General features: G+C 46.6%; 94 protein-coding genes, 1 tRNA gene and 1 pseudogene (1 of these 96 only partly in view). 38 read left to right on the top strand and 58 right to left on the bottom strand.

Annotated features, from left to right (window positions below; all coding sequences use genetic code 11):
- From HMPREF2909_RS07250 to HMPREF2909_RS07225, 6 genes are all read right to left on the bottom strand, one after another.
- Positions 1 to 713, bottom strand: partial view of a glycoside hydrolase family 13 protein gene (locus HMPREF2909_RS07250; protein WP_071415761.1) — the beginning only. The gene continues 1,114 nt to the left of window position 1, outside the view; only the first 713 of its 1,827 coding nucleotides appear in the window; the start codon lies at positions 711 to 713; its stop codon lies beyond the left edge, outside the window.
- A gap of 186 nt (positions 714 to 899) precedes the next feature.
- On the bottom strand, positions 900 to 1,742 hold the full coding sequence (locus tag HMPREF2909_RS07245) for an Eco47II family restriction endonuclease (protein WP_071415760.1): 843 nt from the start codon (positions 1,740 to 1,742) through the stop codon (positions 900 to 902).
- Entirely contained in the window at positions 1,742 to 2,749 is a 1,008-nt protein-coding gene (locus tag HMPREF2909_RS07240; protein ID WP_071415759.1) for a DNA cytosine methyltransferase, read from the bottom strand. Before HMPREF2909_RS07240 ends, HMPREF2909_RS07245 begins: the two co-directional genes overlap by 1 nt.
- A 365-nt stretch (positions 2,750 to 3,114) precedes the next feature.
- Positions 3,115 to 3,966, bottom strand: a complete 852-nt coding sequence (locus HMPREF2909_RS07235) for a carbohydrate ABC transporter permease (RefSeq protein ID WP_071415758.1) — start codon at positions 3,964 to 3,966, stop codon at positions 3,115 to 3,117.
- Positions 3,967 to 3,971: 5 nt separating this feature from the next.
- On the bottom strand, positions 3,972 to 4,862 hold the full coding sequence (locus tag HMPREF2909_RS07230) for a carbohydrate ABC transporter permease (protein ID WP_071415757.1): 891 nt from the start codon (positions 4,860 to 4,862) through the stop codon (positions 3,972 to 3,974).
- Positions 4,863 to 4,880: 18 nt separating this feature from the next.
- On the bottom strand, positions 4,881 to 6,107 hold the full coding sequence (locus HMPREF2909_RS07225) for an ABC transporter substrate-binding protein (RefSeq protein ID WP_168165287.1): 1,227 nt from the start codon (positions 6,105 to 6,107) through the stop codon (positions 4,881 to 4,883).
- Between the two features lie 551 nt (positions 6,108 to 6,658).
- Between HMPREF2909_RS07225 and HMPREF2909_RS07220 the strand changes: the two genes are divergently transcribed.
- Positions 6,659 to 7,849, top strand: a complete 1,191-nt coding sequence (locus HMPREF2909_RS07220; protein WP_071415756.1) for an ROK family protein — start codon at positions 6,659 to 6,661, stop codon at positions 7,847 to 7,849.
- Between the two features lie 243 nt (positions 7,850 to 8,092).
- Here the strand turns inward: HMPREF2909_RS07220 and HMPREF2909_RS07215 are convergent, their stop codons facing one another.
- From HMPREF2909_RS07215 to HMPREF2909_RS07145, 15 genes are all read right to left on the bottom strand, one after another.
- Positions 8,093 to 9,553 (bottom strand): amino acid permease, encoded by a 1,461-nt coding sequence (locus HMPREF2909_RS07215; RefSeq protein WP_246815532.1) that lies wholly within the window; start codon positions 9,551 to 9,553, stop codon positions 8,093 to 8,095.
- Entirely contained in the window at positions 9,553 to 10,734 is a 1,182-nt protein-coding gene (locus tag HMPREF2909_RS07210) for an aminotransferase class I/II-fold pyridoxal phosphate-dependent enzyme (protein ID WP_071415754.1), read from the bottom strand. Before HMPREF2909_RS07210 ends, HMPREF2909_RS07215 begins: the two co-directional genes overlap by 1 nt.
- An 81-nt stretch (positions 10,735 to 10,815) precedes the next feature.
- On the bottom strand, positions 10,816 to 11,898 hold the full coding sequence (gene fni, locus HMPREF2909_RS07205) for a type 2 isopentenyl-diphosphate Delta-isomerase (protein ID WP_084797309.1): 1,083 nt from the start codon (positions 11,896 to 11,898) through the stop codon (positions 10,816 to 10,818).
- Between the two features lie 13 nt (positions 11,899 to 11,911).
- Complete coding sequence (locus HMPREF2909_RS07200; protein ID WP_071415753.1) at positions 11,912 to 12,958, bottom strand: phosphomevalonate kinase; 1,047 nt, start codon at positions 12,956 to 12,958, stop codon at positions 11,912 to 11,914.
- Positions 12,951 to 13,994, bottom strand: a complete 1,044-nt coding sequence (gene mvaD / locus HMPREF2909_RS07195; RefSeq protein WP_071415752.1) for a diphosphomevalonate decarboxylase — start codon at positions 13,992 to 13,994, stop codon at positions 12,951 to 12,953. The genes HMPREF2909_RS07200 and mvaD overlap by 8 nt, the downstream gene beginning before the upstream one ends.
- Complete coding sequence (gene mvk / locus HMPREF2909_RS07190; protein WP_071415751.1) at positions 13,994 to 14,959, bottom strand: mevalonate kinase; 966 nt, start codon at positions 14,957 to 14,959, stop codon at positions 13,994 to 13,996. Before mvk ends, mvaD begins: the two co-directional genes overlap by 1 nt.
- Positions 14,960 to 15,054: 95 nt before the next feature.
- Positions 15,055 to 16,506 (bottom strand): multicopper oxidase domain-containing protein, encoded by a 1,452-nt coding sequence (locus HMPREF2909_RS07185; protein WP_071415750.1) that lies wholly within the window; start codon positions 16,504 to 16,506, stop codon positions 15,055 to 15,057.
- Positions 16,507 to 16,509: 3 nt separating this feature from the next.
- Positions 16,510 to 17,379, bottom strand: a complete 870-nt coding sequence (locus HMPREF2909_RS07180; RefSeq protein WP_071415749.1) for a hypothetical protein — start codon at positions 17,377 to 17,379, stop codon at positions 16,510 to 16,512.
- A gap of 41 nt (positions 17,380 to 17,420) precedes the next feature.
- A complete protein-coding gene (locus HMPREF2909_RS07175) occupies positions 17,421 to 18,455 on the bottom strand; it encodes a glycosyltransferase family 2 protein (RefSeq protein ID WP_071415748.1) in 1,035 nt (344 codons plus the stop codon).
- Between the two features lie 99 nt (positions 18,456 to 18,554).
- Entirely contained in the window at positions 18,555 to 19,079 is a 525-nt protein-coding gene (locus HMPREF2909_RS07170; protein WP_071415747.1) for a GtrA family protein, read from the bottom strand.
- On the bottom strand, positions 19,072 to 21,504 hold the full coding sequence (locus HMPREF2909_RS07165) for a glycoside hydrolase family 3 C-terminal domain-containing protein (RefSeq protein WP_084797308.1): 2,433 nt from the start codon (positions 21,502 to 21,504) through the stop codon (positions 19,072 to 19,074). The genes HMPREF2909_RS07170 and HMPREF2909_RS07165 overlap by 8 nt, the downstream gene beginning before the upstream one ends.
- Positions 21,505 to 21,761: 257 nt before the next feature.
- Positions 21,762 to 24,758: a glycoside hydrolase family 3 N-terminal domain-containing protein gene (locus HMPREF2909_RS07160; RefSeq protein ID WP_071415746.1), complete on the bottom strand. Its 2,997-nt coding sequence runs from the start codon at positions 24,756 to 24,758 to the stop codon at positions 21,762 to 21,764.
- A gap of 459 nt (positions 24,759 to 25,217) precedes the next feature.
- Positions 25,218 to 26,444 carry a multiple monosaccharide ABC transporter permease gene (gene mmsB, locus HMPREF2909_RS07155; RefSeq protein WP_071415745.1) on the bottom strand — a complete coding sequence of 409 codons (1,227 nt, stop codon included), beginning with the start codon at positions 26,442 to 26,444 and terminating at the stop codon, positions 25,218 to 25,220.
- Position 26,445: 1 nt separating this feature from the next.
- Positions 26,446 to 27,993, bottom strand: coding sequence for a multiple monosaccharide ABC transporter ATP-binding protein (mmsA, locus tag HMPREF2909_RS07150; protein WP_071415744.1), 1,548 nt, complete (start codon positions 27,991 to 27,993; stop codon positions 26,446 to 26,448).
- A 132-nt stretch (positions 27,994 to 28,125) separates the two neighbouring features.
- Positions 28,126 to 29,280, bottom strand: a complete 1,155-nt coding sequence (locus HMPREF2909_RS07145) for a substrate-binding domain-containing protein (RefSeq protein ID WP_071415743.1) — start codon at positions 29,278 to 29,280, stop codon at positions 28,126 to 28,128.
- Positions 29,281 to 29,512: 232 nt separating this feature from the next.
- Between HMPREF2909_RS07145 and HMPREF2909_RS07140 the strand changes: the two genes are divergently transcribed.
- The 3 genes from HMPREF2909_RS07140 (at position 29,513) to HMPREF2909_RS07130 (ending at position 31,865) form a co-directional block, all read left to right on the top strand.
- Positions 29,513 to 30,676 carry an ROK family transcriptional regulator gene (locus HMPREF2909_RS07140; RefSeq protein ID WP_071415742.1) on the top strand — a complete coding sequence of 388 codons (1,164 nt, stop codon included), beginning with the start codon at positions 29,513 to 29,515 and terminating at the stop codon, positions 30,674 to 30,676.
- A gap of 70 nt (positions 30,677 to 30,746) precedes the next feature.
- Positions 30,747 to 31,556, top strand: coding sequence for an ATP-binding cassette domain-containing protein (locus HMPREF2909_RS07135; protein WP_071415741.1), 810 nt, complete (start codon positions 30,747 to 30,749; stop codon positions 31,554 to 31,556).
- Positions 31,557 to 31,565: 9 nt separating this feature from the next.
- Complete coding sequence (locus tag HMPREF2909_RS07130) at positions 31,566 to 31,865, top strand: hypothetical protein (RefSeq protein ID WP_071415740.1); 300 nt, start codon at positions 31,566 to 31,568, stop codon at positions 31,863 to 31,865.
- A gap of 3 nt (positions 31,866 to 31,868) precedes the next feature.
- On the opposite strand, the gene HMPREF2909_RS07125 is transcribed toward HMPREF2909_RS07130, so the two are convergent.
- From HMPREF2909_RS07125 to dnaA, 8 genes are all read right to left on the bottom strand, one after another.
- Entirely contained in the window at positions 31,869 to 32,099 is a 231-nt protein-coding gene (locus HMPREF2909_RS07125) for a hypothetical protein (protein ID WP_071415739.1), read from the bottom strand.
- 68 nt (positions 32,100 to 32,167) lie between these two features.
- Entirely contained in the window at positions 32,168 to 32,653 is a 486-nt protein-coding gene (locus HMPREF2909_RS07120) for a DUF3566 domain-containing protein (protein WP_246815531.1), read from the bottom strand.
- A 63-nt stretch (positions 32,654 to 32,716) separates the two neighbouring features.
- Positions 32,717 to 35,320 carry a DNA gyrase subunit A gene (gyrA, locus tag HMPREF2909_RS07115; RefSeq protein ID WP_071415737.1) on the bottom strand — a complete coding sequence of 868 codons (2,604 nt, stop codon included), beginning with the start codon at positions 35,318 to 35,320 and terminating at the stop codon, positions 32,717 to 32,719.
- Positions 35,321 to 35,365: 45 nt separating this feature from the next.
- On the bottom strand, positions 35,366 to 37,423 hold the full coding sequence (gene gyrB / locus HMPREF2909_RS07110; protein ID WP_071415736.1) for a DNA topoisomerase (ATP-hydrolyzing) subunit B: 2,058 nt from the start codon (positions 37,421 to 37,423) through the stop codon (positions 35,366 to 35,368).
- A gap of 173 nt (positions 37,424 to 37,596) precedes the next feature.
- Positions 37,597 to 38,070 (bottom strand): DciA family protein, encoded by a 474-nt coding sequence (locus HMPREF2909_RS07105; protein WP_071415735.1) that lies wholly within the window; start codon positions 38,068 to 38,070, stop codon positions 37,597 to 37,599.
- Positions 38,063 to 39,304, bottom strand: a complete 1,242-nt coding sequence (recF, locus tag HMPREF2909_RS07100; protein ID WP_071415734.1) for a DNA replication/repair protein RecF — start codon at positions 39,302 to 39,304, stop codon at positions 38,063 to 38,065. Before recF ends, HMPREF2909_RS07105 begins: the two co-directional genes overlap by 8 nt.
- Before the next feature lie 10 nt (positions 39,305 to 39,314).
- Positions 39,315 to 40,439 carry a DNA polymerase III subunit beta gene (dnaN, locus tag HMPREF2909_RS07095; RefSeq protein WP_071415733.1) on the bottom strand — a complete coding sequence of 375 codons (1,125 nt, stop codon included), beginning with the start codon at positions 40,437 to 40,439 and terminating at the stop codon, positions 39,315 to 39,317.
- Between the two features lie 505 nt (positions 40,440 to 40,944).
- On the bottom strand, positions 40,945 to 42,525 hold the full coding sequence (gene dnaA, locus HMPREF2909_RS07090) for a chromosomal replication initiator protein DnaA (RefSeq protein WP_071415732.1): 1,581 nt from the start codon (positions 42,523 to 42,525) through the stop codon (positions 40,945 to 40,947).
- Between the two features lie 566 nt (positions 42,526 to 43,091).
- Between dnaA and rpmH the strand changes: the two genes are divergently transcribed.
- The 8 genes from rpmH (at position 43,092) to HMPREF2909_RS07055 (ending at position 48,957) form a co-directional block, all read left to right on the top strand.
- Positions 43,092 to 43,226: a 50S ribosomal protein L34 gene (gene rpmH / locus HMPREF2909_RS07085; protein WP_021617360.1), complete on the top strand. Its 135-nt coding sequence runs from the start codon at positions 43,092 to 43,094 to the stop codon at positions 43,224 to 43,226.
- Positions 43,227 to 43,262: 36 nt separating this feature from the next.
- On the top strand, positions 43,263 to 43,658 hold the full coding sequence (gene rnpA / locus HMPREF2909_RS07080) for a ribonuclease P protein component (RefSeq protein WP_071415731.1): 396 nt from the start codon (positions 43,263 to 43,265) through the stop codon (positions 43,656 to 43,658).
- Between the two features lie 26 nt (positions 43,659 to 43,684).
- A complete protein-coding gene (gene yidD, locus HMPREF2909_RS08910) occupies positions 43,685 to 43,969 on the top strand; it encodes a membrane protein insertion efficiency factor YidD (protein WP_210387914.1) in 285 nt (94 codons plus the stop codon).
- Position 43,970: 1 nt separating this feature from the next.
- Entirely contained in the window at positions 43,971 to 44,963 is a 993-nt protein-coding gene (gene yidC / locus HMPREF2909_RS07075; protein WP_071415730.1) for a membrane protein insertase YidC, read from the top strand.
- Positions 44,964 to 45,445: 482 nt separating this feature from the next.
- On the top strand, positions 45,446 to 46,003 hold the full coding sequence (locus HMPREF2909_RS07070; RefSeq protein ID WP_021617364.1) for a Jag family protein: 558 nt from the start codon (positions 45,446 to 45,448) through the stop codon (positions 46,001 to 46,003).
- A complete protein-coding gene (rsmG, locus tag HMPREF2909_RS07065) occupies positions 45,996 to 46,709 on the top strand; it encodes a 16S rRNA (guanine(527)-N(7))-methyltransferase RsmG (protein ID WP_071415729.1) in 714 nt (237 codons plus the stop codon). Before HMPREF2909_RS07070 ends, rsmG begins: the two co-directional genes overlap by 8 nt.
- 12 nt (positions 46,710 to 46,721) lie before the next feature.
- Entirely contained in the window at positions 46,722 to 47,714 is a 993-nt protein-coding gene (locus HMPREF2909_RS07060; RefSeq protein WP_071415728.1) for a ParA family protein, read from the top strand.
- Between the two features lies 1 nt (position 47,715).
- Positions 47,716 to 48,957, top strand: a complete 1,242-nt coding sequence (locus HMPREF2909_RS07055; RefSeq protein WP_071415727.1) for a ParB/RepB/Spo0J family partition protein — start codon at positions 47,716 to 47,718, stop codon at positions 48,955 to 48,957.
- Between the two features lie 35 nt (positions 48,958 to 48,992).
- Here the strand turns inward: HMPREF2909_RS07055 and trxB are convergent, their stop codons facing one another.
- From trxB to HMPREF2909_RS09535, 7 genes are all read right to left on the bottom strand, one after another.
- Positions 48,993 to 49,928 carry a thioredoxin-disulfide reductase gene (gene trxB, locus HMPREF2909_RS07050; RefSeq protein ID WP_021617368.1) on the bottom strand — a complete coding sequence of 312 codons (936 nt, stop codon included), beginning with the start codon at positions 49,926 to 49,928 and terminating at the stop codon, positions 48,993 to 48,995.
- Positions 49,929 to 49,990: 62 nt separating this feature from the next.
- Entirely contained in the window at positions 49,991 to 50,977 is a 987-nt protein-coding gene (locus tag HMPREF2909_RS07045) for a D-alanine--D-alanine ligase family protein (protein WP_071415726.1), read from the bottom strand.
- Between the two features lie 20 nt (positions 50,978 to 50,997).
- On the bottom strand, positions 50,998 to 52,317 hold the full coding sequence (locus HMPREF2909_RS07040; protein WP_071415725.1) for an aminotransferase-like domain-containing protein: 1,320 nt from the start codon (positions 52,315 to 52,317) through the stop codon (positions 50,998 to 51,000).
- Positions 52,318 to 52,325: 8 nt separating this feature from the next.
- Complete coding sequence (locus HMPREF2909_RS07035; RefSeq protein WP_071415724.1) at positions 52,326 to 54,473, bottom strand: protein kinase family protein; 2,148 nt, start codon at positions 54,471 to 54,473, stop codon at positions 52,326 to 52,328.
- A gap of 78 nt (positions 54,474 to 54,551) precedes the next feature.
- Positions 54,552 to 56,270 carry a murein biosynthesis integral membrane protein MurJ gene (murJ, locus tag HMPREF2909_RS07030; protein ID WP_071415723.1) on the bottom strand — a complete coding sequence of 573 codons (1,719 nt, stop codon included), beginning with the start codon at positions 56,268 to 56,270 and terminating at the stop codon, positions 54,552 to 54,554.
- Positions 56,267 to 58,702, bottom strand: coding sequence for a DUF6049 family protein (locus HMPREF2909_RS07025; RefSeq protein WP_148130822.1), 2,436 nt, complete (start codon positions 58,700 to 58,702; stop codon positions 56,267 to 56,269). The genes murJ and HMPREF2909_RS07025 overlap by 4 nt, the downstream gene beginning before the upstream one ends.
- 3 nt (positions 58,703 to 58,705) lie before the next feature.
- Entirely contained in the window at positions 58,706 to 59,719 is a 1,014-nt protein-coding gene (locus HMPREF2909_RS09535; RefSeq protein WP_373604539.1) for an NUDIX hydrolase, read from the bottom strand.
- 190 nt (positions 59,720 to 59,909) lie between these two features.
- On the opposite strand from HMPREF2909_RS09535, the gene HMPREF2909_RS07015 reads away from it, so the two are divergent.
- Entirely contained in the window at positions 59,910 to 61,322 is a 1,413-nt protein-coding gene (locus HMPREF2909_RS07015) for a CCA tRNA nucleotidyltransferase (protein ID WP_021617375.1), read from the top strand.
- A 40-nt stretch (positions 61,323 to 61,362) separates the two neighbouring features.
- Here HMPREF2909_RS07015 and HMPREF2909_RS07010 read toward each other — a convergent pair whose 3' ends face one another.
- The 3 genes from HMPREF2909_RS07010 to HMPREF2909_RS07000 form a co-directional block, all read right to left on the bottom strand.
- On the bottom strand, positions 61,363 to 61,980 hold the full coding sequence (locus HMPREF2909_RS07010; RefSeq protein WP_071415721.1) for a LytR C-terminal domain-containing protein: 618 nt from the start codon (positions 61,978 to 61,980) through the stop codon (positions 61,363 to 61,365).
- A 67-nt stretch (positions 61,981 to 62,047) separates the two neighbouring features.
- Positions 62,048 to 62,935, bottom strand: coding sequence for a 16S rRNA (adenine(1518)-N(6)/adenine(1519)-N(6))-dimethyltransferase RsmA (gene rsmA, locus HMPREF2909_RS07005; protein ID WP_071415720.1), 888 nt, complete (start codon positions 62,933 to 62,935; stop codon positions 62,048 to 62,050).
- Between the two features lie 10 nt (positions 62,936 to 62,945).
- Positions 62,946 to 64,382: an aggregation-promoting factor C-terminal-like domain-containing protein gene (locus tag HMPREF2909_RS07000; protein ID WP_071415719.1), complete on the bottom strand. Its 1,437-nt coding sequence runs from the start codon at positions 64,380 to 64,382 to the stop codon at positions 62,946 to 62,948.
- Between the two features lie 728 nt (positions 64,383 to 65,110).
- Here HMPREF2909_RS07000 and HMPREF2909_RS09215 point away from each other — a divergent pair.
- Positions 65,111 to 65,266, top strand: coding sequence for a hypothetical protein (locus tag HMPREF2909_RS09215; protein ID WP_168165275.1), 156 nt, complete (start codon positions 65,111 to 65,113; stop codon positions 65,264 to 65,266).
- A 49-nt stretch (positions 65,267 to 65,315) separates the two neighbouring features.
- Here HMPREF2909_RS09215 and HMPREF2909_RS06995 read toward each other — a convergent pair whose 3' ends face one another.
- From HMPREF2909_RS06995 to HMPREF2909_RS08905, 11 genes and pseudogenes are all read right to left on the bottom strand, one after another.
- Positions 65,316 to 66,101, bottom strand: a complete 786-nt coding sequence (locus HMPREF2909_RS06995; protein WP_246815558.1) for an MFS transporter — start codon at positions 66,099 to 66,101, stop codon at positions 65,316 to 65,318.
- 35 nt (positions 66,102 to 66,136) lie between these two features.
- A pseudogene (locus HMPREF2909_RS09530) lies at positions 66,137 to 66,439 on the bottom strand (MFS transporter); the annotation flags it as partial.
- A 446-nt stretch (positions 66,440 to 66,885) separates the two neighbouring features.
- Positions 66,886 to 67,359, bottom strand: coding sequence for a hypothetical protein (locus tag HMPREF2909_RS06985; RefSeq protein ID WP_071415717.1), 474 nt, complete (start codon positions 67,357 to 67,359; stop codon positions 66,886 to 66,888).
- 27 nt (positions 67,360 to 67,386) lie between these two features.
- On the bottom strand, positions 67,387 to 68,115 hold the full coding sequence (locus HMPREF2909_RS09525; RefSeq protein WP_071415716.1) for a carbohydrate binding domain-containing protein: 729 nt from the start codon (positions 68,113 to 68,115) through the stop codon (positions 67,387 to 67,389).
- A 154-nt stretch (positions 68,116 to 68,269) separates the two neighbouring features.
- On the bottom strand, positions 68,270 to 68,752 hold the full coding sequence (locus tag HMPREF2909_RS06975; protein ID WP_071415715.1) for a hypothetical protein: 483 nt from the start codon (positions 68,750 to 68,752) through the stop codon (positions 68,270 to 68,272).
- 105 nt (positions 68,753 to 68,857) lie between these two features.
- Positions 68,858 to 69,535: a glycoside hydrolase family 26 protein gene (locus HMPREF2909_RS06970; RefSeq protein WP_071415714.1), complete on the bottom strand. Its 678-nt coding sequence runs from the start codon at positions 69,533 to 69,535 to the stop codon at positions 68,858 to 68,860.
- Positions 69,520 to 69,792: a hypothetical protein gene (locus HMPREF2909_RS06965; RefSeq protein WP_071415713.1), complete on the bottom strand. Its 273-nt coding sequence runs from the start codon at positions 69,790 to 69,792 to the stop codon at positions 69,520 to 69,522. Before HMPREF2909_RS06965 ends, HMPREF2909_RS06970 begins: the two co-directional genes overlap by 16 nt.
- A gap of 457 nt (positions 69,793 to 70,249) precedes the next feature.
- On the bottom strand, positions 70,250 to 70,663 hold the full coding sequence (locus tag HMPREF2909_RS09065; protein WP_148130820.1) for a hypothetical protein: 414 nt from the start codon (positions 70,661 to 70,663) through the stop codon (positions 70,250 to 70,252).
- A gap of 184 nt (positions 70,664 to 70,847) precedes the next feature.
- A tRNA-Thr gene (locus HMPREF2909_RS06960) sits at positions 70,848 to 70,921 on the bottom strand.
- Positions 70,922 to 71,134: 213 nt separating this feature from the next.
- The gene (locus tag HMPREF2909_RS06955; RefSeq protein ID WP_071415712.1) at positions 71,135 to 72,088 is read right to left on the bottom strand and encodes a DsbA family protein; all 954 of its coding nucleotides are present in this window, start codon (positions 72,086 to 72,088) and stop codon (positions 71,135 to 71,137) included.
- Positions 72,089 to 72,154: 66 nt separating this feature from the next.
- Entirely contained in the window at positions 72,155 to 73,960 is a 1,806-nt protein-coding gene (locus HMPREF2909_RS08905) for a serine/threonine-protein kinase (protein ID WP_084797305.1), read from the bottom strand.
- A 170-nt stretch (positions 73,961 to 74,130) separates the two neighbouring features.
- On the opposite strand from HMPREF2909_RS08905, the gene HMPREF2909_RS06945 reads away from it, so the two are divergent.
- The 7 genes from HMPREF2909_RS06945 (at position 74,131) to HMPREF2909_RS06915 (ending at position 83,999) form a co-directional block, all read left to right on the top strand.
- The gene (locus HMPREF2909_RS06945) at positions 74,131 to 74,601 is read left to right on the top strand and encodes a hypothetical protein (protein WP_148130819.1); all 471 of its coding nucleotides are present in this window, start codon (positions 74,131 to 74,133) and stop codon (positions 74,599 to 74,601) included.
- A gap of 52 nt (positions 74,602 to 74,653) precedes the next feature.
- Positions 74,654 to 76,219, top strand: a complete 1,566-nt coding sequence (locus HMPREF2909_RS06940) for a hypothetical protein (RefSeq protein WP_148130818.1) — start codon at positions 74,654 to 74,656, stop codon at positions 76,217 to 76,219.
- A 16-nt stretch (positions 76,220 to 76,235) separates the two neighbouring features.
- A complete protein-coding gene (locus HMPREF2909_RS06935) occupies positions 76,236 to 79,163 on the top strand; it encodes a zinc-ribbon domain-containing protein (protein WP_071415709.1) in 2,928 nt (975 codons plus the stop codon).
- Between the two features lie 386 nt (positions 79,164 to 79,549).
- Positions 79,550 to 79,822 carry a hypothetical protein gene (locus HMPREF2909_RS06930; RefSeq protein ID WP_071415708.1) on the top strand — a complete coding sequence of 91 codons (273 nt, stop codon included), beginning with the start codon at positions 79,550 to 79,552 and terminating at the stop codon, positions 79,820 to 79,822.
- 515 nt (positions 79,823 to 80,337) lie between these two features.
- Positions 80,338 to 80,997, top strand: coding sequence for a hypothetical protein (locus HMPREF2909_RS06925; protein WP_071415707.1), 660 nt, complete (start codon positions 80,338 to 80,340; stop codon positions 80,995 to 80,997).
- Between the two features lie 355 nt (positions 80,998 to 81,352).
- Complete coding sequence (locus HMPREF2909_RS06920; RefSeq protein WP_071415706.1) at positions 81,353 to 82,480, top strand: ABC transporter ATP-binding protein; 1,128 nt, start codon at positions 81,353 to 81,355, stop codon at positions 82,478 to 82,480.
- A 142-nt stretch (positions 82,481 to 82,622) separates the two neighbouring features.
- Positions 82,623 to 83,999 carry a DUF4032 domain-containing protein gene (locus HMPREF2909_RS06915; protein ID WP_071415705.1) on the top strand — a complete coding sequence of 459 codons (1,377 nt, stop codon included), beginning with the start codon at positions 82,623 to 82,625 and terminating at the stop codon, positions 83,997 to 83,999.
- Positions 84,000 to 84,047: 48 nt separating this feature from the next.
- Here HMPREF2909_RS06915 and rlmB read toward each other — a convergent pair whose 3' ends face one another.
- On the bottom strand, positions 84,048 to 85,031 hold the full coding sequence (gene rlmB, locus HMPREF2909_RS06910; protein ID WP_071415704.1) for a 23S rRNA (guanosine(2251)-2'-O)-methyltransferase RlmB: 984 nt from the start codon (positions 85,029 to 85,031) through the stop codon (positions 84,048 to 84,050).
- Between the two features lie 223 nt (positions 85,032 to 85,254).
- Between rlmB and HMPREF2909_RS06905 the strand changes: the two genes are divergently transcribed.
- The 7 genes from HMPREF2909_RS06905 to nagA all read left to right on the top strand — a co-directional run bounded on the left by HMPREF2909_RS06905 (position 85,255) and on the right by nagA (position 94,191).
- On the top strand, positions 85,255 to 86,841 hold the full coding sequence (locus HMPREF2909_RS06905; protein WP_071415703.1) for an ABC transporter substrate-binding protein: 1,587 nt from the start codon (positions 85,255 to 85,257) through the stop codon (positions 86,839 to 86,841).
- 120 nt (positions 86,842 to 86,961) lie between these two features.
- Positions 86,962 to 87,918 (top strand): ABC transporter permease, encoded by a 957-nt coding sequence (locus tag HMPREF2909_RS06900; protein ID WP_071415702.1) that lies wholly within the window; start codon positions 86,962 to 86,964, stop codon positions 87,916 to 87,918.
- A 1-nt stretch (position 87,919) separates the two neighbouring features.
- A complete protein-coding gene (locus HMPREF2909_RS06895) occupies positions 87,920 to 90,058 on the top strand; it encodes a dipeptide/oligopeptide/nickel ABC transporter permease/ATP-binding protein (protein WP_071415701.1) in 2,139 nt (712 codons plus the stop codon).
- Positions 90,051 to 90,878 carry an ABC transporter ATP-binding protein gene (locus tag HMPREF2909_RS06890; protein WP_021617405.1) on the top strand — a complete coding sequence of 276 codons (828 nt, stop codon included), beginning with the start codon at positions 90,051 to 90,053 and terminating at the stop codon, positions 90,876 to 90,878. The genes HMPREF2909_RS06895 and HMPREF2909_RS06890 overlap by 8 nt, the downstream gene beginning before the upstream one ends.
- Before the next feature lie 157 nt (positions 90,879 to 91,035).
- Positions 91,036 to 92,004 carry a dihydrodipicolinate synthase family protein gene (locus tag HMPREF2909_RS06885; protein WP_071415700.1) on the top strand — a complete coding sequence of 323 codons (969 nt, stop codon included), beginning with the start codon at positions 91,036 to 91,038 and terminating at the stop codon, positions 92,002 to 92,004.
- 20 nt (positions 92,005 to 92,024) lie between these two features.
- The gene (gene nagB, locus HMPREF2909_RS06880) at positions 92,025 to 92,813 is read left to right on the top strand and encodes a glucosamine-6-phosphate deaminase (RefSeq protein WP_071415699.1); all 789 of its coding nucleotides are present in this window, start codon (positions 92,025 to 92,027) and stop codon (positions 92,811 to 92,813) included.
- 61 nt (positions 92,814 to 92,874) lie between these two features.
- Positions 92,875 to 94,191 carry an N-acetylglucosamine-6-phosphate deacetylase gene (nagA, locus tag HMPREF2909_RS06875; RefSeq protein WP_071415698.1) on the top strand — a complete coding sequence of 439 codons (1,317 nt, stop codon included), beginning with the start codon at positions 92,875 to 92,877 and terminating at the stop codon, positions 94,189 to 94,191.
- A gap of 88 nt (positions 94,192 to 94,279) precedes the next feature.
- On the opposite strand, the gene HMPREF2909_RS06870 is transcribed toward nagA, so the two are convergent.
- On the bottom strand, positions 94,280 to 95,074 hold the full coding sequence (locus HMPREF2909_RS06870) for a FadR/GntR family transcriptional regulator (RefSeq protein WP_071415697.1): 795 nt from the start codon (positions 95,072 to 95,074) through the stop codon (positions 94,280 to 94,282).
- A gap of 202 nt (positions 95,075 to 95,276) precedes the next feature.
- Between HMPREF2909_RS06870 and HMPREF2909_RS06865 the strand changes: the two genes are divergently transcribed.
- From HMPREF2909_RS06865 to HMPREF2909_RS06850, 4 genes are all read left to right on the top strand, one after another.
- On the top strand, positions 95,277 to 96,212 hold the full coding sequence (locus HMPREF2909_RS06865; protein ID WP_049215843.1) for a DUF4862 family protein: 936 nt from the start codon (positions 95,277 to 95,279) through the stop codon (positions 96,210 to 96,212).
- On the top strand, positions 96,193 to 97,230 hold the full coding sequence (locus HMPREF2909_RS06860) for an ROK family protein (protein ID WP_071415696.1): 1,038 nt from the start codon (positions 96,193 to 96,195) through the stop codon (positions 97,228 to 97,230). Before HMPREF2909_RS06865 ends, HMPREF2909_RS06860 begins: the two co-directional genes overlap by 20 nt.
- 60 nt (positions 97,231 to 97,290) lie before the next feature.
- Positions 97,291 to 97,965, top strand: a complete 675-nt coding sequence (locus HMPREF2909_RS06855) for an N-acetylmannosamine-6-phosphate 2-epimerase (RefSeq protein WP_022856625.1) — start codon at positions 97,291 to 97,293, stop codon at positions 97,963 to 97,965.
- 64 nt (positions 97,966 to 98,029) lie between these two features.
- Complete coding sequence (locus HMPREF2909_RS06850; protein WP_071415695.1) at positions 98,030 to 100,303, top strand: exo-alpha-sialidase; 2,274 nt, start codon at positions 98,030 to 98,032, stop codon at positions 100,301 to 100,303.
- Positions 100,304 to 100,369: 66 nt separating this feature from the next.
- On the opposite strand, the gene HMPREF2909_RS06845 is transcribed toward HMPREF2909_RS06850, so the two are convergent.
- Positions 100,370 to 101,998: a CPBP family intramembrane glutamic endopeptidase gene (locus tag HMPREF2909_RS06845; protein ID WP_071415694.1), complete on the bottom strand. Its 1,629-nt coding sequence runs from the start codon at positions 101,996 to 101,998 to the stop codon at positions 100,370 to 100,372.
- Positions 101,999 to 102,239: 241 nt separating this feature from the next.
- Between HMPREF2909_RS06845 and HMPREF2909_RS06840 the strand changes: the two genes are divergently transcribed.
- A complete protein-coding gene (locus tag HMPREF2909_RS06840; protein ID WP_071415693.1) occupies positions 102,240 to 105,248 on the top strand; it encodes a cation-translocating P-type ATPase in 3,009 nt (1,002 codons plus the stop codon).
- A 341-nt stretch (positions 105,249 to 105,589) separates the two neighbouring features.
- Here the strand turns inward: HMPREF2909_RS06840 and HMPREF2909_RS06835 are convergent, their stop codons facing one another.
- The 4 genes from HMPREF2909_RS06835 to HMPREF2909_RS06820 form a co-directional block, all read right to left on the bottom strand.
- Entirely contained in the window at positions 105,590 to 106,627 is a 1,038-nt protein-coding gene (locus HMPREF2909_RS06835) for an alpha/beta hydrolase fold domain-containing protein (protein ID WP_071415692.1), read from the bottom strand.
- A 2-nt stretch (positions 106,628 to 106,629) separates the two neighbouring features.
- Positions 106,630 to 107,385, bottom strand: coding sequence for a phosphatase PAP2 family protein (locus HMPREF2909_RS06830; protein ID WP_071415691.1), 756 nt, complete (start codon positions 107,383 to 107,385; stop codon positions 106,630 to 106,632).
- Positions 107,378 to 107,977, bottom strand: a complete 600-nt coding sequence (dcd, locus tag HMPREF2909_RS06825) for a dCTP deaminase (RefSeq protein ID WP_071415690.1) — start codon at positions 107,975 to 107,977, stop codon at positions 107,378 to 107,380. The genes HMPREF2909_RS06830 and dcd overlap by 8 nt, the downstream gene beginning before the upstream one ends.
- 96 nt (positions 107,978 to 108,073) lie before the next feature.
- A complete protein-coding gene (locus HMPREF2909_RS06820; protein WP_071415689.1) occupies positions 108,074 to 108,706 on the bottom strand; it encodes a type IV toxin-antitoxin system AbiEi family antitoxin domain-containing protein in 633 nt (210 codons plus the stop codon).
- Between the two features lie 77 nt (positions 108,707 to 108,783).
- Between HMPREF2909_RS06820 and HMPREF2909_RS06815 the strand changes: the two genes are divergently transcribed.
- The 5 genes from HMPREF2909_RS06815 (at position 108,784) to HMPREF2909_RS06795 (ending at position 113,662) form a co-directional block, all read left to right on the top strand.
- Positions 108,784 to 109,581, top strand: a complete 798-nt coding sequence (locus HMPREF2909_RS06815; RefSeq protein ID WP_071415688.1) for an alpha/beta hydrolase — start codon at positions 108,784 to 108,786, stop codon at positions 109,579 to 109,581.
- 9 nt (positions 109,582 to 109,590) lie between these two features.
- Entirely contained in the window at positions 109,591 to 110,004 is a 414-nt protein-coding gene (locus tag HMPREF2909_RS06810) for a hypothetical protein (protein WP_071415687.1), read from the top strand.
- Positions 110,005 to 110,041: 37 nt separating this feature from the next.
- Positions 110,042 to 111,247 (top strand): signal recognition particle-docking protein FtsY, encoded by a 1,206-nt coding sequence (gene ftsY, locus HMPREF2909_RS06805; protein WP_071415686.1) that lies wholly within the window; start codon positions 110,042 to 110,044, stop codon positions 111,245 to 111,247.
- Between the two features lie 790 nt (positions 111,248 to 112,037).
- Positions 112,038 to 113,324 (top strand): ammonium transporter, encoded by a 1,287-nt coding sequence (locus HMPREF2909_RS06800; protein ID WP_071415685.1) that lies wholly within the window; start codon positions 112,038 to 112,040, stop codon positions 113,322 to 113,324.
- The gene (locus HMPREF2909_RS06795; protein WP_021617424.1) at positions 113,324 to 113,662 is read left to right on the top strand and encodes a P-II family nitrogen regulator; all 339 of its coding nucleotides are present in this window, start codon (positions 113,324 to 113,326) and stop codon (positions 113,660 to 113,662) included. Before HMPREF2909_RS06800 ends, HMPREF2909_RS06795 begins: the two co-directional genes overlap by 1 nt.
- Here the strand turns inward: HMPREF2909_RS06795 and HMPREF2909_RS06790 are convergent.
- Complete coding sequence (locus tag HMPREF2909_RS06790) at positions 113,659 to 115,047, bottom strand: MATE family efflux transporter (protein WP_071416022.1); 1,389 nt, start codon at positions 115,045 to 115,047, stop codon at positions 113,659 to 113,661. The two genes, HMPREF2909_RS06795 and HMPREF2909_RS06790, sit on opposite strands and share 4 nt — an antisense overlap.
- Between the last annotated feature and the right edge of the window lie 296 nt (positions 115,048 to 115,343).

Here is a 115,343-nt window from a genome sequence, read left to right as displayed (position 1 = left end):
CCGTTAGCATCGTAAGGCTTGGAAATCTGAGTAATAACGTCCATACGGAAGCCGTCGATACCGCGATCCATCCACCAATTCATCATGGCGTATACGGCTTTACGCACTGCCGGGTTCTCCCAGTTAAGGTCTGGCTGCTTCTTCGAATACTGATGCAAGAAGTATTCGCCGCGCTTGTCGTCGAACTGCCACGCGGATCCGCCGAAGTACGAGCCCCACTTATTTGGCTCTGCTCCCGGTTCGCCCGGCGTAAAACCTGCGCGGGTTGGACGCCAAATATACCAATCAGCGTGCTCGTCGCTCTTATCGCGGCTGGCCTGGAACCAGGCGTGCTCATCCGAGGTGTGATTCACTACCAAATCCATAACGACTTTTAAGCCTCGGTCGTGTGCTTGGGCGAGCAGCTCGTCCATATCTGCGAGTGTGCCGAAAAGCGGATCGATATCTTGATAATCCGAGATATCGTAGCCGTTATCGTCTTGAGGAGAGTTAAACACTGGGCTAAGCCAGAGCACATCGACGCCCAAGTCGGCCAAATAGTCGAGGCGACTGGTGATGCCTTTAAGATCGCCCATGCCGTCGCCATTCGTATCTTGGAAGCTGCGTGGGTAAATCTGATACACCACGGCATTGGACCACCACGGATTAGGCGTATCGATGGTTCCGTTAGTGCGAATATCGTTAGAAAGTTGCATACGGTCGGCCGTGACCATGGCTGACTCCTCTCGAAGGGTTGGTGTTGTTGTGCAAGGGGTTGCGCTCATCGCTGAGCGCTCTATCTGTTATCTTAAGTTATCTTAAAAAGCGGCGTTTAATATTCCTAAATCGGGCGTGGCTAGGGTGAATAGAAAGTAATTGGCTGTCCTAGATTTATCTCTAGGACAGCCAAATTTATATTCTTATCGTTCTTCATTAATGTTGTAATCTTTAAAGCCTAGATATGTACTGAAGCCAAGCATGTACATTGACATAATCATCGTTTGGTTATCAGGTACTCCTTGCATGCTCTCAGAGTATTTTTCAAGCTCGGCATAAACAGTATCGTGCGTTCTTTCTGATATAGTCCCTTCTTCATTGAGCACCTCGTCTACTACCTTCGGCAAAACCATACATATCTGATAAAACGCGTCAGATTGCCCAGTAACGATTTCATAGAATTTATCAATGCTAACTCGACGAATTTTGCGATGCGATACTTTTACACCATTGACAGTGGTTTCCCATACTATATTCTGGCTCTTCTTCGCAATTGCTTCAACAAGAAAACAAGCGCAATCATCGTTGCTCAATAACTGATTCTGCATTTTTATGTACGTCTTACCAGCAGATGCAGAATTCATTGTATTATGCTTGTTCTTCATCTCCACATAAATTTTATGAACAGTATTACCCTCATCTACCGTATATCCATTGGAATCTTCATAGATAACATCCCATCCACCCTCTTGACCATTTGCTGGAACGTGGCAATTCTTTATATACTCAAATAATCTTTGATGAAAATAACCAATCTCATTTGTGTTCGATTTATCTCGTTGACGAAAAATTTCGTTAGAGATTATTTGTCCCCAACTTTCACCATAGACAGCTCTGTCAAAAACCATTTTTACAGGATCAACAATATTCGAGTTAAACTTTTTCACATCATATGGCTTAAGTTTCGAACCGTAATGACGAATTGTTGCTTTTACGTGATTTTTAAAATCTTCATGCGAAATGAAATTAATATCCCAATCCGCCATTACACAATCTCCTTCTGTAATGCTTTTATAATCTGTTCACCAATACGCCGAGCCAGCTCAACAGGAACTGCATTACCAATCTGTTTATATTGATTGCTCAGAGTACCTGTAAAAGACCAACTATCTGGGAAGCTCTGTATTCGAGCATACTCTCGCACAGTGAATGGTCTTGTTTCTTCTGGATGACATCTCTCCGTCTGCTTTTGTGAAGGAGATGTAGTAAGCGTCAGGCATGGTTCATCCCATGCAATACGGCGTGCCATACCACGTTTACCCCCACCGGAAAAATAACTACGTCCCATGTACTCCCGTGCAATATTGTCAGGCAAATCTACCCAGCAACCTCCAGGGGGTACTAATTCCATAACACGCTTCTTCTTGTCGCTATACGGCTGAAAAGGACTATCAGGAACATTTTTTAAGACATCACGCAAGATTGTCTGTTTCTCATCGGGGATTGGGTATTTGAATGATATCCTATCAGCGATATCATTTCTTATTCCAATAACAATCAGTCGTTCACGCTTTTGTCCGACACCGAAATAGCTTGCGTTCAGCACTCGATATTGAACCTGATACCCATGGTTAATGAATTCATGTCGTATCGTTTCAAATGTCCTACCATGATCATGGCTCAGCAGACCGCGTACATTTTCAAATAGAAACATCTTAGGCTGAATTTCACTGATACAGCGAGCGAACTCAGCAAACAACGTGCCACGCGTATCCCCAAAACCCAGCTTTTTACCCGCATATGAAAACGCTTGGCACGGTGCTCCACCGGAGACAAAATCAACTTTCCCAAAGTACGGAGTAAAGTCAACTTCATGAATGTCAGATTCAATCACGTTCCAATGAGGGCGATTTAAGCGTAGGGTTTCACAAGCAGCATGATCATATTCAACAAATGCCACATCATCAATACCAGCCTGTTCAAGACCTAAAGCCATTCCTCCACCACCCGCGAAAAGCTCTATACCCTTTATCTTGTTTGCTTTTCCTGACATAAAATCTTGGTGCCAAGCCTTTCGTATGTAATGGGTTTAAATGGTGCAAGAAAATATTGCACTCATAAAAACAACTCGCCTTGAATAGATGAATTCTGACTTAATATCCTAGACCAATAAACAGACCTTATTCAGTGAGAAAAACATCTTCATCAAGAAATCAGCATCCGCTTTTAAATTGGATTGTATGCGAAATATTACAACACCTAACGCAAGACTTTACTTGTAGTATACGAATTATCTCATTAATAAATGGTCTGTGTGCTTCAGGCACACAGACCATCAGTGTCAATGTAAAAGTCAGCCGCTGCTAGTCAATCAATAGTTGAAAATCACAGCTATCAAAACACCCCACTGGGCTGTTTCTACTTAACCGCTCCGCGCATAACACCACCAATAACACACTTTTGCGCAATAATGTACACAATCAAAACTGGAGCCATTGCCATCAAATAGCTAGAGAATGCCATCGGATAGTTTGTGGCGAACTGAGAACTAAATACATACTGTGCCAAAGGAATAGTCTGGTTTGATTGATCAGTCAGAACAATCAAAGGCAAAAGGAAGTCGTTCCATGCCCACAGAGCAGTTAAAATAGCAATCGTTGCGTTAATAGGGCTCATCAGAGGGAAAATAATCTGCCAGAAAATGCGCCACGTGCTCGCACCATCGATGCGGGCTGCTTCCTCTAGAGATACAGGTATCGAGCGGATAAATCCGGTAGCAATAAACAGATTTGTCCCCAAACCTAAAATCATGTACAAAATAATCAAACCAATTTGATTATCCAGATGCAATGTTCCCATTTGCTTAGCAATCGGAAGCATAACTACAGGGAACGGCACGAACATAGCGGCAATAAAGAAGTAATACAGGAAGCGGAAGAAACGCTTATCCATATTACGTGCCACAGCATAAGCAACGAAAGTATTCGTCAACAAAGTGAGCACAACTGCAGCCACGGTAATAATAGCTGAGTTCAACGCTGCCTTTGGATAGTTCACCTTTGCAGCAGCATCAGCAAAATTATGCCATTGCCATGTTGTTGGAAGGCTGAATGTGCCTGCCTCTGCTGGTGTCTTCAGTGCTGTAACAATGGTGAAGTACAAAGGCACGAGAACAGTAAGAGACAGAACTGCTACGGCAGCGGTAAGCCACCAGTTAATGTTGTGATCCTTGCGGTACTTCACAGCAGTAGATGATTTTGCAGTAGACATTGTTATCACACCTTTTCCTTGCTACCGAAGAACTTCAACTGAATGAAGGCAATAATTGCCAACACAATAAAGAAGAGCACAGCATTAGCCGTCTGGTAAGCGTATTCACCACCAGTTAAACCGCCCTTCCAAATCAGATAGGTTACCGTTTCTGTCTTAGAGTTAGGGCCACCCTCAGTCAAAGCCACCACTTGATCGAAAGTACCCAAAGCGTTCTTCATAGTCAGCACCAAATTAATGGTAAAGAACGGGCCAATCAGAGGGAAGGTAATCTTCCAGAAGTTCTGCCAAGCGTTTACGCCATCAATAGCTGCAGCCTCATAAATTTCGGAATCAATAGTTTGCAAACCTGCCAAATAAATCAGCACAGAATATGCAATACCCTGCCACACAGCCAAGAAAACAATAGGAATCCATGAATAGGTTTCGTTTGTCAGTAATGATTCTGAGAGTAACGGAATATGCAAAGCCTTACCTAGCTCTGGCAGTGGCTGCATAAAGATGTACTTAAAAACGTAGCCAATAACCAGAACAGACAGCGTATAAGGAATAAAGAAGATAGCTCGGAAGCCGTTCTTAAAACCAATACGACCGTTAAGCACCACAGCCAGGAACATAGCAATGCAGTTAATCAGCACTGTAATGAGCACAGCGATAAAGAAGGTGAAAATATATGCATTGCCCACGCGGTTATCTTGGAACAGCGCTATATAGTTCTTGAAGCCAATCCATTTGAAATCACCGTAACCTTGCGAATTCGTGAAGGAATAGCCCACACCTTGAATAAATGGCACGTAAAGGAATACTGCAAACAGGACTGCAGCAGGAATAGCCATCCAATAGTAGGCGCTCTCTACCTTGCGGCGAGAGAATGCAGATGTGCGTTTTTTAGCCATTGTTCTCTCCTTTCTCTCTTAGAACGTCCTAGCTTGGACTTTATCCCACTCAGTTTGCATATTATTAATGAACTGGTTCACATTGCCCGTCATAACAGCACTTTGCAAATAGCCACCAATATTAATGGATGCTGGAATGTAATGATCGCAGAAATCAATCACTTGATTCTTTTCGAAGAACGGGCGCACGCCTTCCAAAGCCTTACCGCCAAAGTGAGTCTTCTTCAATGGAGTAATGGCATACTGAGCATCGGCATACGCATTAAGCTGCTTTTCGCTCATAAGGAACTCAATGAACTTCATAGCTTCCTTTGGATGCTTGGTATTCGCTCCCATAGTCAGCATCACATCGTCACCAGCAGTCAACTTCTGCTCTTTCACATCATCCGTTGCCGGCATCTGCGCAAAGCCGAGCTCAATGTCTGGATTAATCATAGTAATTTGCGGAATCGCATACGTTCCCAAAGGAATAATCGCAGCCTTGCCCTGCGCGAAGTTCTGCGTACCCTGCTGATACGTTACGCCTTTCTCGGAGTCCGCGTACTTGTACAGCTCGATTTCCTTATCGATAACATCGGTCCAGATCTTCTTAAACGTGGTCTCGGCCGTCTTCAACTTGGTGTACTCGGTTTCTGGAACCAACGTGCCAGCCAAAGAGGACAGCGGAGCCTGAGTGGTCCATGCGTCTGCCAAAGTTGCCTGAACCGGATTAATGCCGGCGTCGCGGAACTTCTTGAGCATAGCAATAAATTCACTCCAAGTCTGTGGAGGATTATCTGGATCTACCTCTGCCTGACGCCACAGCGTCTTGTTGTAAATGTATCCGGATGCATTGCCTGCAAATGGCAAACCGTACAGACGCTTCTTAACAGGATCGGTGGTTTGCACGAGGTTCTTAGCAATGTTAACCATGCCCGGATTGAGCTTACCGACAATAGGTTCGTCGGTAAAGTCGTGGAAAACGCCCGATGCGGCGAACATACCGAAGTTAATATCGCCGTTAAAAGTAATAACGTCTGGCACGCGGTTCTTAACGAAGCGGGTGCGCAAATCAGTTTGAGCGTTTGCAGAATTATTTACATTAATACGAATTCCAGGGTTCTGTGCCTCGAATTCCTTAGCCATTTTCTTAAATTGATCTGCTGCTTCAGACTTGAATTGGAAAAAATCTAAAGTAACAACTTTGGAATGTGCGCCGTCTGCGCTTGCGCCGATTGCGCTGCAACCCGCTACACCAACAATCATAGCGGCTGCGCACACAGCAGTGATGCCCGCGGTTACGCCACGAGTAATGCGATGGCGAATACGCGCGACCACACCGTGATTTTTGCCGCTTGGACCTGCGGCTCCAGCGGCTCCTCTGTGGGAATCCCTCGCCTGAGAAAGCGCCATATTAGACTCCTTTGCCTCTCCTTTGTGCTTGCAGGGGCTTGACCGTTGCTCGAACCTTGTACGAGTTACCGCTCGAGTTACCGTTCGGCTTAACGCTCAGGTTGCGCGCCAACATCACGCGCGAACGTCTCCACAACGTTGCACCCAAGCATCTCCCACAAACTTCGAGAGCCTGCAAGCTGTTACATCGTTACAGCGTCTTCGCCGCAACTGTCCGTAACTTGTATCTTTTTCATAGTAATTTTCTTGCGTTTACATTCCCACTATCTGCGAGTCGTTGCACAAAGCAACTAATTAGGAGTATTTTTATTAAGAGAGAAAGAAATAGTTCGCACTTATGGCGCTTGAGGTGCTTGCGGCACGTTCGCAGCACCGCGCGTTCTAAAAGCTCAAGAAAGGTCGTTATGAGCATTCAGCCTACACCGCAGTGGTTTACTGGTTCCGAATACACGCACAAAGTTGCTCAAGCGATTGCTCAGTATGGACCTATCGCGCGCACCACGTTGGCACAGATGCTTGGTTTATCGCAGGGCGCTCTGTCGCGCATTACCAGCGATCTCATCTATGCGAACGTTATCGAGGAGATGCCTGGCTCGCCGAGCGACGACAGTAAGTTGCCTGCAGATTTGGTTGTGCAAGAGAACTCTCACCGTCGCGGCCGCCCGCAGACTGCTTTGCGTTTGCGCGCCGAAGAGCGCACGTTTATTGGTGTGAACATTCATGGCTCGGGAGTGAGCCTTACCATTACCGACGCTTTGTGCAAGCCGCTGATTGATTGCGTTACCGAGCATTTAGATTCGCTCGAGCCACGCGCTGTGGCTCAGCAGATCGCTCGCATAGCTGAGCGCTGCAGCCGAGATATTGAGCCGTCCCCTGTTTCGATGGGTTTGAGCGTAGGCGGGCACGCAGAAGAAGACCGCTACGTTACGTTCGCTCCGTTCCTGCACTGGGACGGCATTGTCGATTTAGCCGGCATGATGGAAGAAGAAAGCGGATTGCCGTGCGCGATTTTTAACGATTTGGATTCGCTCCTCTTCCACGAAGGCTGGTTCGGCGCAGGCGTAGGATTGCCTCGTTTTGCCGTTATTACTATCGGTTCGGGCGTTGGCTACTCTTTGAGCGAGAACGGTACTCCGGTTAATTATCCAGATAAGAGCTACGGTTTGATTGGCCATATCCCGATTGACCCAGACGGTCCGCGCTGCTTCGCTGGGCACGCCGGCTGCTCGCAGTGCTTAACGAACGACTCCTTAGCCGAAGAATACTCGGGCATGATTGGACGCCAAGCCACTTTCGATGAGTTTGCTGCCGATGCTGTGGCTGGCGGCGCTCAAGCTCGTCAGCTCGTGAACAAGATCTGCTTCCGTTTGGGCACTTTGATTGCGATTATGGCCAATTTCGCTATGCCAGAAAAGGTGATTATTAGCGGCGAATCCTCGTTTATCGCAAACCTCAACAAGGAATCAATTCGTAGCGGCATTAACTGGTACCGTGCCAGCCAAGCCTCAAAGATTAACTTCCAGATTCTCGACTTTGATTGGTCTGACTGGGCCGAGGCTGCCGCTGCCCGCGCTATCGCTCGGTATATCGGGTAAGGTGTAGCCACGCTCCGCTTCTTGCGCTAGTCTTTCCAGTTCTGCGTTTTCTTCTGGATTAAAATCCTCTTCGGTCAAGATTCGGTATGTATGCTTTATAGCCATGTACTTATTGTATCGGCTCAAACGAGTGCCCGTAATGGTAGTGCGGCCGAGCATAACCCCTAAAACAACAATTCACCTCGCACTACGTAAACTTGCCAAAACTTTTGGCTTAAAACTGTAGTACGAGGTGAATTGTTACTACTCCTCAATCTCAGTATCGAGCATCTCGTCCATCAAATTCGCCTGAATACGTCCACGCACATAGAACCATCCAGCAATCAATGCCACAATCACCACAGCGAACAGAGCTAGAGTTTTACGCCCAGAATCACTACATAGATTAGAAAGCACTACCACAGCATAAAAAGCTAGAGAAATGTAGTCAGTGAACGGCGCCCATGGCATTCTATATTCAGGACGCTGCTCTTCACCCTTCTTTACTTTACGCAAGAAAGCAATATGCGTAATCAAAATCATGGACCATGTTCCAGCAATACCAATACCAGCCAAATCCATAATCACGTTAAAGGCATCCTCAGCCAGTACAGCGTTGAGCACAACGCCTACTAAACCAAGAGCAGAAGTAATAATAATACCGCCGGACGGAACTTTATGCTTATTCAGTTTTTCTGCAAAGCGAGGGCCAGAGCCAGCAATAGCCATAGAGCGCAAGGTACGTCCAGTAGCGTATAGCCCCGCGTTTAGGGAGGAAAGCGCGGCTGTTAAAACAACTACCTGAATAATATCGCCTGCATATGGCACGTTAATACCCGAGAAGAAGGTAACGAATGGCGATTCGTCAGAAGAATACGCCATGTATGGCAAAACCAAAGCCATGAGCAGAACCGAGCCAATATAGAAGACGAAGATGCGCACAATCATGGAGTTGATGGCTTTAGGAAGAACCTTCTGTGCGTCCTGGGTTTCTCCAGCAGCAACGCCCACCATTTCTGTTCCACCGAAGGCATACACGACTCCCAAGGTCAGGGAGAGCATAATAGGAACACCGTGAGGCATGAAGCCGCCAAACTGCGTAATATTATGCACGCCCGCGGTGTAAGCTGTGCCATCAGGCGCAGTGCCGGTATGCGCGTGGAAAATAATAGCTCCAATGGCAATAAGCATAAAACCAATAATGGTGGCCACCTTAATAGCAGCAAACCAGAATTCCGCTTCACCAAACATTTTTACACTCATCATATTGAGCGCGAACACGACGGCGAGCGCGATAAGAGCCAGCACCCATTGCGGAACCGGCTTAAACAGCTGCCAGTAGTGCAGGTAGAGCGCGACAGCGGTAATGTCGGCCATTACGGTGGTGGCCCAGTCGAGGAAGAACATCCAACCGGTTATGTACGCACCCTTTTCGCCCAAGAATTCGCGCGAATAGGAGACGAAAGCTCCTGATGATGGGCGGCGGATAGCCAGCTCTCCTAAAGCGCGCACCATAAGGAAGGCGAAGATGCCGCAGACCGCGTAGGCGAAGACGAGGCCGGCACCACCTTGAGCAAGGCGGCCGCCAGCACCCAGGAACAGACCTGTTCCAATAGATCCGCCAATAGCAATCATTTGAATGTGGCGAGCTTTAAGACCTTTTTCGTAGCCGGCATCACCCTTGTCGACTGTGGTGGTTGATTGTTCTGCGACTGATTCACTCACTAGTTTTGCTCCTTTAACCACACCTTCAAGCGCTGAGCACACTCACGAAGGCTCTCCATACTTGCCGCATAGCTGGCGCGCACCCAGCGAGACTGCAGATTACCGAATGCAGCTCCTGGAATTAATGCCACTTTCGCTTCGTAGGCAAGTTTTGTGCAGAAGTCCAGGCTGGAACCCTCAAACCAGTCTGGCATTTGAATAAACAGATAGAATGCGCCGTCTGGATAGGCGACGGTAAAGCCCATGTCGGTAAGCGCTTCGTACATAAAGTTGCGACGTGCGCTGTATTCGGCCACCATTGCTTCGATATCCTCGTCACCATGCTCGTAGCCTTCTTGAGCGGCGTCCATGGTAAAGGTGGCGCCGGTAGCCACGTTCGACTGATGTACTTTTACGAATTCGTTCGCATACTGTGCAGGCGCGGCAATATAGCCCACACGCCAGCCGGTCATTGCGAAAGACTTGGAGGCGGAGTCGATAAGCACGGTGTTATCTGGAACGTAACGCGCAATAGAATCTGCGCGCGAACCACCGTAGTAGATTTCGCTATACACTTCATCCGACACCACCATAATATTGTGACGCTTCACAACCTCGGCCAGTACCTTAATTTCCTCGGTGGTCAGCGCCACACCCGTTGGATTATTTGGGTAGTTAATAATAAGTACTGGGCGCTTACCTGCGGTCTGTGCACGCTCAATCGCCTCTTCGAGCTGTTGAGGGGTGAGCTTAAAACCTGTGTCTGTTGTATCAATAAGATCGAGACTGCCGCCGGCGAGCAGTGTTTGCGTTTTATACGCACCGAAAGCAGGGATAGGAATAATTGACTGTGTTTCTGGGCTGAGCAGAGAACCCAAACTTGACGACAATGCTTCACTACCGCCGACAGTAGCTACGATATTATCCACGGAATACTCAAGACCGCGACGGCGCTTGAGGTACGCCACGACTGCTTCACGGAAGTCCATTGTTCCCGCGTTAGGCGCATAATGTGTGCGGCCAGCCTGGATAGACTCGATACCCGCCTGCACCACGCGTTGAGGGGTAGGAAAATCAGGCTCGCCTAAAGTCAGCTTAATAATGCCGTCGATATCGGAAATCTCGGCATCGAAAGAACGAATAAGTGAGCCGCGTAAATCGCGCACAGCACCGCGTACTGTGTTAGTAGCCTCGTTCGTCATAGTGTCTCCTCTGGCTCGTCGTTATGCTGTACACACTTTACTCATAAAAGACGATGTTAGGAGCCCAATATTTCGAACGTCTTACATAGAGGAACGCATTGCCATGTACTGCATTAAACTGTCCGGCAGCGAGAAGTCCGCTTCGAACGGCAGCTCTTCCACGACCGGTACTCCGATAAGCGCCATGATTTGCGCGCACTGCGTATCCCACATCTGCACAAGTTCGATAGTTTTGCGCACCGCTTCGTCCGCATCCTCAGATGAGGTGATTGACTGCAAGAAAGCCGCAGATAAGCCGACCGCGTCTGCTCCGAGAGCAAGATATTTGACTATATCGAGCGGATGGCGCACGCCTCCTGAGGCGATAACCATCGGTTTTTTGTTCGCATCTGCTACCGCCGCCATCGTATCCATTAGAGAGCGAATAGTCGTTATGCCCCAGTTTTCGAGGAAAGAGTAGGGATGATTCTCTGTTCGAGCGTTTTCGATCTGAATAAAGTTCGTACCGCCGCGACCGGCTACATCAATCGCATCGACATAGTCGGCTATACGCTCGGCCACATCGTAGCTAATACCAAAGCCCACTTCTTTGACGATAATAGGAACATTGAGCTCATCTGAGCATTGGCGAATCATGCGTTCCCAACCACGGAAGTCCTTCTCACCTTCTGGCATAACGATTTCCTGCGCAGCATTCAAATGAATCTGCAAAGCAGACGCGCCAATTAAATCGACGACGAACTGGGCTGCGTCCACAGTGTGTTCAGCACCAATATTGGCAATAAACTGAACATCGGGAAAATCCTCGCGCAAACGACCATACGCGGCTCGCGTTGCAAGATTTTTAACAGCAATGCTCATCGATCCCAAAGCCAGCGGAGTGCCTGTCGCCTGAGCTACACGCGCTAAACGGCGGTTAATCTCGTCCGCTTTCTGCGTGCCTCCGGTCATCGCGTTAATAAAAAACGGACGCGGCATCTGCATACCTACCAGCGAAGTGCTGATGTTCACATCAGACACGCGCGTTTCGGGCAGAGCATTATGCACGAACTCCATCGCATCAATCTCTTCGTGCGTGTTGAGCGGAGCCATGCCATAAAACTGGCGAGCTAAAAGCACATGATCATCTTTACGCGAAGAAATAAAAGGATCCGGAGTCGTCATAAGCCAACCTTTCCTAGCCTAACTGCCAGTTCATAGCCATGATACCTGCTGCATCCCACGCAGCATGCAAGGCGTTCTTATCGAGGTTCTGCGCGCTCACAGCAATCGCGCAGTCGCCGCCGCCCGCGCCCGAGAACTTAGCTACCCAACCATACTGCTGAGCAATCTCTACGCAGGTGTGCAAAGCCGGAGTAAACATGTATCCGCCCGTTTTCGCGGAAAAACGAGCCATATTCTCGCTCGCCTGAGCATACGCAACCTCAAAATCGTGCGTGTTGTTGCGCACGCAAGCCTCGCGCATAGCCTGAGCAATGCGCGTTGATTCACGCACAAACTGTGCATATTCTGCTGTGTTGTTCTTTTTGTACGCGCGCACGGAATCGACCAAATCTGCAGAACTCGCCGGAGAGCCCGTCCAGCCCACAGCACTACTCACACCCTCAAGCCACTGCAACGGCTCGAGCACTAAACCCGGCCAAGCACAGGCAACAGCCTCATGAACATTCATGGTCAGCATCTGCGCGCCCAACTCGCGCACGAACGCTACATCCGGTCGCACATAATACAACAGCTGACCGAAAGCGCAGCAAGCAATATCCCCAGCCGAACCGTTATCTCCCACCAAGTGCAGCGCAAGAACCGCCAACTTGTAGATATGCTCCGCCGAAACATCGTAACCAGCGAGCAAGGCCTCCAATACGGCAACCGTTACGGCTCCCGACGAACCCAAACCATATTTGCGACCGTCAGCTTCGCGTAGCTCAGATTCGAGACGCAAAGTAACGCGCTCGAAAACGCTCCCCCCAGCTTCCACCACAAACTGTGCGGCCACCCATGCGGCAGCTAACACAAAGCGATTCGGATCGTTGGCGCGCAACTCGGGAACAGAGCGCACATCCACGTTCACTCTCACGATTTCGACAACGCCAGCTCCAGCCCCAGCGCCAGCATCACCACGCACAACCCGCGCCCGCATCTGCCGATTCACCGAGGCGATAACTGCCGCCCCGCCATCAACCACCGCGTATTCACCGCACAGATACAGTTTGCCCTTAGCCATACAGTTCGCTCCACTGCTGCTCGCTCAAGAGTTCCGGCGCACTGCCTGGAGTCGCGTCGAACAACGTAATGTCGGGGAAAGCCGCAGCCAAACGCTCATGCACAACAGCCTGATCACTTCGACGGCATAAGATCTTCACATTCGGACCAGCATCCATCGTAAAGTAGGCGCTCACACCCTCATCACGCAAAGCATGCACGAATTCAATCACCTGCATACTCTTCGAGGTCATATAGGTAAACGGCGGGTTAGCGGCAAACATCGTCGCATGGAACTTCATGCAATTGGCTTCCATCGCAGCACCAATCACATCGATATCGCGCTGTTTAATACCAGCCAAAACCTCTTGCAAATCCTTTTCGGAGGCTTCGCGCCACAAGGAATAAAAAGCCGAGGTGGCAGCCGTATGCTTCATGCCATACGTGCTGGAAATCTTCTTATGCTGAGTGGAAATAGCGGCCACCACCATGGCCACATCCCAATCAGCATTATCGAGCGGAACAGCAACCGAATCGGAACTGCCCGTACCGTAGGACCACTCGACGAAACCGCCAAAAATACTGCGTGTAGCCGAGCCGGAACCGCGACGCGCAAAAGTGGATAACTCCGTATCGCTCATGCGAGGGATATCTGGGCGCGCGGCCTCAAATAAAGCGCGCGCAGCAAAAGCTAAAGCCGCAAAACCGCTCGAGGAGCTCGCCAAACCAGCGGCCGTCGGCACATGGTTATGACTCTCCACACGCACAGCCGACGCATCAGGGCAGTTATAGCGTTCGCGGAAAAGGCTGAGCACCAGCGCAACCTTCGCGGTCGACGCCTCGTCTTGCTTCTCGCCCGCCAAATGCAGTTCGTCCGCGCTCAAACGAGAGTCAAAAGTCAGGCGCATATCGGTATACAGAGAGTCTAAAGTAAGCGACAAACTCGTGCTGGTCGGCAAATATAAAGCGTCATCGCGCTTACCCCAGTACTTAATCAGCGCAATATTTGTGTGCGCGCGAGTAGCAACGCTCAACGTATCCAACGACTGCGACACCATTAATGAATACCTTTCGATTGAAGGGGAACGAGCCATGTGCGGATTGCTCCTGCTTGAGTGAGGGCCGCGCGGATACGCTCTGCTCGGGAGGATGACTGTGCCAGAGCAATCATGCAGCCGCCGCGCCCACCGCCGGTCAGTTTCGCGCCGAGAGCGCCGGCAACATGAGCGGCCGCAATACAGCGGTCGAGAGACGCATGAGAGACGCGCAAACTCGATAAAATGCGCTGCGCCTCGTTCATGCTCTCCCCCAGAGCGCGCATGGAGTTGGCCCGCAAAGCGTCCGCGGATTCAAAGGAAAGCTGACCCAAACGATGGATGCTCGACCAGGTTTCACATGAAACGTTCGGACCGTATGATTTGAGTAGCGCGCGCACATCGCTGACTGCTTCGCGCGTACTGCCCGTAACGCCTGTATCTGCAACGACGAGCACAGCATCCGTGTCGAAAGCAAACGTAGAAATTTCTGCGCCGTGTTGGAACCATACCGCACTGTCGGAGGCAACGGCCGCGCTATCTAAGCCAGAAGCGGTTGAGTGGGCAATATTTTCTGCCACCTGCGAGTATTCGAATTCCTCTTTAAAGCTCAAAGCACGGCCAGCAAATTTCGCTACTGCACGCACGGTTGCCACCGCCACAGCAGCCGAGGAGCCCATGCCGCGCTCATGTGGAATAGTGGAGCGCACAACGAGGTTAAACCCTTTATTTTTTAAGGAAAAATCATAAATTAAACGCTCAACGAGCACGCGAATATTACTGAGCATATCTGGCGCAGAACGCAGCGGACCGCAGAAATACTCGCAATCAATGTAGAGATCGGCATCCGTGCGCAGCTGCACGTATACACTCATGCGGGCTTCGTTCAAAGGAAGAACAATAGCTGGCTGATCGTAGACCACGGAATGTTCGCCAATGAGTATAACTTTGCCATGCGAGACACCGCGATACTCTTCGTTCTTCATCATGCTGTCTACTTTAAGAAGATTTACACAGTTTTCCAGCCGTGCCAGGCGTCTCTATACATAAAAATCACGAGTAAAACGCCGTTTTGTGCACACTCCTACTCGCTCACCTCAATAGCTCCCATCGCTCCCTTTTCCGCATAACTTGCTTTATGATTCAGGAAAATGTACGTACCCGGATACGTAAAGGTTGTTTCCACGAAAGCGCCCGACGCTGTGGCCACGTCCACGGTTTGCGAGCCGACTCCCTCGGTATTGTTCACCAAGTAGCGACCCTCTGACCATACTGTGGAAAATTGTGCGCCCACAATATGGAAGTCTAGGTCGAGGTTTGGACCGGCATTGAGCAGCCAGAAGCGAGCGCTCTGCCCCGTTTTTACCTGCAAAGGATGCGCATCGTACTGGTAGACACGCCCGTTAAACTGCACAATATCGGGCTGCACAGCCGCAATCTTGTCGGAATTGGCCGCTCCCCCGTTGCTGCCCAAGTACATTTCTGACTGCACGAGCACATATTCGTGGTCCACATGTGGCAAACCTTCGCGCGGCTCGATAATAACCGCGCCAATCATGCCGCTGGCCATGTGCAAGCTCATCGGCGAGGTCGAGCAATGGTACAGCCAGATGCCGCTACGTTGTGCGGTAAAAGTATAGGAATGCGATTCACACGGGTTAATCAGCCCCATCAGTTCGTTCGGATTGCCGTCCAGCCCCGCATGGAAGTCCACATTGTGTTGCATTGTCGTCTCATTTTTGAGCTGCATGCCCATGGCTTTGTGTCCGGCTATAGAGCACCAGCCTTCGATATTGTCGCGCACTGCGCCCACCTGCACGCTTACTGTTTTACCTGGCGCCACCCGCCCGGAGCTCACTCCGTTAGAGAAAACCAGATCGTGATTTTGATCGTCGTTATTCGTAAACTTCACCACGAGATTATTGCCCGCCGGCACCTTGAGCTCGGACATGTTAAAAGCCATATGATGCGCTACCACGGTATGCGTTGTTGTCTGTCCGCTTGACTGCACCGACTGCGCGCGCTCGAACACATCCGGCCGCGCGATACTGACCACCATAAACAGTGAGACCACGGCGGTGACCACGATAACGCTCGCGAAAGCATGACCGTAACTGGCTGTTGCCTCGTGCCGTCTACCAATACGGTTATGCGCTACACTGCGTATCGGCTTACTGTGCGCAGTATGAGCGCGACCGCGTCGTTTGACTACTCCGCGTACTGCCTGCGTAAGAATGCACAACATAAGCGCTGCCATCGCAGCAATAGAAATAGCATCTCCGGCCTGCCACACAACTGTTCTGTTGAGCACTGCGCCTACTGCGCGCACAGCTACACCCAGATTGAGTAGAACGAGAGGAATATACAGAACCGGACTATACGGTAATCCGCGACGCACAATAGACGGCACAATAATGCTCACATGAGCAATCACCATGCTCATCGCAAAACCTATGGCTAGAACATGAATGGCAACATCTGCCCATAAATCTCCCGAATGTACCGGCGCAAAAATCCAAATAATGCCGGCAATCATATCCTATACATACGCGCATAACATGGCGCGACCCATCAAACCGGTAAAACCGCGCAACTTAAAGGTGCGCACGGCTGTATCGTTATACACTGCTACAGCCAGCAGCGCGCACAGAACAGCGCCCAGTAGAATATAGCCGAGAACTGGCAGCACGCGCAGCACGGCCAGAGCGATCAGAACCAGACAGCTCAGAGTAATCAGAGCCGGCTCAACCCACGCGGCGATAAACGCAACATGAGACAGTTCCAAGCGCTCCCCCCCCCCCACAATGGAGAGCACCAAAAACATGAGCCACCACGGCGTAGCCGAAGCAGCCGAGGTGCCACCCGCCCAGGCGAGCGCGCCCACAGCACCACACACGGCAGCCAAAAAATTGAATAAGCACCGAAATCGACTGCTGACGCTTCCAAATCGCAGCGTAGACCGCAGCCAACCAGACCATCTGCGCCGTCCACAATAGCCCCGGAATAACCCACTAGCCGATAACAATGATTCCAGTAGCCGCGCGCCACCAGCGACGAGCACGAGTACACTCAGAGTTCCCACGACCCCCAGCACAGGCGCACCAAATCCCCATCGAGGCTTCGTCTCGCCGCCCGTTTGGAAGGCAACAGCACGCTCCAAACTAATGGCCGTGCAGAGGAAGCCGAAAATCATGAGTGGACCGTGAGCATCAGCAAAAGGTACGCGCGTAATAACCGCGGGCAGATTCGAACGGTTCAAAGCCGCGAGCGTGCCAATAATCACAGCCAAACCAACACACACGAGCAAAATCAAGCGTGCTTTAGGCAGCGGAACTAAACCGGAGGTCGAGCGCATCGGGCGCTCAGGACGCTCGGAACGTTCAGAGGGCGAAGTCTTCTCATTTCTCATACTTCCATTGTGCCGTGTGCGCGGCGCAAAAGAAAGAGAAACTAACTGTTAAAGCCCACCGCAAAATTCGTTACGGCGTAGCCACAGCGTACGAGGCTGCGACCAAACTTGCCTGGAATAGTCATAATGCGAGCCATAATCTCCTGCTTGCGCATATCGTTGTACAGCTCTTCGCTGTGCTCGCGCAAGTTAGCCCACATCTCGTCCTTCTGCTCCCAGCAGTGTGGATCCTTCGACAACGTCAAGAAAACGCTGGTCACCATAAACTGCGAACTCAAATAGTGCAGCATGTAGTGGTACAAGCCATCCGACACGTCCTCGCGCGATGGCATAGCTTCGACCATCAGCTTGTTCACCTTTATAAGCTGATCGACGCGCGCAATCATAATATCTTTCTGCACGCTCTGGCCCTCACGGCCAATAAAATAGCGATACAAATCGATGTTCAAATAGGTGAGCGTCTTCACCCATGGCAGTGGCTGGAAGGCGTAAATAAAGTCTACATAGAAAGTGTGTTGCGGCAACACCATACCGCTGGCGCGCACAACCTCGGTGCGATACGTGAGAGTATGCATAAGCAGATACTGCTGAACACGGCAGCGGTTCATATCGTCCCAAGTAAGTCGCTCGTTGGCCTCAAAAATGTTCTTATAGCGAATCGTACGGGTGTGACGCTTCGCAATATTCTCATACGTGTAGTTGCTCACCACTAAATCGACTGGCTCGGTGGCCATAGCTTGCGAGCGCAAGAAAGTAATATACGTAACGTATGCGACTGGGTCGATCCAATCGTCAGCATCGACAATCTTTACGTACTGGCCGGTTGCCGCCGCAATGCCCGCGTTACATGCTCCACCATGGCCTGCATTGGCCTGATGAATAACGCGCACAACGCTCGGATAGCGCTCAGCAAAAGTATCTGCAAGTATGGCGGTACCGTCGCGAGACCCGTCGTCTACAATAATGATTTCCACATCTAAGGTGTCTGCTGTATCGAGAAGAGAATTTACGCAACGCGCTAAATAGTCTTCTACGTTGTAGGACGGAACTACAAAAGAAATAGTCTTGTTAGCCATATACTTTTTCTACTCTCATACAAAATCTGTCTGGCCGCGAAGCCAGACAGATTTTAGTCTACCAAACAGGGCTTAAAAGCCTAGCTTTTCGAAAGAAGCCTACTTCTTGCTCTTTGGCATAATCCAGAACTTAAGCAGTGGGTAGGAGACCACCACAGCCAGCAGCGTGTTAAATACTGCAGACAAGGTGCTGGCCAAGCCGCCCATATTCATATTCTCGCTCCATGCGGTAATGTAGCTTGGCGCAAAGCCGGAGACGATAATAATAATGATTGCCAAGATAACATACTTCCAGGCAGCATCCTTAAAGTTGGAATCCGACTTGAAGACCCACTTCATCTGTACGAAGAAGTTCACGGTCTGCGCAACAATTTCGGCAATAATCGTGGCCAAGAACATACCCAAGCCGCCAGCTTTTGCATCGTAGTTATAGAACAGGAAGTGGAACGGTTCGGTTAAGCTCATTGCCGTAACGAACAGTGGGGTGAGGCACCACAGCATAAGGAAACGGCTAACCGTAGAAATATTCGACAGCACGTTAAACAGGATGAACTCCCACAAAGCTGGGTGCTCTTCGATCCACTTGGCGAAACCGGTCTTTTCGGTCTTCTCGACGTTACTCATGAGAAATCTCCTTTAATGTCTTCTTATTAGCGCTGGCATTACGGAAATACTCAGCAATAATATGGCTTGTTCCTCGCCAGAAATGCTTATTAGCAATATCTACAATGCCGTCCACCATTTCTGGAGATACAGCACCGGCAGTCATCTTTGCCATCGCGCGAGGAGGCATATTCAGCACGAACAGGGAGTTAAGGTCTGGCGAACCTGTGTGTTCCATAGCTTTATTGCTTTGCTTAGTTAAGTAGTTGACCACAAAACGGGCTACAACCGAACGCGATGCACTCCACGAGGAAATAGCATCGTTAGCACAAAACACACCCTGAGGGTCGTACAAATCTGGCTTACCGCCGTAAAGAGCTTCGAACTCTGCGTCGGTTACGTTCTTTACATCGCCATCCCAGTAGTGACCAAGCGCCTCGTTGCGAGGCTGAGGCTCCATCGTGCCTTCGATAACATGCGTTGCCGAAAGTGGCGTGTTCTCCACGTTATTGCCCACGAACAGCTCCCATGCGCCGGCCTCTACCTGCCACGAGTTCGATGCCACATCGAAATGACGGAAAGTATACTCATCGAAATCAATACGCACCTGCTTGGATTCATGCGCATCTATTTCTACGCGTGCAAACCCTTTAAGCTCGCGGGCAGGACGCAGCACGCCCGAATGAGCCGCATGTACGTACAGCTGCGCCACATCTGCGCCAGCAACATCCGACGTATTCGTAACGGTAAAAGTAACGCCCTTATCGTCCACGCTCAGCGCCGAGTATTCGAAGCTCGAATAGCTTAAACCGTAACCGAACGGATAGCGCACAGCAATATTGCGCGTGCTGTAGTAACGGTAGCCCACAAATGGACCCTCGCGGTACACGGAGTCGCGCTCCTCGACCGGGAAGTTACCCGCGCTTGGCACATCCTCGTAACGCACAGGCCACGATTCGGCCAAATGACCAGACGGATTCACATCGCCAGTCAGCACATCCACGGTTGCCAAAGCCCCCGCCTGACCAGCCAGACCCACATACAAAATCGCGTCCACCTCGTCTGCAAAATCAACTTCTACAGCCGAACCTGCAACCAGAACGACCACGATCTGCTTACCCGTATCGACCAGCTGCGAAAGCATATCGAGCTGAACCTGCGGAATATGCAGGTGAGAACGGTCAAGACCCTCAGATTCCGAGCGCTCGTCCAAACCGATGCACGCAATCACAACATCTGGGTTCGTTGTGTTCACGGTGTTCACAGCCTGCGCGATCAGATCCTCGCGAACCGCACCCTGACGGTCATAGCCCTGCTCGAAGCTGAGAACCTGCAGGTCCTCGCGCACCTTCAAACTGTCGAGCAGATTATCGACGCGGTACGCGTTTACCTTGGACGAACCGGACCCCTGATACCTCGCGGTCTGTGCCATATCGCCCACAACCACCAGTTTCGCGTTCTGCTTAAGAGGCAGCGCGTTCTTTTCGTTGCGCAGGAGAACCGCGGTTTTGCGCGCGATACGGCGAGCAATCTCATGATTGCGCTTTTTATCCTCTTCATTTAGGAAACCGTCTCCTGATGGCTTCGTATTGCGTGTGCGCTCGACTGTGTTGAGCACACCTTGAGCTGATGCGTTCAGCTCTGCTTCGGTTACGCGACCGTCACGAACGCCCTGCACTACCTGACGCGCGGACGCCAAACCGGCAGCCGGCATCTCTAAGCCAGCGCCCACACGAGCGGATTCGACGACATCGTTGGAGCCGCCCCAGTCAGAAATAACCAGGCCATCGAAACCCCACTCGCCTTTAAGAATCTCAGTAATCAAATGATCGCTCTCGTGTGCGTACACACCATTAACCATGTTGTAGGACGACATAATCGTCCATGGCTTAGCTTCCTTCACGGCAATCTCGAACGCGGTGAGATAGTATTCGCGCAGCGTGCGCTCGTCCACAATCGAGTTAGACGCCTGACGGCGCAGCTCCTGGGAATTAACCGCGTAATGCTTTGGGCAAGCTCCTACCCCATGAGACTGAATGCCTTCAATAAAGCCGGCAGCCAAACGACCTGCCAGAACAGGATCTTCCGAATAGTATTCGAAGTTGCGACCACACAATGGGTTACGCTTCATGTTAATGCCCGGGCCGAGCAGCACTTGCACGCCCAAATCGCGGGCTTCAGCGCCCAAAGTTTCACCCATAAGACGAGCTTCTTCAGGGTCCCACGAGTTCGCAACTGTGCCAGCTGTTGGGAAGCATGTGGCAGGCTTGGACTCGCCCAAACCCAAGTGATCGCCCGAACCGGTCTGGCGGCGCACACCATTAGGACCATCACTCATAACGAATGCGGGAATATTGCGGCGCTTAAGTTCGCGGCTCTCCCATTCAGATTGACCAGACAGTAGGGACGCTTTTTCTATAAGCGTTAAATCTTCTGCTTTCACCATTGTTAATTCCTTCGCGATGCAAGCTTCCTTGCATACATCTCTCTGACTGCTTTAACAGCTTTTATTTTATTGGTTCGTGCTCTTTTCGTTGTCTTTCTTGGCACGAAAGGTAGGTTTGAGAGCGTGAATTGTAATTCGGAGTGTTGTGTTGTGTTCTGGTGCTCTATGCAAAAGGCAAGGCTCGCCATCTCGAGTGGACTAGCGTCCGTTCTGAGATGACGAGCCTTATTATCTAGCTCTTGCGTAATCTTTACTGATTACTCTGCCACTACTTCTGCTTCCTCAGAACTAGATGCATCCAGAGCTGCAGCCTTCTCGGCCTTTTCTGCCTTCAGTCGCTTGGTAAAGCGGCGGATGGATACCCATGCTGCCCACAGGAGCAGGAGAGCCAGAACTGCTACTACTGCGTAGTAGATCCACTGCCACAGAGCGATTTCAGTCTTTGGAGCGCCATTCTCGTATACGTAGGTGTTCACAGCGGTGTAGAGAATACCGTGTGTAGCTTCACGCATATGAGCAACAGTATTAGCTGACTTATCGGTAATTTCGTTGGTGGTTGGAACAGTAGCAAGCATTGCATTACCACCGTTATAGATGGATAGTGTGCCTTCCATGTAGCCATAGCCACCGAAGTAATCGGTCAGAACGAAGCCACGGAAGCCCCACTCATCGCGCAGAACCTTGTTGAGCAAAGAGTCGTTTGCACCAGCCCACTCATTACCAATGTAATTGAATGCGGACATTACAGCAGTTGCCTTACCATCCTTCACAGTCATTTCGAATGGTTTCAGGTAGATTTCGCGAATAGCCTGCTCAGTGCTCCATGTGTGCAACATAGACAGACGGTGATCTTCCTGATCATTCATTGCGAAGTGCTTCATGAATACATACAAGCCAGCTTCTTGAATGGACTTGGTTTCCAAGGAAGCCATGTAGCCCGAGAGTACCGGATCTTCGGAGAAGTATTCGAAGTTACGACCTGCATATGGGCTGCGGTGAATGTTCATAGCTGGTGCATACCAACCGGTAACCTTCAAGTCCTTACCCATCTGAGCAATAGCCTTACCGAATTCGGTTGCTAATTCTTTGTTCCATGTGGAAGCCACAGTAGTAGACGATGGCAAGCCGATGGAACCCTGCTTGGTGAAGTTGTTGTTCAAAGCTGCAGGACCATCCACATCGGACTGGCGAACCTTACTGATAGATGGAATAGCACCATTGTTGTAGCCTGCAAAAGCAATTAACTGTGCCATTTCATCGTAGGTCAGCTCGTCAAGGAGCTTATCCCACATTGGATCGTCATAATCCTTGCCATAGAGCTGGTAAAGCTGAACACCGTTCTTAGCGCCGGTTGTTGGCATCTTTACGTTGCCCTCTTCCTTCTTCACCTTCTCGAGCCATTCCTTAACATTCGAGGAGTTTACGAAGGTGTCCTTGTACTGAGCTGCAAGCTCAAGGTTAGCTGGAGCAGCAGTTGCTTCAGCGAGGTTAGCGAACTTACCTGCACGAGACAAGTAGGTTACAGAACCATTGCCGTCTGCATCAGCAAACTGGTTCTTAGCAACAGTCTTATCTCCATTATGAGTGGTGGAACCATCATACTTAATAGTGGAAGCAACATTAACAGTCTTAGTGTCGAGCTTAGTGTGAGAATCAGCGTTCACAGAAATCTCATAGTCACCAGCTTCGAGCACGTATGCGCCATCACCAGACATGTCATAAGAAGCCATATCGGAGTCGTTGAAGCTCACGTTTACAGTTTCAGACTGACCAGGCTCAATAATCTTGGTCTTAGCGAACTGAACAAGGTTAGCAGTGGACTTTTCAATGCCACCTTCAGTGTATGGAGGATTGTAGAAGACTTCTACCGCAGTCTTACCTGCAACCTTACCCGTGTTAGTTACGGTTACATCGAAGCTTACCTTGCCATTTGCATAGGTAACTTCACCCATCTTCTGTTCAAAAGTGGTGTACGACAAGCCATAACCGAATGGATACTGTACTGCTTCATCGTAATTAATAGCACCTTCAGCATCTGCAGTTTCGAAGAACTTGTAGCCCACATAAATGCCTTCTACATAGTTCACGAATGCAGGAGTGAACTTACCGAAGAAACCTGCATCGGTAGAGTATTCCTTCATATTGGTGTAGTCCCAGTGACCAATATTGTTATGCCAAGGAGCCTTAGAGAAGTCACGCAAGAAAGTATCAGAGGTCTTACCTGATGGGTTCACCTTACCGGAGAGAATAGAACCGAGGGAAGCAAAACCAGTCTGACCTGCTGGTGGGCACCACAGAACGGACTTAATCTGAGAATAATTATCTACCCAGCTCAAGTTCATAGCATTAGCACCGTTGTAAACGACAGTTACATCGTCGAAGTTATCAGTAATGAGCTTTACCAAGTCCTGCTCGGTCTTAGAAAGAGAAAGATATCCTTGACCCTTTTCGAAATCTTGGTAATCACCATTATTCACATAGTCGTGTGCTTCTTCGCCACCGAAAGCCTGAACCTTGGACTTGTATCCTGACTCGTGAACACTCAAAGTAGTCATATCGGATGGCAAATCAGCACCTTCACCACCGGAACGACCAATAACCAGAACAGCCTTATTGGAGAACTGCTTAGCCTGAGAGATTTCTGCTTCTGTGTAAGAAGCAGCAGTTGGCTCAGGAAGAGTCCAATCCTGGCTTACCATACCCACGATTGGGCGATCTGCACGATAGTCAATGTACTTCTTAGTGAGCTGTTCGTTAGTCTTAAAGCCAGCTTCCTGCATACCCTGAATAAGGGAAGTTGTTGGGTACTTGTCGTTCATGGAACCAGAACCAGTTCCACCATAAATTGGATTAGACGATGCCCAACCAAACACGTTCACAGCAGAATTTGCTTTAAAAGGCAAGCTGGAATCCTTGTTTTCAAGAAGAGTAACACCTTCGTTCTGAATTTCTGTAGCGAGCTTTTCGGCCTTAGCCTTGCTTGCTTCGCTCAAAGTACCAGAACCAGACATCAGGTTCAAAGTAGTATTCAGTGATCCAAACAGCATCATAGATACTGCAACCATAATGGCCACAACAGCTGCAATCCAGCTCCACGAGTGAATCAGCTTTCGCCAGCTATGAGATTTGAGCCACAACTTATTAACAGCAATTGTTAATACAATTGCAGCGACCAAAGCAACACCAATGATGATTAACTGCGACTCTAATGACTTGAGTAACGCAATAACGTCATCTATATTTATGCCAAGCATCTCTGCCCCTTTCCTATTCTTTTTCTCGTCCCGCACTCCATTGATGTAGGCACATCTATTAATAAAGAACACTTTTGTTCTTTATAACAGAATTTAATTCCGATTATATGGCAAGATTTTTATGAAGTCTCAGCCAGAAGAACGATATTGCACAAGTGGTTCGCTTCGTTTCACGACACGCCGCAGCGTGTGAATGGGCAGATATGGTTTGGTGCATTTTGTTTTGTATTCATGAGTGAAGTCGATACGCGCAACCGATATGCCAGTTTTGAAGCCATTTTTGCGCATCAAAACTGGCATAAGAGGTGTATTAATCGGTTAAGGAGAATACGTGAGAGCAAGGCTCTAACACTCCACGTTTCACACTCACACTCCCCTCTCAATGCACAAGCTCCAACAACCTATAAAGATTGCCGGAGCTTGCTTTTGTTAATGGAGAGATATAGGAGAAGTTGTTATTTAGCCCTTCTTACGCTTAGACATCAAATCTACTGCCACAGCGCCCAAGAGCACGAGACCCTTAATGGTCTTTACGATTGCGGTATCCACACCCATAATGGACAGACCCTGATTAATAACACCCATAACGAATGCACCAACCACAGCACCTGGAATGGTACCAATACCACCGGTTACAGCAGTACCACCGATGAAGCAGGCTGCAATAGCATCCATTTCGAATTCCATACCTGCCTGAGCGGTTGCAGATGCCAAACGGGAGAGCATGCACACTGCAGCCACAGCAGACAAGAATCCCATGTGGATGTAGAGGAAGAAATCAACCTTACGATCATCGATACCGGAGAGGCGAGCAGCCTTACGGTTACCACCAACTGCATAAACGTGACGACCAAATACTGTACGGGTCAAGATGAAGTTGTAGACCACAACGAGCACGCCCACAATAATGAGCATGTACGGAATACCACCGTTCTCACCGCTACCAGAGAGGGAGAGCAAGTAGGTTACGAAACCAATAACGAGAGCTGCAACAACAATCTTAATCCAGGTTAAGCTCATTGGCTCTGGCTCGAGACCAGACTTTGCAATCTTTGTGCGGCTACGGAACTGCAGAACAACGAACAGAGCGAAAACAGCAGCACCCACAACCAAAGTCAAAGTAGACATGTTACCAATAAAGCCGAGGAAGTTTGGAACATAGTTGCTTGCAATGCCGCGGAAGTCACGAGAAGTAATAGGAACAGATTCACCTACGATAACTGTTGCCAAACCGCGGAAGATAAGCATACCTGCCAGTGTGGTAATGAAGCCTGGAATACGCACATATGCTACCCAGAAACCATTCCATATACCAATAACCAAGCCAAGGATAATGCTAATCAGAATTGCAAGAAGCCAATTCACACCGTAGTGTTCCATCAGCAGTGCACACACACCACCAATAAATGCTACTAAGGAACCAACCGACAGATCGATGTGGGTAGCAATAATAACCATCACCATACCGATTGCCAAAATAATTACGTATGCGTTCTGCTGCAGCAGGGAGACGAAACTGTTAGGCTTAAGCAAAACACCGCCTGTAAGAATCTGGAATGCTACAACAATAACAATCAAAGCGCCAACAATACCGTACTGACGCAGGTTGCCCATAATCGTCGACAAAAGCGTATTATCGCTTGCCTTCTTTTCTGTCTTTGCGACAGTTGCACTCGAAGTTGCCATATTAAATCTCTTCCTTTTCCTTTGTCATGCAACGCATGAGATATTCCTGAGTAAATCCTTCTTTGGATACATCAGCGGTAATAACACCCTGGTTGACTGTGTAAATACGATCGCAAATACCGATAAGCTCTGGAAGTTCGGAGGAAATAACAACCACAGCCTTTCCTGCATCTGCCATACGATCAATAATTTCGTAGATCTCGTATTTAGCACCAACATCGATACCTCGCGTTGGTTCGTCAAGGATAAGGATGTCCGGATCAGAAATAACCCACTTAGCAAGCACTACTTTCTGCTGATTACCACCAGAAAGAGTTCCCACGTTCACATCAATATTGTGGCACTTAATATTGAAGCCTTTACGGTACTCTTCTACAGCCTTGCGCTCCTCGCTATCGTTCATAACGCCGCTCTTGCTCATCTTAGTAAGCGAAGCGAGAGCCGCGTTCTCGCGAATGTTCTGCAGCAGGTTAAGACCGTAAGACTTTCGATCTTCTGTAGCGTATGCCATTCCAGCGTTGATTGCTTGCTGCACGTTCTTAATATGCTGATTCTTGCCGTGAATGTACAAGTCACCAGAAATATTTGCTCCGTACGAGCGACCGAACAAGCTCATCGCCATCTCGGTACGGCCTGCACCCATCAGGCCTGCGAAGCCAACGATTTCGCCAGCGCGAACATGGAAGTTAGCGTTATCTACGATCACACGCGTCGGATCGAGCGGAGAGTGTACGGTCCAGTTTTCTACGCGCATAATCTCGTCGCCGAGCTTGGACTCGTGTACAGGATAAAGATTTGTTAACGGGCGACCTACCATCTTGCGAATCAGTTCGTCCTGATCAAGTGGCTGTTCTTCGTCGATAAACATGGTACCTACGGTGGAACCATCTCGAATAATCGTAATATTATCTGCAATATCAGCAATTTCGTTGAGCTTGTGCGAAATAATAATACTGGTTACGCCATGGTTGTCGCGCAGGTCGCGGATGAGGCCAAGCAGGTGAGCGGAATCTTCGTCGTTCAAAGCTGCAGTAGGCTCATCGAGAATAAGAAGCTTTACGTCCTTGGTTAGGGCCTTAGCAATTTCTACCAACTGCTGCTTACCCACACCAATATCCATAATCTTGGTGTCTGGATCTTCTGGAAGACCAACTCGGTTCAAAAGCTCCTGTGCCTTTGCGCGAGTCTTTTCCCAATCCACAACACCGTGGCTTTGAGCTTCGTTGCCCATAAAAATATTTTCAGCAATAGATAAGAATGGAATTAATGCAAGTTCCTGGTGAATAATTACGATACCGTCGGATTCGGAATCCTTAATATTCTTGTACTTGCAAACCTTGCCTCCAAACTCAATATCACCGCTATAGGTGCCGTATGGGTACACGCCCGACAAAACGTTCATCAGCGTGGACTTACCTGCACCATTCTCACCACAGATTGCGTGAATTTCGCCGCGATCTACGCTCAAATTCACATTGGTGAGAGCCTTCACTGGTCCGAAGGTCTTGGTGATATCGCGCATTCGCAGAATTACCTCTGCTTCAGCCATAATCACTCCTTTAACAAATGGGCTGTGTACCACTGTGTAAACCACTATCCGTAGCGCACAGCCCGATAATTTTTTCTTCGCTCATCTATGAGACTCATCTATGAGCTCAGGTGCCGACTATCTGTAGAAAACCTACTTCGTCAGCTTGTCGAAGCGCTCCTGCGTAATGTAGCCGTCCTTCACCAGCACATCCAGGTTGTCCTTAGTAATAGACACTGGGTCGAGCAGCTTAGACTTAACATCGATAACACCGTTGTTGAAAGAACCGTTGAGGCCAGATACATCCTTGCCTTCTGCAATTTCTACAACCATGTCGTATACAGCATCTGCGAGCTTGTTTACGTCCTTGAATACGGTTTCGCCCTGGAGACCCTTAGCAATATTTGCTACTGCAATTTCCATTGCATCCTGACCAGTCATCACAGGCCACGAATCGGCGCCTGGCTGCATGTCTGGACGCTTGGTCTGAATAGCGTTAATAATACCCTGGGTAATACCATCGTATGGGGAAAGAACTGCATTGAGCTTCTCGCCGTGTGCGTAGGTGGAATCGAGAATAGATTCCATATCTGTCTGAGCCTGAGCTGTCTTCCAAGACTGTACAGAAATCTTCTGCCATGTGTTATCCACAGTGCTCTGTGCGTTCACGCCACCACCGTGGTTGGAAGGAGATACGAGTACACCCTTTTCGAAGTATGGCTGGAGAAGATCCCAAGCACCCTTAAAGAAGTACTTTGCATTGTTATCGTCTGGAGAACCGGTAAAGAGTTCAATATTGAATGGGCCGGTTGCTCCTTCTTCGAGCTTGAGCTGTTTAATAATGTACTGAGCTTCCAGTACACCAACCTGCTCGAGCTGGAAGGTTGCGTAATAGTCTACTGCTTCGGTGTTCATAATCAAACGATCGTATGCAATAACCTTAGCGCCTGCTTCGTGAGCCTTTTCCACTGCAGGACCTACTGCTGTACCATCCTTAGATGCTACTACTACGATCTTTGCATCGTTGTTCACCATGTTTTCAATATCAGCATTCTGCTGAGCTGGCTTATCGTCTGCGAACGAAAGAATAACCTTATAGCCTGCCTTTTCGAGCTTTGCCTTCAGGTTATTACCATCCTTGTTCCAACGCTCTTCGGACTTTGTTGGCATAGAAATACCAATTGTTGCACCCTTTTCTACCTTGGTGGATGCACCATCGGAACCCCCACGGCTGCTGGAGCATGCGCCCAGGCCAACCATCATTGCTGCTGCAGCAAAGAGAGCTACGAGTTTTTTACCTGACTTCATTTCCTTCTCCTTCGTAGGAATGAAAGATATCGTATGAAATAGATTTCACTATTGATATCTATCTGCACATTCGAGTGTAATTTATTAGGTTTAAGAAATCAATTCAACACGCACGTTTTTTATAAATTGAGTTTTTTTATTAAATTCAAGAACACAATAACCACACATTTCGCGGCTCAAAACACCGGTGAAAAGTTGAAACCCCACCGTTTTGTGTATTACTCTTAAAGACATGGCACCGCATATTTCTGGATCTCAATCATCGCTTCGAGAGGCAAATAAGGCACTCTTAAGCGATGCTATTACTAAATATGGTGCTATGACGCAGGTTGAACTTGCAGAAAACACAGGCCTGTCCACAGCAACCGTATCTATTTTAGTGCGTCAGCTCGTCGACGATGGTCTTTTTACCACCACCGATACTGTGCGCAGTGGCCGACGCGCCACCCTTGTTTCTATTGCCCGCAAAATGGGTATTGGAGTCGGTGTAGCTATCGAACGCCATAGTCTGTCTATTTGCGTCACTGATTTTTCGCTTACTGTGCTGGCCGAGCATTCCATGCCTTTGGCTTTTGGACATAAACCCGACTCGACACTTATTCAAGCAGCGCGCCTTATCCACGAAACCATCGATTCTATTGGCGCTCAGATAGACGAGATTGCCTCTATTATGGTGGCTATTGCAGCTCCTGTGGATTGGAAGCATCAGCAAATTGGTGTGCGCAGAATTCTTCCAGATTGGGACGATATCGATGTTGTGGCACACTTTAAGAATTCCTTCCATTGCGCTATTTTTATCGATAACGATGCGAACGCCGCGGCTATAGCTGAGCATAAACAGGGCGTAGCCGCAAATCTATCGAACTTCCTTTATGTTCATGCTGGCGATGGCGTCGGTTCTGCCATGTTTATTAATAACGATATTTATCGCGGATCTATGGGTTTGGCCGGCGAAATCGGTCATGTTCAGGTCGATCCGTTTGGCGATATCTGCGTGTGCGGTAACCGCGGCTGCCTCGATACGGTAGTCAGCGAGCAGCGCCTAACCCAAGTGCTCAGCTTTACGCACGGCTCTATTACCTTAGATGATTTAATTCAAGGCGCTCTCAACAGCGACGCGGGTTGCCGTCGCGTTATCTCGGACGCGGCTGTGCGTATCGGTACGGTTGTGGCGCAAACCTGTATTTCTATGGATCCACAGTCTATTGTGGTGGGCGGAACGCTCACAAAAGCGCGCGATATTTTCCTCGAACCACTCCAACAGTCTGTTCAGCGCCTGCTCTTCCCGGACGCTGTTGCTCCTATTCGTATTATTTCGTCGGACAACCCGGAAAATAATGTGGCATTGGGCGCCGCTTTGGCCAGTATTGAACTTGCCCCGTCCGTTTCTATATAAAGCGAAAACGGGGAGCTGATATACTTGGTTGGTATTGAGAAAAACGTTGAGGACACAGGTGACTTCACACATGACTGCAATTGAACAAACACCATTGCTTGAGGCTAGTCATCTTTCTCTTAGCTTCAACTATATTGAGGCGCTCACCGATGTTAGTTTAAGCCTCGCCGCCCACGAAGTTGTGGCTCTGGTAGGAGATAATGGTGCCGGAAAATCAACGCTGTTAAAAACTTTTGCCGGCCTGTTTAGCCCAGATACCGGTTTTTTGCGCGTGCGAGGCGAAAAAGTGACGCTGTCGAGCGTGCGCGCTGCCAACGACCTGGGTATTGCCTCGATTTTCCAAGACGTGAATATGTGTATGAATCTCGACGTGGCGGCCAATATTTTCTTAGGCCAAGAGATTGCTAATCAGCTCGGCAACCGTGACGACGAGAATATGCATATTCAGGCGCGCGAGATCCTCTCGCAGCTCTCCTCACCGCTGAGCGCCTTCCGCTCTTTGGAGGGCTTATCCACGGGTGAGAAGCAAACCGTTGCGATTGCTCGTGCTATGCTGCACGACCCCGATATTGTGCTCATGGATGAGCCGACCGCTTCACTGTCGGTTATCCAGACCGCACAGGTGCTTTCGTATATTAAGGAACTGCGGGCACGCGGTAAGGCGATTTTGCTCGTCTGCCATAATCTTCCGGATGTTTTTGCTGTGGCCGACCGCATTGCCGTTATGCGTCACGGCCGTTTAGTGACTGTGCATCGTACGGCGCACACCTCGTACGAGCAGATTATTGCTGAGATTGCGGGCGCACGCACCGTTAACGAGGAGTTTATTAATACAGAAAATACATCCGAACCGCATAAACTGATTGACCGCTACAACTAAAGGATAAAGATGGATTTAGCTTTGATGATTGGAAGCGCTGTGCTCGGCCTTATTTTAGGCCTGCTGTTTGGCGCTTTTCCCTTGCGCACCACTGAGATGACCCGTAAGCAAGAAAGTTATGGTTTCGCTTTAGGTGTCGTATGCTTGGGCATTGTTTTGATTTTGATTTTCTTGAATCAAAATCTAGCGTCTTGGATCTTTATTGCAGCAGTGATTATTGGTTTTGCTGTTGCTAAGATCCCACCAGTCCACGCCTGGTTCGTTGGCCGCTTTAAGATTTTTAGGCCAAAGAAGAAGCGCAAGAAGTAAGCTTTACTCGTCCTCGTCGTCATCATCGTCATCGGCAGGGCGAGTTTTTTTATACAAGGTCCAGCCCTGATAGCTCGTATAGCCGATAACAACGAGAAGGCAGGCAATAAACACCCAGCTTGCCCAGTTGGTAATAGTGCCATCGTGAATATAGCTGTAAATGCTTTGAATCAGCCATGCTGTGCAGGCTAAAGCTGTAAGAAGATAAAGACGCGACTGTGCTGTTTCATTCATGGTTCACCAGTTTAGCAAAGCGGGGCAGAGAATTTAGATTCTCTGCCCCGCTCAAAAAAGTCGAAACTTTAGTCGTCGCCCAAAGTTACGTGAATACCACCCACCAAGGAGCTGACGATGTTGTAGAGGAAGGCGCTGATTGCAGCCAAAACCGTTCCTATCACAATTTCGAAAACGCTCACAATGGTAAAGATAGACAGTACACGACTCAAGCTAATAAAGGATGCAATATCGAAACCCTTCGAGTTTAAGCCTGCGCTCGACACAATTGAAGTAACCGAGTCGAAAAGACCTACAGCCTGCAGTACGTAGTACAAGAAGACCACAGCAATCATCTGGATTAATGCTGCAGCAATAAGCAACATAAACGATACCTTGGTAACCGACCATGGATCGATTTGGGTCAGACTCAACTTCATGCGACGAGCACGAGGAACAGCGTTCTTCTTCTGCGCATGAGAAGCTTCGTGGGTAGTAGGTGCGCTGGTGGCCACACGAGCTTCAGTTGTAGCTTCTTCAACAGGTGTTTCTACTGCTTCGGTTTCATCACTCATGTGATTCCCCTTTTCTTCCTTCATCAGCATGTATAACTGAGTTTAGCTTAACAAAAGCACTGTCTATTGCACAGTTTGTGCGGTTTCTGTTACTGCCTCTTCACGAGTTTGCTCGTCGTCCTCAGTTTCTTTCTCGGCATTGCGTGCAATAGATACGATTTCGTCGTTCTTATCTGGCTTTGCCAAGGTGACACCTTGCGTGGTTCGACCGGTGCGCTTAATCTCGCTCACATCGGAACGAATAACCTTACCGGACTTCATAATGGCCATAATCTGGTCATCTTCCTCCACAACAACAGCACCAACAAGCAGACCACGGCCTTCAACCAGGTTAATAGCCTTTACACCATAACCGTTACGGCCTTGGAGACGATATTCCGACAAAGCTGTACGCTTGGCGAAGCCTTCGCTGGTAACCACGAGCAGGTCGGAATCGCTTTGAGCTGGAACAACAGCCATGCTCAGCAAGAAGTCATCGCCCTTAAACTTCATAGCCTGAACACCAGCAGTCTGGCGGCCCATTGGACGCAATGTGTCGTCATCTGCTGCGAACTTTACGGACATGCCCGCGTGGGAGACAACAATAATGTCATCGTCGCTGTTGCACAGTGCTGCACCAATCAGCTCATCTGCTCCTGGCTCTTCTGCGCCGTCCATCTCCATCAAACGCACAGCAATCAAACCGCCCTGACGCGTCGAATCATACTCCGGCAGCTTGGTCTTCTTAATTTTTCCGCTCTTCGTAGCAAGCACAAGATAATCAGCAGCTTCATAATCTTTAATCGACAAAATCTGCTGAATCTTTTCTTGCGGTCCGAGCTGAAGCAGGTTAGCGACGTGCTGTCCCTTCGAGTCGCGCGAACCTTCCGGAAGCTCGTAACCCTTTAAGCGATATACGCGGCCTTCGTTAGTAAAGAAGAGCAGCCAGTTGTGCGTGGAAGTGGAGAAGAAGTGATCGACCACATCATCCTCGCGCAACTTAGCACCCTTAATGCCCTTGCCGCCGCGATGCTGAGAACGATACTCGTCTGCCTTCGTGCGCTTAATATAGCCCGAATGGGTAACGGTAACAACCACGTTCTCTTCAGCAATCAAATCTTCTACATTCATTTCGCCGGAGAACGGAAGAATCTTAGTGCGACGATCATCGCCGTACTTATCGATAATCTCGTCCATTTCTTCGCCCACAATCTTGCGGCGACGTTCTGGACTGGAAAGAATATCGTTGTAATCAGCGATGCGACGCATCAGCTCTTCGTGCTCATCCAAAATCTTCTGACGTTCCAGAGCTGCCAAGCGGCGCAACTGCATAGCCAAAATAGCATCTGCCTGAACCTGGTCTACGTCTAACAGATCCATCAAGCCGGTACGAGCCTGATCAACATCAGGGGAGCGGCGGATAAGAGCAATAACTTCCTCGATCATATCCAGAGCCTTCAAATAGCCCTGCAGGATGTGATCGCGGTCTTCTGCTTCGCACTTTAAATACTCTGTACGACGGTAGATAACGTCGAGCTGATGGTTAATCCAGTGGCGAATAAACGCGTCGAGGCTCAAAGTACGTGGCACGCCATCGACCAGAGCAAGCATGTTCGCGCCGAAAGTTTGCTGCAACTGCGTGTGTTTGTACAGGTTGTTGAGCACAACCTTTGGCACAGCGTCGCGCTTAAGAACAAGAACCAAACGCTGACCGGTGCGACCCGAGGTCTCATCGCGCATATCGGCAATGCCTTGAATCTTGCCGTCGCGCACACCCTCACGAATAGACGATGCCAAACGATCTGGGTTCACCTGGTATGGCAGCTCGGTAACAACCAAGCACAAACGACCCTTAATTTCTTCGGTGTTTACCACAGCGCGCATGGTAATAAGGCCGCGGCCGGTTCGGTAGGCCTGCTCAATGCCGTTATGACCCAAAATCGTTGCGCCAGTAGGGAAGTCTGGTCCCTTAATAATGGCAATAAGATTGTTGAGCAGCTCTTCCTTGGATGCATCTGGATGATCCAAAGCCCAGTGCACACCCTGAGCTACTTCGCGCATATTGTGTGGTGGAATATTGGTTGCCATACCCACAGCAATACCGGAAGAACCGTTGACCAACAGGTTAGGGAAGCGGCTTGGAAGAACTGTTGGTTCCTGAGTCTTACCATCGTAGTTTGGAATAAAATCAACAGTTTTCTTATCGATATCGCGCACGAGTTCCATCGCCAAAGGAGCCATACGACACTCGGTATAACGCATTGCTGCTGCAGGATCGTCGCCCGGAGAACCGAAGTTACCCTGACCATCGACGAGCAGGTAGCGCATCGACCAGCTTTGCGCCATACGCACCAAAGTATCGTAAATAGCGGAATCGCCGTGAGGATGGTACTTACCCATAACATCGCCAACTACACGCGAGCACTTGTTGTAGCCGCGGTCTGGACGGTAGCCGCCATCGTACATCGCGTACACTACGCGGCGGTGAACCGGCTTCATACCATCGCGCACGTCTGGAAGAGCGCGCTCTACAATAACGGACAATGCGTATGCCAAGTAGGATTCACGCATTTCCTTTTGCAGATCCATACGCTGCACACGATGACCTGCCATTAAGCCAAAATCTTCGCCATTGTCTGCATTCTCTGCGTTCTCAGAAGTATTATCTGGCGTTAATTCGTCTGCCATTTTTTACCCTTGTAAGTCTTTCTGTCTAACCGCTCTACACAAAAGTTACGCATCAATAAAACGAGCGTCGCGAGCATTGCGCTGAATAAAGAGTCGACGTGGTTCTACATCGTCACCCATAAGCATGGAGAAGGTTTCGTCAGCCTGAGCCGCATCTTCAATATGAATCTGCTTAAGAATACGATGATGCGGATCCATAGTTGTTTCCCACAACTCCTGGTATGACATCTCACCCAGACCCTTGTAACGCTGAATACCTTCGCCCTTAGGAAGCTGACGTCCCGCAGCCTTACCTTCAGCCAAAGCACGGTCACGCTCTTCGTCGGTGTACACGAAGTCATGATTACCCTTGGTCCACTTCAAACGGTACAGAGGAGGCATAGCCACATACACATAGCCGGCGTTAATCAGCGGACGCATATAGCGGAACATCAACGTAAGGTTGAGGGTTGCAATATGCGCACCGTCCACATCCGCATCGGCCATAATAATAATCTTGTGGTAACGCACCTTATCGATATCGAATTCTTCGCCGTAGCCGCCACCAATAGCGGTAATGAGCGATTCGATAGTGTCGGACTTCATCATACGGTCCAAGCTAGCGCGCTCAGTGTTCAAAATCTTACCACGCAAAGGCAAAATAGCCTGCGTAATCGGGTTACGACCCTGAATTGCGGAACCACCTGCAGAATCACCCTCTACAATAAACAGTTCGCACTCAGCAGGATTATTCGACTGGCAGTCCTTGAGCTTATCTGGCATACCTGCCGACTCAAAAATTGACTTACGACGGGTATTCTCGCGAGCCTTCTTCGCCGCGAAACGAGCGCGAGCCGCTTCCTGAGCTTTCTGTACGATGCGCTTAGACTCGTTCGGATGCTCTCCCAACCAATCACCAAGCTTTTCGGTAACCACGCGCTGAACGAAGGTCTTCGCTTCCGAATTACCGAGCTTGGTCTTGGTCTGACCCTCGAACTGCGGAACAGTCAGCTTCACAGAAATAACCGCTGTTAAACCTTCACGCACGTCGTCGCCGGTTAAGTTCTCGTCCTTGTCCTTCAGGAAGCCCTTTTCGCGCGCATAACGGTTGATTAAACCGGTAAGAGCCGCGCGGAAGCCCTCCTCGTGCGTACCACCTTCGGTTGTGGTAATCGTATTTGCGAAGGAATGAATGGATTCCGAGTAAGCGCGCGTCCACTGCAAAGCCAGTTCTGCAGAAATACCCATCTGCAGATCTTCTGCTTCGAAATCGATTACTTCGTCTTCAACAGGAGCAGTTTTCTTTGCCTTCACCAAGTATTCCACATAGTCTTTAATACCGTTTGGATACTTGTATGTTACGCTGCGATGCTGTGGCTTATCGTCAGCATTATTATCGACAATTTCGTCGCCTGCCTCGTCTACAGAACGTTCATCTGTTAAGGAAATCTGCAAACCCTTATTCAGGAATGCCATCTGCTGGAAACGCGCACGTAAGATTTCAAAATCATATTCAGTAACTTCAAAAATAGCTGGATCTGCCCAGAAAGTAACAGAAGTACCTGTTTCTTCGTCCTCGTTGAGAGCGCGCCCCTGAATAAGTGGGGTGACGGAATGCTGATTTTCGAAATTTTGCGTCCAGTAGTACCCCTGACGGCGCACTTCTACATCGATACGCGTAGACAGTGCATTAACCACAGAAATACCTACGCCGTGCAGGCCACCGGAGACCGCGTAGCCGCCGCCACCGAACTTACCACCCGCATGAAGCTTGGTAAGCACAACTTCCACACCGGACTTGCCTTCGCCAGGCACTTCTTCGACTGGAATACCACGACCATTATCGACAACGCGAATACCGTTATCTGGCAAAATGGTTACTTCAATATGAGAAGCAAAACCTGCTAATGCTTCGTCTACCGAGTTATCGACAATCTCATACACAAGATGATGCAGACCGCGAGGGCCAGTGGAACCAATGTACATACCTGGACGCACACGCACTGCTTCCAAGCCTTCCAGAACACGCAAATCGCTTGCATCATAATGTTCAGGGGACATTGTGTCATCAAGTTGAACGGAATTTTCTGTATCGTCCGCCACTGACGTTCCTTCCCAATTCATAAAAAAATAACCCCGTACTTTTTATTGATGTGCGAGGTTCTTTTTGCTCCTACCCACGTTAAAAACCACAAAAAAGGCTCTTCTACGTGTTTTTACTTATTATGAATAGGGTACCAAAACATAGCGACACTTCGTTTGTAAGGCGCTTTAACGGTTTTATAGATTTTTGACTGCTAATAGCGCGGATATCGTTTGCATTTATATGGCTCTGGCTGAGGACCGATAAAACGAATGTCGCTGATTTCTAGACCTTCAATCTGCTCATTGATTTTCGTAATCATCTGTTCTTTCATAAAGCCAAGTTGAGTAGCCCATGCTGGTGAATTCACAAAAACCGTCAGTTCGGAACCGTGCAAACGCCCCACACGCGAATTTTGAGCTATGGCTTCGCCCACAATTTGCGCCCAATCGTCATACAGATGAGCCACAGCCATATGATTTTTCCACTGCGGATTACTCGTTATGGCTGCTAATACTGTTCCAAAATTAACCCAGTCGCGTCCTTTTTGTCCGAAACTTTGTGCTGCCAACTGATTTGATTCATCAAAACTGCGTCTTTGAACAAATTGATACGCATAAGGTTCAAAAATATGTGCAGCTAAACTATGAGAAGAAATACGAAATTCTTCGCTCAGAGGTTTACGCATGGGCACGATCACCTTCTGATTGCTTCATAAAATCCTCTAAAGAGGGTACATTGCTCATACTCATACTATTTGCACGCAACTTCTCAACATCAATAAAATGAACAAAAGATGATTTCTCAAAAAATTCTTCCGGAACATCATTTTTTGCTGCTACAGTAATAAATACCTGAGGAAGATGCGATGCAAAAGCCATAATATGCGCACGCCGTTCATTATCGAGCTGAGCAAAAACATCATCCAAAACAAGCAGGGGAGAGCTAGCTGTTTTTTCAGTAAGCACCTCGCATAAAGCCATTTTGAGGGCTAAAGCCAAACTCCACATTTCACCATTCGACGCGTAATCCTTGGCATCCATACTGTTGAGCATAAAAGCTATATCGTCGCGGTGGGGTCCAATAAGATTACGGGCTTGAGCCACTTCACCTTCAAATAAACGCTGATAATGCGCAATTATTGCATCATACGCAGCTTTTTTATCGCTAAACTGGTTCAGCTCATCATACGAAGGAATATACTGCAGCTGAGCTGTATGCTGTTTGCCCGCTAGCTGAGCATAAATCTTGGTAAAAACAGGAGATAATATATCTACTGTTTTCTGGCGAGCTTGGGTAATATCTATACCGAGATTAACCAGTTGATCTGTCCAAATCTCTAAGCTCGTAAAAATATTCGTAAAATCTACGCCAGCTCCACCAGCGTTCATGGTGGCGCGCAGCTGAGCCACATTTTTCAGTAAAGCAGCACGCTGTTTAGCAATGTGATTATATTGCTGAACTTTCTCGTAATAGCCAGAAACAAGGAAAACAGCTGCAGCATCGAGAAAATGACGTCTTATACTTGGCTCTGCAGAAATAAGTTTTTGATCTTCTGGAGCAAAGGTAACGCTCGGTATATCTCCCACAATATCGCGTAAATACTGGGATTTTCCGCCATTAATACGCGCTCTGTGCCCTCCTCGAGAAGATAAAGTAAGAGCATATTGTGTTGATTCTTCGCTATTTTTAGAAAAAAGAACATTCGCACGGATATGAGCAGAGACTTGTCCAGCTTGAATCAGTGGTTTTGCTGTATGTGTGCGATGACTCATACCAGTGGAGAGAAATTCCACTGCCTCCACAATATTCGTTTTGCCTACGCCATTATTGCCATAAAAAATCGTAATCCCAGGAGCACAGTCAATAATGCAGTGCTCCCAGGAACGATAATGATCTAAAGCAAGTTTAGAAATATACATTAATCAAGAACTAATCAATAAAGCGCATTGGAACGAGCAAATAACGATAATCTAAAGATTCATCGCCATCAATATCTTGTTGTCCATTGAATTCTACTGCACGAGCAGCATTGACCATTTTCATGCGCACATACGGTTCATCAATAGCGTTTAATCCTTCTTTCAAATAGGCAGGATTAAAAGCAACTGTGATTTCTTCGCCATCGAGTTGAGCATCAATAACTTCGTGAGCCTGGGATTCATCTGCAGAACCTGCAGAAAGTTGCACTTCATTATTGCTAAATACCATGCGAATTGGAGCATTCTTTTCTGCTACTAAAGCAACACGAGTAATTGCACTAATTAACTCGCTGCGATTAATAACGGCATGAATAGGATATTCATCCACAAACAGACCATCAACAGCAGGGAACTCACCATCAATAAGCTGAGCAGTGGACTGGCGTCCTGCATTAGAGAAGCTCAATAATGTTGATTTCTCTGAATCGTAACCCATAACCACATTGCTGGAAGTATCAATGCTACGCGAAATATCTTTGATAACCGCGCCATCAATCAAAATAGTGCCCTCAAAATCAGGGTTTGATGGGGTCCAGTTGAAGCTTGCACGAGCCAAACGGAAACGATCGGTAGAGGTGAGCACAACTTTTTCGCCATCAATAGTCATGCGAATGCCCTTAAGAACCACACGATTTTCCTCGTGAGCAACAGCAACTGCTGTTTTTGCAACTGCATGAGAGAAAGTATCTGCATCCACCTGACCTAAATCTTGAGGAACTTCTGGCAAAGCAGGGTAGTCTTCATATGGCATTAACTGCAAAGAGAACTTAGATTTTCCACCAGAAATAGACAAACGAGAGTTTGTAGTCCCCAAGGAAATAGTGCCTTGAGGCAAAGCCTTAGCAATATCTGCTAACAGCTTACCTAGCACAACAACAGTTCCATCTTCGTCCACAGAAGCCTCTACATGATCGCGTGCAGACTTTTCATAGTCAAAAGTGGAGAAAGAGAGTTCTCCGTCATGCGCATCAAGCTTAATACCCGATAAAATAGGCACTGCAGGACGAGCAGGAAGTATGCGTGTAGCCCAAGCAACAGCATCAGCAAAAGCTGCAGAATCAACTTCAATTTTCATAATGTCTCCTACACTAAAAATCTAAAATCCTATTGTACAGATTTTTTTGCGACGAAGAGAGCTTGATTTTTTCTGCTGTAGATTATTATGACGATTAAGTATAAAGATATAGATAGTAGTAATAATAAGGGCTGTGGATACTGTGGATAACTGCTCGTAACTGCTATTTTCCACGCCTTGCAAGCATTCTTTTGTTGTGGATAACTTAAGAAAAGCATGTGGATAAGCAGGGTAGTTATGCACATCGTTCGGATAGCCAAAAAATTATCCACATTTTCATATCTCTTATAAACGGCTTACTCACGGCTTATCCACCCATCTTTGCGCATAATGTGGATAGTATTGTGGATAACTTTTGCATATATTTCTTTTCCATCGGCGTGGCGCGAAGCTTAAAATCCTTCTGCCAGACGGATTCTGCTGAAAACGTGAATAGTTGATGCGAAAAGCAGGCAGCTTCATCTAGCTTCAGACATAGTCTGCGCTGGGCACAATAAAGAACAATTTATTCAGCAAAAGTGCGATTTTGTTTGAGCTGATTAGTAAGTTTTGTTACAGCAGTATATGTTTCTTGCTGCTCTTGCATTTCTGAAGAAATCTTACGGCATGCGTGCATAACTGTAGAATGATCGCGACCGCCAAAAGTAGCGCCAATATCTACCAAAGACATAGATGTTAATTCGCGCGATAAATACATAGCCATCTGACGAGCAGCAGCTACATTCTTTGTGCGTGAAGAACCAACAATATCCTCAAAAGTGAGCTTATAGTATTGCGCCACAAAGCTAATAATATTTGTTGGAGTAATCTCCACAGTTGAATTCGTAAAGTCTTTTAATGTCTGCTCAGCTAAGTTCTTCGTAATAGTTTGATTACTCAAACTTGCCATAGCAGAAATACGGGTGAGCGCGCCCTCAAGCACACGCACATTTTCCGTGACCTTCTCAGCAATCAAGTTCAACACATCCATAGGAATATCAATATGTTGAGCCTTAGCTTTCATGCGCAAAATAGCCACGCGCAACTCGTGAGAAGGAGGATCAATACTTACAGGCAATCCTTGGCTAAATCGAGAAATCAAGCGGTCTGGCAAACCCTTCAAATTTTTTGGAGGAACATCGGATGCCAAAACAATTTGCTTGCCCTGTTCATACAACTCATTAAAAGTATTAAAGAAAGCCTCCACAGTGGTATCGCGACCAGCAATAAACTGCACATCATCGACGAGCAGAATATCTACACCACGATAGCGGCGGTTAAATTCCACCATTTCTGCGCGACGGCTGCTTGCATTATTACCTAAAGCAATAACCAATTCATTCGTAAATTCCTCAGAATTCGTGTAGCGCACCTTCAAATTTGGATTAATCAGCAAAGCCTGATTACCAATAGCATTAAGTAAATGAGTTTTACCTAAACCAGATCCTCCATAAATAAACAGAGGATTATATTCCATACCAGGACGCTCAGCCGTTGCAAAAGCAATACTTTTAGCAAACTGATTCGATTCTCCAGGAACGAAGTTATCGAAAATAGCATTTTTATTGAGATGGGTAACTGCATCGCGCGTATTTGCTGGGGTATCCATCATAGCGCTCGATACAATATCTGGCTGCACAGCAGCAGGGACAGGAGATTCATCTGTTACAGGCGTTGGAACAGAAGAATGTTGAGATACCTGTTCGTGATGCACAGGAGCTGTTCTCTCTGGTGCAGCTGAAGGAGTGACTGGTTTAGCGACTGGAGGAGCTGTGACTGTATTATTCACTGGAGAGGTGTGTGCCGCTTGTGAAGCAGGCGTTGCTTCATTTTGCTCTAAAATATGCGGATCGATTTGCACAACATAGGTCATAGGCTGACCAGTAACCTGCGAAAAAATACTGGTTAATTCTTTATGAAGCTTTTTCTCTACTACTGTGCGGGTAGATTCACTAGATACAGTGAGCACAATCATAGTGCCGAAAATATTTGTGGCATGAATATCGCTAAGACATGCCATCTCGCGTAGGGTTAATTCCATAGGTTGATCAAGCAAGAGTTGGTACGACTGATTCCAGACTTCAGCAGCATCCATCATATCTGCCATCTCGCCCCCTTCACAGTGACTACTGTTTCCTTCAAAGCTTTTATACCTACGGTTTTATTCACAGCATTGCGCTCTTGAGATATATAACGCGCAATGACGTGTTATATATGCGTGCGAGCGAATGTGTAAATTTTGCGCACATGAAACACAACTTTACATCCCCGCCATGCCTAATACCATGCCCCATCATTTATACACCGTGTTGATAAAGTTATCCACAGTCAAGCGTGTTGAAAATACACAAATGTGAATAACAAGGGTGTAATTTGTGAATAAGTTGATAAAGTTATTCACAAACTTATCCGCTTATTCACAAGGATATGTGTGGATAACTACACAGATGTCATTTAGAATGTGGATTGTTTAGGTGACTTTTCCACACTGTGGATAAGGTGTGGGTAACTTGTGGAACAACCGTGGATAACATTCCTATGCTCCTAATTGAGGGTGAATAAACACTATGAAGAGAGAGGATTTGCCTCAGTACAGGGTTTCGAGTAAGGTTGTAGAGATTGACTTAAAAGGAAAGCCGTGATGGACACGGCAAAAAATGGGAGCGTTAAATTATGAAGCGTACATTCCAGCCAAACAACCGTCGTCGTCACATGAAGCACGGTTTCCGTTTGCGCATGCGTACCCGTGCGGGTCGCGCTGTAATTAACCGTCGTCGTGCAAAGGGTCGTAAGTCCCTTTCTGCATAAGCGATAGCGCACATATATATATAAAAGCGCCTGACAGTGGAGCGGTTAAAAAGTCATCAAGACTTTACTGCTGTCTTAAAGAAACGTCATAAAGTTTCTCAGAAAGATATAGTCGTCCATTTTGTTGTTACTTCTGTACCTGATAGTAATAACCGAGTGGACGACTTAGTCAGTTCTACGGCAAAAAATCGTTTAGGACTAGCAGTAACAAAGTCTGTGGGAAATGCGGTTAAACGAAATGCGGTTAAGCGCCGTTTTCGCGTACTTGCGCGACGTTATGAGCATCTTCTTCCCAGTGGATACAGTTGCGACATTATTATGAGGGCAAAACCTGGCTGCTATTGTGTAGCTTTTGAAGAGCTCGATCGCCAAGTACATGCTGTGTTTACTAAAATTGCTCACAGAGTAACCGAACCAAAGGATGCAGCGTGAGCATAGCCAGCACAAGCTTACTGAAGATGATTCAGTGGTATCGCTCCATCATTTCTTCGCGTACCTTGCCGCGCTGTAAATACTATCCCACATGCTCTCTCTATGCCGTAACAGCTATTGAACGTTTTGGAGCAATACGTGGGGGAGCGCTAATGCTGTTACGGTTGCTACGATGCAGACCGTGGTCAGCAGGTGGAATTGATGATGTTCCACAGAAATTTTCACTTTTTTATAGATTTTCGTGGTCTTCAGCGCATGAAGAGCCGATCCTAGAACCGATATACCATCCTTACGAAGGGGACAAGAAGTAGAATGAATCTCGATCAAGGTTTTTTGGGTAGTATTTACAAACTGTTATACCCTCTGGAATGGTTAATGACCCAGGTTATGGTCTTCTTCCAAAAGTTCTTTGTTATGCTCGGCATGCAGGATGGCTCAGGCTTTGCTTGGGTTCTGTCTATCGTTTTCCTGACCATTACTGTGCGCGTTATTATTTTGCCGTTCTTCGTCAAGCAGATGGCTTCTATGGGACGCATGCAGGCAATTCAGCCTCAGCTGAAGAAGATTCAAAACAAATATAAGGGTAAGAACGATCCAGCATCGCGCGAAGCTATGAGCCGTGAAATGCAAAAGCTCTATAAAGATAATAATGCTAATCCAATGGGTTCATGCGTTCCTGGTTTAATTCAGGGTCCTGTCTTTATGGCTTTGTTCTATATCTTGACTGCAATCTCTCGTATTGCTGACGGTTCTCGTGATGCTTTGGGTGGCTTTACTCAAACCGTAGCTCAGCACATTATGGATACCGAGCTGTTTGGAACGAAGATTTCTCATAACTTTACGAACGCAACAGGTAGCGGAAAAATCGTTATCGGTTTATTCGTAGCATACATGTGTATTACTATGTTCCTCTCCCAGTACTACAGCTTGCGTCGTAATATGCCAAAGGAATCTTTTGGTACTTCTCAATACAATACACAGCGCATGATGGCATTTATTTTCCCTGTGATGTATATCTTCTCCGGTATCGCTTTCCCATTTGCAGTGCTGATTTACTGGGCAACAAACAATACATGGACCTTGATTCAGATGATTTTCCAGATTGAAAACTTCCCAACACCTGGATCTGCTGCTTATGAAACAAAGCGGAATCGTGATCGTCACCGTGAAGAAAAGCGTCGCGAACGTCTCGGACTTCCTACTGTGGAAGAAGAAGAGTTACAGAAGGTTAAGGAAGCTCAAGAAAAGCTCAAGAAAAACGGCGGAAGTCAGCGTTATCAGCCATCGCGTAAAAAGAAGAAGTAGCGAGTATTGCAGTAGAGAGTGGCGTAAATGCGGGGCAGGTGTTGAATGGGGCAGGTGCGCGGAATAGAGAGCGGTGTGAGCCCTGCCGAAGTGTGAGTGGTATCGAGGCGGTGCTGAAGCTCTGAAAGCTGAAAAACTGAAAAAGCTAAATAAACAGCGTCGAAAATAGAAGAATGAACAAGTTAATGTTTCACGTGAAACATTGATGTGAAGAACGAAGTGCTGGTGGTGTGCGAAGTGTTCTGGTTGTGCGCGTGTACGTGGGTGCGTAACAGTGTTTGCGTGAGAGCGTGGCGATATTTCAGCGCATACTTTTTCGTACGAGATAAAAATCTCCGAGCGTGTCGTTCACAGTAAAGCAGTAACCGTAGGCAGAGCCTAAAGCTCTGCCTATCATTCTTTTAGTAGCAGGGAAGAAGTATTTGTCTGAGTCATGTATAAATACTTAGCGGGCGCTAAACTGAAGTGTGGTAAGGAGTGTTATGGATCAGAATACAGAAGTGAACCTCGATCAGCTCAATGATGAAGCTGATATTGCGGCTGACTATCTCGAAGAGTTGTTGGATATTGCCGATTATGAAGGCGATATTGAATTAGGCATTCGTCAAGGTCGTCCAGTTGTGCAAATTGTTGCCGATGATGATACTGATATTCGTCATTTAATTGGACGTGACGGTCAGGTTGTTAATGCGTTGCAGCACTTAACTCGTTTGGTTGTTCAGCAGTCTACAGGCGAACGTTCCCGCATTATTGTGGATGTAGATGGATACCTGAAGCGTAAGCGTGACAAGCTTGTTGCTGCTGCTTTAGATGCTGTGCAAAATGTGTTGGAGACGGGCGAACCTGTGGATTTGCGTCCAATGAATTCTTATGAGCGCAAAATTGTGCATGATATTGTGCGTGATGAGGGTTTAAAGTCTCGTTCGCATGGTGTTGAACCAAAGCGTTTTGTAACGGTGTATCAAAAGCATGATGCTGAGGTCGAAACTCAGGATGATTTTGATGATGACACAGATGGTGTAGAAGAATACAATGACTGATATTCTCAGCTCTTCTCATCTTCCTCAGCAGGTTCTTGGAGATGCATACGAGAAGCTCGCTCTTTTCCATAAAAAATTAGATACAGAGGGCGAGCCTCGCGGTATTATTGGACCTCGTGATGTAGATATTATTTGGGAACGTCATATTTTGAACTGCGCTGCTCTTGTTCCATTTTTGAGGGCTGAGCTGGACGGTATGACTAGGCGGTCTTCGCAGTCTACACAATCTCCAATCGTTGGAGATATTGGCAGTGGTGGTGGTTTCCCTGGTATTATTTTGGCCGCCTGTATGAGCGATATATCTTTTTATCTTGTTGAACCGATGGAGCGTCGTGTGGAATGGCTTCGTGAGGTTGTTTCCGAACTTGATTTGCGTAATGTAACTGTTGTACGTGCTCGCGCTCAAGAAGTTGTTCCAAGAAAAGTCCTACCAGAATTACGTTCTCTTATGCCACGTGGTTTTAAGGGTTTCGATGTGGTAACCTGTAGAGCCGTAGCTCCAATGACAAAACTTACCGGCATGATGTTCCCATTACTCGCATCAGGCGGTAAACTAGTAACTCTCAAAGGAAAGAGCGTAGAAGCTGAGTTAAAAAAAGCGGTCAAGGAAATGAAGAAATATGGCGCTATTTCTCCTCAGATTTATGAAGCTCCTGTGGCTGAAGGTTTGGAATCTACACGCGTATTAGTGGTCAAGAAGAAATAATCGGAGGTAATAATGAGTAATGTTTCACGTGAAACATTCGAAGAGAACGACTCTCAGTTTGAACCTGCTTCCGATGTTATTCAACGAATTTTTAAGGATTCCTCTTCGTCTGAGGTTGGCTCATCCATTGCTAATGAACAGAAGCGCTTGGAACAGCTTGCCCTTCAGAAGTTCGATAAGCCACAATCTACTCGATTTATTGCAGTAGCAAATCAAAAGGGTGGGGTAGGTAAAACAACTTCCTCAGTGAATTTAGCTGCTGCTTTTGCTGAGGCTGGGCTTAATGTTTTGGTTTTGGATATGGATCCTCAAGGCAATGCGTCCACTGCTTTAGGTGCTGCTCATGAATCTGGAACATTGTCTCTCTATGATGTGATTGAAGGTCAAGCTCAGATTTCTGAGGTATTGCAGGTGTGTCCTGATTTTGACAATCTTCATGTTGTTCCTTCAACTATTGATTTATCCGGTGCTGAACTTGAGATTGCTCAGTTAAATAATCGCGTGTATTTATTGCGTGACCAACTGCATTCATTTATTGAGACTAGCAACGTTCATTATGATTACGTGATTATTGATTGCCCGCCTAGCCTTGGTTTGCTAGTGTTGAATTCCTTGTGTGCGGTTCATGAGGTAATTATTCCGATTCAGGCTGAATATTATGCGCTTGAAGGTTTGGGACAGTTATTGCGCACGATACAGTTAGTTCAGAAAAATATGAACCGTGAACTGCTTATCTCTGCAATTTTGATTACGATGTTTGATAAGCGTACCTTGCTCAGCCAGGAAGTGTATGCAGAAGTTGGCTCGCATTATTCGAACTTCTTACTGAAAACAACTATTCCTCGTGCTGTGCGTATTTCTGAAGCACCTAGTTTTGCGCAGTCAGTTATTGCTTATGATCCGCGTGGGGCTGGTGCTATTGCTTACCGCGAAGCTGCGTTAGAAATTAACCAGAAGAGTTCTAAAATTTTGTCCTCATTACAGCGTGTGAAGAAGGAGTTGTAAGATGCCAGCTGGACGTTCCCGACTTGGTAAAGGTCTCGGTGCTCTTTTTCCAACGATTGATGATGAAACCGAAAACGACAATGTTTCACGTGAAACATCTGCAACTTCTCAGACTCAAGAGTCTACTCACACAGGAGAAAAGGTGAAAAAATCCTCCTCAAAGAAACGCCGTGCTGTGATGCCGGGAATTGAGATGCCAGCAACGTCGGCGAGTGGTGGAGTTGGTTCTGGGGTTTCTGGAGGTGTGGTTGATGCTGGTTCTGGCTTGGGTGATGCTCAGGAGGAAATGCGCCCAAATATCCCAAGCCTCGAAGATTCTATTCCTCGCTATGAATCCACAGCAGCTCTCGATGCTTTGCTCTCCTCGACTGAGGGCGGCGCAGTCGTGTCTGGTTTGCGACGTGTGGATGGCGCGTATCTGACCGAAGTGCATTTGGATGATATTGTGGCTAATGAGCATCAGCCTCGTCAGATTTTTGATGAGGATGAGCTGATTGAATTGTCGCATTCTATTCAAGAAGTGGGCGTGCTCCAACCAATTGTTGTGCGCGAAGTCGACCCTGCCGCGCATGATGGCCATCATTTCGAGTTAATCATGGGCGAGCGTCGTACGCGCGCGAGTCGGTTGGCGAATATGGAGAAAATTCCAGCCATCGTGAAAACAACAGCAGATGACGATATGCTGCGCGATGCTTTGTTGGAAAATCTTCACCGCGTTGCTTTAAATCCGTTGGAAGAAGCTGCAGCGTATCAGCAGATGCTTAAAGAGTTTGGATTAACGCAGGAGAAATTGGCTCAGAGCATTTCTAAGTCACGTCCTCAAATAACTAATACTTTGCGCTTACTGCAGTTACCTGCTGCTGTTCAGAAGAAAGTAGCAGCAGGAGTGCTCTCTGCTGGTCATGCGCGAGCATTGCTGTCTTTGAAATCAGCAGAAGATATGGATAAGCTCGCTAACCGTATTATTGCAGAAGGATTATCTGTACGTACAACTGAAGAGCTTGTTACTATGATGACAACGGGTGAGAAAAATGAAACAAAGAAGCGTTCTGCCCGTTCGAATCCATGGGATAATCCTGAACTTGTTTCTCGCTTGGAAAACCGTTTTGACACGCGCGTGGCGATTAAGGGTTCTGCGAAACGTGGTCGTATTGAGATTACTTTTACTTCGCAAGAAGATTTAGACCGTATTATTGCTGTTTTATCTGAACAGAGTAATCAGTCTGGCGATGGTTGGATGTAAAACTATGGGGAGTGATGATCTCACTCCCCATAAGATTATTCGTGCTCAATAAGATAAGATTGAGCGTCTAAAGCAGCCTGGCAGCCAGATCCTGCGGCAACAATCGCTTGACGATAAACCTTATCTACAGCATCTCCAGCAGCAAAAATACCAGGAACAGATGTTGCTGTTCCAACTCCAGATGGCACAATATATCCTTCAGAATCGAGTTCAATAGCATCGCCTAAGAATCCTGATTGAGGAATGTGTCCAATAGCAATAAAGATTGCAGCAGTGTCGAGAGTAGATTCACTGCCATCAGCAGTATTGCGCAGACGAAGAGAGGTAACTCCACTGTCAGCAGACCCAACAATTTCTGTTACTTCTGTATTAGTAACAATAGAAATTTTGTCGTTATTACGCACCCGGTCAAGCATAACCTTTGATGCTCGGAACTCATCGCGACGATGAATAAGGGTTACTGAAGAACCATAGCGGGAGAGGAAGTCGGCTTCTTCCATTGCTGAATCGCCTCCACCCACAACCACAATTGGCTTGTCTTTAAAGAAGAAACCATCGCAGGTGGCGCAGTACGACACACCTCGTCCGCTGTATTCTTCTTCACCAGGAATGCCAAGATGACGGTAGCTGGCTCCCGTAGCTAAAATAACTGTACGAGATTCGTAGGTTTCACCCATATCTGTGTGTACTGTTTTAATATCACCGTTAAAATCAACAGATACAACATCGTCATACTCAACTTCTGCGCCGAACTTTTCTGCTTGTTCGCGCATATTTTCCATAAGATCTGATCCCATAATACCGTCAGGGAAGCCAGGGAAATTTTCTACTTCTGTAGTATTTACTAGCTGACCGCCAGGTGTAATAGCGCCGGCAATAACCAGTGGCTCATACCCAGCGCGGGCTAAGTACAGAGCAGCAGTATAACCTGCAGGACCTGAGCCGATAATAATAGCGTTACGAACAGTCATATTTCTCCTTTATATCTGTACAAGATATAACACGAACAAAAGAAGTTTATTGCTGTCTGGGCTTAGAGTGAAATGTCTGCATGAGGGACGTTGCGCTTTTGACTGATAACAGCGTCCAGCATGCGTGAATATAAATCAGATAAACCATACCCAGCAGCTACTGCTTGACGAGGCAAAATGGATACATCAGTCATGCCTGGAGTAACATTTGCTTCCAAGAATTGCGGAATACCGTTGGCATCAACAATAAAATCAACGCGCGTAATATCGCGCATACCCAGAACTTGGAAGGCAGTCAGCGCATCTTCTTTAACGCGGGTGAGAACGTCATCATCTACACGCGCGGGAATAATAAACTCAGTCGCTCCAGGAGTATAACGCTCAGAGTAATCATAAACGCCGCTCGGTGTGCTAATTTCCATAGGAGGAAGCGCAATAATCTCATTGCCGGTATCTAGAATAGAAACAGAGACCTCAGTTCCTTCAACATAGCGCTCAATAAGCGCGGTCTGATCGTATGCAAAGCAATCAACTAAAGCCTGAGGAAGAGATTCTGGTTCGCGAACAACCGTGCAGCCTAAAGCGCTGCCGCCCATATGAGGCTTCACAATAACGGGCATGCCAATCGACGAAACAATCAAATTAATAATGGACTTAACGCCCAACTCGCGGAAAATCTCCTGCGGCAGAGTAACCGAATGCGGGGTATTAATACCACCAATCTTGCGTACAATATTTTTCGCAATTGGTTTACTCCAAGCCAACATCGATGCCTTAGCCCGCGAACCGAGGTAAGGCAAATCGAGCATTTCCAGAATATCGCGCAAAGATCCATCTTCGCCGTAAGAACCGTGGAGCAGAGGCCACACTACATCTGGACGCGTGGAAGGGTCGAGGAGATAATCGATAAGAGATGTGTCAACATCGTGAATATCTACATCCCAACGGCCAGCGTCCTCAAGAAATCCTGCCACACGGTGGCTGGAGCTGAGAGAAATATCGCGCTCGTGGCTTAATCCACCGCATAAAATTGCTACGCGAGATGTCATGGTAAAACTCCTTCTAGTTCTTAGCCTTGTGTGGGATTGTTTGTAGTGTCGTGTGTTCGATTGCTTGCGGAGCCACTTGCACTACGAGCCGTACCAAACAGATTCACCGTAGCAAGCTCATCATCAACCACAGTTGAGAGGCGACGAATACCTTCAGTAATACGCTCTTCAGTTGGATAGCAGAAGCTCAAGCGCATATGGTCTGTTCCCTCATCGGTGTCGTAGAAAGCTGTTCCCGACACATATGCCACGCGCGCAGTAATAGCGTGAGGCAGCATCGACTTAGCGTTCAATCCCTCAGGAATTTTCAACCAAATATAGAAGCCGCCTTTTGGCTTATTCCACGAGCAATACGGCATATACGTGCGCAACGCCGAATCCATAGCTTCGCAACGCGATTTATACATGCTACGATATTCCTCAATCTGCTTTTTCCAATCGAAATTATCTAAATACGTGGAAATAGTCATCTGGCTCATATTTGAAGGGCTCAGAATCGAAGATTCATTAGCAAGCACCAACTTCTGGCGAATACCTGGAGGAGCAATCATCCATGCCACGCGCATACCAGGAGCAATAATCTTGGAGAAGCTACTCAAATACACCACATTGTCCGAATCCATAGAGCGCAAAGCAGGGTAGGTTTTATTCTTGAAAGATAGCAATCCATAAGGGTTGTCTTCTACCACAAGAACGTGATACTTGCGAGCAATCTCCAAAATACGTGGGCGACGCTCCACGCTCATGGTAACGCCTGCTGGGTTATGGAAATTCGGAACAGTGTAGAGGAACTTCACGCGCTTGCCTTGAGCAATAGCGCCTTGAATTGCTTCCTCAAAAGATTCAGGAATAAGACCATCTGCATCCATATGAGCGTTAATAACTTCAGTTTGGAAGCTCTTAAAAACGCCTAAAGCGCCCACATAGTTCGGATCTTCAGCAATAATCACATCGCCGGGATCGCACATAAGACGTGTAATTAAGTCTAGACCATTTTGAGAGCCGTTAGTAATAACCACATCGTCAGCTTGGGCATCAGTAATATTTTCCAAGCGCACAATATCTAAGATGCGCTCACGCAAGTGAGGGTCGCCTTGTGCAGAACCATACTGCCATGCATGAGTTCCTTGATCGCGTAACATCTTCGCTATGAGGTCGGCGAGTTCATCAAAAGGCAAATACTCGAGATATGGCATGCCACCAGCCAGCGAAACAACTTCCGGGCGGCTGGCAACGGCGAACAGTGCGCGAATTTCCGAGGCACGCATATCTTCAGCGCGCGAAGCATAGGATCCAAACCAAGGATCGTTTTTAATGACGTGAGCGGAATTGTGCGTCATAGCTGTCCTTAATAAAATGCGTAGTGAGTTAGTTTGATGATTTTCGGCAAGCTCGTTGCATCGCTTCCATCAATCCATACCACGAGCCTACTTGCTGTTACTGGTTTCTTCAAAATAACAGTCGAAACTTGTCCATTATCTGCAAAACTAAAGTGAGCAATTTCCGTTCCCGATGTAGGAAGGTTTGAGCTTGGATCAGGATCAGCATATACGTGCACCTGACCGCCGCCTGCAGCATTACCTATTTCGAGCTTCCAGAAGGTGGAAGGCTGATTGAAAGTGAAGTCGTATCCCCAAGCACGCATACCGTTTGGGCGGTTCAAGAACGTGTATCCTCGCGGAGTAATAGGCGTAGTATTAGTTGTTCCTGCTGGGGTAGGTAAAGAATTTACCTTTTTATTCTTTGGTAACTCAACAGCTTTGATTGCGCTGTCTTGGGTTGCGCCTTTTCCCTTTTGAGTTTTCTTTTGAGCTTTTTGAGCAGTTGATTTTTTCTGCTCGGACTTTTTTTCGCTCTTTTTCTGAGTAGCTTTATCTTGTGCAGCGTCTTTTTCAGATGGTTTTTTTGTGCTCTGTGAAGAGTTCTCAGAAGCAGTATCAGAAGAATCTTGTCCAGGGAATCGCACTTTTTCATGCTGAATTTGAGTCCATGGATCGTCTGCAGTACCAGGCGATACAGTTCCTACGCTTAAGGAGTAGAAAGCGATAGCAACTAAGGCGATAAGAATAACAGCAATAGTAATAAATGAAGCAATATGAGACTGGAAAAGCTGTGCCAACAGTTTTGCTGGCAATGGCTGCGCTTTACTTTCCGCTTTACTTCCTGAATTTTCCCCGCTTTGACTCTCTGCTTTACCAGCCCGCAAAGCCCGCTGAGATCTCTGTGATTCCTGCTGTTCAGTCTGCTCCTGCTGTGCACGATGAGGCTCAAAAACAGGTGGAAGAACCTGGGTTTGTGTAGAAAAATCAGTATCTACAGAGTCTAATGTTTCACGTGAAACATTAGACTGGGTAGCAGCTGCGCGAATCTCCAGAGTTCGCAATCCGGCAGTTTCGGTATCTTCATTCGCAAAGTCATTAAAATCATAAGGATCATAATGACGGTCGAGATTATGCTCATCCAGCTCGCCTAAAGCATGAAAAAGATCAGTCGATGTATCAGGGTGCGTAACATCCACAGATTTGCTACCGCCAAAAATCAGTTCTGATGCACTCCATTCAGGATGTTCATCTGCACTCTTTTTACTATCCGAATCTTTCAAAGAATCAGGAATGTCAGCAATAGCCGATGGCTCCACGTGCTTAAACACAGCTTGAGTAATAGAAGCAGCAGATTCAACGCTGTTCTCTAAATTAATATCGGCATGATCAGGGCTGTTTATCAGTTCCTTCAGCGGACGCGAGGAGTCAAGCAAAATATTTAGTTCTAAAAGCGTAACCAGCGGAACAGGCGTGCGGCCATTGTTGTCTGGTAAGCACAGACTACGCTCACAAATAAGCATTAAATCGTTTGGAATGTTCATCTCACGCAACATAGCGCGTCCACGAGTTGCTAAAACAGAACGATATGGAGTGCCGGTGAGCATCTGGAAAGCAAGAGCACCAATCTGGTAGACCATCACACTTTCCACGTCGTGATTGGTGGAACGGAATCGTGGAGCTGTTGGTGGCAAAAGCGCTGCTGAAACAGGGAAATTTGCTAACTGAACGCCACCCGTGGTTAAACGCACAGTTAAGTCATCGAGGCAATAATGAGCTTGCTGATGTTCATCCAAATCCTGGCAGATAGCAGTTACATCAGCAATAATCGAACGAATAGCCTGAAAACTTAAAGGAGAGTTCTCAGCAGAGGATACGTGGTCTGTGAGGTAATCGCGTAGCGTTGTTCCGCTATCTTCATCGGTAACAATAACGCAAATCTCTCCTTCTCTGTGCAAATGCAGAACAGGAACAAAACGAGGATCTTGCGACAATGCGAGGGTAGAGGCAGCTGTATTGACGCGCGAAATAATAGCGGAATTAGACACAAGAAACATATGGCATTCACGCTGCAAAGAATTATCATGCGTGCGCCACACGGATATGCCTGGTTCGTCGCGTAAGAGCTTCACCAAGCGGAAACGATTTAATACAATATCTCCGGTATTAAAATTCATTGTGTCTCTCTGTAAAAGTTATGCATACCTCTGTGACTATTTTAACGAGAGTACCGTTCAAAACCGAGTAAAAAATCACTATTTTGTGGAGGAACTGTTAGAGCTTTGAGAAGAACTTAATCGCTCAAGAATTCGAGACACAACTGAATAGCGGTCGAGACGAAGACGACGAGCTACGGTAGCCACATTATCGCTGAATTCAGGTGTGCGAGTCAGTAGTAAAATCAGCGAAAAAGCAAGCGCTCCCGCAACTGTTGACGCCAAGCAGATAAGAACGGCAATAAGCCATGCAGTCTTATCATGAGCAGACTCAACAGTAAAGCGCAGAACCTTGCTTAAGCCATGCGAAGTCATCCATGCTGCCAAGAAAGTAATGCAACTAGCTAGAGCAATTTTTATATGTGTGACGGTGAAGTGCCCAATATGAAAAGCTGTTCCGAAACGCTTGTACAGCATAACGAGCAGAACAGGAAGGCACATCATATAACTGATACTTACTGCATATCCCAACATAGCTGTTTGATGCTGAGGAGGAACCCATAGCCACGTGGCAATCTGAATAAGAAACTGTATACCGCTTTGAATGGCAGCAATGATAAAAGGACTTTTACCATCTTCGAAAGCATAAAATGAACGCTGAGCCAGCAAAACGAGCGAGGTAAAAGGAAGGCAGAACGTAAGAGCAAATAAAATGGGGCTAATCAAACTCATTTGATAACCATCAATAGATGGCAGGAAAACTGCTGTTAGAGGGAACGAAATAGCCAGCATAACTGACGTGAAGAAGCACATAATCAAACTGCTGGAAATCATAGCCGTGCTTAAAATATGGGCGGCGGTATCTGTGTGATCCTCAGAAATATGATGCGACATGCGAGGAAAAATCGCTGTAGCAATAGAAACAGCGAACAAGGAGTACGGCAAAATATAGATGGTCATTGCGTTTTGATACGAACCGTTGCCTGCAACGCCATATAAATCACCGGCAGCTAGAGGTGCACCAGAGGCAATGCGCGTAATAAGAATGGAGGTGATTTGGATCATAATAGTAATGCCCAAACTCCATACGGCTACGCTTCCCATGGAACGCAAACCAATTCCACGAACTCCCCATGCAAAGCTAAAACGGTAGCCGCTGCGCAGAAGAGGAATAAAGAGGAGGAGGGCTTGCAAAGCCACGCCTGCAGTCCATGCTCCTGCAGTTAAGGTAATCTTGTCGGCAGTCCAAAACTCCAAAGGCTGACGCGAGGCATTGCCAAAAATCACTAAAAATGCAATAAAACCGGCGCAACTGACCACATTTGCAGCTACGGAACTCCATGCATACATGCCGAACTTATCTTTGGCTGCCAAAATTTGGCCCAAAACCGTGTATAAACCGTAGAAGAAAATCTGAGGCGTACACCATAAAGTAAAGGCATTAGCTAAAGCGCGTTGAGGACCAGACCATTCTGAGCTGAGAAAAAGAGAAGTAATCAGATGCGTGCTCGCCATAATTGCAGCCGTCATGCCCAGCAAAATGACCATGCTTAACGTGACGAGCTTATCAAGCTGCTCCTTGGAATTTTCGGACTTCAAAGTTCGCACAATCTGTGGTACTAAAATCGCGTTAAACAGGCCGCCGGAAATAAGAGTATAAACAACCTGAGGAACGGTTGATCCGGTCTGATACGCATTCGCAGCAATTCCCGTTGTTCCCAGAGCAGCCGCCAATAAGATAGAACGAATCATGCCGGTTAAGCGAGATGCTAGGGTACCGGACGCCATAATCAGAGAATTTTTGCCCACTGAACTCATGCGTTATGTCCTTTTCGTGTGATTTGACGTTTTGCGCCAAGAATGGCGAGAACTACGGATAATCCGAAAATGGCGTAGCCTGCGTTATCTAAAATGGTGAAAGAGCTGATAATTTTAATGGTTTTGCGCTCGCCTATTTGAGTGGCTGTTTGAGTACTATTGTGGGAGCTGCTTTGAGAATCTGAGTCCGCTGGGTTTTCTCCTGATGAGTTTTCTTCCTCTGAGTCTTGTGCTTCCGCGCTATCTGGCGTGGTTAAATATACTGCATATTCAGTGCTCCATCCCGAAATTGCGCGCACCGGAAGAATAACTTGTTGCTCGGAATGTGCGTCAACAAGAACATCTTTTTTACCGGAAATAACTACTTCAGAGCTCACTTTTTCTGATGACTTCGTGGCGATATTCAGTTTGAGCGCTACAGGAAGTTTATTCGATACGGTTACTGGCAAACTAGCTGTTTCGCTGACTACATGGAGAGATTGAGGCACAGAAATACTCACGCTATTGACCAGATTATTGGTAACGGTTGTCATAGCTGTGAGGGCTGCGCTCGTATGAGAGTCTTCGCTATAGCTACTAATAGAAGCACTGGAGAGCGCTTGAACAGCATAACTATTTGCCAGAGTATTTACTGTTTCTCGCCAACTGCCAAATTCTTCTTTCGATAATGTATGGTCACGATTTGCTGTGCCATTAGCTAAATCTTGTGGATTGCGAGATTTCTTGTCTTTCTTTTCTAATTCAGCGCTGCTGACCACGCTACTGAAAAGAGTATCTAAACGCACTGTATTCTTCTGAATGGACTGCGCAATAGAGTGCAAAGAGGTTTTCGTAGTCTCGTTTGCACCGGAAGCAGATGCAATAAAATCAGCTACTTCACTCTGGCTATACGCGGACTGAGCGTTCATCAGCGCATTCATATCGCTCAGCTGCGCCCACGATGCTGAAGATAACGCGCTCATCAGCGAATGCATATAGGAGATATGATCCGCATCAAAACTTTGTGCAGGATCAGCTGCATTAATCAACACAGTTCTGTGCTCATACGGAGCTTGGGTTTCGTAAAAAGCAGTCTGAGCAATAAAGCGGTTAATAAGACCGGCAGTAGATTGCTCTGCTACGGCATTACTCGATGTGGGGCGTCCTTGGGCAAGAGTGCTCAGCTCTTTTTGAGCAATTAGCACCTTCATATCGCTGCCATCCACGGATGTCTGAGCAACCGAATTATGTACAGCGCCATCTACTGTAGAGTTAAAACCATCAGTTGCCATAACAGTGCTATACCCAAGTTTTTGTGCACTTTTTAGAGCATCAGCGGACCATCCAGCAAGACCGTCGAGGGCAAGAGAAGGTGTGCTTGAGGTTGCGTTATCGCCCTGAGATTGCGCTGTTTGATTTGATTGCGCTGTTTGGTTCGCCCGAGCAAGTTGACTTGCTGGCAAAGCATCAATAAGTTGCGTGTTTGAGAGAGCAGTAATATCGATACCTGAGTTTTGGATTATTGCAGCGGGATTGAGATGATAGTCCGCGCGTGCAAGAGTAGAGAGATTATTATCGGTTAGAAGTTGTAACTGAGGATGCTGTGCAAGAAGACCAGACAGTGCAGATAATGTTGTTGATGCGCAGGATGTGCGAGAAGCAGTATTCGTATCGCTGAGTTTAATTGCACTGTTAAGCAGGTTCTGCGTTGTGGTGCGTGCATCTTGGTTAAGAAGAGATGATTGAGAACATGAAGTAATAGATGCTGTACTGACTGGCAAAGCTACTACAAAATTGATTGCTGGCAGATTTTGTGTGTAGGTTCCTGCATTTGAGCGCGTGACAAAAGTGTGTACCGTATCGCTTAACTCTCCGTTTGACGATATATAGTTGACTAACAGAGGTTTTGCGCCCCACGTGGTCATTGCTACTAATGCTGAATTTGTTGGTTCAAGCTTCACATTCACCTGTGTGGACTCACCAGCATCGAGAGCAGGAACAGAAACCTGAGCTAGGGTTAGCGCTGTACGAAGTTTTAATTCTCCCTGCGCCCACTTATCCATATAATCGCTACTCAAAAAATCATAACTGGGAGCAGTTGAGAGGCTTACTGTTCCTTCAGGTACGCGCTCATGCGAGGTATTAGTTACCGTAAAACGTGCGGTATACCCGGAATCTGACGTAATAATACTGCTTGCAGAATCAATGCTTAATGTACGTGATGATTGAGCAGCAGAGGTTTTACTGGCTGCTGCAGCCACAGGCAAGGACGTCGTAATGCCTGCGCTCTTCGCCGTATCAGCGCCTGCGCTAGGATGAGTGCCCATGCTCAGCGTGCCGCCAAGAGCGCAACTAAGGGCTATGCTGGTTGTAGTTAATATACACCTGCGCAGAAAAGTCGAGCAGGAGTAGCGAGAACTATGGTCATGCTGAGCATTGTTATATGCAGTCATGTATTAGGATTCTTTCCTATGTTTTTTGGCGTATAGCCACACAATACGGCGTTCATTCGGATAGCTCAAAACATCCGTCAAATCGTCAAACTTAACCCATGTAGCGTCTTCTGCTTCGTGATCTGGATCGCCTTCAACAGTGAGGTATCCTCCCACCATGCGCAATGCATAATGATGCACTAATTTATGAATACGCTGCGAATCACCAGTAAACCAGTAGTCAATTGTGGCGATGGAATCGGTTACTTCGCCCAAAATACCGGTTTCTTCATGAATTTCACGCACAGCGGTCTGGTCAGGCGTTTCGCCCTTCTCAATATGTCCCTTAGGTAAGCACCATTCAAGATGTCCTGAGCGGGAATGACGCGCAATAATTGCTACGCGGTCATGCTCGTCAAATACTAAACCGCCAGCAGAATATTCACGCACCACAGGCAAGTCACGGTTATCTAGGGAAGCGAAACTTGTTGGTGCATCCTTACGACGTTTTGCCATAATTGCCGGAGTAGGCACGTTGTGAGTTCTTAACTGTAGTTCTTCAGATAGCTTTTCTAAAGCCTGCTTAACGGATGCGTTACCTCTGAGCGCTGTGCCGAACTCGCTGAAATCACGTTCAGCTGTAGCGGGATTGTTCAGCGTGTTTCGATCGTTTTGATTGTTTCTATCGTTTCTATCGTTAGTCTCGCTATCCTTGTTTCCCTCATCGCTCTTGCTATGCACTACGTGTGGCGATGGTATCTGAGATGACGTGCTGTACAGCGGAACAATTGAACTTGATATGCTCGTAAAGCGCGAGATAGTAGTGCCGGTATTGAGTTCAAGATCGTATTCTGCGCGGTATTCCTCATCTTCCATAAAATATCCGCTGGAGTAATGCGAGGAAAAAGCAATCTCAATATGCGCAGAATTATTTCCACCATTCTCAGACGAAGATTGATCGCGTGAGCTCTTGTTTTGAGCATCAGAACGTGCTAATTTTTGGGCAGACTCAATAGCAGCGCGGGCGCGCTGTCTCATGCGATTCACATCTGCCGGGGTAATCATATCTACCAGTCTACTTGCCACCGTGTGCATGATGAGTAATGATTATGGTTACGGTGCGCTAAAATCTATGTCAGGCGTGTAATTGCGTGCCACTTCGCGGATTTTTTCGCGAAACGCCGAAAGTTTACAGCCTAACACTATATATGAGGTAGAAAGGATAGTCGTGGATCTGAGTGTTTCACCTATTGCAATTGAATTGGGCGAACTGTTTGAATCGCACGGCTTCGAATTGGCTTTGGTTGGCGGACCAGTACGAGATTTGTTACTTAACCGCCCTGCACATGATTTAGACTTCTGCACATCGGCTCTGCCCGAACAGATGGAGCCCTTGCTCAAAAAGTGGGGCGATGGTTTTTGGGATATGGGTCGTAAATTTGGTACTTTAGGAGCTGTAAAGAGGACCGCGGACGGTCAGGAATATAGTGTTGAAGTAACCACGTATCGCAGCGATGAGTATGAGAGCGATTCGCGTAAACCTTCAGTCAGTTACGGTAAAACGTTAGAAGGCGATTTATCGCGTCGAGATTTTACGGTTAATGCCATGGCTATTCGTGTGCCGCACCTCGAATTTGTGGATCCTTTTGATGGTCGCCGCGATTTAGACCGAAAAATTTTGCGTACGCCTGTTGAACCTGAACAGTCTTTTGATGATGATCCTTTGCGCATGATGCGTGCCGTGCGTTTTGTGGCGCAGCTGGGCTTCCGTATTGGATTAGATACTGCAGAAGCTTTGGCAGATATGGCTCCTCGTATAGAGATTGTATCTGCAGAACGTGTGCGCGATGAGTTATGCAAATTACTGTTATCCGATAATCCTCGTGCTGGTTTAGAGGCTTTGGTCGATTCAGGTTTGGCTGATTTTGTTCTTCCTGAATTACCTGATTTAGAGCTGGAAATAGATGAGCATCACCGTCATAAAGATGTGTATGATCACACCTTGCAAGTGCTGGATAGAGCAATAGCTTTAGAAACTGATGAGGAAGGACCTGTTCCTGCTCCTGATTTAACTTTGCGTTTGGCTGCTTTGATGCATGATGTGGGTAAGCCTCGCACGCGCAAGTTTGAACCGAACGGCAAAGTAAGTTTTATGCATCACGATGTGGTGGGAGCGAAAATGACAAAGAAGCGTATGCGCGCTTTGCATTTTGACAATCATCTTATTGCTGATGTGAGCGCTTTAGTGCAGTTACATTTGCGTTTCCATGGATATGTAGATGAGCCATGGACTGATGCTGCTGTGCGTCGCTACGTAAAAGATGCAGGACATTTATATCATCGTTTGAATCGTCTTACACGTGCTGATGCAACCACGCAAAATAAAGCAAAAGAAAAAATGTTTGCTCATGCCATGGACGAGCTTGAAGAGCGTGTGATTGAGCTGAAGAAAAAAGAGGACTTTGAAGCTATCCGTCCGGATCTTAACGGTGACGATATTATGCGCATTTTGGGATTAACTCCTGGACCAGAAGTAGGGAAGGCATATAAGCATATGCTTGATTACCGTTTAGATAATGGTCCAGTTGATTATGATGTAGCTGTTGAAGAGCTTCAACGCTGGTACGCAGACAATAAATAAAAAGAAGGGGATTTGTGTAAACAAATCCCCTTCACCGTATTTATGCAGCTTGATGTTCCTGAGCTTGAGGCACATCTTTGAGCTGTGCAGCACCCTCACAGTTCGTTAAGGATTCAATCTTAGAGCCTGCTTTAGGTACCTTTTTCGTATCAATCAAATCATCGAAAGAAGATCCCACAATAACATCAATAAGATTATCTTCGCGATTATCCATGCGCAAAATAGCATCATTGAAGTTGGTAGCAAGCGTATATGCCTGAGTAATAGAGTTTTTGCCAAAACGAATTTCAGTGCGTTCTAGCACACTAGAGGAATCAAAATCACCCACACCTTGCAAATTGAAACCGCGGTTATGAAGTTCCTCACTTACAGCAGTAGCCAAACCAGTTTTATTGGTGCCGTTGAGCACGCGCACTGTTATTTCTGACGGATTCATAGTGACAGAATCTTTAACAGCACATGCAGTAACTACACCAAAGTTTGTTGCTGCTGTTGTTGTCTTCTTTTTTGAAGATGAGAAAGAGCCAAAAGCTCCAATTAAGGAAATGATAAGAACAACAACTAAGAAACCAATTGTTGCACTTAAAATCATACGCTGACGTGCGCGAAGATAAAGCTTGCGCTGTTCGCGTTCGGTATTAATCGTGCTGTCGGCCATTTTTCCTCCGTCTACTCTCCAGCTATTCTATACGCACACCGAGCCTAAAACCTCTATGCATGTGGAATTAGGAATGTTTCACGTGAAACATTCGAGATGCACTGGCTAAGCGGATAAAATCATCAATAGTTAAGGTTTCTCCTCGACGAGTTGAATCAATCTGTGCAGATTCGAAAGCTTCATCAGATACAGTTTTCTTCAATACAGCGCGTAAAGTTTTACGACGCTGACTAAAAGCAGCATCAATCAGATTAAAAACATCGCCGCGTAACTCAGGGTCTCGAGGACTTTCCGTGCTGTGGGAATCATCATAACGATGGAATTCTACGAGAGCAGAGTCAACATGAGGAGCTGGCCAAAACACATTGCGACCAATAACTCCGGCAGGACTTGACAAACCGTACCATGCAAGTTTTACGCTAGGCACGCCGTAGACCTTGTTTCCCGGTTGAGCACACAGGCGGTCTGCAACTTCTTTTTGAACCATAACCACAAAAGACTCAATATTGGTAAAGCGCTCAAGTAGAGTAAGAATAATTGGAGTAGCTACGTTATATGGAAGATTGGCAACAAGAGTAAGAGGAGTGCTCAGATCTATAGCTGTATTGTCTGGAGTAGCTTTGAGCGCATCCATCTCAATAACGCGCAAACGCTCAGAAGCGGCAGGCATATATGTAGCGACGGTATGAGGTAAACGTTCAGCCACAGGAGTGTCAATCTCAATAGCCGTAACATGAGCTCCTGTTTCGAGTAAACCCAAGGTGAGAGACCCTAAACCAGGACCAACCTCCAGAACTTTTGAATCCGCAGTTACGCCTGCTGTGCGTACAATTTTGCGCACAGTACCCGGATCAATCACAAAGTTTTGACCGAACTTTTTTGTTGGCGAAATACCGGCTTCAGCAGCTATGGCGCGAATATCGGAGGCACCTAATAATCCTGTTGTTTCATTCATAATCTTGATTTTAATACCATCCTGTTTTATAGCTATGCTGCTGGGCACCTAATGGACTGCCGTATCGCTTAGCAATATAGTTCAGACCCCAATTAATTTGAATTGCTGCATCGTCACGCCAGTTTGCGCCATATGTAGCCATTTTGTTGCCAGGAAGAGACTGAGGAATGCCATATGCTCCAGAAGAACGATTTTCTGCATTCCATCGCCATCCTGATTCGCGGTTCCACAGCCATACTAAAGCATTCCAATTATCGCCTGTCCAGCCGTATTGAGCGGCTGCAGCTTGAGCATAGGCCTGGGCTTGGGCAGGGGTTGGATGCCATAAACCGCTTTGAGCTTGTTGTTGAGCCTGTTGCTGTGCTTGCTGTTGTGCTGCTTGTTCCTGAGCCTTGCGCTGAGCTTCAGCTTCGGCAGCTTTACGTGCAGCTTCTTGAGCTGCTGCTGCCGCTGCAGCCTGACGAGCAGCTTCTTCTTGCTTGGCTTTATCTTGATCAGCTTTGTTTTGATCAGTTTTATTTTGATTAGCTGAGGAAGATTGATCTGAATTTTGCTGATTATTCTGAGTATTGCTCTCAGCTTTAGGCTCTTCCTTCTTTTTTGCACCTACATGAATAATTTCTTCTTGAGGCTCTTGGGTTACGGCTTCACTCGTAACTTCACTAGATTCAACCTGACCATCAGCCAAAGTGTTATGCAGGTTTTGGGTTTTCTTACCATTTATGCCCTGCTGAACAAATTCCTGCTTACCTTCTTCTAAAGAATCATCTTTTACTGTTCGCGTGGTAAAAGGAATCTCAACTTCACGAGTAGAATCTGAATACGTAACTCGCACAACGCGCAAAATCGTATCGTTACCATCTTGTTCAACAGAAACGCGGTCATGCTGACCTACAGAAATACCTTGAGCATCTAAAATAGCAGCAGCAGGAACTTTTCCGTCTACGGCATCGCTTGTGTGACCATCAGCAATAACTTTAACTGTTCCTTGGGCGTTAATAATTAACCCACCAGTCAGTTTGTTATAAATATTTGAGATAGAAACAGTTACTTTTACGGCATTTTTTTCGTTCTGCTTAAAAAGTCTGAGCAGCTCGTCCGCACTTTTTGCGTACGTCCAGAAACCGACCGGCTGACCGTCAATCATAACAGTAACTTCGTAAGCGCTACGCACCTGAACATGCGCATTATCTATTAAACGCTCTCCGGAAGTTGATTTTACAAAATCATGTGTTTTAACTTTAACGTTTTCCTGAGAAAGTAAACCGTCAACGGTTAAAGCGAGGGTATTCACATGCGTTGTTTTGCCGTTAACAGTTAGAGCTACGGATTTATACGTGCCAATAAAGAAAGAGCTGATGCAGATAGCGGCACACACACTTGAGGTGATGGCAATGCGCCAACGTCTACGTGTAATAAAACGTTTGGGAGTCCAACGAAGTGCCATCTTTCCCCTTGTTTCTCTGTATTATCTCGCAAATCTAATGTTTACAACCATAGTAGATATACGTATTTGCTGGAAGATAAGCGTAAAGAAGTTGACGAGAAATTCATATTTGGTACTGCGATCTATGCCTTGGGCAGAGAACTTGAATTGAAATTGCTCGTCATGTAATTGAATGTTTCACGTGAAACGTGCGAGGGTGTTGAAGGGTGAGGTTTGCGAGAAAAATCTGTGGGATGAGTTAAAGAAAAACCAATAATAATTGAAAATATGAAAAACATCACAGTAAGTATGGATGTGTGTGCATAGCTAAAAGACATGCCATTGAGTAAAGTAATTGATTTCTTACGACAGTGCTTAAAGCCTGTAAATACAACATTTTTGAGTGATGGGAAGCCGTGTGAAGTAGTCACGTTTTCTGCGGGCAGTGTATTAATGAACTCACGACTTGCATCGCGTAATGTGCTCTACATCACATTATGTTGTTAAAACTGGCGTTTCGTGGTGCGACAGTGTTCCTCAACAGTGCTACACCGCACATTTGGAATTCCGAAGAGAAGGAAAGAAGAGGGTAACAGCACTAGTTAGTAACTATATGACCTAATGCGTGATGGCCTCTTGAGAAGACTCCACCATGTTTTACTTCATATCTTTGGTTGTTCGTGTAACCGCATGTAACTGAGGTGAATAACTACATTCGAGTGCAATTCGTTCAGAAAAAAGGTGAAGCTATGGGCTTCGTTATTATGATTTTATTTGCTCTAGTAGGAGTTGTTCTGCTTATTGTGGGAGCACTGCGTGCGAAGAATAATCCGAAAGTACTATGGTTAGTTGGCTTAGGATTGATTTTTATTGCTGCTGCCATTTGGCTAGCATGGTCGAAGTAAGGGCTTGAGGGGGGTATGTTTCACGTGAAACATACCCCTTTAGTTTGTATTACCATTCCTTCGGTTTCTTAAACGAAAGAATCCCTGTTTTTCCTAACGTCCATAGGATATAAGATCCAAGTCCTAGTACAGTAATGTAAAGAGTATGTGTTTCGCCGATGATGGTTGCGCAAAATCCGCCTGCAATTGCTCTAATAGGCTCAGCAATTAACGCAATCATGCGTTCTGCGGAACTTACTTGTCCAAGAATATTTTCTGGTGTAATCACTTGCTTAATTGATTCTCCCAGAATAATGCTGACAGTTACAGCAAAACTCCACAGGAATTGAGAGAAACAAACAGAAATAAGAACAATGAAGTGTTGCGCAGTAAAGAGCGATGATAGTGGTACGAACATAGCGGCAATCGAGGGAAGAGCAAGCGAGTAGATATACAGAGGCTCTGATGGGAGATGAAAGATAATTTTTCCTGTTGCTGCTGCACTTACAATTCCAGCGATACCGCTGAAAGTAGCTGCTAAACCAACTTCAGTGGCGTTCATATGAAGATTATGAATAGTAAAGACGTAATAAACTGCAAAGAAAGCCGAAGTGAAGAAATTAAACTGTCCTGCTGATAATGCTATAGATCGAATAACACCATGAGAAAAGACATAGGAAAAACCATTTCTATAGTCACTGTCTGAAGAAGTATCTGTTTGCTCCTCCTCTATAATCTGTTCATATAGTCCTGATTCTTTCTTAGACCAAATATTAATAAAAACAAGTAATGAACTGACAATATATGATACGAAGTCAAATAAGAGAGAAAAGGCTGCTCCTGCAACATGGAAAATCCCACCGCCAATACTCGGTCCGTGCCTTCACCAACAGCATTGGCACCTTCAATGAGAGAATTAGCATGAGGAATGCGATTTTTGGGAACAAGAGCAACAGTGTATCCTGTTCGGGAAATATCAAACCCAAGAGTCACAATTCCAATAATGAGCATGAGCAGTATTAAAGAGATAAAAGAAATAAAATGGAAATAGAGTAGTGCGAAAAGAACTGCGGTGGATACAGCTCCAATGAGATTGGAAGCAAGCATAGTTTTATCCGGACCGATTCTATCGCATAAAGTTCCAATTTGAATGCCGAAAATAGCTGCTGCTACTGATTCAGCAGCAGTGAGAATTCACACCTCAAAAGATGAACAATGTAATGTGATTACTGCAATTAATGGGATGACGATTGCGGTTGCGTTACTTCCTGTAATAGATACAAGGTGACCAGCGAGAACGCGGGTAAAACAGGAGAAATAAGTGAGTTTTTTAGTTTGTTAATCATGATATTTTTATCTGAGTGGTGCATGAGGTAGTCATTCTTCTATCAAATTCATTTTATGTCATTGAACAACTGTGCATAGTACCGCTCTGTCTGTTACGAATTGATTGTTGTCTTATTGGTAGGAATGGTAATTTTTATATCGTTTATTTTCCTATAGTGGTGTTTTGTAATGGAAAACTGATGCGATGGATGTAGCGATTCCTTGATATAAATTCCAATAAAAAAGTTTCCTTCAGCATTAATGAAGCTGAAGGAAACTTTCTATTTATCTCAATGTTTCACGTGAAACATTGATTATTTTGTTTTCTTACGCATAGCATATATACCAAGTGATGCAATAGCTAGAGCACACGCAGCTATAATCAGCGTCATAATATTCACACCAGCGTGAGCAAGAGCTTTAACCGAACTGTCTGCCTTGCGGTCGGCTACCTGCTTGCCAGGCTGTGCAGGTTTCTTGACACCATTCTTTTGCTCATTTGTGTCAGGCTTCTCGTTGTCTGAAGGTGATGAGGTATTCTCATCATTCTTCTCCACAATAGGACAGGTCTGTGCACCTTGACGAGTGGCATCTTCACCTTCTGTAGATACAGGCGTGGTCTCCTCTGCTGGAGTTTCAGCTGTCGGTGCAGGGGAACTTTCTTCAGCTTTCTCAGAAGGAATAAGAGATAGCTCTCCAAGACCAAATGCGATACTTGAGTTTTCAGAATTCTGCTGGCTAGAAGCAACAACTATTTCCTTAATGGTTTTCAAATCATCGGAGGTCATTGTTTTATCCTTATTGGCATCATCTGGTCATGACTGAACAAGAGCAGGATTATTTAATAACGGGATATCGATGGTCTTCCAGCCTTCAAAATCAAATTTAATATCGGTATGGAAGTATACTCCGGTCGAGGTGCCAATCTGTAAGCCAATTGCATTGCCTGAATTGTCTCCTCGCACCTTTGCATGAAGCGTTCCTTGTCCGCGCCAATTATTTAGCTCTTTGTTATCTCCAATATAGCGTGCCGCATCGTACCAGCCGTCCTTGCTGAAGTCATAAGCGAATTCCAGTGCTTTTTCGCCTTCTTTTTCACCCTCAACTAGGTTGAGAACTTCAGTGTGCTGACGATTACCCCATGCCGAACGCAATGCATCGGTATCGCTGTACGAGCTGAAATCATCCAGAAGTAATGGCTTCACTTCTTCATTTTCTTCTGTGGATTCTTCAGGAGTATAAGGCTCGCGCTCGCCGGTTAGCTTCACAGAATCAATCGGTAATGTGCCGCTACGAGGTAAAGTTTCTCCGTTGTCGTTCACGTACAGTGTGAAGGACCCCACAGAGCTGAGTAATTCTGGGGTAAGCTTGCGTCCTGCATTTGCTGTATCCCACGAAGATGGAGCGAAATCATCAAATGCGAGGTTAAGAGTTTTTGATTCCTTCGCTTTGAGGGATGGATAAGCTTCAAAAGTAACTCCGCCAGCATTAATCTGTACTACGAACTTTTGGTCAGATCCGTCTGATTGCAGGAACATAGACATGGCAGAATATCCTGACCAGTTGCGACGAGGGGAGAAGGAGTGCGCATAGCCGTTATAATCTGGGCTTGCGTTGAAGTCGTAGTGCAGGCTTAAGGCTTTGTTCTCGCCTCCCTGCGGGGCATCTACGAGGTCAATATTGTTGCGCGATGTGTGATTAGGCGAGTATACGATTTCGTAAATCGGCTACTGAATCGTATGAATTAAAAGTGTCAACAACATCAACTGGATCAGTAGGTTTTGCACCTGCAATCACGTGAATTGTTCCTGCTGTATTTCCTGAAGCGTCCGCAATGTCAGGAATAGTCTTGCTGTTTGTGTATGTGAGTTCAGGCGTAATATTTAAGCGAGACTGATCAAGAGAAATTCCGTAATCGTCGAGGTTGAGTGTAGCTTGGAAATATCCGTTACATGTGTAAGTGAGCGGAAGACGTATATCATTGATGTCATCTTTGCTAACAATAACAGCTGCAGACTTAAGATTGATTAGTGACGAGTCAATATTTTCGGTTTTAACGCGGATAACAGTTTGAGAGTTTGTTAAGCGCGTGCCATCTGCAGGAGTAACAACGCGGACTGTTTGGTTACCTTGATTGACCGAATATGTGCGTGAGAAATCAACATTCTTTGCTGAAGCCATTGCTGCTGAATTGCTTTGAGCAAATTCTTTGAACTCTGCTTCACCGTCTGAACCATGCCAAGGAGTATAGGACTGGAAATTCGAGCTAGAGCCGCCCCAGTTAGCTCACGTTATCATATAAGCGATATGAGAGGTGTCTTTTGCCAGCGCCTCACGAAGTTTGCTATAAAAATCATAATGCCCATAATCTTTACTGGATTTTGGTATATCTTTTCGTCCGAACTCAGTAAAAGCAGTAATCTTTCCGTGCTTTTCAGCGACCTTTTCTAAAACGCCTAAATCACGAATGACCCTAGGAATCCAATCAGGGATATTATCGGCATAATCATCTAAACCAAAAACATCTACCCAATCATCGCCCGGATAACTAGCCATATAATCAGTAGTATCTTTATTAAATGTTCCACTAGGTGGGTAAGCATACAGATGATTATGTATACCTTTAATATCACGCAAATAATTTACGATATAGCGGAATAGCTCTTTAAATTCGGCTGTGGAAGCATGCGTTGCTCCCCACCAGAACCATGCGCCAAGATTTTCGTGGAGAGGTCGGAAAATAATAGGAATAGGGGTGCCATCAGAGCGTTTTGCGTCTTGAGCGACGCGAGCTACAGCATCCAACATGCGGTTGAAGACAGCGCTATGGCTTCCGCCAGGCAAAATGTGCGAAACTGCTTCAGTGGTGTCGGAAAAGTCCTTTCCGGTAACAGGGTTATTCCAGTGAACGGAGAGGGTAATAATGCCTCCTTGCGCGTCCGCAAACTTTATGTCGTTGACCATTTTTTAGCGCCGGTAATAGACAATTCGGTTGTTTGCTGGTGCCCAAAGCGGATATCTTTACTTGATGTATCTCGCAAAGCAGCGAAAAGTGCTCGCGTCTCTGCAGTAGCTTGTGGATCGCTTATATTCACGGTTGATGAATTATATGGGGTGTCTTGTGCCGCAGAATCAGCTGCTACAGCGGCTGATACGAGGCTACTGCACACAAGAGAGGCTACTACCGGTAGGCAGAGCAAGGATAATCTTGACTTTTTCATACATTCCTTAGGTTGTGGGTATTTTCTGAGATGATATGACTTCTCGGCAATGAGAAGTCATATCATGGCAATAACGCTAACAACTTAAACGCTTAAGTACAAGTGCGCGTGTAAGGGGAGAATTAAGTGATTTTAAGTAGAAAGAGATGCATCGGTGAGTGGACGTGTGTTCTTTTGCGATTCGGGCGCATCAATGATGTGCAGCATGTTCAGTATTTTTGGTTTGCGCGTGGTCTGGGACGTGAAAAGTGAATGGCTATGGTTATCCCAATTCATGTGCTCAACTTAAACTGGGGTGCTGCCAACCATGTCGCATGTTCACTCGTCAGGCCTCACCATACAAAGAGCAGCAACATCAACCTGCACGCTCTGTTAAAACCGAATAAGCGCTGCTCTTGCGTATTCTAATTAACCGATTAACACACCTGTTATGCCAGTTTTGATGCGGAAAATGGCTTCATACGTGGCATATCGGTTGCGCGTATCGAAATTTACTCATGCTGGCAAAAGAAAATGTGCGGATTATACGCCATTTTGTGTGTCTGTTATATTGTCTCAGGTCTTGCTTTGTATGCGCTTCAGACGGATACTGATTCCAATCGTTAGGACTAGGCAACAAACCCGACCACTGTTCACTAACTGCAGAAGTGTTGAGTATCTGAACAGCACGAAGAATATCTTCTGAGTTTTGGATTAATTCATTTTCTGCTGAGATGCTTCTTCTCGAAGAATGTTCATGAGGAGTGTCATCATTTTCCTCTTCTGAACGTTCGTCTTCATCTTTGCTTGAGATTCCAATCTCATCTGCTTCAGTTTTTCCTGATTGTTGAACGAAAGCGGCATGAGTGGCACGAAATTCTTCATCGTTCACAACTCCTACCTACTCTTATGTGCTTACGTTTTCACACTTTGCCGAAAACAGCATTATCTATTGCGCTATCTTACACGCATTTTGACCAGAAGAATCAACGAAATCAATTCAACGCATACTTCACACATAAAACAAAAAATCTCACGACACAGTCAGCGGAACTATGTCGCGAGATACGACAAAGAGCCTCCAGGGGGACTCGAACCCTCGACCTGCTGATTACAAATCAGCTGCTCTAGCCAACTGAGCTATAGAGGCGTTGATTAACTCAACGCTCTCACTATACACAAAACTCTAGAACTATACAAAACGGCTCGCCGATAAAATCGACAAGCCGTTAATAAAGTTAATAAATTAGAACTAGAAAACTGAATCAGCAGGTTCAGTAATCTCGCTCAATCTCGTACTCAACCCGTGCTCAGTCCTCTGCTCAACCTCCGTTTCACAAAGCGTCACAAAGTTTCGCAGCCTTTACAAGGCAACAGGCTTTCCTGTGCCAATGCTTGGCAAATCGCCTGCCTTGCCCACGGAAGCTTCCTCGAGTCCAATGCTATGCAAAATCATCTTGGCGTAATTGCCTGCATAACTGGATGGAGCAGTGGTGTAATCCCAGTAATTGTTGTTAATCAAAATAGTTGGAGTGGTCATCTGACCTTTATATGTGCCGCTCTTGTGCCATAACTTGCTATCAACTGGATACCACCGGCTCACAGCGTCAACCCACTTCTCATACTTACCCTTCGCGGCAGCCGTCGCAACAGAATCGCTTACGCCCACGGACTTTGCGAGCTTAACCAAAGCATCATTCGAAACGCTCTTATATCCAGACGCTTCCTGAGGCTGGAAGTTCTGCGCAAACATAGCTTCACTCAAAGCCAAAACTTTGTCTGGCTCGTTATCAGCAACGTATGTGACGAAAGCTGCTGCACGAGTGGAATAACGATCGGTAGAGGATGCGTTCAAGAAAGCAGCAGGATGAATATTTAAGTTAATCTGACCGGCAGCAACCAAAGAAGCTAAGGTTTCTCCTGCTGAACGATGCATGGTACCGCAAGCAGGGCAAATATAATCCATATAATCATCGATGGTTGGAACATTAGCAATTGGCTTATTTACGCCGTTCTTGGAAATAACAAAACCGCCGTTTTTTGCTGCGTTCTTAGGCTTATCCTTCACCTTTTCCACAGTTGCATATGCTTGAGCAGCTACTTCCTCTGGGGAGCGCGTGCTGTTATAGATGTTGCGTCCCACAAAGAACACAATTACAGCAGCGATAACAACAATAACTGCTACTACTGCAGCGCCGATGGTCGTTTGAATTTTACGTTCGCGTTCAGCTGCTAACTGTGCTTCGCGTTCAGCATCCGCGCGTGCTTCCATTCGTGCTTTACGAGAGATAGCACGCTTATCCGAGTTTTTAGCCATAGAAAAAACTTTAGCTTAAGGGGGTTAAAAAAATGGCTAATTTTCACGGATTACTAAAAATTTTTGCTAAACCAAAGACGGTATTGTAGAAAGAATCCAATACTGAATATTAGGCAACGGATCCCACGTTACCGTTTTGATTGTTGCCGATAGAGCAAGTATAGAGATAATAGCCAGCGCCCAGAGAGATACTTCGATAAAACGTGTTTGAACAGAAACGTTTGATCGTCCGCGAGCTTTAAGACCTAAACGGATTGTTTCCTGTGCAGGCTTGGCAAGAAGGAACAACCAAGATAAGCTCATGGCACAGATATTTATGATGACGAAAAGCGACGTCCATTGCCCAAAACCAACAGTAAAACCGCTTAAACTAAGTATTCCTAAGAAAATACCATTAAATAGGGCGAGTAAAATAGTCGCGCGCAGACCGTACCACAGAGCGCTTACTGCAGCTTTAAGTATATGCCAAGGAAGAGCTAAGCTGAGACTGATCGCAGATACGTTCGGATTATTCAGCCGTGCTTGAGTGCGCGATCCTCGTATCGACGACCACATAACTGTAAGCATGACAGCGAGCAGAGATAGAGCTGGGAAAAAAGCTGCAAGAGATACGATAATACTTGCCCATGCCCACTGATACACAACGGTTGTTGCTATTGATACTGGCGCTGCATTTGGTTGCATCTGGCTGCTTGATGGCTCAGAATAAACCGGCAACGGCTCAGGGGGTGCGCTCCACAAGAGACGTGTGGAATTATCGTCTGGTATGCTGCTGATGGGCACGCTCGCCATAACTCGTGTTGCGGGAACTTCTGGGATCGCGTTTTGAGCATCTGTGGGCATAAGACGAGTAGAGCCAATAGCTACAGTTTTATCTGTGCCAGTATTTCTCGTGTTATCGTCGCGAGAAAAGTTTCTTGAAAAAGGGGGCACCACAGACGTACGTCCTGCTCCTTCATCTGCTGATGTCTGCTCAGTCACCGCTATATCGTGCGATCCGTTATCCCAAATATCTGGTGTTTGAGCCTCCTCATGAATAGCGGAAAGCAGTTCTTGAGCAGAGCAGCGCTGCATACGGTCCGGGTTCAAAGCCATGCGCATAGCATGTAAGGTTAAAGGCGGAAGACCAAATAAATCAGCGTTACCTGAAGCCGCGCGCTCTAAAACAGTCATTAATGGTTTCGAACCAAAAACGGGCTTTCCGGTAGCCGCAAAACCGAGAACAGCGGCGACGCTCCACCAGTCAGTGGCTTCATCGGACTCAGCGCCTTCAATAATTTCTGGTGCAATAAAACCAGGCGTACCCATAACCAGTCCTGTGCGCGTTACGTGAGATTCGTTCTCTCCCATAGCAATGCCAAAGTCCACAAGAACGGGGCCTGATGGGGAAATCATAACGTTAGTTGGCTTCAAATCGCGGTGAATAATACCTGCTGCATGTACGGCATCTACAGCGTCAATAAGCATACGGGCTAAATTATCGAGATCTTCAGCAGTGTAGCGGCCATTCTCATATACGTCGTCGCGCAGGTTTTTACCCTCAATCAGCTCGGTAACAATAAATGCAAGAGCGTCATCCAGTTCCATGTCCACAATATGGTTCACGCCCGGATGATCGATACGTCGCAGCGCCAAAGCTTCACGACGGAAGCGCTCGCGAGCGGTCAGTTTATCTGTGTTATCGCTGAGATTGCCGTTCTCGTCTTCCTCTTTGAGTGAGTCTAAGAGCACCTTCATAGCGAAAATATTGCCGCCGTCATCGCGCACGCGCCAAATAGTGCCCATGCCACCTTGGTCGAGGCGGTTGAGCAGTGTATAACCTCCTACGAGGTCGCCGGGCGCTAAATCGAGTGCGGAATAATGTTCAGCCATAGTTCCTATTTTATGAGCGTGTGTAGATGTGTGAGACGATGCATGAGGCTATACGGGGGCTCTCAACAATTCAATTTACTATAGAGGGTAAAGAGAAAAGATAAGTAAATGAAGAGGGAGAAAACTATGGTTGATGAGTTCACCTAGATGTAGACAATACTCAGTCGGGTGTGCCTGAGCAATCACAGCAGTCGAAACAGTCGCAACCGATGCGCGCTCCTGAAAAGGCACCTAAGATAGCGCCTAAGAAGGCTCCAAACAAGAACCAGACACAAGCGAACACTCCAACGAATCTAGCTGGAGAGGCTGAGCCGGCTAGACCGCAAGGTCCGAGTGGATCGTCTGGCCCACAAAATCCAAGTGGTCCGATGGGGTCAAACCCTCGTAAGCGGCGCTGGTGGCTTATCGCGCTCGCTGCTGTTCTCGCAGTAGCCATCAGTGTGGGCGGATATTTCGCATATTCGCACTTCTTAGCGCCAAAATTAGGGGCTGATCCTCGATCAGCCAATTTGCACGTAACGGTTCGAAAGAATGCTCTTATATACGACCGCAAAAAATCAGATTTTTCTATAAAAGAAGTAAATGATCAAGACATAGTCGTTACTAAAGTTAAGAGCATTAAAAAAGGGAACAGTAATTAACGTGGGTATTACGCCTACAACGCCTCACGGTTTGTTGTGTAAGGTTAAGTCTGTGCATAAAACCGGCAAACTGTATACCGTTAAAACTGAGCAGGCTGCGCTCACAGACCTTATTGAGCGTTGCGATTACAGCGGTGTAGCAGTGATTGATGGTGATAAAGATATTACCGTTAAGCAGGTAAACGCTGCTGAAGATGGAATAACTGCTGACGGAGCGCTGAATTATGATAGTCGAGGTACGAAGGCTGAGTTTTCTGTAACGGTTAAATTACGTTTGATTATTACACCTCAGTGTAAGGTCGATCTGAAAGTTACTGCTGAGGAAAAGTTTAATGCTAGTGCTTCATTGCGTGATTTTTTGAAATCTTTTAATGCTGACGGCGTTCATGTGAGCGAAGAGTTAGCAAAAGTTGATTTGCCGAATGTTCAGTTTATGGTGGGATATGTGCCGGTTGTGTTAACTAATGAAGTATCACTAACTGGTGATTTAAATATGGCATCCAGTTTTGACCCGTCAATCTCTATTAAGCAATCTCAAACCATAGGCTTTGGGTATACTACGAAAAAAGACTTCTACACTATTCGTGAAGGAGCAGCCCCAGTAAGTGAGTTGTCATTTAATGGTCTAGATCAAAAGAATGCAGATGAGTACACTATTTTTTCTGCTCAAGCAGACTTTACTCTGACTCTTGGTTTTGAGTCAAAATTGTATGATCAAATGGGCTTGGAGGGCAGTGTTGGAGGGAAGATTTCTGCTGATGGGCAAGTTCAGCTTGCTGATGATGTGCAAAAGAATGGCGCTATTGAACTACCTGGTATCAAAAAGGCTTTCGTTGGAAGTGTGAATATTAATGCAACGGTTCCTCTGCATGTAGGTATTGTTGTCGGGGATGATATACGTCAAGTTGCAAAAAATATTTTCGATAACAAGGTATTCGAGGTATCACTTCCTACTTACGATAAGGAATTCCCTATTGCGTTGTATAACAAACAGTTTGGCGAAGTGCGTACAGGATTCAGGGATTTTGCTGGAGAGTATGCATTTACCTCAGGTGCCGGAACGTGGGCGACAATGATGACTCTGAATAGTGATGGCACCTTCAGTGGTTACTTTCACGACAGTGATATGGGTGCTACTGGACCCGGTTATCTGAACGGTATGAGGTCTGAGTCCATATTTACCGGAAAATTCTCTAACCTGCGCAAAATAGATGAGAATACATTTGTGGCTACGGTAGCCTCGTTGAATGTGAGCGACGCTATTGGTCGCCAATACGTTGAAGATGGTGTGCTCATCACTATTACAGAGGGTTACGGCATGAAGCAGGGGCGGACTGCTGTTTTGCGCGTCAAGGAAGAACTGCGAGTGATATTGGTGAGGAAGCTAAAATTTGGATTTATCCAATTACTGGACAAGAACTTGGTACAACGTTACCGAGAACGTCCATTTTTATTGGGGGTAACCATAGCGATACATTATCGAAAGGTTATGTGTTTGTGGATAACTCTTCTGGGTACTAAAGCCCTCCCTACCGCTCCATCTAACGATGACCGCGTTGTATTATTAAGAGTGTCGGCAATTACGCCGATAACTTGCAGAGAAAAAGAGAAAAATTAGAGAAAAGAGGAGGATTATGTTTTGCAGCCAATGCAGTGCGCAGCTAGATTCGAATGCGCGTTTCTGCGGACAATGTGGAACGCCAACTGTGCTCCCAGATCCTACACCACAACCTGTTGCTCAGCCTGAGCCTACAGCACCTGTGGATAACAGTAGTCAGAGCAATCAGCCGTTCGAGAGCACAATCGTGAATGCAGAAGTGCCAACCGAGCAGACTCAAGTTTTCAATCCGCAGAGCACTGATTATCAGCCTGTACAGCAGCAAGCAGCTCCAGTAAATCCAGCCCCAGTAAATAACGCTTCAGCAGGGACAGGTGCTGCGCAAAATCTTAACGAGTCCGTATCTCAGATTGTAGCAGTAGCCCGCAGAAGCGAAGTGTTTGCTGAAAAGCGTATCAAGGGTATGGCTATTGCAGCTGGTATTGGTTTGGCAGCGGCAGCTGTATTCGCAGCGCTTCAGTTTATTTTATTCTCCTTCTTGGGCTCTTCCCAAACCTCAGAAATTCTCTCAGAGCTTCCTTATATGTCGAGCAGTGTGCCAGACAATCTCACCTCTTTTGTTAGCCCTCTGTCTATCTTCGGTATTCTTCTTACCGGCGGTGTGGGTGGCTCAGTAAGTGTTTCTGGCGGGGCACAGGGCATATCTGTAGCCGGCGCTGTGAATATTTTGTTCCCTATTTCGCTTTCGGGTGTGGCTCTTATTCTTGGCGTAGCTTTCGGTGCATATATGTTTGGTAAGGGACTTGAACGCACCAAGAAATGGACTCATTTATGGTCTGCAATGCTCACTGGTTTGGCAGTAGCTATTGCCTACTTACTTATCGCTTTCGTTACTGCTATACGTTTAGATAGTGGAAACACTGCGATTGGTGGAGCACTCAGCAGTCTTGGCACCTCTGTATCTATAACAATTTCCGCAGCTACTTTCGGTACTTTTGCGATGGCTTTCATTTTCGCAACTCTTGGCGCTTGGTTCGGTTTTGTACTTGCTGAGAAGCATGCAACAGAAAAGACTATTGTTCAGGCTGCATGGAAGTGGGCACATCAGGCTCGCGGTTTTGTGCGCACTATTGTGGAATCAAGTGCGGTGTATGCAGTTGTATTCACTGTAGTAGCAATTGGTTTGCTCATTTATCTTGGTGTGAAGACTCACAGTATGATGCCTCTGTCTTTGCTCTCCAGCCTTCCTCTGCTGGCGGCTTATGCACAAGCACTCAGCTCCTTTGGCTCCTTACGTGCTAGCATGGGTGGTACCTCTGGTTCTAACAATGGTGGGCAGAATTTTACTCTTGCGAAACTTGCAGAAACTGTTAGCCCTTGGCTATGGGGTCTTTTGGTTCTCTTTATTGTTGCTAGCTTCTACATTGTGTTGCGCATGATTGTGCGCAACATGTATGACGCTGAGTATGCACAGTGGAAGTACGCATGGCAGGCTCCAACAACTCTTGGTCTTGTGTGGATTGCTCTGGCTCTCTTTGGCTTGCGAATTTCCATAAATGCTGGAGCAATGGGATACGGCTACAACGTATCCGTTGGAATTGAATTATGGTATGGCGTTCTTTTTGCTGTATGGTTAGGTCTTTTGGAAGTAGCTTCTCGCGTACTTAATGGCGTTTTGTATCCGCTGATTACAGTTTTGTGGTCTGCAGTTGTGGGTGGAACTGTTGCTGTAGTTGCAGAGCAGAACGAACAGCCAGCACAGCCAGTACAGGCTGAAACTGCTCCTGTTGTTTCTGAAACTGTGCTAGATGTTGAGGAAACTGCGAGCACCGCAGATCCTGTTGCTTTTGCTCAGCAGCCAACCGAGGTTCTGCCATCTTCTCCAGTTGAACAAGACCCAACTGTGGTGATGCCTGTTCAAAACACGTCTATGCTCAACGAGGCTAGCACGGTTTCAACGGCTGCACCTGCTCCTCAGCCGGTAGCCAGCAATACTGCGTCTGCTCCAGTTGCCAAGCCTCTCGATCCACAGAAAAAGCGCGTTCTTGTTATTAGTGCAATCGTTATTGCAGTTTTAGCCGTGCTGTTTGGCGCATATAGCATTGCGTCAAGCACTCTATTTGGCCCAAAGAGCGTAGTCAATCAGTATGTGAAAGCTGTAGAAAGCGGAAACTATACTCAGGCAACTAAGCTGTCTAATTTAGGTCTATCTACTGCTCAGTCCGCGCTGTTAACGTCAACAGCAGGTAAGAACGCGGAAGTCCGTATTTCGGGCGCAACCGTTGGAAAATCTGTTAAAAATCCTGATGGTTCGCAAACATTTAACGTATCGTATAACTTCCAAAATAGTAGTCAGACTGCCTCTGTAACAGTAAAACCTGTGGGTAGGCAGTTCGGTATTTTTGATAAATGGACAGTGACTAATGGTTTAACGCAAACTGTTAACGTTACATTTGCTAAGCCTTTTACATCCGTTTCGATTAGCGGTGTAGCTGTTGGTAAGGCTAACGCTTTGTCTGAGATTGATTATGGATATACTTTTGCTATTTATCCTGGCGTGTATAGCGCTCAGGCTAAGGGAACGAAGTATATTAAGGAATTTACCGGAAAAATTGGAGCTAATTCTGACCTTTCTGTTACTGCCAACCCAACTGATGCATTAGAAGAAGATATTAATGCACAGGTGAAATCTGTACTAGACGAATGTGCTAAATCCACCAGCCCAGAGCCTGAAGGGTGCCCATTCTCTTCATGGGTTAGTGGGAATAGCGACAGCTACAGCGATTTATCGTGGAGCATTACTAAATATCCAGTAATCCGTACCATCGATTTAGAGGATGGAAGTTTTTCCTTTGGTAGCGGAACCGCAACCTTAAAGTATCGGCATAAGGATTTCTTCGATGATTGGACCGATGATTCCGATGATAACACCATTTATGGTGACGGTACCTTTACTCTCGATGGCAATAAACTGACAGTAAAGTTTGACAACAGTTCTTGGTAAAACTTTCGCTGTGCTGAACAGATGAGGAAAGAGAGTGCGACCTAGATGAAATATGCTAGGTCGCTTTTTTACACGGAGATGGGGAAAGAAGAGTACAATCATGGTTTTCTCTCAATCAGGAAAACGAAGATGCTGTGCTGTTGTCTGCTAGTAGTACAGAACAACCACGAAAACGCTGAAAGAGCGGATTATTTATCTCGTTCATTATTTTTATTGTTTTTGTCGCGCTATCTTTCGCAGGTTTTATTCTGTACTCTCAGTACGCAAAAATATCCGTTACGCGTGTAAATATGCAGTTTAGCGCACAACTAGATGAAAAATGGACGTCTCAATCATCGCCAATACTCGTACATATTTCTAGTACAGATAACAATAAAAAAGTCAGTATGTATAAAGCTCTTCGAGCGCAAAGCAAGGCAGAAACTATAGTAGCTGGCGAAGTTTCAGTGCCAGAAGGGCGATATTCTGTTGAATATATTAGTCCTGTTAATGCTGATGGATCTATGTATAAAGTGCCGAAAGCAGCCACGGTCGATGTGTCTGCTGCCGGTGCATCTTTTGTTGATACCGCGGAAATTAGAGAAAATCCAAGTGAAGCACAATTCGAGTTCATTCCTGCGTCGAAAGTATCTTCCACAAGATGTGGACGCTACTGTTGAGATTCTTCAAGAAGCTTCACGCGATAAGAACTCAGGAGTAACGCAGAAAAGATATTCTTACTGTACAAAATGCTCGTCAGGCTTTGAAGTAAGAGCGAAGTTTGCTCGCGCTGATGTAGAAAGTTTTATACAGAAAGTTATATAGAGAAAGAGGAAAAATGGAGAATAACGGTAATGGTTTTAGTGGAGGTGGGCAGCCTCCTGCACCCCCAAGCAGCACCTTAAGCTGCACCTAAACAGGCTTCGGGGAAAGCGCCAAAGGTCAAGAAAACTCAGCCAGCTGGTGTTGCAACAGCTAGTGTTTCCGTGCGCTCGCCGAAAAATTGTGGTATATACTTCTTGCTGCAATTACGGCGGTGGCTGTGTGCGTTTACAAAGGTAACGGATACAGCTGTAACTCTTGCGCATAGTAATGACGAACTGCAGGAGGCTGTGAAAAACGTAGAAGCTAGCGGACGTAAGGCAGCTACGGGTATTGTGCGGATATTAATTCTCAGGATGAGATTAAACAGTATGTGGGCAAAGATAATGAGTTTAGGCCTGACTTAATCGATGAACCGCCTTATGTTATTTTCTTGCTTGATAAGCCACTGGACATGCTCTTAGTGCCTCAAAGCGCTGGCGTAGAACTTGATAAAACTGTTGCTTCTATCATTGGTTTTAGAGGGGGAGAGGATTTCTCACAGTCAATTGATTGGAAACAGTATGAGAGTAAACGCGTAGTATTAAGCGCAGTCGAGTTTTATAGAGGAAACAATGGTTCCCCACTTCCTTACCTTTTCCTGCCTGTTCTTTTTGATGGTGGGATATTGAAGAGTGACCTTAAAGTTGTTTATGCTCAAGATGTGCCAGATGAGAAGCTAAAACCGTTTGATTTTCCAGCTGGAGAATATGAATATACATCTACATTCGGCGATGTGCCACAGAAAGCAACAATAAAAGTAGACGGCTCAACTTTAACAGTTACGCATAGCGATTTCGGTTATTCCGAGTGGGCTGAAGGAAAAACCTATACGCTAACAGAAAATCTTCAGGCATCGACTTCGCGGCGTCGTGTATATCAACTCACAGGAGATACAGAAAACATGTTCTCTTCTACCATCAGTTATTTCCCTCAAGATAAATCGTTTATCAAGAGTATTGGTGGCTATGGGGTGTATCGACTTAAGCAATAGCATCAGCAAGACTGCCTAAAGTAGCTCAAGAGCGTGAGTCTGTATAGATTTGCGCTCTTGTCATATCTCGGAGGCAATTACCAACCAGTCGCTACGAATCAGAAAGTTCATGCGCACAACGTAAAGCTCCTATAGAAGAAAATCAAGGAAGTTTCACTCCCCAAATGCAATCGTTTGCAAGAAAAACCGATAATTTTGCAAAAAATCCTGCTAATTTTGAGAAACACGTACACAAGTACCGCAGCATTGTGTATTATGAGAGGTGGCTCGAAGAAGAGTTATCTTCCAGAACCGCAAATAACCAACCTCTCACTCGGATCGTTTGGCACGTACCTGCCAATGAAAGGACAAAATTATGGCAGAAGTGGTATTTGAAAACGTTACCCGTATTTATCCAGGTAATGACACCCCATCTGTAGACAATCTCAATCTCACTATCAATGACGGCGAATTCCTCGTTCTCGTTGGTCCATCTGGTTGCGGTAAGTCTACAACTTTGCGAATGCTCGCAGGTCTCGAAGAAGTAAACAAGGGTCGCATCTTGATTGGTGGCAAGGACGTTACCAACATGCAGCCAAAGGATCGCGACATTGCAATGGTATTCCAGAACTATGCTCTCTACCCACACATGACTGTGGCAGATAACATGGGCTTTGCTTTGAAGATTGCTGGTACCCCAAAGGATGAAATCCGCGCTCGCGTTGAGAAGGCAGCAGCTATTCTTGACTTAACTGAGTATCTCGATCGTAAGCCAAAGGCACTTTCTGGTGGTCAGCGCCAGCGTGTAGCTATGGGACGTGCTATTGTTCGTCAGCCAAAGGTCTTCCTTATGGATGAGCCTTTGTCTAACTTGGATGCAAAGTTGCGTGTACAGACTCGTACGCAGATTGCAGCATTGCAGCGTCAGCTCGGCGTAACTACTCTGTACGTAACCCACGATCAGACCGAAGCTTTGACCATGGGCGACCGTATTGCAGTTATTAAGCTTGGTATTCTTCAGCAGGTTGGTGCTCCAACTGAGCTCTACGATCGTCCAGAGAACGTATTCGTAGCAGGCTTCATTGGCTCCCCATCCATGAACATTTCTACTCACAAGGTAGAAAATGGTAAGGCTATTATTGGTGACGATGCAATTACTTTGCCAGCAGAAGTAACCGCAAAGCTCACCGCTGAGGACGACAACAAGATCATCATCGGCTTCCGTCCAGAAGATGCATCTCTTGCATCCGATACGGAGCCAGATGCATTCAAGCTCAACGTTTTGAATGTTGAAGATCTTGGTTCCGACGGCTTCATTTACGGTAACATCGTTGGTGCTTCCGGCGCTGATGAAGCTTCCTCGGTAATGTCTGATCAGAACAATATGACCACAGTGCGTGTAAACCCACGTGCACTCCCACAGGTCGGTGCAACTGTTCGCATTCACATCGACCCAACAAAGATGCACCTGTTTGCACCATCTACCGAATTGCGTTTGAACTAATGCACTGGTTCGACTGGTTCGCAAGAATCAACTGAATCAATTCAATTAGTCGATGTATACGAAGGGCGGCACGAGGCTTCAGGGCCAGTGTCGCCTTTTGTAGTGCTGAGCGGAATCTGCCAATTTGCATAAGGAGTGAGCTATGGCCGCTTTTAATCCCCAACTGTCTAACGCTACATCCGTGAAATCTGAAGAAGCTGATCGCGAAAGCGTAGAGCCTAAAACTCTGAACATCACTGCTGCTACGGCTAATCCGCGTCTGTTTACCTTGCCGTGGTCGTTACCGTTGGCTAAATGGTCGCAAGATCTTATTGTTAACCTGCCTCGAGGTATATCTCGTCACGTGGTACGTTTTGTGCGCGCTGGCGATCATGTGAACGCCATGAAGGAAATTTCTTACCGTTCAGCGGTTAAAGAATATGAGATGTTGCGTAAGCTCGAAAAAATTGACGTGCCGAGCGTAAAACCAATTGGTGTGGTTGCTGGACGTCGCGATACAAAGGGCGATCCACTTGAAGCTATTTTGATTACAGAACAGCTGAAGTTCTCGCTGCCGTACCGCGCTTTATTCGCCCGCAATTTACGCGCAGATACTGCAGGCCGTTTGATTGACGCTTTAGTTGTGCTCCTCGTTCGCCTGCATTTACAGGGCTTCTACTGGGGTGACGTATCGTTATCGAATGTTTTGTTCCTGCGCGATGCAGATAATTTTTCGGCTGTGCTCGTAGATGCAGAAACAGGTGCGCTGCATGAGAACTTAACTGATGGTCAGCGCGAATACGATATTGACTTAGCTCGCACCAATATTATTGGTGAGTTGATGGATTTGCATTCCGGCAACTTGTTGCCAAGTGAAGTTGATGAGATTGAAGTGGGTAACCGCCTCGTAGACCGTTACCACGAGCTGTGGGACGCTCTTACTGGTATGTCGTCCTTCGCTCCTGACGAGATGTGGAAGATTGAACAGCGCGTGAACAAGCTCAACGACTTGGGCTTTGACGTAGATGAGTTAGAAATAACCACAACAGATGACGGTAACCGCATTAATGTGCGTCCTCGCGTGGTGGATGCTGGTTATGCATCTCGTAAACTTTTGCGCTTGACCGGCTTGGATGTGCAAGAAAATCAGGCGCGCCGATTACTCAACGATATTGAAGCCTACCGCACGTCCACATGGCGTCAGGGTGAAGATATGGAAATTGTGGCTACAGATTGGATGCGTGAGGTTTTCGAGCCTACGGTACGCGCTATTCCATCGGAATACCGTTACCAAATTGAGCCTGCTCAGTTCTTCCATGAAGTGCTGACCCATCGTTGGATTATGGCTGAAAAGATTGGCCATGACGTGTCTACTCCTGAAGCAACTGAAGATTATATTGCCAGCTCGCTGGGTGAGTACAAGATGGATCCGAAAGCTATTCAATCTATTCTTGATGAAGCTGATTCAGGCGTTATGGATGATTGTGATGATTACCATGCTGAGGATGACCCAGATGCCGCAGTATGGGCGAGTATGTAGCTTTTAAGAATAAGTGGTGTTGATATGTATCAACACCACTTATTGCTTTTATTTCGTAGCAGAAATACGAGCTTTGTGCACGCTGTACAGTGCAATACCTGCAGCAACAGACGCATTAAGAGATTCGACCATAGACGTCATAGGAATACCCACAATCGAATCGCAAGCTTCACGCACTAAACGGCTGATTCCCTTACCCTCTGAACCTAAAACAACCACAAGCGGATCAGTTTCGAACCCAGATTCACCAACTAGGGCATTCCCGCCGCCATCTAATCCGATAGTATAGTATCCGCGCTCTCGCAGGCTTTCAATCGCCTTCGTCAAGTTAACAACGCGAGCCACTGGTAAATGTGCTGCAGCTCCAGCAGAAACCTTCCAAGCAGCAGCTGTTACCGAAGCACTACGACGCTCAGGCAAAATCACACCGTTTGCGCCAAAAGCAGCAGCCGAACGAATAACAGCGCCGAGGTTTTGCGGATCAGTTACGCCATCCAAAGCAATAAACAGAGGACGAGCTAAATTACGCGCTTTAGGAGACGCCCCAGCCAAAGCTGCCGCCTTAGTTTCTGCACGGTCGGCAAGCTTAGCTAAAGAAGCGTATTCATAAGGTTGCACACGCAAAACGACGCCCTGATGATTCGAGCTGCGCGCAATACGATCCATTTCTAAACGATCTGCCTCAAGTAAGTACAAACCGTTCACGCCGGCGAGCTTAATAATCTCGCGCGTACGGTCATCATGCTCAATATGAGAAGCAATATAAATATCGCGGCTTGGCACGCCCACGCGCAAAGCCTCTAAAACGGCGTTGCGGCCAATAACAATATCGTCGCTATCGGAAGTGAACTTAGCTACGCGGCGTTTAGCTGCTAAACGAGGATCTGCTGCTTTGCGCTTGTCTGCTGCCTTTTTAGCTGCATATGCTTTGTGATACACGCGGTCTTCAGCTTTAGGAGTAGGGCCTTTACCTGCTAACTTATTGCGGTGTTTACCGCCAGAACCCTTTGTTGGACCTTTTTTATTAACCATAAAACATTATTTTACGCTATACATGGGGATTATTGATAAAAACTAAGAGGAAGTGGAGAGTGAATAATATCAATATTATTGCGACAATTTTGACATAAGATGTCTGATGTCTTATGATTGGATAAGGAGATAACTCCAATCATAGTGAAGAAAAAATTTTTATAGCAATGTTGCTGAAGATAGCTTCACATATGGATTCGCTTTCAGTGTTGAAGGAGAAAAAATGAAGTGCGGGAAGTTAGGAAAGTTGGTTGCAGGTATTGCAGTAACCACATTAATGCTTTCAGGCTGTGGCGCGGTTAACAATGGAAATTCAAGCTCGTCATCGAAGAATGCTCCTGCAGCCAGTACGGTTGTTCCAGGAACAATTACTACACAGATTGCATATGCAGGACGAAACTTTGATCCTGGTACCACATCATTAGCCCTGCCTATGGCTGGAAACTGGCATGTTATTGAAGCGTTATACACCCGTAAAATGAACGACTTTAGTCTCGTTTCCGGTCTTGCTAAGGGCGACCCAAAGATGGTGTCGGAAACCGAATACGAAGTGACTCTGCGCGATGGGGCGAAATTCTCTGATGGTAACGCAGTAACAGCAAATGATGTGAAGTTCTCTTTTGAACGTATGATGAAAGAGGGAAGTTTGTTTGAGCCAATGCTTTCATTCATTGAAAGTATTGAAACAAAGGGAAATAATACCCTCGTTTTCCATTTGAATAAGCCTTTTACGCTGGTTAAAGATCGATTTAGCTTAGTTGGTGTTGTTCCGGCATCAATGTCTGATGAAGATCTTCAGAAAATGCCAGTTGGTTCTGGTCCATACAAGTACACAAATATTACGGATCAACAAGTAACTTTTGAAAAGAATGCCAACTATAACGGTGAATGGCAAGCTCCATCCGAGAAGATGGTATGGAACTCGAATGTAGACGATACTGCGCGTGTGACTGCAATGCAATCAGGAAAAAATGATGTTATGGAAAATGTGCCAGTTAAGGCATTTCAGACATTAAAGACTTCTGGATCAGAAATTCAGCAAGTGCAGTCCTTTAACCAGGCCTTCATAATGTTTAATACGAAGAAAGCCCCATTCGATAAGAAGGAAGTGCGTCAAGCTGTTTTCTATGGTATCGATACAGAGGCGTTAATTAAGAATCAAATGGGCGGTCAAGCAAAGCCTGTTACTGGATTCCTGCCAGAGAGCTTCAAATATTACAAGAAGGGTAAGAACGTATACACCTACAATGTAGAGAAAGCAAAGAAACTCATTAAGGGTGCTGGAGTACAGGCTGGAACTACATTTACTCTCTATACCACAGATCAAACATGGATTACTGAGCTAGCTCCACAGATTAAGAATAATCTTGAAGCATTGGGCTTTAAGGTTGATATTCAGTCTATGAAGTCAGCAGCTCTCTTCCCGAATGTTACGGATAAAGAAGATGCGGATTACTCTATGGTCTTAGCTCCAGGTGATCCTACAGTGTTTGGTAACGACCCAGATGTTCTGCTCAACTGGTGGTTCGGAGATAATGCATGGACTAAGACCCGCACATTCTGGAAGGGCTCTGAAGCATATAACAAGCTCCATGAATACATGGATAAAGCAGTTGTAGCTGAATCAGACAGTGAGCGAACCAAAGCTTGGAATAATGCGATGGATATTATTTCTGAAGAAGTTCCTCTTTACCCACTCTTCCACCGTACGCTATCTACTGCATCTCGTAAGGGAGTGTTCAAGGAGTATAAGGCAGCCGGTACCACGGGTCTATTCTTCTTAGGAGCAAAGCTGAGTAAGGAGTCTTAATATAAACCATACAAAATCTCTATGTCCGTATGGGAGAATAAAGCTTCCATACGGACATATCACAAAGACGTGTATAGATGATTTCCGTGGATCATCTTCGGAATTAAGAGGTAAAATATCATGACAAACTTGCTGAGATTACTAGCAAAGAGGCTAGCATCCCTGCCATTAGTGGCATTTGGTGTTGTATTTCTTGTTTTCTTCTTAATGTCATTTTCTCGATATGATCCGGCAACAGCCGCGTTGGGAGAGAATGCAACAGCAGAACAGTTAGAAGCATATCGTCACGAAGCAGGCTTTGATAAGCCATGGTATATTCGATTTTTTGTATACATCTGGAATATGCTTCATGGCAATTTGGGAACTTATGGTGTCAATAGAGAGTCTGTGGCTGGTCGAATTGCTCAAGCTTTTCCTATTACTCTGCAATTAACATTTATTGCGCTCTTAGTAGCTGTATTTTTCGCTATTCTTTTTGGTGTACTTGCAGCTCTTTTTCGCAATACATGGGTTGATCAAGTTATTCGAGTATTTTCTATTATTGCGATTTCAACACCATCCTTCTGGTTGGGTGTTTTAATGATTTACGTTTTCCAAATTCGTTTGGGATGGCTTTTGGGTGCAGGAGATTTAGTCCCATTCTTTGTTGACCCTTTGGCATATTTGAACCGTATGGCAATGCCTGCAGTCTCTTTGGGACTTCCAGTAGCCGGTCAGCTTACACGAGTTATACGTACCTCAATGGTAGAAGAGCTTGACAAAGATTATGTGCGTACTGCTATTGGAGCGGGTATTGAAAAGGGAATAGTTGTTGCGCGAAACGTATTGCGCAATGCATTAATTACACCAATTACAGTACTCGGAATGAAGATTGGTTACCTCATGGGTGGTGCAATTGTTACCGAAGTTATTTTTACACTGCCGGGTATGGGAACCACACTTTTTGAAGGTATTAACGGAAATGAGCCAACTTTAGTGCAAGGTGTGGTGCTCGTAGTAGCACTATCCTTTGTAGTCATCAATATTGTTGTTGATTTGCTGTATGTGCTTATCAATCCTCGCATTAGGACGGTGTGACATGCTATTTGGAAAGAAAGCAATTACTGACGCTGCATCGCAGCCAGGCGTGAAATTGCGTAGATTTGCACATCTTAAGCTCAGCACAAAACTAGCAGCACTATTTATGATTTTACTTATTGGTGTTGCAGTCTTAGCTCCCATTATTTCGCCTCATGATCCTCTTGCTATTACCACTAGCTATTTGTCTCCGAACGCGAACAATCTATTCGGTACAGACAATTTAGGGCGAGACGTAATGAGTCGAGTCTTTTATGGAGCGCGTTATTCGCTGACTATTGGTCTGCTTGCCATTGCCTTTGCTCTTATTCTTGGAGCTCTTATTGGTGCAATTGCTGCAGTATCGCGCTCGTGGATTTCTGAAATTATTATGCGCGTAGTTGACATCTTTATGTCTGTTCCAGGTATTGCATTGGCAGCAGTTTTTGTATCTATCTTAGGACAGTCGATGTTCGGCATCATTATTGCTATTGGTATTTTATATGTGCCTCAAATTACACGAGTAGTTCGGGCAAATATTATTAGCGAGTATGGTCAAGATTATGTGCGTGCTGTAATTGTTTCCGGTGCGCGTGCTCCATGGATTTTACTCAAGCATGTTACGCGCAATATTGCTGCACCTGTTATGGTATTTACCACGCTATCGGTGGCTGATGCAATCGTCTTTGAAGCATCGTTATCCTTTATTAACTTGGGCTTCCCAGAGCCTACACCAACATGGGGTAATATTCTATCTTCAGCAAAACAAGGCGTTATTTTCGGTTATTGGTGGCAGGCATTATATCCAGGTTTGGCCATTATGATTACCGTATTAAGCTTGAATATCTTGTCTGAAGGTATTACAGATGCTATCGTATCTGCTCCAAGTGCACCTATGGTCAAGAGTTCTGTTGATGCGGCAAAAGCACGTAAAGAAGACCTACTTCTGACAGACCCTGTTGCTGCATATGCGGCACAACACGATACCCTTGTCAACTCGTTGGCACAGCTTAAAGAGGCTGAAGCTCAACGTACAGATCGCTTTATTCCGCGTGGGCCTGAATCGGGTGAGCCAGTCATTGAAGTAAAAGACTTGTGTATCTCTTTCCCTCGCCATGGCGATGTGAATGTTGTTGACCACGTATCGTTCTACGTACGCCCTGGTGAAACCATGGGACTTGTAGGTGAATCTGGATGCGGCAAATCTATTACCTCCTTGGCCATTATGGGTCTGCTTGATAAGCGTGCAACAATTTCCGGTGAAATTAATTTCCATGGTAAGAACTTAGTTGATATAAGCCCTAAGGAGCATAATGCTCTGCGTGGTCACGAAATTGCGATGATTTATCAAGATGCTCTCAGTTCTCTCAATCCATCCATGCTTATTAAGAATCAAATGGCTCAGCTTACGAAGCGTGGTGGAAAACGTACGGCCGAAGAGCTACTTGAGCTTGTTGGATTAGATCCAAAGCGAGTGCTGGAATCTTATCCGCATGAGCTTTCAGGTGGTCAGCGGCAGCGTGTGCTGATTGCTATGGCATTAACTCGTGATCCTAAACTGGTTATTGCCGATGAGCCAACCACCGCACTCGATGTTACAGTGCAGCGTCAAGTTATTGACCTACTCAATGATTTGCGCGAAAAGCTTGGATTTGCCATGATTTTTGTTTCACATGACTTGGCATTAGTTGCGAAGGTGGCTCATAAGATTACGGTTATGTATGCCGGTCAGGTAGTTGAGCAGGGCTCGACTCAGGAAATTCTGACTGATCCACGACATGAATACACTCGTGGTTTGCTGGGATCTGTTATCTCTATTGAAGCAGGTCAAACTCCGCTACATCAAGTACCTGGAACTGTTCCTAGCCCGAAGGACTTCCCAGATGGTGATCGTTTTGCTCCTCGTTCATCGAGACCTTATGACGCTCTCGATGAGCATCCGGTCATGATTGAAATTCCAGATACTCACCATCGCTATGCTGTGCGCCCATCTCTTGCAGATTTGGACGTTCACCATCAGCCAGTTGAGAATCCTGGAGAAATAATTCATCTGGTTAATCCATCTCTTAATAATGCTTTTGACGATGGAGAAAAAGTCCCAGGTGACACATCCAATGTTGTAGTTACTGCTGACGCAACTCAGGAGGCAGACAATGAGTAAAGAACTGTTGAATACTCCCATTATTGAGCTGAAGAACATTAAAGTAGTGTTCAAAACTCGCGCAGGTGGTATTTTTCACCCTCATATGGTTACTGCTGTTAATGATGTGAGTTTGCAACTTATGCCAGGGAAAACCATTGGTTTGGTTGGGGAATCCGGATGTGGAAAATCCACCACAGCTAATGTGCTTTGTGGTTTGCAGATGGCTACAGAGGGCACAGTGCTATTTAAGGGTATTGATGTTACTAAGCGCACTGCTGATCAACGTAAGAAAATTGGGCGCGTGGTATCAGTTGTTTTTCAAGATCCAGCAACTGCTCTTAACGCTCGTATGAAAGTTATTGATCAACTTATTGATCCTCTAGCTGTGCATAAGCTTGGAACGAAAGAAAAGCGCATAAATCGTGCGATGGAACTTATCCACATGGTTGGTTTGCCAACTTCTGTGCTGGATGCTCTTCCTGGTCAACTCTCAGGTGGTCAGCGTCAGCGAGTAGCTATCGCACGAGCTTTGAGCTTAGAACCGGATGTAATCATCGCAGATGAACCTACATCTGCTCTCGATGTGTCTGTGCGAGCGCAGATTTTGAATCTTCTAACACATTTGAGAGAAGAACTTGGCTTAGCAATGGTGTTTATTAGCCACGATATTCAAACAGTACGCTACGTATCCGATGAAATCGTGGTGATGAATGGCGGCAGCATCGTAGAACGTGGCCCAGCACAAGAAGTGTTCTACAATCCGCAACATCCTTATACGCGAACTCTTCTTGCTGCAGCACCATCATTGTTGCATCCTACTGAAGAAGAATGCGCATAACAATAAAAATAATAAAAGAAAATCGTGCGAGCCTTATCTTAGATAGCCTTTCCACACATCAAATCTAGGTATGAGGCTCGCCATAGGCACCCAGCTAAACTGAGCTAGGGGCTACAGGAACATACTTTTCAAAGACGAAAAGAGGAGGAATAGAGAAATGGATTCTCGTTTTCGTGGCGTTTTCCCGCCAGTAGTTACAGCCTTAGATGCAGATGGTAATCTTGATGAAACCTCTTTTGAACGAAGTATTAATCGCATGATTGACGCTGGAGTCAATGGACTCTTTGTATTAGGATCTTCGGGAGAAGTAGCTTTCAGTACTGATGAACGCCGCCGGCAGATTATTGAAGCAGCTGTGCGCATTATTGACCATCGAGTACCCCTGCTGGTGGGATGTATTGATACAGAAACAAAACGAGTTATAGAACATGCTCGAGTAGCCCAAGCTTTGGGGGCAGATGCCATTGTAGCTACAGCACCATTTTATGCACTTGGTGGCCAAGCAGAAATAGAACGGCATTTCCGTCTCATTCATGAAGCTGTAGATTTGCCATTATTTGCATATGATATTCCGGTATGTGTGCACATCAAACTGCAGGCAGATATGCTTATTCGTTTAGGGCTTGATGGCGTGCTTACGGGTGTTAAAGATTCTTCCAACGATGATGTTTCTTTCCGTTTCCTTGTTGATAATAATAAGAGAGCAGGGCATCCTCTGGTCTTGTTGACAGGGCAGGAGGTCGTTGTTGACGGGGCTTATATGGCTGGCGCGGATGGATCAGTTCCTGGTCTTGCTAATGTTGAGGCAAGTGCTTATGTGCGTATGTGGCAAGCATATGAGAATGGTGATTGGAGCACTGTTCGTAAGGAACAAGATTTCCTTGCAGACCTTATGCGTATTGTTCTCGTACCACAAGGCGTTCAAGGTTATGCAGCGGGAGTAGGAGCATTCAAAACAGCCATGGCTTTGCTGGGAATTTTTGATACGAATCAAATGCCAGAGCCTGTCTTACCGCTGCGTGACGAAAATGTTGAGCGCATTGCAAGCGTGTTGAAACAAGCAGGACTCGAACTTAAGCGTAATGTTGAAGAGGTAAGTGCTAGCGCGCACATTCATACTCTCTAAGTGCAAGGAAGGACGAGAGAATGGCAGAAGTTCTTATTGTAAAATCACAAGAAGAAGCTGGAGAAATCTACGCACGTGCTGTGGTCACCGCGCTCGCTCGGAATACTCAGCTTGTTCTAGGACTAGCTACGGGGTCAACACCACATGCCGCGTACCAAGCATTAGCTCGCCGTGTTAAAGAAGATAATCTTGATGTTTCCCGAGTTCAGGGTTTTGCTTTAGATGAATATGTGGGTCTCGATCCAGAACATCCAGAATCGTATCATAGCGTTATTTTCAGAGAAGTAGTGGAACCTGTAGGTCTCAATCCTGATCTTATTCATGTGCCACACAGTGATATTGACACTCTTCCTCATGCAGGTGCAGACTACGATGCTGCAATCGAAGCAGCGTGTGGAGTAGATATTCAGATTCTAGGCATCGGAACAGATGGTCATATTGGGTTTAATGAGCCAGGAAGCTCACTTGCTTCTCCTACACGTATGAAAACCTTAACCGAACAGACTCGTCTCGATAATGCTCGCTTTTTCAATAATGATGTAAATCAAGTGCCTATGCATTGCATTACACAAGGTGTGGGAACCATAATGAAGGCAAAACATCTTGTGCTGTTGGCATTTGGGAAATCAAAAGCTCAGGCGGTAGCAGCAAGTATTGAGGGGCCTATTACTGCTATGTGCCCAGCATCGGCATTACAAATGCATCCACATGCTACTTTTATTGTGGATGAAGCAGCTGCGAGCGAATTGAAACAGGCTGAATATTACCAGTGGGTAGCGCATCATAAACCGCAATGGCAGGAGTTGTAGGTTGCGCATGTAGCTTGGTGTCGATATATGAGGTATGCCTCGTAAATATTAAGGATACTGAATGAGTGTATTAATAGATAAAGTTCCTGATTCATGGGAGAAACGTCGTGTTATAGCTCGACGCCTCGTAGGGCAGATGAGCTCCACAAGTTCTGCTTCGGCTTGTATTACTGTTTTACGTCATGCCACGCTTGTTGATGCTTTGGGCACTATGAACAATGGTTGGCTGGTGATGCGTAATGGCAGTATCTATCGTACAGGTGCAGGTGATTATGCTCTTGAAGCGGTTACGAATGAGCTGGAGAGCGTGCAGAAAGAGCAGGACTGCAAGAACACTATTAGTGTAATTGATGTTCAGGGACATATTGTTTGCCCCGGTTTCATTGACATTCATTCTCATGGCGGTTGGGGTAGTGCTTTTGACGACGGTGAAGATGCCATTGCTATGGCACGTAGTTTCCATCTTCTTCATGGCACTACTCGGCAGGTACTTTCGTTAATTACGAATCCGTGGAATGATTTGCTGCACACTATTCGCGTTGCTTCGCGCGTTGTATTAAGTCGTGAAGACGTCTTAGGGCTTCATCTTGAAGGGCCTTTCCTCTCACCCCAACATAAAGGTGCTCACGATGAAGAGTGCTTGCTTGACCCTACACAAGAACGAGTAGAGGCAATACTTGAAGCAAGCCAAACAACACTACGCCAGATTACAATTGCTCCTGAGCTAGAACATGGCATCAGTGCCATCGAAGGTTTTGCGCGCGCAGGAGTTCGCTCTGCTGTGGGGCATTGCGATGCTGACTATAATCAGACTCGTGAAGCTTTCGACCATGGTGCACGTATTTTGACGCACATGTTTAATGCTATGAACGGGATATCTCACAGAGCGCCTGGGCCTATTGCTGCAGCAGCAGAAGACGAATCAGTTATTGCTGAGATAATTGCTGATGGATTCCATGTTCATACCCCAGCTTTACGCATAGCTGCCCAGCTTGTTCCACACCGACTTGCTCTCGTAACAGATTCCATGTCTGCTGCAGGTTGCCCAGATGGTTCATATACCTTAGGTAATTTAGACGTAGATGTGAAAGATGGGCATGCTCGGCTTGTGTCTAATGGTGCTATAGCTGGTTCAACGTTGAATCTTGAAGAAGCAGTTCAGCGTATGGTTTTTGAAGTTGGATTGAGTGTGCAAGATGCTATAGAAGCTGCTACCTTGACACCGGCACGTGCTGTGGGGGTAGACCAGCCTCAGGAGATTACACAGGCTCCTCTTGGTTTATTGCGTGAGGGATATGCGGCTGATGCTTTGATTTTAGATAAAGATTCCTTAAGCGTGCGCGACGTGTGGTGCTCAGGCGTTCGTGTAGATATTTAAGTGGATACAATCAGGATTAATTGTTCTCAGCATAATAGTTTTTATGCTGAGAACAATTAATCCGTAACGATTATCCATGTGTTATGCGTTATGAATGAAGACGTGTACGAACTATGTGCTCAATCGGTTGATAATGCGAATTGACTGCTTCGCGATATGCTTCGATGTCTCCATTGACCGCGGCATTAAGCATATCTATATGGGCTTGAGCTGAATGCATAAGATCAGCAGTAATTTCCGCGTTTAACGCCGGAGCTACTGCCATATGCACAAGCCATAAGCTACGCGATAGTTGTTTGACCACGGCGTTATCAAGCGAATCCATCAGTCCTTGGTGAAAAGCTATGTCTTCTTCAAGAAAAGTATGTCCATCTTGAGCTTTTGCTGTAATATTCTCTGTTACAGTATGTAAACGAGCAATATCGTCGGTAGATAAACTCTGAACGTGGCTTACTACTTCAGGAGCTAATCCTTGATCTAAAATTTTACGTAACTCAATAATATCGGCTAAATTTCGGTAGCTGTCGTCGCTGGACATCATAGCCTTAAAAGAGAGAGCTTCGACAAGTGGGTCAAATGATAGAGAACCTACAAAAGTGCCTTTGCCATGAACCACAGATACAATATCCAATGCTTCAAGTTTACGTATCGCCTCGCGTACTGAGGACCGTGCTGCCTTTAAATGCCCACACAGCTCAGACTCAGTGGGGATGGGGTCTCCAATCTGTAAGCCTTCACGAAGGATATAGGATTTTATTGCATCCATTGTTGTATCTACGCGCCTGCGTGTAGAGGATGGCTCGGAAATACGTGGGATTAAAGCATCAGTTAAACCCTCTACACTCTGAATTTCCAATGTAGATTTTTTGAAATCAGGTGCCATAATACCCTCCTTCTTCATCTGCGCCGTTGCATGAACGAATTATGCCTCTGACTCCAACACTTACTTACTAGTGTATACGTCGAGCGAAGCAATGGTAATACACGTATTCTATCAAATTATCAGACATCAGACAAATCTATGATATACTGAGTACGACATGTTGAGTTGTCTCATCGAAAAGTAGCACAAGGGAGTGTTCTTAATGGTAGGAATAACAACCGTCGCGGGAGTATACGCCTCACAGCCTTCAGATAAGGCGAAACGTGAAGAATATTATGCTTTGCTTGGCCATGAAGAGTGGATTAGCGGAGCAGAGCTCCCTTTTCCTGGCGAGCTTGCAGATGCGAGTGAGAGAAAATGGCTTGCTGCTCATTTACCAACACATTGGCATCACAATAATGTCACTCTTATTCCCGGCACGATGCAGAGTCTCGCTGTGAACCCAAGTTTTGGTCTAGCAAGCCCCTCATCATCAGGTAGGCGTGAAGCCCTCACATATTTAAGAAATGTTTTTTACGCTCTTGGCGATTTTGCGCAGCTTCGGGGAAGCCAAGATATCCGTTATGTGCAGATTCATTCAGCTCCTTCAAAAATTGCTGAAGTTGATGCAATGAAAGCATCTTTAGAAGAAATAAATAGGTGGGAGCATAACAGTATTCGCCTAGTTATTGAGCACTGCGACCGTTACAAAGAGGTGCAATCGCCAGAAAAGGGTTTCCTAACGTTGGAAGAAGAAATTGAATTAGCGCGAGAATTTAATGTAGGTATCACCATTAATTGGGGGCGCTCTGTTATTGAAGATAGAAATCCTTGGACGGCTAAGCAGCATATTGAAGAATGTGCGTGTGCAGGTGTTCTTACGGGACTGATGTTTTCTGGTGCAGGACCTCAAGCATCACAGTATGGATACGAGTGGATTGATGGGCATCTTCCTTTGAGTACTTTCGAGAAAACTAGCTTAATGACACCTGAACATATCGAAGCTTGTGTTACTAGTGCATGTGAGAGTAAGCAGTGGCTAGAGCACGGGTATGGCGGAGTGAAAGTATGTGTTCCTGCCAATGCAGACCTAGCAACGCGATTAAGTTATATGTCAACAACGTACGAGGTTATGAACAATGTTTTGTGCTCACGATGATTATGATTTACATCTTGATGATGTTGTATCTGACCGTTTCTATATAGCTGTGGATATTGGTGGAACAAAAATCGCTTCGGCTATTGTGTGTATGAGTTACGGGACATATGAGGTCATAGATAAAAATCGTATGCCCACATGCGCGCAGAAGGGCGGTGATGATGTTTTGTATCGCCTCGTTGACTTCATCGAACGGCAGTTTCGTCTTGCGAGCAAGCAAGGAATACCTATTACTGGTATTGGCATAGGAACTGCTGGTGTAGTTGATAGTGAGCATGGGCGCATTGCTGCTGCAACCAACATCATGCCAGGCTGGGCAGGCCAGCATGTGGCACAGGCAATTCATGAAAGTGATCTAGTTGGGCATTTACCTGTGTATATGGTGGGAGATGTTGGAGCACACGGTTTAGGCGAATCGCAGTATGGAGCAGGTCGAGGACATGAGTCGGTGCTGTCTGTGGGAGTAGGCACAGGTATTGGTGGAGCTATTATTCGTTCGGGAGAACTGATAACTGGTGCTCATGGTGTAGCAGGACATGTTGGTCATATTTCGCATGCTCTGGGCGTGGGGGTGACATGTTCTTGTGGAACAACTTGTGGACATATTGAACCTGTAGCATCAGGAACGGGTCTTGCAACCTTGTATAACCTATTGCGTAGTGAAAACTCAACTATTGAAAATGGTCAGGAATATGTTCAACCAGCTCGCAGTGGTCTCGATGTCGTGAACCGCATGAATGAAGGTGAGCATTTCGCACGGCGAGTAATTGAAATCTCAGCTACAGCATTAGGTGAGTGTATTGCAGGAATGGCAAATCTCCTTGATCCTGATGTAATTGTGGTTTCAGGGTCAGTGGTGAAAGCTGGAGAAGTGTGGTGGCAAGGCGTGTATACAGGTTTTTCGCATGCAGCACTACCTCTTATAAGTGCGACTCCTATTATTCAAGGGAATTTAGGCGATGATGCACCCCTAGTGGGAGCGGCATACGCCGTGAGTGAATACATTAAAACGCTTTGACTACGTAAATCTGAAACTGTATAGAAGTACTCAATGGAGAGATGAGAAAGGAAGATTAGAATGGTTCATCCACTTATTCAGCAGCTCAAGGGTGGCTTAATTGTGAGTTGCCAGGCATATCCTGGTGAGCCACTACGTCAACCTGAGATTATGGCACGTATGGCTCAAGCGGCTGTAGCTGGTGGTGCAGTAGGTATACGATGTCAAGGACTTGCTGATATTAGTGCCATTAAGGGGCAGGTTGATGTTCCGGTTATAGGTATTTGGAAAGATGGTCACGAAGGAGTATTCATTACTCCAACCTTGCGTCATGCTCGTTGTTGTATGGCCGCAGGAGCAGACATTATCGCTTTAGACGCCACTCGTCGTCCCCGTCCTGATGGTTTAAGTTATGAGCAAACAGTTACAACACTGCATAACGAGGGAACGCTGGTAATGGCTGATTGCGGTAGTTTTGCTGATGCTCGTATGGCAGTTGAAGCAGGCTCTGATATTATTTCCACAACATTGAGTGGATATACGGGAGAGCGTGAGAAAACACACGGGCCTGATTTTGAGTTATTGCAGCAGATGATTGATGCTTTTCCTGATGTTCCTGTGCTGTGTGAAGGTCGTATTCACACTCCAGAACATCTTGCTCGTGTTATGAGTATGGGTGCATGGTCTGCTGTTGTTGGTACAGCGATTACTCATCCTACAACTATTACATCGTGGTTTGTGGATGCGCTGCAATGATTTATTTACATAATTTGTTTGCAGATATGGCGTAACCGTATAAAAATAGTAAGGATTAATCACCATGATTGACAATGATGTGCATCGTTTGGTGTGGAAACAAGAATATTCGAGTGTAAGTTTACGTTTTCAAGCATCTACAGATGGCGTACTTACTCAGGCTATAAATAGTAATGGCGAGTCTCAATTAGAACTACGTATTGCTCACGGATCACTACTAGTAGAAAGCGGGAGCTTTAGCTTAGATATTGAAGATAGTTATGGTATTGCATGCGGTACAGAGCACGCTTTGGTCTTAAGCTTTGGATCTTTTGGTACTCGTATTTATATTGATGGGTATCAGGTCTTTTCGTGTGCCACGAATCTTCAGCCACAGGAAGATACCGTACTTCAAAATGCTCAATCTAATACCTTGCACGTTTATGATGTTGATATTGAGCTGAACACTTTGAAGTCAGAGGAGATTTGTAATCGTTATGAGTGTCCAGCAGCTGATATTGAATTTGCAGCCGCATATTTAGCTGAGCCTGATATTAATCGCATTAGTACGATGCATACGGGAACCTTATACGCTCGTTTTAGGGTGAGAGGTATTAATCAGTATGGAACTATTATTGCTGCCTCACGTGATAATCAGGAGCTATTGAATTTAAGTATTGATGATGACGGCTTCCTCTACAAAGTGTATATAAATGGCGGATGGAACGAGTACCGTGCTCCAGGTTATTGGAATGATGGGCAATTTCACGATGTTGTTGTCAGGGCCTTCCGTGGCGCTATAGATATTTATGTGAATGGTTCCTTGATTATTCATGAGCCTGGACAGTATATGTGTGAGGCAGTTGGTGGCATCGATTATTTCAGTATTGGTGAAGATACTCACGGAGTTCGTCTCTTTGGAGAAGTACGCAGTGGCGGAATTTATACATATGCACTGACTGATGGACAGATTGCTTCTTTATCTCATAAAGAGCCTGTAACTACTACAGCTCTTTTTGATAAAGGTTTTGAGGGGTCAGCGAGCTATCGAATTCCCTCGATGGTGACTACGCCTTCCGGAGTAGTGATTGCGGGTTGTGATCAGCGCGTGGTTATTTCTAATGATGCTCCGAACAAAATTCATTTTGTTATTCGGCGCAGTCTTGATGGTGGACATACATGGAATGATTTACAAACAGTTATTTCATATCCGGATAAAGATGGACCAAGTGTAGATGGAGCTAGTCTTATTGATTCATGTATGCTTGTTGACCGCAATACGGGTCGTGTGATTGTTCTTGTTGATCATTTCCCTGGTGGGGTCGGTTTTGCCAATGCGATACAACGCCGCGGTACGGATGATCAAGGACGACTTATTCTTACTGATGATCAAGATAATAGCTACTACCTCAATAGTGACGGAACAGTAGAGGCAGATACTAACAATGATTCTGAGGCTACTCCAGCATCGGCTTATACAGTAGATGAAGACGGCTATGTGACCTATAACGGTAGAGACGGAGGAAATATTTTCTTCAAAAAAGGTATTGATGAGAATGAAACGCTGTTAACCGTTAGAACGAGCTATCTCGTAGAAGTTCACTCAGATGACGACGGAGCCACATGGTCAAAACCGCGCTATATTGATTGGATGTTACGAGAAGAGTGGATGGGATTTTTGGGAACAAGCCCGGGAAACGGACTTCAACTCAGCACAGGACCATATGCAGGACGTCTTTTAGTGCCATATTATTGCTGTTCGGCAAATCCACAATATTCAGCAGGTGGAGCGCTTATCTCAGATGATGGTGGTAATACATGGTATCGAGGGCATTGCATTAATGAGAACCGTGTGGTTAATGGTGTATCGGTTGATGTAACTCAGATTGGCGATAATGATGTCACAACGCATGAATCAGTTTTTATTGAAGACAGTAATGGTGTCGTCGTCGTTTTCTTTAGAAATCAGCATCATAGTGGGCGTGTGGGGAAAGCTATCAGCCATGACGGTGGTAATACGTGGGATGAGTTAGAGTTTGACCCAAATATTCCTGATATCTTCAGCCAACCTAATGCGATTACTTTGCCAGACCGAGAAGATTGGACATACGGCGAGGCTTCACATAGAGTTCTCTTTGCTAATGCTTGTCTTATGCGCCCTTATCGCGGATGCGGAGTACTGCGGTACAGTGAGGATGGAGGACATACATGGAAACATTCGCGTTGCTTTAATCCATATCACTATGTGTATCAGTGCATGTCTGTTAGACCTGATGGAGATGTGGGATTGCTGTGGGAACGCGAAACAGCTGGCGTATATTACACGCATCTGACGCGCTCATGGCTAGGAATTGATTAGACTTCGTTTTCTCTCCTAAAAAACGAGTGCCTCTGCGTAGAGCAGAGGCACTCAATATCTCACCATTTACCTATATGGTGGTTGAGGCGGCACAGGCGCTGATGGTTGTTGCGGATAAGCAAAATACATCTGCTGCTGTCGTTGCTGCTGGTAATAGCGCTTCATCTGTTTTCGCATAGAGCGACGCTGTTTCCATGACGTCACAGACTGCATCATGCCATCATAAAACTCACGAGCGTAATCGCGTCCTGGAGCGTCAAACCATCCGCGTTTTACAGCGAAATAGACAATAATCACAGCAATAGTAATTTGTACAGCAATATCAATCGAGGCAAAAATTGGAGACGTGGCAGAATCACTATCTCCACCGTCAGCAAAACCAAAAGCTGCAAACAGCATAATACTCACATTGTTAGCGATATGCATACCGATGCCTGCTTCTAATCCGCCTAAATACATGGCAAGATAACCGGTAATAACACCCAAACTGAAAATCGTTGTTAGCCCAATCAAATCATAGTCGTGCATAGCCGTAAAAATAAGCGCAGGAATAATTGGAACGAGAACATGCGTAATGCGCGGAAGCCAACGTCCCATAGCTTGCAGAAGTAACCCTCTGAAAACGTACTCTTCAGTAGCGCATTGAATAGGAATAACCGTAATAATCAGCAAAAGCGACACAATCGATGGCGCATGTGGAGTCACTTTTTCTCCACTAGCTGTAGCCACAATAATGGAAGCGAGATTAAGCAATGCGAAGAAAATAAACGCAACAGCGGTTGACTTAAACATAGCCGACCAGCGTAAATGACCGTATACGCTTGACAAAGAGCCAAAACTTTGGGATTTAAGCGTGTGAATAGTCCACCACAAAGCAGGGAGCATAATGGCAACGCCACCGAAAGTCAGAAGAATGACTGTGGGGCTTGCAGGGTTGGCTAGGAAATTCTCAGGAGAAAGCCCCATATATTGCTGATACATATAAATGCTGAGCTGTCCGAAAGCTGCTAAGCCAGCAACTACGTACAAAGCCAAGGATACAAGTAAATAAAAGAGCACAAAAATAAATGTTGTGGCTACGGGCTTCCACCACGGATTACGGAAAGTGTCGCGCAAAGTGGCAGCGTAACCATGGCCTTTGTACCAGTCATCACGGCGGATAAGCTCCCACGGACGGGTGTAGGTGGTCTGCACAGGCTCAGGAACGCGAGGAGCTGTGTAGGATAGCGCTGGTCGAATATTAATTTTTTTCGCCTTCGTTGGGACTGCTGCCATAGGACCACTTGTTAGCGGCGCAGAATAAATGGAATATGCAGGATACGCAGAATCGCGCGGCGCACGGAGGTCAGGGTTGCTCTGTGAGGCATAAGGCGCTGAAGGAGCGGCTGAATAAGCGAAGGCTGCTGGATAAGCGGCGTTGTAAAGCGGTGAAGGAGCTGGCTCATACGGAGATGGAGCGTGCCGAGGTGCGCGCTTAACTTTCGCAGGTTTTATAGGATGCATAGCGTTCGGGCTGTACGCGCCGGTCTGGGCGTTCGCAGGTTCGGCTACAAGAGAATTCGGTGCGGGCAACGGTGCAACATACGTATTGTTTCCGCTCCCACTGTTCTCAGCGCTGGTCATACTGTTCTCAGCGCCTGTCTCGCATTCAGCGCTCGCGCGGTTCAAATCTGCAGGTCGGATTGGCTCAGTCATGCATCAATCTTAGCGCGAGGTATTTATGAAACTGTTTCCCTTATCCGAAAATCAGCGCTTGTTTTCCTCGCTGTGTAAACCTTTTGTAAAACCCGCGCCAAAACTGCCTATGCCAAGTGCGTCATTGTCGTTATAAAACCATGCGTTACACTACAATAAAACCTACACATATTCATGTCCGCACAACAGATGAATTCTCCTTCATGTGTTGACTACTCTGCGGCGAAACTAGGAGATACTGATGACCGATTCTCTCGGCACAACTCAACAGCATCTGACCCCTTTTGAGGGAACAGATCCATCGATTAGCGAAGTATCCAGCGTTGAAACTGCGATGAATACGAGCATTACGCACGGTTTGTCGTCTGCTGAGGCTCAGGCTCGTCTCGAAAAGTTCGGGCCAAACGCGCTGGCTTCCAAACCAAAAGATCCAGCGTGGAAGAAGTTCTTAGCACAGTTCCAAGATCCGCTTGTCTATCTTTTGCTCGCAGCAACCGTTATTTCTTTTGCTGCATGGATTATTGAACGTAGCACGAACCCAACGCATGCTGAGCCTGCGCCTTTCGACTGCATTGTTATTATTTTGATTTTGATTGTTAACGCAGTTCTTGGCTTTATTCAGGAGAACCGAGCAGAAGCAGCAGTAGAAGCGCTGGCTCAGATGGCTACGCCGCAGACGGCTGTTTTACGTGACGGTCGCGTAATATCTATTGCTACAGCAGATGTGGTGCCTGGCGATGTGTTGATTTTGGCTGAAGGCGATACGATTTCTGCAGATGGACGTCTGTTTGAAGCCGCTAGTTTGCGCGTGGCAGAAGCATCGCTGACTGGCGAGTCCCTGCCTGTGGCAAAGAAAGTGCTTACTTTAGACTCTGTGAAATCGTTGGGAGACCGCACAAATATGGTCTTTAACGGTACTTCAATTACACAGGGGACTGGTCGCGCAATCGTTACCTCCACGGGTATGAATACTCAGGTGGGCAAGATTGCAGACATGCTATCGCAAACAACAGAAGAATCCACGCCTCTCGAAAAGGAGATGGATCACGTTTCCAAGATTTTGGGCATTGCAGTTGTTGCTATTGCCTTTGTAGTTCTGGGCGCTTTGTGGATTATGTCTGGTTTCCACACAATTGAAGACGTGATTGAGTCATTGCTGTTGGCAGTGTCTCTTGCGGTTGCTGCCGTGCCAGAAGGCTTAGCAACAATTATGACCGTGGTTCTTGCTCTGGGCGTGCAACGTATGGCTCAGCATAATGCCATTGTGAAGAAGCTTTCGTCTGTAGAAACTCTTGGTTCTGCATCTGTTATTTGCTCTGATAAAACTGGTACCTTAACCCGCAACGAAATGACTGTGGAAACAATCATTACTCCAAGCGGTGAAGTGAAAATTACTGGAACTGGATACAATCCAACGGGTAAGCTTCTCAACGTTGACGGTACTGAGCTGTCCGCTCAGTCTCCACTGCGTAATGAGGTTGAGCTCGCGCTGGCTGCTGGTGCTTTGGCGAATAATGCTGAACTTCATAAGCCTCAGGCTGGCGAGAAGAACTGGGAGATTGTGGGAGATCCGACCGAAGCGTCTGTGCTTGTAGCTGCTCGCAAGGTGAGCGCTCTGCATAATTATCAGGGCGTGGAGCGCGTGGCAGAAATTCCATTCACTTCTGAGCGCAAAATGCAGACGGTTATTGGTCACGATAAGAGTGACGATCACTCGATGACCGCATATGCCAAGGGTGCTCCTGATGTGCTGCTTTCGCACTGCTCCTTTATTGAAGTGAATGGAACTGTGCGTGCGCTTACGGACGATGATCGCGCTAACATTCTGTCCCAAGTAGAACGCTTGTCTAATCAGGCGTACCGTACGCTTGGTCAGGCGTATCGCCCGCTGAAGGTGAACCGCTTGGCAGATATTGAGGGCATCCGCACTGATGCAAGCGGTCGTGTGTCCGATATTTCTGAGCAAGATGACGTGATTGAGCGCGACTACATTTGGACGGGTATGGTGGGTATTATTGATCCGCCTCGTACCGAAGTGCGTGATTCTATTGCTGAGGCTCACCGTGCAGGCATTCGCACGATTATGATTACGGGCGATCATCCGCTGACCGCAGCTCGTATTGCTACTGATTTGGGCATTATTGGGGAAGATGCTGGAGCGGAGACTGGTGTTGGTTCTGGTGTTGGTTCTGGTGTGTCGTTGGGAACTTCGGGAAGCGCGGCACGCCGCGCTTTGACCGGCGACCAGCTCGACGCTATGAGCGATGACGAGTTCCAGAAGGCTGTGACAGAAGTATCTGTGTATGCTCGCGTGGCACCAGAACACAAGTTGCGCATTGTTAAGGCGCTGCAGTCTCAGGGCAATATTGTGGCTATGACCGGTGACGGTGTGAACGATGCTCCGGCTGTGAAGTCCGCGGATATTGGTGTGGCTATGGGCATTACGGGTACGGAAGTGACCAAGCAGTCTGCCAAGATGATTTTGGCGGATGACAATTTCTCTACCATTGTGGCTGCTGTGCGCGAAGGTCGTGTGATTTTCGACAATATTCGCAAATTCTTGCGCTACCTGCTCGGCTCGAACGTGGGCGAAGTGTTTACGGTCTTCTTTGGTGTTGTGCTTGCAGGAGTTTTGGGCATTAACGACCCACATTCTACGGGCGTGACCGTGCCGCTGCTGGCTACACAGTTGTTGTGGATTAACTTGCTGACCGACGCTGCTCCTGCTTTGGCTATGGGGGTGGATGGTCAGACAGATGACGTGATGGGTCGTTCGCCTCGTAAGATGGGCGATCGCGTGATTGACGTTGCTATGTGGTCCAACATTGTTTTCACTGGTTTGGTGATGGCTGCTGTAACGCTTATCGGCATTGATTTATATTTGCCTGGTGGCATTTTTACTGACACTCCTGCGTTGCAGAATCTGCACTCAGAACCGATGGTGATGGCACGCACAATGGGCTTTACGATTTTGGTGTTTGCCCAGCTGTTTAACGCTTTGGCATCGCGTTCAGGGACTGAATCGGCGTTTAAGAACCTCTTCTCGAATGGATGGCTCTGGGCGGCTATTGGATTGTCGATCGTGCTGCAGTTGGCTGTGATTTATATTCCAGTGCTCAATGAGGCATTCGGAACCTCACCTTTGGATCTGCATCAGTGGTTTGAGGCTATTGGATTGGCTGCTGCGGTTCTCATCTTCTCGGAGATTTACAAGCTGTTTGTGCGCGTGATGCTCAAGAAGGTTGCATAGGAGAGCTGTAGAACTTCCGGTTCATAAATGCTGCGTCTGACTTACTTATGTTTGCTAGGCGCAGTATTTTTATGCGTTCTGGGGACGTTTTCTGCTGTATCTTTCATAGCTGCTTTTAGCTATACGTGGTAAAGCTTTTACCAGTTCTGATTTACAGAATCAAACAGCTTTAAGACGTACAGCTATCAATAGTGGTGAAAGATACAGCAGAAATCTTCATTCGTAACCTGTACACATGACCGCAGGTAAAAGCCGAAGCCCTACAACTCATAACAAAACCCGCTCTCCAGCTTATGGAAAAACATAAGAGAGAACAGGTCTCGTGGTAAAGACGCTTGATTTTAGTTGATAACTGCCTCAATCATTGCCATCTCAATTTGGTTCATTGGCTCTTGTGCTTCTGGAATCGGAAGCAGCGGATAATCATGAATCATCTTCTCGCCAATATGTAACTTGGTGCGCACGCCTGCTGTTGTTAAACACTGAGCGAAGTCAACTACATCCGGGTAGAAGATCTCGTCTGTACCCACCAAAACAGTCACATCGGAGTTCTTCAGTACGGATAAATCAGCGCGAATAGGCGAAATGCGAGGATCGCTTACGTTCCATGCGTCCGCCCAAGCGTGAACGTCAACGTGCAAGCGGTTAATGTCAAGCATAGGATCGCGCTCAACATAAGCATCAATCTCTGGATTGCTCAAAGTGGCGTCAACCCAAGGGCTGATGGCAATAATGCCTTCAGGAGCTTGAATGCCTTGAGTAGCCCAATCTATAGCGAGACCGAAAATCATACCTGCTCCAGCGCTGTCACCCATCAAAACAACCTTCTCTTCTGGATGCTTTTCGCGCAACGCGGTGTACAAGCCTGTAATACGGCGGAAAGCGTCCGCTGCAGTACCGTAAGGCGCTGGATCGTAATCAGGAACAAGCACGCTCACACCGCACTGACGAGCAAAACGGTGCAGGAACAGCAAATGTGTTGGATTAATCCCCTGCACATATCCGCCACCATGCACAAAAATAACCGTGGTATGAGGCGCAATCGTGCGCGAGAAATCTTTAGGTGCAATGCGGTAGGTGGTCATGCCAAAAGTATCTAACTCAGCGTCATTGCCGTCGTCATATACGGAAGCCAAACCGGACTTAAGCATAACTCCTGGAACGCCCGCATCTGTACGTTCAGTATTTTTGCGCTCGTCGAGCCAAGCCATCTCCTGCTGAGCAGAACGACGAGGGTACAGCTCCAAACCGGTGTTAATAGCTAAAGATACGCCCGAACGCTGATGCTTCTTTTGAGCGTACTGGTCAAAAGCCCATGCAGCACCTGCAACTGCCGCAGCACCTGCAAGAATTTTTACTAAGCCTGAACCTCGTGCCATAATTACTTCCTTTCCTTATGCTGAGGAGCTTGATGTTGTGAAACTTGAGCGTGTAGCTTGGCAAGCTCACCGAAATAAATCCATGTAACAAAGGCGACCCATGCAATGCCCAATGACCATCCGCTGAGCACATCGGTAGTCCAGTGATGTGCCACGTAAATACGGCTCAGTCCGATGAAAAGAGGCATGAGAACAGCCAGAATATTCAAAGCGCGAGCCCATGCGCGCTGTACTTCTGTGCGAGCTAAAGTGCTCACAATAATCGCGAGCATAAGCCACAGAACGGTGTTATTCGCTGAATGTCCGGATGGGAAAGACTGCTGATCTTCTACGCTGCCGAGCCAGAACTGCTTATCTGGACGCATGCGCGAAATCATGCGCTTAAAAGCCGTAACAATAATCACGTCGCCGGCTAAGGCGCCAAAGAGTATTTTCGCTTGCAGCCAGTGCTTACGCCATGCGAGCAAACCGAGGCAAATCAGCGAGAACGCGAGAACAATTTTTGTGCCGCCGATAGTAGAAATTAGGGGTGCAACAGTATTGAGGAAACCGTTACGATGTACAACAACTGCTTTAGTTGTGCTCAGATCGAAAGATTTCGTTACACCAGGCCAGACGAGTGCTGTGATAAGTACGAAAAGAACGGCAAAGATACCGCTGACTTGAGCAGCAAGACGGCGCGTTGATTGAATAATAAAATCTCGACCATGACGACGCGATTTACGTGACTGTATGCATGTTTGAGGGGAATTAGTCATGAATAGAAACCTCTCCAGAGACATCGGCTTTATAGAAGTTCACGAAAGAACGGGAAGCGGTTGGACCGCGCTGTCCCTGATAGTGTGACCCGTTATGCGCGCTACCGTATGGATGCTCGGCTGGGCTAGACAGTTGGAAGAAGCACATCTGACCAATCTTCATGCCTGGCCACAGCTTCACAGGAAGCGTGCTGACATTAGAAAGCTCCAAAGTGATATGACCTTCAAAACCTGGGTCGATAAAACCTGCTGTAGAATGCGTGAGAATGCCCAGACGTCCCAGCGAACTCTTCCCCTCTAACCGAGCCGCAATAGACGTTCCTAGCTTCACGTATTCATAGGTGGAGCCCAAAATAAATTCGCCGGGATGCAAAATCCATGGCTGGTCGGCCTCAACCTCCAACAATTCGGTCAAATCACCTTGGTCTTCTGCAGGATCCACATATGTGTGCTTGTGATTGTTAAACACGCGGAAAAAGCGGTCAAGGCGCACATCAATGGACGCAGGCTGAACCATTTGCGGCGTCCACGGCGTCAATGAAATTGCACCCGTAGACTGAGCTTGAATAATATCGTGATCACTTAAAAGCATAACTCTAGTGTAGCGTGCAGGCTGGTTAGAGCTGGAGGTTAGGTATATATGTGCAGTTCTTTAACTAATTTCAGCGCTGTGTTTTCATATATAACCCTATTCATAAATAATCTCCATAATATTTCGAACGCGCGCAGTAATCTTCATGCTGTGGGCAATATGCCACAGGAGAGGGAGATTTTTGTTTGAATATGCCGCATAACCTCTAATAACTTTTCCATAAAGTTCAGAGTCGATTTTGTTTTTGTGCGCAATACAGTCGCAAAGAACACGTTCGTAACAATAAAGTCTAACTGTGTTACCGAACATCGTCGAGGTTTCCATTACACCGAGCTCAAGGAGGTTTTTCTTTACATAAGTGATATGGATATTTGGTTCTACTTGGTTAAGGTGATAACCATTTTCTACAGTTATCGATATTTCATGCAGCAGAATATCCGTCTGTTTTAATAGATAGAGAGCTGTTTCGTATGAATAGATAATTTTCGTGTAGCGGTATTGAAAAATATAAAGGTTATCGAAAGGTACGTCTGCGTTTGCGTATAGACCAAGAGCGAATTTTTGTAGACGTCCTGCTTTATAGAGACGGCTTAGGTAGATAGTAGGAATTTGTTGCGAACGAGCATCCGTAGCGCTGATTAGTCCGTTATTTTGTCTGAGGTGTTCATTGATTCTCGAGACATAATCTTTACCTATCGGGTCGTTACTACTGTCATTTGTTGCATTCATACTGATAATTATATTTTATTTCAGTATGAATGCAACATGGAAGTTCGCACATAGCCCGCCCGCGCTAGAGTAGAAGCATGAGTACACACAAAGCTCGCGCGCCTCTTGAGCCAGGCAGGGCTGCCACAGCAATTTCCGGTCGCTTTGGTGATGAACTTCAGGTAGAGCAAGCCCTCTTTTCGCGTGGACGTGGCATGAATAACCCGAGACGTCCTCTTTTCGTTCTGCTTCACGGTTGGGGTTCGAATGAGGACGATATTGCAGAGTTCTTCGGCAATTATGTGAGCCCGCACAGCGATTACGTGTCTTTGCGCGGTCCTCTAACTCTGCTCGACCCTAACGATATGGGTGTTTTTATGGACGAGGATGCAGTGGGGCTAGCCTCTAAAACCTGCGGTGCATTCAGCTGGTTCCACGAAGCCGTTCCGCAAGGCGATGACCGTGATCGAGATATGTATGCCGCCGCTGTTGCCATTGATAACTGGGTTAACGACTATATTCCTGACGAGCGCGAAGTCATTCCTTTTGGCTTCTCTCAAGGAGGTGCGCTTGCCGTACATCTCATGCGCGTCAATCCACAGCGATATAAAGCGGCAGTCTGCTTATCGGGCTTTATCGCGGACGCAGCTGTTCCTGGGTCAGCGCCTGAAGACGCAGCGTTGCAGCTAAAATCGCCATCAATCTTTTATGCGTATGGCCTGCGTGACGACGTTATACCTCGTTTCGAATCAAACGCGCTCGCAGCTTTTCTAGAGGAAAACTCTTTCTTGAAGTTATGCGAGTATAAAACGCTTGACCATGCGGTCAGTCTCGATGAGTGTAACGATGTGCGCCAATGGCTCATGGATATAGGTGCCTCTAGTGGGGTCATGTAAACTAGCAGTATGGTTCTCGGTATTATTTTTTGGCTTGTTATAGTAGGCATTCTTGTTTACTTTATTGTGCGATGGGCGCAGAGCGAGGCTGTGATTAATAATCAAGCGAGCGGTTTAAGTTCATTTGAACGCGATGACGATTCAGAAGAGAACAAAAAACGTATTCCTCGCACAGCTGGATCTCCCGTTTCGTACGCGCCTCAAGAGGGCATTCATGAGCTAGCTGCTCAGCTGCGCGAGAACGTAACAGCAGAGTCTACGCAAGAATCCCCGGTATATTTGGGCGAGCATTCTTCTGTAGTGCCGATGCATTTGAAACGTAGCGATTTTGAGGCTGCTGAGAAAAGCGTTAAGAGCACGGGTGATGCGGATGGTACCGATGAAGCGGATGACGCGGATGAGAATGCTCCAGAACAGAAATAGTTAGTAGTTTTAGCTGAGCGTGAGAGAGTAGGGATTTATGGATATTCATGTTTTATGGGCAATTATTGCCGTTGTGATTGCTGTTGTGGCGATTGGTATTTTGGCTGTTGTTGCTTGGCAGCGCAAGAACGCAGCGAAAGACGATACAGCTCAGACAGTTCCTGATGAGAAGGCTGAGACAGCTGAGCAGATAGAGTCAGAGCAGTCCGAACCTGAGATCGAGCAGCCTGAATCGGAGATTGCTGAATCGACAGCCGATGAACCATCAGCTTCAGCCAGCCTCGACACTCCTGAAGACGGTAGCACGCGCATGCAGCGTCTGCGTTCTCGCTTGGCTAAGTCAGCTAATCCGTTCGGTAAAGCGCTGTTCAATATTTTAACGCGCGATAATCTGAGTGAAGCTGACTGGGAAGAGGTAGAAGATACCTTACTTCTTGCTGATGTGGGCACAGATACCTCCATGGATATTGTGGAAGAACTTCGCCGCAATGCTCGCGTTGTTAATGCGAACGATGCCAACGCAATCCGTTCTTTGCTGCGCACTCAGCTGCTGCATGCCGTGAATACTGATAAAAACGGTAACGCTTACAACCGCGATCTTGAGCTCATGAAAAGCGCGCAGACTGTTGAACCTCACGTGCTCATGATGGTGGGTGTGAATGGTTCTGGCAAAACAACAACAACAGGTAAGCTCGCTCGTCTGCTCATTGGCGAGGGCTATGAAAAGATTGTGCTTGGAGCTGCTGATACTTTCCGTGCTGCTGCTGCTGACCAGCTGCAAACTTGGGGAGACCGAGTGGGCGTGAAAGTGGTGCGTAGCGATAAAGAAGGTGCAGATCCTGCTTCTGTTGCTTTCGAGGCTGCCGAGGTAGCGCAAAATGACAGCGCTCAAGTTTTGATTGTAGATACTGCCGGACGTTTGCAGAACAAGGCAAATCTTATGGATGAGCTTGGCAAAATCCGTCGTGTGGTAGAAAAACGCGTGCCGGTTGGGGAGGTTCTGCTCGTTTTGGATGCTACAACAGGACAGAATGGCATGACTCAGGCGAAAGTATTCGCTGAAGCTATTGGCATTACTGGCATTGTGCTGACGAAGCTTGACGGCTCTGCTAAAGGTGGCATTGTGATTTCAGTGCAGCGTGAGTTGGGTGTGCCTGTGAAGTTCGTAGGTCTCGGCGAAGGCCCTGATGATTTGTCACGCTTTGATGCTGAAGGCTTCGTAGACGGTATTTTGGGCGCATAGTTTCAGTTTTTATTAAGAGCTTGGCGATTATCTTCTGCTTATTGCTGCTTGTTGCTGCTTATTGCGGGGCGATGGGCAAAGGGTAATCGCCTTTCTTGTGCTTGGATTGTTTTATAGGGGCTGGCTGGTGTGAGTCAGGACGGGTGTGATGCGTCATCAGATACAACACGCGAATTGATATAAAGCGGTTTTTCGGAGTTTAGTGGGGTCGTGTAGGTTGCAGGTGCGTGGCGGTTGTGAGCGCGGAATGCTAATAATGCTTGCGTCCATTTTTCACGTAATAGCAGCTCTTATATGTTCCTGAAAGTTGCTAGCATTCCACGCTCACAACGCTGGCGTCCATCATTGAGAGTGTTTTCTGCCCTTGCTCATGCGTGAATCATGGAACGCTAGAGCAAGTCACGTTTCACGTTGTCGGTTATACGTTTAACCGCATACACTAAAATCTACTCCCACGTGTTCCAGAAGCTCAATATCTCTGCGGATTGTCATACTCCGCCACGTCCCAAAGTCCACATATTGAACACCCGCCAGTCTCTAAAGCAAGTAAAAATCGCCATACTTCGCATCTTCCCGAAAACAGTACGAAACAATTGCTCGTAAGCCAAGGAAATATAAGGGAAATAGAATGTGTTAGTGCTAACACTGAAACCATCTTCCGAAACACGTCCGAAACGTGAGACGCCACTCAGATTGCGTCACGTAATACTCCAGTTACACATTTGGCGATTCTCCTTCACAAACTCCTCCTTGAATAGCCATATACCTACTGGAGAAAAAGGAGGAGATTATGAACTCAGGGGATACCGCGTGGATGCTCATATCGAGCGGTCTTGTTTTTCTGATGACCCCAGCCGTGGCATTTTTCTACGGCGGCATGGTGCGCGCAAAAGCTGTGCTGCACATGATGATGCTGTCCGTGGGAACAATTGCCGTTGTTGCTCTTGCATGGGCTGCGTGCGGATGGTCAATTGCGTATACCGGTAAATCTGTGGGAGGTGTCTTCGGCAACCCATTTACTGGCGCGTTCTTCCACGACGTCATTGCTGTGAAAGACGGCGTATACACGTCTTCAGCAGATACAGGAACAGGCGCATACCCAGTAACGGTGGACGCCTTCTTCCAAATGACCTTCGCAATTATTACCGTTGCTTTGATTTCCGGTGCTTTGGCAGAGCGCGTTAAGTTTAGCACGTGGCTTGTTTTCACTCTATTATGGGTTATTTTCGATTACGCTCCGATGGCTCATATGCTATGGAATAAGGGTTTACTTTCTGCAGATGGCGCGATTTCCAAGTTCTTTGGCGTTCCTGCGCACGATTTCGCAGGTGGCACGGTTGTGCATATTAACGCTGCTATTGCCGCTCTTGTTGTGGCTATGATTGTGGGACGACGCAAGGGCTTTGGAGCTGCTGCTTTTAAGCCTCACAACGTTCCGTTTGTTCTGTTGGGTGCTTTCTTGCTGTGGTTCGGATGGTTCGGATTTAACGGCGGTTCCGCTTTTGCTGCGAACGGCACTGCTGCTTATGCGATTATTACCACCACTTTGTGCGCGGGAGCTGCAACGCTCGGATGGCTGCTTGTGGAAAAGATCCGCACGAAGTACGCCACTCCTGTGGGCGCTGCTTCAGGTATGGTAGCCGGTTTGGTGGGTATTACTCCATCTGCTGATGTTGTTTCTCCTCTGGCTTCCATTATTATCGGCTTGATTGTGGGAGCTGTATGCTGCGTAGCTATTAGCGTTAAGTTTAAGCTCGGCATCGATGATTCGCTTGATGTTGTGGGCGTGCATGGTGTGGGAGGCGTGCTCGGAACTGTGTTCGTAGGCGTTTTCTCTGCTGGCTCAGGTTTGGTTACTCATGGAGATTTCCGCCTAGCTCTCGTTCAAATTATTATTGCGTTGATTGCGATTATTTTCTCTGCTGCAGTAACGTTTGTTATTGCTTTTGCTTTGGAGAAGACTATGGGCTGGCGCAGTAGCACATATGCAGAAATTACTGGAATTGATGTTGTTCAGCACGGTGAACGTTCTTATGATTTCACGAGCACATCACTGTCTATTGGAAGGCACGCATAATGAAACTCATAACTGCAATTATTCAGCCGGATAAGATTGATGACGTCGTTAGCGCTTTGGCTGGCGTGGGAGTGCACGGTTTAACGATTTCGGAAGCGCATGGCTACGGTCGTCAGCATGGGCATACAGAAGTTTTTCGCGGAACATCTGTTGAGGTAGATATTTTGCCGAAAGTCCGTTTTGAAATTGTGGCAGAAGATGCTGCTATTGATTCAATAGTCAACGCTATTTGTGTGGCAGCAGGTACCAACACTATTGGTGACGGTAAAGTGTGGGTTATTCCTGTGGAATCGGTAACCCGAGTGCGCACACACGAGCAGGGCGTAGACGCTCTCTAATCCTCTATTGCCGCGCGTATCCAGGTATCTGTATGCGCGCGGTTTATATTTCCTATACCGCGGATACCCATAAAAACAATATTAAAAACGAGCCACAAAGCTATCGCCTGAATCAACTCGGAAGCACCGTGCACAGCAAAGAAAGTAATAATCAAAAATACTATATGTGCTACAGCGGAAACCGAGCATAACTTGGCTAAATAGGTAAAGTCACCTGCTCCAATCAAAACACCGTCGAGCGCCCAGAGCCAGCCGTGATACGGGAAGAATATTCCCACAACAAGAGCGCACATAGCAATAATCCCTTCTGTTGCCGAGTCAGTCGTAAACAGGTGTGCGCCTGAATATCCTAAAATCGCAAAAAGGATGCCAACGTAGGTTCCCCAAATAATGCCGGCGCGTTCAATCTCTTTAATAAGAGCGTGCACAAGCTTAATATTTTTTGCGCCCAAAGCAGCGCCCACCAGTGCTTGACCGCCAACTCCAATGGCATCGAGAACATTTAACGCTAAATTCCAAGAGGAATTAATTACCTGAAAGCTAGCCAGAACGCGGGTTCCCATAGCTGTGGCAACCGTAACAGTGGCAATCATTCCTACGCGCAAAGCGGCTGTGCGCACAAAAAGCATAAGACCGTCTCCCGCGCTTTCCTTTACGCCAGCGAAGTTAGGCTTGAGTGTAACCTGATGGCGACGAAGAATGGGCAGCAGGTAGAGCACAACGATGGCACACATGAGCCACTGCGCAATGCCGGTGGCAATTCCCGAGCCGGCAACACCCCAGTGGAAGACGAAGATGAAGAGGGCGTCGAGAAGAATGTTGACTACGGCTCCTGCCACCGCAGACCACAGGGTGATGTTTGCTTTGCGTAGGCCGCGGAACATGCCGTTAGCAGCATAAGCAATAAGAGTTCCCGTAATGCCCAAACCTGCGGTATGCACGTAAACTGTTGCAGAGTCGAGCACAGCGCCGCGCGCGCCGAGAGCATAACTAATCGGATACGCTCCGTCAACGATGGCGAGTGTGAGTACTGCGCCAATCAGGGTGGCAAGCCACATGCCCGATGTTCCTGCTTTTAATCCTTCTCGTGTGCGACCCGAACCCATAAGAATGGACACGCGCGAAGTGGTGGAGTACGCGAGGAAGAGGCATAAGCCAACTGAGGTGAGAATAATTGTGGATCCAATAGACAGACCCGCCAGAGCAGTGTTGGAAATAGTGCCCACAAAAGCAGTATCGGCCAAAATAAAAATAGGTTCGGCAATGAGCTGACCCAAGGTAGGGATGGCAATGGCTGCCAACTGTTTGCGCACTGCGCGAGGAGAGGCGTCGGCGAGGAAGGAGTCGCTGGTCGGAGTAGTGGCGCTGTTCTGCTCAGAAGTCATAGACATAATAGTATGGACAAGTTTGCCTCTTGTGGGGAAATTCTCACGCATAATAGGGGAATGTGAGCAATTCGACACGTTTATCCCCAAGTTATCCACCGTGTTATCCGCATATTGTGGATAACTAGAGGGGTTATTCGCGTGCAACACGCATAAAAATGTGGATAACTGCCTGTTGCGGGGAATGTTATCCACAATGGGTGGGGCGGCTTGTTGGTTACTCGATTAGCTGCTTAACCGTTTCATACACCTCTTATGCCACTTTTGATGCGCAAAAATGGCTTCAAAAGTGGCAT

This window comes from Alloscardovia sp. HMSC034E08, assembly GCF_001813415.1.
GTDB classification, from domain to species: Bacteria; Actinomycetota; Actinomycetes; order Actinomycetales; family Bifidobacteriaceae; genus Alloscardovia; species Alloscardovia omnicolens.
The sequence above is the reverse complement of the archived record's forward strand: the minus strand, read 5'-3'. Positions and strand labels throughout refer to the sequence as shown.

What these genes read in the sequence shown, in the direction of transcription:
- rsmG (WP_071415729.1), top strand. Translation starts at nt 45,996, where the DNA reads ATGACTGATATTCTCAGCTCTTCTCATCTTCCTCAGCAGGTTCTTGGA.
- HMPREF2909_RS06810 (WP_071415687.1), top strand. Translation starts at nt 109,591, where the DNA reads ATGGTTCTCGGTATTATTTTTTGGCTTGTTATAGTAGGCATTCTTGTT.
- HMPREF2909_RS07175 (WP_071415748.1), bottom strand. Translation starts at nt 18,455, where the DNA reads ATGGCTAACAAGACTATTTCTTTTGTAGTTCCGTCCTACAACGTAGAA.
- HMPREF2909_RS07235 (WP_071415758.1), bottom strand. Translation starts at nt 3,966, where the DNA reads ATGTCTACTGCAAAATCATCTACTGCTGTGAAGTACCGCAAGGATCAC.
- HMPREF2909_RS07055 (WP_071415727.1), top strand. Translation starts at nt 47,716, where the DNA reads ATGCCAGCTGGACGTTCCCGACTTGGTAAAGGTCTCGGTGCTCTTTTT.
- HMPREF2909_RS06840 (WP_071415693.1), top strand. Translation starts at nt 102,240, where the DNA reads ATGACCGATTCTCTCGGCACAACTCAACAGCATCTGACCCCTTTTGAG.
- HMPREF2909_RS08905 (WP_084797305.1), bottom strand. Translation starts at nt 73,960, where the DNA reads ATGGCTGAACATTATTCCGCACTCGATTTAGCGCCCGGCGACCTCGTA.
- HMPREF2909_RS07140 (WP_071415742.1), top strand. Translation starts at nt 29,513, where the DNA reads ATGGCACCGCATATTTCTGGATCTCAATCATCGCTTCGAGAGGCAAAT.
- HMPREF2909_RS06800 (WP_071415685.1), top strand. Translation starts at nt 112,038, where the DNA reads ATGAACTCAGGGGATACCGCGTGGATGCTCATATCGAGCGGTCTTGTT.
- mvaD (WP_071415752.1), bottom strand. Translation starts at nt 13,994, where the DNA reads ATGGTGTCGCAGTCGTTGGATACGTTGAGCGTTGCTACTCGCGCGCAC.
- HMPREF2909_RS06865 (WP_049215843.1), top strand. Translation starts at nt 95,277, where the DNA reads ATGGTAGGAATAACAACCGTCGCGGGAGTATACGCCTCACAGCCTTCA.
- HMPREF2909_RS07000 (WP_071415719.1), bottom strand. Translation starts at nt 64,382, where the DNA reads ATGGCACTTCGTTGGACTCCCAAACGTTTTATTACACGTAGACGTTGG.
- HMPREF2909_RS07105 (WP_071415735.1), bottom strand. Translation starts at nt 38,070, where the DNA reads ATGCGTAAACCTCTGAGCGAAGAATTTCGTATTTCTTCTCATAGTTTA.
- HMPREF2909_RS06855 (WP_022856625.1), top strand. Translation starts at nt 97,291, where the DNA reads ATGGTTCATCCACTTATTCAGCAGCTCAAGGGTGGCTTAATTGTGAGT.
- HMPREF2909_RS06820 (WP_071415689.1), bottom strand. Translation starts at nt 108,706, where the DNA reads ATGAATGCAACAAATGACAGTAGTAACGACCCGATAGGTAAAGATTAT.
- HMPREF2909_RS06930 (WP_071415708.1), top strand. Translation starts at nt 79,550, where the DNA reads ATGTATAAAGCTCTTCGAGCGCAAAGCAAGGCAGAAACTATAGTAGCT.
- trxB (WP_021617368.1), bottom strand. Translation starts at nt 49,928, where the DNA reads ATGACTGTTCGTAACGCTATTATTATCGGCTCAGGTCCTGCAGGTTAT.
- rlmB (WP_071415704.1), bottom strand. Translation starts at nt 85,031, where the DNA reads ATGGTTAATAAAAAAGGTCCAACAAAGGGTTCTGGCGGTAAACACCGC.
- dnaA (WP_071415732.1), bottom strand. Translation starts at nt 42,525, where the DNA reads ATGGCAGATATGATGGATGCTGCTGAAGTCTGGAATCAGTCGTACCAA.
- HMPREF2909_RS06890 (WP_021617405.1), top strand. Translation starts at nt 90,051, where the DNA reads ATGAGTAAAGAACTGTTGAATACTCCCATTATTGAGCTGAAGAACATT.
- dnaN (WP_071415733.1), bottom strand. Translation starts at nt 40,439, where the DNA reads ATGAAAATTGAAGTTGATTCTGCAGCTTTTGCTGATGCTGTTGCTTGG.
- HMPREF2909_RS07230 (WP_071415757.1), bottom strand. Translation starts at nt 4,862, where the DNA reads ATGGCTAAAAAACGCACATCTGCATTCTCTCGCCGCAAGGTAGAGAGC.
- HMPREF2909_RS07180 (WP_071415749.1), bottom strand. Translation starts at nt 17,379, where the DNA reads ATGAGAAATGAGAAGACTTCGCCCTCTGAACGTTCCGAGCGTCCTGAG.
- recF (WP_071415734.1), bottom strand. Translation starts at nt 39,304, where the DNA reads ATGTATATTTCTAAACTTGCTTTAGATCATTATCGTTCCTGGGAGCAC.
- HMPREF2909_RS06935 (WP_071415709.1), top strand. Translation starts at nt 76,236, where the DNA reads ATGTTTTGCAGCCAATGCAGTGCGCAGCTAGATTCGAATGCGCGTTTC.
- yidD (WP_210387914.1), top strand. Translation starts at nt 43,685, where the DNA reads ATGATTCAGTGGTATCGCTCCATCATTTCTTCGCGTACCTTGCCGCGC.
- gyrB (WP_071415736.1), bottom strand. Translation starts at nt 37,423, where the DNA reads ATGAATTGGGAAGGAACGTCAGTGGCGGACGATACAGAAAATTCCGTT.
- gyrA (WP_071415737.1), bottom strand. Translation starts at nt 35,320, where the DNA reads ATGGCAGACGAATTAACGCCAGATAATACTTCTGAGAACGCAGAGAAT.
- HMPREF2909_RS09525 (WP_071415716.1), bottom strand. Translation starts at nt 68,115, where the DNA reads ATGTCTATGTTCCTGCAATCAGACGGATCTGACCAAAAGTTCGTAGTA.
- HMPREF2909_RS06920 (WP_071415706.1), top strand. Translation starts at nt 81,353, where the DNA reads ATGGCAGAAGTGGTATTTGAAAACGTTACCCGTATTTATCCAGGTAAT.
- HMPREF2909_RS06900 (WP_071415702.1), top strand. Translation starts at nt 86,962, where the DNA reads ATGACAAACTTGCTGAGATTACTAGCAAAGAGGCTAGCATCCCTGCCA.
- HMPREF2909_RS06915 (WP_071415705.1), top strand. Translation starts at nt 82,623, where the DNA reads ATGGCCGCTTTTAATCCCCAACTGTCTAACGCTACATCCGTGAAATCT.
- HMPREF2909_RS06975 (WP_071415715.1), bottom strand. Translation starts at nt 68,752, where the DNA reads ATGGCTTCAGCAAAGAATGTTGATTTCTCACGCACATATTCGGTCAAT.
- HMPREF2909_RS07040 (WP_071415725.1), bottom strand. Translation starts at nt 52,317, where the DNA reads ATGACGCACAATTCCGCTCACGTCATTAAAAACGATCCTTGGTTTGGA.
- rsmA (WP_071415720.1), bottom strand. Translation starts at nt 62,935, where the DNA reads ATGAATGAAACAACAGGATTATTAGGTGCCTCCGATATTCGCGCCATA.
- HMPREF2909_RS07145 (WP_071415743.1), bottom strand. Translation starts at nt 29,280, where the DNA reads ATGAAGTCAGGTAAAAAACTCGTAGCTCTCTTTGCTGCAGCAGCAATG.
- HMPREF2909_RS06905 (WP_071415703.1), top strand. Translation starts at nt 85,255, where the DNA reads ATGAAGTGCGGGAAGTTAGGAAAGTTGGTTGCAGGTATTGCAGTAACC.
- HMPREF2909_RS07185 (WP_071415750.1), bottom strand. Translation starts at nt 16,506, where the DNA reads ATGATTGCCGGCATTATTTGGATTTTTGCGCCGGTACATTCGGGAGAT.
- HMPREF2909_RS07125 (WP_071415739.1), bottom strand. Translation starts at nt 32,099, where the DNA reads ATGAATGAAACAGCACAGTCGCGTCTTTATCTTCTTACAGCTTTAGCC.
- mmsA (WP_071415744.1), bottom strand. Translation starts at nt 27,993, where the DNA reads ATGGCTGAAGCAGAGGTAATTCTGCGAATGCGCGATATCACCAAGACC.
- HMPREF2909_RS07025 (WP_148130822.1), bottom strand. Translation starts at nt 58,702, where the DNA reads ATGACTGCATATAACAATGCTCAGCATGACCATAGTTCTCGCTACTCC.
- murJ (WP_071415723.1), bottom strand. Translation starts at nt 56,270, where the DNA reads ATGAGTTCAGTGGGCAAAAATTCTCTGATTATGGCGTCCGGTACCCTA.
- HMPREF2909_RS07170 (WP_071415747.1), bottom strand. Translation starts at nt 19,079, where the DNA reads ATGAGTAACGTCGAGAAGACCGAAAAGACCGGTTTCGCCAAGTGGATC.
- ftsY (WP_071415686.1), top strand. Translation starts at nt 110,042, where the DNA reads ATGGATATTCATGTTTTATGGGCAATTATTGCCGTTGTGATTGCTGTT.
- HMPREF2909_RS06850 (WP_071415695.1), top strand. Translation starts at nt 98,030, where the DNA reads ATGATTGACAATGATGTGCATCGTTTGGTGTGGAAACAAGAATATTCG.
- HMPREF2909_RS06985 (WP_071415717.1), bottom strand. Translation starts at nt 67,359, where the DNA reads ATGACCTCCGATGATTTGAAAACCATTAAGGAAATAGTTGTTGCTTCT.
- HMPREF2909_RS07045 (WP_071415726.1), bottom strand. Translation starts at nt 50,977, where the DNA reads ATGACATCTCGCGTAGCAATTTTATGCGGTGGATTAAGCCACGAGCGC.
- HMPREF2909_RS06790 (WP_071416022.1), bottom strand. Translation starts at nt 115,047, where the DNA reads ATGACTTCTGAGCAGAACAGCGCCACTACTCCGACCAGCGACTCCTTC.
- HMPREF2909_RS06845 (WP_071415694.1), bottom strand. Translation starts at nt 101,998, where the DNA reads ATGACTGAGCCAATCCGACCTGCAGATTTGAACCGCGCGAGCGCTGAA.
- HMPREF2909_RS07210 (WP_071415754.1), bottom strand. Translation starts at nt 10,734, where the DNA reads ATGACGAACGAGGCTACTAACACAGTACGCGGTGCTGTGCGCGATTTA.
- HMPREF2909_RS07160 (WP_071415746.1), bottom strand. Translation starts at nt 24,758, where the DNA reads ATGCTTGGCATAAATATAGATGACGTTATTGCGTTACTCAAGTCATTA.
- rpmH (WP_021617360.1), top strand. Translation starts at nt 43,092, where the DNA reads ATGAAGCGTACATTCCAGCCAAACAACCGTCGTCGTCACATGAAGCAC.
- HMPREF2909_RS06830 (WP_071415691.1), bottom strand. Translation starts at nt 107,385, where the DNA reads ATGACTAATTCCCCTCAAACATGCATACAGTCACGTAAATCGCGTCGT.
- HMPREF2909_RS07070 (WP_021617364.1), top strand. Translation starts at nt 45,446, where the DNA reads ATGGATCAGAATACAGAAGTGAACCTCGATCAGCTCAATGATGAAGCT.
- HMPREF2909_RS07010 (WP_071415721.1), bottom strand. Translation starts at nt 61,980, where the DNA reads ATGGCCGACAGCACGATTAATACCGAACGCGAACAGCGCAAGCTTTAT.
- mvk (WP_071415751.1), bottom strand. Translation starts at nt 14,959, where the DNA reads ATGATGAAGAACGAAGAGTATCGCGGTGTCTCGCATGGCAAAGTTATA.
- HMPREF2909_RS09215 (WP_168165275.1), top strand. Translation starts at nt 65,111, where the DNA reads ATGGGCTTCGTTATTATGATTTTATTTGCTCTAGTAGGAGTTGTTCTG.
- HMPREF2909_RS07240 (WP_071415759.1), bottom strand. Translation starts at nt 2,749, where the DNA reads ATGTCAGGAAAAGCAAACAAGATAAAGGGTATAGAGCTTTTCGCGGGT.
- HMPREF2909_RS07245 (WP_071415760.1), bottom strand. Translation starts at nt 1,742, where the DNA reads ATGGCGGATTGGGATATTAATTTCATTTCGCATGAAGATTTTAAAAAT.
- HMPREF2909_RS07130 (WP_071415740.1), top strand. Translation starts at nt 31,566, where the DNA reads ATGGATTTAGCTTTGATGATTGGAAGCGCTGTGCTCGGCCTTATTTTA.
- HMPREF2909_RS06815 (WP_071415688.1), top strand. Translation starts at nt 108,784, where the DNA reads ATGAGTACACACAAAGCTCGCGCGCCTCTTGAGCCAGGCAGGGCTGCC.
- HMPREF2909_RS09535 (WP_373604539.1), bottom strand. Translation starts at nt 59,719, where the DNA reads ATGAGACAGCGCGCCCGCGCTGCTATTGAGTCTGCCCAAAAATTAGCA.
- HMPREF2909_RS06885 (WP_071415700.1), top strand. Translation starts at nt 91,036, where the DNA reads ATGGATTCTCGTTTTCGTGGCGTTTTCCCGCCAGTAGTTACAGCCTTA.
- nagB (WP_071415699.1), top strand. Translation starts at nt 92,025, where the DNA reads ATGGCAGAAGTTCTTATTGTAAAATCACAAGAAGAAGCTGGAGAAATC.
- HMPREF2909_RS06795 (WP_021617424.1), top strand. Translation starts at nt 113,324, where the DNA reads ATGAAACTCATAACTGCAATTATTCAGCCGGATAAGATTGATGACGTC.
- HMPREF2909_RS07135 (WP_071415741.1), top strand. Translation starts at nt 30,747, where the DNA reads ATGACTGCAATTGAACAAACACCATTGCTTGAGGCTAGTCATCTTTCT.
- HMPREF2909_RS07225 (WP_168165287.1), bottom strand. Translation starts at nt 6,107, where the DNA reads ATGATTGTTGGTGTAGCGGGTTGCAGCGCAATCGGCGCAAGCGCAGAC.
- dcd (WP_071415690.1), bottom strand. Translation starts at nt 107,977, where the DNA reads ATGCTTTTAAGTGATCACGATATTATTCAAGCTCAGTCTACGGGTGCA.
- nagA (WP_071415698.1), top strand. Translation starts at nt 92,875, where the DNA reads ATGAGTGTATTAATAGATAAAGTTCCTGATTCATGGGAGAAACGTCGT.
- HMPREF2909_RS07220 (WP_071415756.1), top strand. Translation starts at nt 6,659, where the DNA reads ATGAGCATTCAGCCTACACCGCAGTGGTTTACTGGTTCCGAATACACG.
- HMPREF2909_RS06870 (WP_071415697.1), bottom strand. Translation starts at nt 95,074, where the DNA reads ATGGCACCTGATTTCAAAAAATCTACATTGGAAATTCAGAGTGTAGAG.
- HMPREF2909_RS06955 (WP_071415712.1), bottom strand. Translation starts at nt 72,088, where the DNA reads ATGGCTAAAAACTCGGATAAGCGTGCTATCTCTCGTAAAGCACGAATG.
- mmsB (WP_071415745.1), bottom strand. Translation starts at nt 26,444, where the DNA reads ATGGCAACTTCGAGTGCAACTGTCGCAAAGACAGAAAAGAAGGCAAGC.
- HMPREF2909_RS07165 (WP_084797308.1), bottom strand. Translation starts at nt 21,504, where the DNA reads ATGGTGAAAGCAGAAGATTTAACGCTTATAGAAAAAGCGTCCCTACTG.
- HMPREF2909_RS07120 (WP_246815531.1), bottom strand. Translation starts at nt 32,653, where the DNA reads ATGAGTGATGAAACCGAAGCAGTAGAAACACCTGTTGAAGAAGCTACA.
- HMPREF2909_RS06895 (WP_071415701.1), top strand. Translation starts at nt 87,920, where the DNA reads ATGCTATTTGGAAAGAAAGCAATTACTGACGCTGCATCGCAGCCAGGC.
- HMPREF2909_RS07035 (WP_071415724.1), bottom strand. Translation starts at nt 54,473, where the DNA reads ATGAATTTTAATACCGGAGATATTGTATTAAATCGTTTCCGCTTGGTG.
- HMPREF2909_RS06860 (WP_071415696.1), top strand. Translation starts at nt 96,193, where the DNA reads ATGTTTTGTGCTCACGATGATTATGATTTACATCTTGATGATGTTGTA.
- HMPREF2909_RS06970 (WP_071415714.1), bottom strand. Translation starts at nt 69,535, where the DNA reads ATGGTCAACGACATAAAGTTTGCGGACGCGCAAGGAGGCATTATTACC.
- HMPREF2909_RS07200 (WP_071415753.1), bottom strand. Translation starts at nt 12,958, where the DNA reads ATGGCTAAGGGCAAACTGTATCTGTGCGGTGAATACGCGGTGGTTGAT.
- HMPREF2909_RS07060 (WP_071415728.1), top strand. Translation starts at nt 46,722, where the DNA reads ATGAGTAATGTTTCACGTGAAACATTCGAAGAGAACGACTCTCAGTTT.
- yidC (WP_071415730.1), top strand. Translation starts at nt 43,971, where the DNA reads ATGAATCTCGATCAAGGTTTTTTGGGTAGTATTTACAAACTGTTATAC.
- fni (WP_084797309.1), bottom strand. Translation starts at nt 11,898, where the DNA reads ATGACGACTCCGGATCCTTTTATTTCTTCGCGTAAAGATGATCATGTG.
- HMPREF2909_RS06835 (WP_071415692.1), bottom strand. Translation starts at nt 106,627, where the DNA reads ATGGCACGAGGTTCAGGCTTAGTAAAAATTCTTGCAGGTGCTGCGGCA.
- HMPREF2909_RS06965 (WP_071415713.1), bottom strand. Translation starts at nt 69,792, where the DNA reads ATGAAAAAGTCAAGATTATCCTTGCTCTGCCTACCGGTAGTAGCCTCT.